The following is a 115,343-nucleotide window of genomic DNA, read 5'->3' on the forward strand; positions in this document are numbered from 1 at the left end:
TGCGATCTCGATGTCACCCCCAATGTTGCCCGCGAGCGCAAGGTGCACGTGGCCATGAGCAACGCTTTCTCCATGGGCGGCTTGAACGCAGTGCTGGCATTCAAGAAGGTGTAGAACCCATGCGAAATGCCTCCCGTAATTCTATCTCTCGTATGCTTGCAGGATCACAGTTGTGAGGGTCTGCCTTCGGACCGTTTCGGTGAATGCGCCAAGTGGCAGCGGAAGCTCGACGAGCCGGGGGCCGCTTTTTGCAAAATTCTCAACTGGAGCGATTTGGACGTACCGTTACCGGAAGGTTAAGCGAGGCCTTCGGTTCGGCTCGACGGTTTGTCCAAAGCTTTACCCGACATTGTCTGGAGGCACGCAGGGCCGCCAGTGACCGCTTCCGCGCGAAGGCGGTCCTTAGAAAGGGAATCGATAAATGTTCGATCTGACCGGCCGCAAGGCGCTCGTCACCGGAGCAAGCGGTGGAATCGGCGAGGCCGTGGCGCGGGCGCTGCACGCGCAGGGCGCAACCCTCGGCCTGCACGGCACGCGTGTCGAAAAGCTCGAGGCGTTGGCTGCCGAACTTGGCGGGCGGACAAAACTGTTTCCGGCGAACCTCTCGAACCGCGACGAGGTCAAGACGCTGGGGGCAAAGGCGGAAGCCGAACTGGAAGGCGTCGACATACTGGTCAACAATGCCGGCATCACCAAGGATGGGCTTTTTATCCGCATGTCGGACGCGGACTGGGACGCGGTACTAGAGGTCAACCTGACCGCCGTGGTCCGGCTCACCCGTGAACTGACCCATTCGATGATGCGCCGCCGCAACGGCCGCATCATCAACATCACTTCCGTGTCAGGCGTAACCGGCAATCCCGGCCAGGCGAACTATTGCGCCTCAAAGGCTGGCATGATCGGCATGTCGAAATCGCTGGCGCAGGAGATCGCGACACGCGGCGTGACGGTGAACTGCGTGGCGCCCGGCTTAATCGAATCGGCCATGACCGACAAACTGAACGACAGGCAGAAAGAAGCGATCATGGCCGTTATTCCGGCCAGGCGCATGGGCACCGGAGTGGAAGTCGCCTCGGCAGTGGTCTACCTGGCCTCGAACGAGGCCGCCTACATCACCGGCCAGACCATTCATGTGAACGGTGGCATGGCAATGATTTAGCGTGAAAAGGTTCGGTGCGCCCCGATGACGCAGGAAGGTTTCCACCCAGATAGCAGTCGGTTGGTCGCGCCGGAGTTATAAACATCTTGAAGTGCCGGGTTATGGCGCTGAGGCACCTGAGCGGCGGGTTTTTGCCGAGCTACTCGGACTGGATACGGGTTGCCATTTACGTTCGCTGTGGATGATCAAGCATGAATTAACATGCAAAATTTATGGATGGCTGGAGAGCGCTTGGTGCCGGCGCGAAACACCTTGACGAAGGACCACCTTATGCTGCCGGCCGTTCGGCTGGCCATATTGGCGATGATGGTTGGCGACGCTGCCGATGCGGAAGACAGTGGCCTGCTTGAACGACACGGCGGGAAATTCATGAAAAGCCACGTCGCCAAGGACCCAGCCGCGGCGCTGGAAAATCAGCAAGAATTGCAACCCGCCACCGCAAAGTAACCTGAGACAAGGGGCAGACGTGCAAACCCTGTTCGCGGATCAGCAGATGCGAGACATTGCGCCATCCCACAAAAGGCCCGCCGCGCCGAACGCGCAGTGGGCGTCGGCCTCGAAGCTGAGCGTCAGCAACTTCGAGCAGTCTTAGACGCTCTTCAGCGCCGAGTAAGTGGGCGAAGAGGCTCGCACATCTGTGGAGCGCGGCTCACGCCCCGGAGACCAGGGCAGGAATGACCAAAGGCTCATCCGCCTCGTCAAGAATGGAGAAACTGTAACGGCCGCCTGTGTCACGATCGACGGAGTAGCTCAGGCGGTCGAGTATGTAGTTATCCTGGTCGAACGTGACGATCCGCGGCTTCAGCGAGGTGATATGCGCTTCGTCCAGGTAGATGGAGTTGCAGACAATAATGGGGTCGTCGGGCTGACAGCTACGAGCCGCCGCTCCGTTGAGGATGCAGCACCGTGAACCGCGCTCGCCGAGGATGACATAGGTCGAAATCCGCGCACCGGAATTCTTGTTCCATATCTCCACGAATTCCATCGGCAGGATCCCGGCTGCCTCGCAGTGGTCGGGGTCGAGCGTTATCGAACCATGGTAGTTGAGGTTCGCTTCAGTGACGTGGATGCCGTGCAGCTTCCCGGCCACTATTTTTCGCATTGTTGTCCTCATCAGCATAAAAGTGAATCTTGGCAGCGCGCGGCTAAATTCCAAAGACGAGCGCACCGCCGCTGAGACCCGCCCCGCCGCCCCCAAAAGAATTTTCTCGCCCGGCCGAAACGGCTGCGTCCGATGGGCAAGCGAAGCGAGAGCGGGATCCTCGCGGCGGATTGAGTTGCAAATAGTCGGCGATCGTCTTGGCGATTGCGCGATCGGCTTTGCCGAGGTTCCTCCCGACCGCGTCGAAAATTCGAACATTTGGCCTGATGCGGCACGAACCGATCGAGGTAAGCGGTGCAAGTGAAGTCATATCAACAGCTCCGTTCGGGATGTTTGCCAGCTGAGCGTGACGGCATTCTCAAAGGCTGTGCAGAGCGTCAGTCGCGAGGGGAGGGCGGCAGCATCGCGCCCAGTGAAATCGGACCGGTAGTGGGAACCGCGGCTTTCCTCGCGCCGAAGGGCTGCGATCGCCATCAACATTGCCACCAGGGCCGGGTCGGCCGCGGCCGTCTCGCCAACGGCGATCGGCAGAAGGGTCGAGATCGCCTCGCGCAGCACTTTGCCATTTCGAAAGATGCCAAGCGCATTAGAGACAAGTTGGCGTACAGGTGAAGGGTCGGGTCGCAAGGGAAAGACTGCCGGCAGCCTGGGCCATTGCCAGCCGGCTGAGGTGCCGGCGACACTTGCCGCGACCCAGGCGGCTGTTGCAACGGCTTCCGCGAGAGAGTTGCTGGCAAGCCGGTTGGCACCATGCAGTCCTGTGCATGCGACTTCGCCGCAGGCCCACAGGCCGCTAACGGAACTGCGCCCTTCGGCGTCAACGGCCACTCCGCCCATGTGATAGTGAGCAGCGGGACGCACCGGAATAGGCTCCACGGCCGGATCGATGCCGGCCTGCTTGCAAATAGCGTCGATCGCCGGAAAGCGTTTTGCGAATTTCTGCCCGAGACAATGTCGGGCATCGAGATAGACTCGATGCCCGGCGGCAAGCTGATCGGAGATCGCCCGCGCGACCACATCGCGCGATGCGAGTTCTGCCCCGGGCGTATCTGCCAGGAAGCGATGGCCTTCTTCACCGATCAGCACCGCGCCTTCCCCGCGCACCGCCTCGCTGACAAGCGGCATTGGCCGGCGTGGACCATCTAGGGCGGTCGGGTGGAACTGCACAAATTCGAGATCGGCGAGCTCCGCTCCAGCACAGGCGGCCAGCGCAAGACCATGCCCGAATGAGGAGAGGGGGTTCGTTGTGTCGCAAAAGAGCCCGCCTATACCACCGGTCGCCAGCACCACGCGGCGTGTGGGCAATGCCATCACGCCGCCGTGCAGGACAGCCAGCAAGCCCACAATGCTGCCCTCCGATACAACCAAGCGAAGCGCTGTCATGCCTTCCATGATCGTGATCGAACGGGTTCGCCGCGCCCCGACGAGCAGCGCCCGAAACAACTCGCGGCCGGTTGAATCGCCGGCGGCGTGCACGATGCGGCGACGTGAATGCGCCGCTTCGAGGCCCAGTCGCAGCCTCCCGTCCAGCGAGCGGTCGAAGGGAACACCGAGACGAATGAGGTTCTCAACGGCTTGAGGTACGGCCTCGACCACCCGCCTGGCCATTTGTTCGTCGCAGTGACCATCGCCGGCAGCAAGCGTATCGGCGAGGTGCAGGTCGGGGCTGTCGTCCTCTCCCAGACTCGCTGCGAGCCCGCCCTGTGCAAGTGTGCTCGAGGCCTCGGTTCCGAGTGGGGTTCTGGAGACAAGAACGACCGGTTGCGGCCGCCAGGTGAAGCGCCGTCAGCAGCCCGGCGATACCAGCGCCGATGATGACCGGCGCCCCAGCGATGTCATGGATGTCCGCCGTCATACGAAAAGCATGCGCTCCACCGCCCAGCGGGCCCGCTCGGCGACATGAGGATCGATCGTGACGATATGGCGGTTCTCCTCGATCGCGCTGCGGATGTTTGCGAGCGTAATGCGTTTCATGTGCGGACACAGATTGCATGGACGCACGAAATCCACGTCAGGATGCTCGACCGCGACGTTGTCGCTCATCGAGCATTCCGTCATCAGCACCACACGTGCCGGCTTGTGTCGCGCGACATAGTCGGACATCGCCGCCGTCGAGCCGGCGAAGTCGGCTTCGGCCACGACCGCGGGCGGACATTCGGGATGGGCAAGTACGCTGATGCCGGGATGGGCCTCACGCAGCTCGCGGATGTCGGCCGCCGTGAAGCGCTCATGCACCTCGCAGCGCCCCTTCCAGGCAACGATCTCGATCTTGGTCTGCGCAGCGATGTTCCTCGCCAGATATTCGTCGGGCAGCATGATCACACGCGGCGCGCCGAGCGACTTTACGACGGCCAGCGCATTGCCCGACGTGCAGCAGATGTCGGATTCGGCTTTCACGGCCGCGGATGTGTTGACGTAGGTGATCACCGGGACGCCGGGATAGCGCTGGCGCATCAGGCGCACGTCCTCGGCCGTGATCGAGTCCGCCAGCGAACAGCCGGCGGCAAGATCGGGAATGAGTACGGTCCTGTCGGGATTGAGGAGCTTTGCGGTCTCAGCCATGAAATGCACGCCCGCGACGACGATCACGTCCGCCTCGACCGTCATCGCCTTGCGGGCCAGCGCCAGGCTGTCGCCAACGATGTCGGCCACGCAATGGAAGATCTCGGGCGTCTGATAATTGTGGGCCAGGACGACCGCGTTGCGCTGTCGCTTCAGTTTCAGGATCGCGTCGATGTCCTCGAAGAAGACCGGCCACTCGATCGGCGGGACAACGCGCCGAACGCGGTGGTATAGTGAGGCGCTCGAAGGCAGGACGGCGCTCATCGGGCCTCCGGTTATAGTCAACGCGATTATAAGATCGATATAATCGTTCTGACTATAAGTTGTGTCAAGCCCGTGCGAGCGGCAATTTTGTGCCGGCCACAGGCCTCTCGTCTAGGATGGCATGGTGGAAGCGGTAGAGCTGGGCCGGCCGGCCGCCTGTCTCGGCGGTCGTCGCGCCGGTCTTCTCAACCAGGTCCTGCTGCTCTATGAGGCGGCGAAAGTTCGGCTTGTTGATGAGCCTGCCGGAGAGCGCCTCCACGGTTCGCTGTAGCTGTAAAAGCGTGAAGAGCGGCGGCATCAGTTCGAACACAACAGGCCGGTATTTGATCTTGGAGCGCAGCCGCGCAATAGCCGTTGCCAGAATGCGGCGATGATCGGCGCTCATCGATCTGCCCGGCACCGGAGCGAGGATGGCAGAATCTCCGCCGCGCTTTGCTTCCTCCACCAGGGCGGCTTCGTAGAGCAGCTCATAGCGCTGCAGCGCGAGCTCTTCGTTCCATGCCCGGTCGTCGAAGGCAAAGGCGACCGCCGCACGCCGTCGGCGATCGAAGCGCGTCGCGCCGTCGTCCGCACGTTCCGCCCATTCGATAAGGCGCGGCCACAATTCTTCCAGCATCGGGGGCCTGCCGGAGCGATGATCCTCCCAGGGGAAATAGTCGTACCAGCTGGCCCAGCTGCGCCTGCCCGAGGCGCCCGCATCTTCTTCGCGGGTGAGTGCGAGATAGCTGATCGAGATCACGCGCTCGTTGCCGCCGGTCCGATCGCGATCGGCGAAGGTGTAGAGCTGCTCGATATAACCGAGAGGCTGACCGGTCTGCAGTTCCACCCATGCCCTGAGGCCCGACTGGAGCGAACGATGAGCGAGTTCAAACGGGCCCGAAGGGAGGGCGCCCCCCTGTTCGATGGTCAAAACACATGGTCCAGCGTCGTTCACGGCGACGACGACTGCGATCAGGTCCGCGTTGACGTCGTTGGTCTTGCCTATGGCTCTGCCTTTCCTTGGTCCCTTTGCCAGATCCATGGTTCCTGAACTACTTGGCGGGGCTCCGCCTGTCTAAACCGATTTAGTTCTTTTCTTTATCATACCAGTCGTCGCGTCAACACCACGCGCTCTGGTGATTTACCTCTTCGCACCTGGACAAAAATATGCCAAACGCGACACTCGCCGTGGGTGACGCCGGGTGAGGAGAGACGTGGATTGAGCGCTGCTGGTGTCGTACAGGCGATGACGCCGCCGGATGCATGAGAGTTGTATCTGGAATGGTTGCCACCGCGGTCGCGGTGAGCTGGGTCAGCGAAGGCCGCGCGTTCGGCCCGGCCGTTTCGAGGGCGTGGGCAGATTGGCGGCGAAGCGCTTTCTCCAGACCGGCGCCGGTCCGGCTTCTTCGGCGAGAAGGATTTCCAGCAGTTCAAAATCGTGCGCCGGCTTTGCCCGTGAGGTCGAGATCATCGGCTTTCGACAAGGCGCGAAGCCGATGGCTTGGCGACGTCGTCGCGCAATCTCAGGCTGTCGGCCAAGCAGGGCGTGGCGGTGCAAACCTCGCCAAAAGCGGGCCGTTCTTGATGGCAGCCGGCGGCGACAGGAAGGCTGCACCGCCTCACCGCCGAAGGTCCGAGCCGAACCAAACCGCTTGTTTTGTCCCAGCTATTCGCCTCCTCGGTATGTCGCGGCCCCGACATATCGGAAGTTCGACAGCCGGTTCAGAGACGCTTGATCTCGATACCGTATTTCCTCAGCGCGTAACCAATCTGGCGCGGCGTCAGTCCAAGCAGGCGCGCTGCCTTTGCCTGTACCCAGCCGGATCTTTCCATGGCTGAGATGAGACGCTCGCGATCGGTCATCTTCGCGCTTGCGAGGGACACCCGAACAGGCGCTGGCAGTGCCTGCTCGCTGTAAACAGGTGGGGTCCCAAAGGCGGCCGAAGCAAAATCACCAGGCGATTGAAGGGCCGGGTTCAGTGGCGATGGTGCGGTCGGCTCCGATTTCGGCACAGTCTCCTTTGATGCGTGCTTCCATAGTATCGCGGAAAGGCATCGGCCGTGGTAGCAGTCAAAGTCGCTTCTGATGATTGACGCTCCCGCTGACAGGGTCGCTGTCCGCTGCACGCAATTTTCAAGCTCGCGGACATTTCCGGGAAAAGCACAGTTCATCAGCACTTCGGTCGCACTCGCATCGAAGACCACGGTACGGCCGTTCTCCCTGTTGAAATTGTCGAGAAACTCAGCGGCAAGGAGCGGAATATCACTGCGCCGTTCGCGCAATGGCGGCACCAGCAAGGGAACAACGCTGATGCGATAATAGAGGTCGGCGCGAAACTCGTTCCTTGCAACAGCGTCTTCGAGGTTCCGGTTCGTGGCGGCAATCACGCGAACGTCGACCTTAATCGTCTGGTTGCTGCCGACGCGTTCGAACTCCTGCTCCTGCAGCACGCGCAGCAGCTTTGCCTGGAACGAGGCCGAAATCTCGCCGATCTCGTCCAGAAACAACGTTCCCTTGTCGGCGAGCTCAAAGCGCCCCTTGCGCGAGTTGAATGCACTGGTAAAGGCCCCCTTTTCGTGACCGAAAAGTTCGGATTCCAGGACTGTCTCAGGGAGCGCTGCGCAATTGAGCTTGATGAACGGCCGCCTCGCGCGCCCCGACAGCTCGTGAACGGCCTTGGCCACCAGTTCCTTGCCGGTCCCGGATTCCCCGCGCAGCAAAACGGTGCTGTTGGACCTGGCTACCAACGCGACCTTCTCAAGCAGCCCGCGAAGCGCCGGGCTGTCGCCAATGATCCCCTTGATATGAGCCCTTTTGCCCTCACGCCCAGGCTGCTTGAGCTCGCCGAATTGCTTTTGCATCCGAACTTTCTCGGCCATCAGTCGCTCGCGGTCGGACGCGAACAGGCGATGCACCTTCACTGTCTGCCCAACCAGATTGGCGATTGTGGTTAGGAGGCGGAGGTCGTAGTCGAGGAGGGAAGCTGATTTATTGTCCAGGATGCGGTCGATGGTCAGCGTGCCCACGACGTTCGCATCGACGCGAATGGGTACTCCGATGAACGACACTTTCATGTTGTCGGACGCCCCGAGCACGTCCTTGTCGGCGGCGTTGAACGCCGGATCCACCGCTATGTTCTCGGCGACGAGCGCCATGCCCGTCGTTATGATCTGGTCGATCGCGGCCCGTGGCAGATGCTTGCGGTGGCGCTCATGGCTGCCTTCGGTCCAGCCGGTGCCGACGATCATGTCCGGTATGCCTGCACCGTTGAAGAGCGAGATGATGCCGTGCCGCATCTGCACCAACGATGGCAGGAGATCGACGACGTTGGCCAACGTGGCTTCGAGCGCAGAGGGGGCGGTGAGTGCTTTCGATGTCTCGAAGATATCTGGCGCCCTCTCGTGCAGCGGCACAAGAGACACCACGCGATTTGTGTCGGACTTTGAATTTGGCGTTTTCATTTTTGGAAGCGATATACAGCGTGAAGAGATCTGCCTGGCACTTTGCTCGGAGTTGCCAGTATCGTGTTGCATATGATCATCCATTTCGCGCCATCAAATCGATGCTCGAAGCAAGTGCGCCTATTGTCCGGCGCGTCGATTTCCTTGGCGAATTGCATTCGTGGGCGTCTTCGCTCGGCAGTCCGCTGCACAATAGACGAGTTTGCTCGCCTCGGCCTGGCACGCGAGGATCTATTGAAGCACGAAAAGGCGTTGACGAAGATAGTCTTGACGATTGATCCGCCAGCGAGACGGACGTCTGCAGCCGGCTTTTCGTGAGCCATTACATGGCCGCCGAGATGATAGTTAATGTCGATGCCGGTCAGGCCGGGGCCGCGGGCAAGTGCGGCCCTGGCAAGTTGGGGCGGCGTCATGCGGTCGATCGCAACGCGGAGCGATGCTTGACGCATGACTTTCCTTTCTCTTCCATGAAGTGCGGGTCGTCGTTCTCGGCTGACTGGCTTCCGCCGCGCAGCAATCATTCGTCGTTAAACGAGACCGGAATGACGGAAGTGAGTCAACCAAACTCCCGCTGCTTTTCTTTCATCGATGAAAGGAAATTAGGCTCTCATGATAGTATTTTATCAGTTTTTCAGATGTTTTCCGGGAGATAGATCTCAAACGGCAGAAAGGTCTGACCAGGCGTCTCTGAAGTGCCGACCTTGATGGCCTGGGCCATCAGCGTCATCAGTTCCTGGCAAAGCAGGCGCTGGGGCGTGGCGACCGACATCGTGATTATGCCATCTGCGAGTGCTGCCCGCGACTCCGGCGTGATCTCGTTGACGATCGCGACGAGACCCCGGCTTTCGCCTTCGTCACGGAGCGCGGAGATCGCTCCCTCCATACCTCCGCCGGCCACATAGAAGCCGGTGAGTTCGGGTTCTCGCTGCATGAGGTCCAGCGTGGCCTCGTAAGTGATCTGCCGTGCCTCGAGGTTCACGAGCGGATCGAGCAGCTCGAATGTCGGTGCATTCTCGCGGAAATAGGATCGAAAGCCGACCTCCCGCAGCTCTTGCCCCTGAAAACGGTGGCTGCCGACAAAAACCGCCACCTTGCCCGGCCGTCTTGCGACCTTTGAAAGCATCCACGCTGTCGTCCGCCCGACCTTGCGGTTGTCGAGGCCGATATAACCCTCTCGAACACCTTCGGCGAAATCGGAAAGCAGCGAGAAAACGGGGATGCCTTTTGCCTTGAGTTCATGGACGGCTGCTGTGATCGCCGGATGGTCCGGCGCCACCATGGCGATCGCGTGGCAGCGCGCGCCGAATTCTTTGAGCAGTGGAATAAGATCGCACGGCATGTGCGACGGCGCGAATTCGATGAGCGAAGTGCCATGGAAGCACTTCGCCGAGTTAACCGCCGCTTCGACCTCACGCGCGAAGCACTGGTAGAAGTGGTGAGTCGGTTTTCTCAGGATGAAGCCAAGCCGATATTGCGGCAGGTCCCGCTGCAGGCGCTGCTTGATAAGACCTGCGGCGTGATATCCGATGGCCTGTGCTGCCGCTAAGACCCGCTGCGCAGTCTCCTCCCGCACCGGATGACGGGCATTCAGAACTCGGTCAACGGTGGCCACACTGACCCCGGCTTCCCTGGCGATATCAGCAATTGTGGGTCGCTTTGCCATAGTCCGAGTCTGATTAAAACGACATCAGGAAGAAACCCGGTAAAGGGAAGATTCAGTAAAATCTGGCATTCCTGCATTGATCCTGTTCGCTACCGGAATTCTTGTCGTGGCGTGGTGCGAGGTAGAAGCCGAAACGTGGAATCACGCACCTACCGACCGTCTTTGACATCATCGTTGCCCATAGTTCATTGGTTCCTCTATGCCAAGGTCGCTTTCGTTGCGCAGAGCGTGGGCGAATTGTTCAGCCGTGCGGACGAGAGCTGACCGCGGTGGGCACCGATTGGCTCCGCGCCCGGTTCCACGAACCGTGCCAATCTTCGTAAGCATTAAGCGCATCATCGATGGCCTGTGTGCCGTGACCGGTGCGAGGCCATCGCAAGGTGCACATGATTTGCACTCGCTGCATTTCGGATTCTTGATGTCATCGACCCGCGAGAGGCTGTTTGGAACCCGAGGCTCGATTGTCCGGCGCTTGCGACCAGCCGGGCGATTCAACCGGTTGCGATGCTGCCGACTTGCTCGGCGCGGGCGCTATCAGTGGCTGGTCGGCTGATGTCTCGGCACGCTGGTGGCCGCAGAAGGCAGCTTCCAATTGCGCCTGATCCAATTCGCCTTCCCAGCGGGCGACGACGAGCGATGCCACCGCATTGCCGATCAAATTCGTCAGTGCCCTGCATTCCGACATGAAGCGGTCGATGCCAAGGATCAGCGCCATTCCAGCAACGGGAACAGCCGGCACTACGGAGAGCGTAGCGGCCAACGTGATGAAGCCGGCACCTGTCACACCTGCTGCACCCTTCGAGGAAAGCATCGCGACGAGCAGCAGGAGAACCTGATCGCTAACTGACAAATCCGTATTCGTCGCCTGCGCGATGAAAAGGGCCGCGAGGGTCATGTAGATGTTGGTGCCATCAAGATTGAAGGAATATCCGGTCGGGATCACCAGGCCCACGACCGAGCGCTTGGCGCCGGCCTTTTCCATTTTCTCCATGAGAGAGGGCAGCGCGGCCTCGGAGGAGGACGTTCCGAGGACCAGCAGCAGCTCTTCCTTGATGTAGCGGACTAGAGAAAAGATCGAGAAGCGATTGTAACGACAGACTGCACCGAGCACCCCGAACACGAAGAGGAAGGCCGTGAGGTAGAAGGTGCCAACCAGCATCGCAAGGTTGGCCACCGAACCGATGCCATATTTGCCAATCGTGAAGGCCATTGCTCCGAAAGCGCCGATCGGCGCGGCTTTCATCAGGATGCTGACCAATTTGAAAACGGGTGCAGTGAGGTCCTGAAGGAACGAAAGAACCGATTTGCCCGTTTCTCCGACCATCCCCAGCGCGATGCCGAAGAGGACGGAGAAGAGCAACACCTGTAGAATGTCGCCTTCCACGAAGGCGCCGACAACCGTCGTCGGGATCATGTTCATCAGGAAGCCGGTCACGGACTGCTCATGAGCCTTTGCGGCATAGCCGTTGACGGCCTGGGCGTCGAGCGAGGTCGGATCGATGTTGAGGCCGGCGCCAGGCTGAATAACATTGCCGACGATGAGGCCGACGATAAGCGCAAGAGTCGAGAAGGTGACGAAATAGAGCATCGCCTTGCCGGCAACACGGCCGACCTTCTGAAGATCGCTCATGCCGGCAATTCCAGTCGCCACGGTCAGAAAAATGACGGGCGCGATGATCGTCTTGACGAGCTTGATGAACGCATCGCCGAGCGGTTTCAGGTTTTCTCCGATTTGCGGATAAAAATGGCCAACTGCAACTCCGAGGATGATTGCGACAAGCACCTGCACGTAAAGCTTGGCACAAAGTGTCTTGCGGGGTGCGCGGTTTGCGCTGGGGGCCAGTGGGGTTAACATGTAGGATTTCTCTCCCTGACCGGTGTCGGCGGGCTCTTCCTCCCCGCGGCTTCTCCCATCGCGGCGCTCCGGTCGAACGCTGCTGCGATGTTGGCCGCAAGAGCCGTGCCAAGCCAAAAGACGCGGAAATCGCCGGAGTCTCAGGTATGTTCTACAATTGCGCAGCAAGATTGTGCGATTTTCCGCACTGATCGCCTTCGCTCCTGGCGGAATCCCGCACTATGGTTCGGTCAATGGTCGGTCTGAAGAATGCGCTGGCAGAAGAAGAAATTGGTAAGGCGCCTTCCATCGCGCGCCATTCGTCTTTGCTGGCAGATCGCCGATGGTCGGTCTCTCTGGCTTGCGGTTTTGCTTGCATTCGTGGTCGACGCTCTGTTTGCAAGGGCCGCATCGCCCGCACCAGTGCGGAGTATGCCCTACGCGACCGTGCTCTTGCCGCGTTCCCACTTGCAGCGGACAGTTTGAAAGGGGACGTCGAGAAGCAGCGGGTGATTCCGCTGGTCCTGGCACGCGACGGTGCAGTTCGGGAGATGCTTCGCAGTCCGAGCACTGCGAACGAAGCCACGCTTGATAACAAGGTTCCCCGGCATTCATGGAAAAGGCACACCGGAGCGGCTGACTACGTAACGTATGATTTTCAACTCGCGCTTAGCCGAAGGCGGTCGCGTGGCCATCTAAGATCACGCCTTCTCAGGCCGGTCTGGCACCCTTCCGATCGGATTGTTGCAGTCGGCGTTGTTAACGCCGAACTCACTCGCCTCAAGGTCATGACGCCTCAAGCGCGGTTCGCGGCGCCATGAAGCGGTCGTTTACAACCCCATGCAGCAGCGTGTCCCGTTGATGGCGAGGCGGCTTGCCCTGAACCGTGTGCAGCGCGGCAAGCCGTCGCGAACGCCACCATCCTGACGCTCTGGGATCGCAGTGGCAGGTGACCGTCTGAGCGGTGGGCACGCTTGGCCGTAGCTCGCCGCTGCGTTCAACCGCAGCATCGAATGTCATATCCGCTGCGGCCTCGAATGCAATAACCGTCCTAGCTCTTCAGCGCCGGCTCGAAACAGCAGCGCCTCTCGGAGATGTTGAATAACCCCCGAAGACATGCCCCTTTTTCGGCAGTGTTGAGGCGTCTGGGAGTGGCTCAACGATTGCCCCTTAGGCCTCATGCAATGTCTCGCCTGGTTCCGACGAGACGGGCCGTGGCTTGACCCGTCGGCATGTCAATGACCGTGATTGCCCTTTCTGCAAGGAAGCGACGCTCGTTCTTGGTCAGCTTTGCTGCATCGATTGCCGCAAAATGTGGGCCATGGGAGCGCTTCATGATCTGTCGGGCATAGGTGCGCAGCATCTGATCGTTGAAGCGGCAGCCGAGGAAGAAAAGACCACGGCTGGATCGCCGTTCCTTCACTAGGTCAGGGATCGGCGTCTGGATGTCGATTTCGCTCAGCACTTCAACATAGTCGGAATCTGACACGAGGAAGTTTGCGGCCGGCCTGGCACCGCCGTGAGGGGCGTAGAGAACCGTCTTCGCCGCTGGTGCGGGTTCGAGTAACATCCCGGACAAATCGTAGGCTTTCGTCCAAATGTCACCGATCTCGTGCGCCCGTGTTACGCCCTGTATTTCGACGACGTCCGTTCGGCGGGTCTGTATTAAAGCCGCGCGCATGGCACCGTCGTACCAGCTGTCGACGATCGCGGAGAGCGGCAGCGTTGCAAGCCAGGCATGCAAGATGGTCGGCACCACCGGACCCGCGAATATTTCGGCCATCCAAACTTGAAGCGTCCGGCGGTGCCGGCGCTGTTCGATATACTGCGCTACCGACCACATGTTGGTGCGAATCTTCGAAGGGGCTGGCGTGCGCTTGTTGAGCGCTGCGGCAACGGCTTCGGGGGTATGTGGTACGGGCGGTCCCGCGGAGCGAATCTCAAGCAAACCCGGGCCGAGATAGGGAATGACCTGATCGGCCGCAAGCGCTTTCTTCAAAAGGTCAAGCTGCCTCTCGGCAAAACTGTCGCGAATGACGACGAGATGGCCCGAGGTCATTGTGTTCATGCTCGCATCCCTTTGCCGCTCAGTCCTCGTCGGAAATCTTTCTTGCCTCCACGGTAATCGGCAAAGGCGTATCCCGCGGAAGGTCGGGCAGGACTAACCGCCAGCCGTTCTTCAGCGTCACAGGCCCACCCCACAAGTGTTCGTTGTCGACCTTGATGATCGGCTCTTCGAGATCCTTTTTGGGAATATAGGCAGACAAGCCAGCCGCGGTCCTGCGGATCATTACCCTCATCCAGCCGTGCCTTCGTCGAACCCAGCACCGATTTCGGCAGTGCAAGGAATCCCAGCCGTCTCAAACCTCATGAGTTCACGCGCACGCATGCCCACGACAGTGCCGCGATCGACCCATTCGACCGCATAGATGTAGAACTGCTGGAGAAAGGTGCCGATGTCGCGCACATAGCCCTCGTCGCCTTTGCGCACCAGGTTTTCGCCGATCTCCTTGCCAGGATAGGTGCCGTCATTTTTTATGTGGCGTGTGGCGCGCACCCGCTCACCCGGCATGAATCGCGGGGCTGAATGGATTTCGACGTCCTGTTCGCGTCGTAGGCTCATGGCCGTTCCTTTCTCGATTTTCAGCAAGGAGTTAATGGTCCGGCGCAGGCGCCTCGACCGTGTCGGTGACCGAAATGAGGTTCAGGCGGGGACGCAAGTCTTCGACACCGGACATACCGAGGCGCATTGCTGCGTTTCGAAAGCCCCCTCGCATTCGGTGCACTTTTTCGGATCGATCACGTAGGCCTCGCCCTTGAACTTGATCGCTCCGGAAGGGCATTCAAACTCGCAGGCGCCGCACTGGGTGCATTGGGAAGCGATGATCTTAAAGGCCATTTTCGGCTCCGGTTCGGTTGGAATGAGAAGGTTCAGGCCGTCGCAGCCAGTGGCTCACCTCCAAACTCGGCCGCGTAAAGCGCGCCGATGGCGGTCTCGATGTAGTCATACCCGTAAGCATCCGTTGCTCGAATCCCGCCTTTCTTGAAGCGATCCTTGGGGCAATTTCCAATTCGCGCGCACAGCACGATATCTACGCCTTCGAGCATAGCGATGACGCCGTCGAGGCTCTTGTCCTCGGCCCGGCCGCCAAAGCAATACTGCTCGACCCTGCGATGCCCGACGAAGCGGATCCCTTTCGGGGAGGCCTCGTAAATCTGGAACTCCTTCGCATGGCCGAAATGCTCGTTAATGCGGCCGCCACCCTTGGTCGCTACCGCGACCAGAAGTGACTTGCCGGAGCCCGCAGTCTTGACCATCCCGAGCGCCTCGCGCTTGGCCGCCATGCGATCGCCCCGCTCGCGCGCGACCACCGCCCGATAGGTCTCGCGCTTGCCGGCGTTGCAGGTGACCTTGTCGGGAAGCCGGTCGAGCGTGAATTCCCGGCCCCGATCCTCGCCGAGCAGGCCGACAGCATCGGCCCGGCACTGCCGACAGTGGCGCATCAGCTTGGCGCCGCCTTCAAGACGATCCTGAAGGGCCTTCAGCTCCATTGCCGTGGGGCCGCGCTGCCCGCTCAGGCCGTAGTGCGTACCGTGTGACGGGTGCGAAATCAGCGGCATGACATTGTGCAGGAATGCGCCGCGCTCCTTGACCCATTTATTCACCTCGATCAGGTGCTCGTCGTTAACACCAGGGATCATTACCGAATTGATCTTGGTGAGGATGCCGCGCGCCGTCAGCATCTCCAGCCCCGACATCTGTCGTTTGTGCAGGATCGTCGCTGCCTCGACGCCGGTATAGCGGCGGTGATCATAGAAGATCCACGGGTAGATCTCGGCACCGATCTGCGGGTCGACCATGTTGATGGTGATCGTCACGTGATCGACATTCAGGTCGGCAAGCTCGGCGACGTGGTCTGGCAGCGCGAGTCCGTTGGTGGAGATGCACAGCTTGATGTCGGGAATTTCCTTGGCGACCAGTTCAAATGTCGCCTTCGTGTTCTTCCAGTCGTAACAGGCATCACCCGGTCCGGCGATGCCAAGTACGGAAAGCTGCGGCACTTCGTTGGCGACCTCGATCACCTTGCGCAGCGCCTGGTCGGGCGTCAGCCTCTCCGAGACGACCCCGGGCCGGCTTTCGTTGGCGCAGTCATATTTGCGATTGCAGTAGTTGCACTGGATATTGCAGGCCGGGGCGACCGCCACATGCATGCGCGCGAAATAGTGGTGCGCTTCCTCCGAAAAGCACGGATGATCCTTGATCTTCTCCCAGACAGCTGTGTCCATCTCGTGCGGCTTTGCGGAGGAGCCGCAGGATGAAGATGCGCAGCCAGCTGATTTCGCCCCCGCCGGCAACTGATCGAACGATGTCGTGCAGGAAAGGCCCTCCAGCGAAATCATCGGTGCGGACATTGAACGGCTCCGTGCGCGGTGTGAACTTCGCACTTCAGAGCGCAAGAGATATGCCAACTCGAAAAGCGGTTTTTGTCCGTCAATGTTGGCTTTTACGTCAGCCTTTGCGCCCCACTGTGTCCGTTTCGCTGCGACACGGTTGTGTCGGGTCCCCGACGACGGACAAAACGTGGTCGCGAAACGTACTCGTGTTTGTCTCAGTTTCGCCTACTGTGGGGAGCAGCCGTGCTCCCAAATGTGGTGTCATCAATGACGTTTAGAACTTCTTCACGCCGATACGATGCCGGCGCAAAGCATAGCCGACCTGCCGCGGCGTGAGACCGAGGAACCGAGCCGCCTTGGCCTGAACCCAGCCGGCTTTCTCCATCGCATCGATTAGTCGGTCGCGTTCCGTCAGACGCGGGTTCATCGCAGGGCAAGCGGGATGGTTGGGGTCGCAGGCCTTGCCGGCCGATGCCTCATTCTGGGAAGCGCCGACTCGCATGGCAGGCAGCGGCGATCCAACCGGCATCATATTGCCACGTGACTCGTCGACGGCATAGCCGCCTTGCGAACGGCCGACTCGTTTCCACAGAAGCGAAGAAAGGCACTGGCTGTTCTGGCAGGCGAAATCCGACGGAGTTATTGTCGTTGAACGCGCAAGTGTGGCGGTCCGTCGCACACAATTCTCCAACTCACGTACGTTGCCAGGGAAATAGCATTGCGAGATCAGGTCAAGCGCCGACGGCGTGAAGGCAAGATCGCGATGGTTCTCCTTGTTGAATCGATCGAGGAGAGCTTTCGCAAGGCGTGGAATATCGCCCGGGCGTTCTCTGAGGGGCGGCAGGACTATTGGCACCACATTGATGCGGTAATAAAGGTCGGCTCTGAACTCTCCATTCCGGACAGCCGTCTCGAGGTCCTTGTTGGTGGCGCATATGAGCCGCACGTCGACCTTTAGGGTCCTGCTGCCGCCCACTCGCTCCAGTTCTCCTTCCTGCAAGACGCGCAACAGCTTGGCTTGAAAGGCAGGCGAAATCTCGCCGATTTCATCAAGCAGCAGGGTTCCGCCACTAGCCAATTCGAACCGGCCGGAGCGCTGCAGGATAGCCCCGGTGAAGGCGCCCTTCTCGTGGCCAAAGAGCTCCGATTCCAAAACGCTTTCGGGCAGTGCGGCGCAGTTCAATTTGACGAAGGATTTCTCCCTCCTATGCGAAAGCTTATGGATGGCCTGTGCAAAGAACTCCTTGCCGGTACCGCTTTCGCCTCGCAGAAGCACGGTGGAATTGGTCCTGGCCACGACCGAGACGATCTCGAGCACTTGCTTGAGCGCGGGACTTTCTCCGATGATTCCGTCGATCTTGACATGCGGATGCCGGGCCGGATGGGTCCTATCCTCGTCCAGCGACTGCTCTGGTCTCGGTTGCTTCTCGATCAGTGACTGACGAGCTGTGCTCAAGGTGCGATGGAGGCGGATGGTCCGAGCGACCAGATTGGCGACCATGGCCAGGAAGCGTAGGTCCTCCTCGTGGAACGTGGTGGTACCGGTCCTGACGCGGTCGATCGACAGTATCCCGAAGATCTTTTCCTCAGCCTTTAGCGGGACACCGATAAAGGCAACTGCGATCGTATCGCTGCTCGATTGAGGATCAGCCTGGAATAGCTCAGACGTGCTTGTGTCTTGTATGACGATCGGCACTCCGGTAGCGACGATTTTGTCTATTATGGCCTGAGGTACGACGCTGCCGGCGCCTGGCACAGTGCCGCCGCTACTTACGCTAATCTGCCGTTGTCCTTCAGGGTCCAGGACGACGATTGCACCATGACGCATTTGCACAAACGAGGAGAGGATATTCGCGACATTGGCAAGCGTAATTTCCAGCCGGGCCGGGGCAGTCAAAATCTTCGATATCTCGTAGATTCCCTTAAGCAAGCCGTCCGCATTGCGCACCGCTTCGACCGCAGGTTCAGGCGGGGTGTTCCCTGATGCAATTTCACCGACCTGATCTCGAAGCATGTGAGCCATGCGAACACCTGAAGGGTTGTCTAAGGTGCTCCTCCCGAGCGCGTTTTTATGAGTTCAGCTTTCGGTAATTGGGAACACTATTGACGGGTCTTGACCCGCAATTGCGAACCTCTCGTTTGTCGCTCTTGCCCCAGTCATCCGAACTTGAAGAGAACGCCGAAGCCGCCACGCGGGTAATTCCACACGATCTCACCGCTGGCCTCGCACAGCACGCGACACGTGCCGCATTCCATGCAGCCGTCGCAAGTGGTCTCCACCTGGCCCTTGTCGTTCAACTCATAGCACTTGGCCGGGCAGATGTGTGTCAGCGCGAGCAGGTTCGCGCTCGGCCTCTCGTGCGGTTGCACCTTGATATGCGGCCGGCCCGGATCGACTAGATAGCGGTTGTTATAAAGCTTCTCCTCGACGCGTAACTTCGTCACGGCGATCGTCATCCTGTTTCTCCTTCAGCGCCACGCGAGTGCCAGGCGGACCACATCGCTGATCAGCCCCCAGCGCGAACGCGCCTTGATGAAGGCAGCAGTGGTCGCCTTTTCCTTCTCGATTTTCGGAGTGCCGTCGACGCGCATGAAGTTCTGCGCGGCCTGCGACATCAACTGCGGGTAAGTCATGAAGAAATTTCGGGAATTGGTGTGTATCAGGGCGGGCATGTCCTTATATTTCATCAGGTCTTTGACTACGAAGGACTTGTCCAGCATGGTCTTGTAGAGGGCGAGGTTCTTCCTGGACATGGGCTGCTCGCGGCCCTTGATTTCAATGATTGCCTCGCCCGCGATGCGACCAGAAGTCATGGCAAGGTTCGAACCTTCGCGGTGAATAGCGTTGTTCAGTTGGGCGGCATCGCCGACCGCGACCCAACCGTCACCGAAGAGCTGCGGAATTGCCTTGTAGCCACCTTCGGGAATGAGATGCGCGGAATACTCCTTGACTTCCGAGCCCGCGATCAGCGGCCGGATCGAAGGATGCTTTTTAAAGGCATCGAGGAGGACGTATGGGCTCTCCATTGTCTTGGCGAAATCGGAGACGAGGCAGCCGATGCCCAGAGAGATCGACTCCTTGTTGGTGTAGAGGAAGGCAAGTCCAGCCATGCTGCGGGAGATCGTGCCCGCCGCTTCGATCACGCAGCCTTCGTCCCCCTGCAGGCCGAACCGCTGCTCAATGACCTCATCGGGTAGGAAATGCATCTCCTTGACAGCGAGCGCCACGCTTTCTGGCTTCAGCATCTTGCGCAGGCCGGCCCGTGTACCGAGCAGTCCGTTGACACCTTCTGCGAGCACGACGACGTCCGCGTAGATCGGCCCGCCAGCCCGATCGGTGCGCACGCCGATCACCTTACCTTTGGCATTGCGGACGAGGTCGGTCACTGTCGTCTCGCACAGAACCGTCGCGCCGGCCTCGCGCACCTTGCGCGAAAACCACTTGTCGAACTGGGCGCGGATGATCGTGTAGCGATTGGGCTTCGCCTCGTTGAAATCATCCGATCGATACTGCATCGCGGTGTGGGAGGTGTCGTCCATCACCCAGAATCGCTGCTCGACCAGATGCCGCTCGAGAGGCGCATCATTCCGGAAATCCGGGATGATTTGCTCCAACATGTCGGCGTACATGATGGCGCCCTGGACATTCTTGGAGCCCGGATACTCGCCGCGCTCCAACTGGAGCACCGTCAGGCCCTGGCTTGCCATAGTGTAGGCGGCCGCGTTTCCGGACATACCGGCGCCGACGACGATGGCGTCGAATTCTTCTTCGATCATGGCCGTTTCCCTTAGCTCGCAAGCTTGTCGTGACTGTGCGGCGACAGCCGCCGGGTGAAAGCTTCCGTCAATGCCGGCAGGAAACGGATCGCATCGGTGACGATGCCGAGGTGGGCAAAGTCGAAGATCGGGGCGTTCGGGTCGGTGTTGATGGCTACGATCAAATCAGCCCCCTCCACGCCAACCCGATGCTGAATGGCGCCCGAAATCCCGGCCGCTATGTAAAGCTTTGGCCGGATGGTCTTGCCCGTTTGGCCAATCTGCCGATCGGTCGGCATCCAGCCCTTCTGGACCAGCGGGCGCGAACACCCATATTCGGCGCCGATTGCGCGCGCTAAATTCGTCACAAGCTGCAAATTCTCCACTGAGCCGAGACCGAGGCCTCCGGCAACCACAATGTCGGCGTAGGCGAGATTTGAATTTGCCGATTGGCGATCGAGGTTGAAGCCAAGCACTTTGGTGACGATCTCTTCCTCGGTCATCGACAGTTGGTGCCGGATGACACGCCCAACCGGCTTATCCGTTTGCGGTGGCATGGCCATGACCCTCGGTCGTACGGTGGCCATCTGCGGCCGGTAGTTGAGCGTATAGATCGTGCATAGCAAGGAACCGCCGAAAGTCGGACGGGTCGCGGCGAGCGAACCGTCGACATCCACATCGAGTTCGGTACAGTCAGCAGTGAGCCCTGTCAGCAAGGTCGTCGCTACTGAACCGGCGAGATCCCTGCCGAGCGTGGTCGCCCCGAGAAGCAGGATCTCCGGTTTGTGGGTATTGACCAGATCCGTCATCGCCTTGGTGAAAGGCTCGTTGCGATAGTCAGCAAGCAGCGGTGCCTCGACGAGGTAGACAAGGTCGGCGCCGTAAGCGAAGGCCTCGGCAACAGCATGCTGGGTGGCCTCACCCGGTGGTCCGAGCACGATTCCCGCAAGCTGAACGCCAAGCTTGTCGGCGAGCTTGCGGCCTTCGCCAAGCAGTTCGAAGGAGACGGGATGGACCTCGCCGCGTTCCAGTTCAATGAAAACCCAGACGTGCCGATAGTCCCTAAAGTGCTCAGGCAATTCCTTCATGCCGGCACGGTCGGCGGAAGGAGGGGCTTCGCGTTTCGCCTTCAACATCTTTCTCCTTGCCGTCCCGTCACTGCCCGCCGTCGAAGGCGAGTTCGTGTTCCAGCGCTGGCTGGCGGGTGAAGATTGCGGCAATCAGTTCGTCAGCGACGCCATGTTGCGTCTTGTCGGTCGTGTCGATCTGCGTCGCCTTTTCCGCCCGCGTGGTAGGGGCAAAAACGCGCTTGACGACCGTCGGCGAGCCGCGCAGGCCGCATTTGGTGAGGTCCTCAATGCCAGCTTCGGCCGCGCTCCACTTCACGATTTGGCTGCGTGCGGCGCGCAGGGCGTCGTCGAGCGAGCCTCTGCGGATTTCGTTGGTGCCTTCCAGCATTGTGATGAGGCAAGGCAGTCTGCTTTTCAGCATCTGCGTACCGCCTTCCGAACGGCGCTTGACGGTGATCTCGCGCGCGTCGAGATCGATGGAGGCGATCTTCGCCACATAGGTGAACTGCAGGAGGCCGAGGCGCTTGGCGATGCCGGGCCCAACTTGGGCGGTATCGCCGTCAATCGTCTGCTTGCCGGCGAAGACGATGTCCGGAGCGCCGAAGGTCTCGCCAATTCTCATGATTGCCCGAGAAAGCGCAAAGGAGGTCGCCAGCGTGTCGGAGCCGGCAAAGCAGCGGTCGGTCAAGAGTACCGCGCGGTCGGCGCCATAGGTGAGCGCCTTGCGCAGCGCATCTTCTGCCATCGGCGGACCCATGGTAAGCACGGTGACCTCGCCACCATGGGCGCCACGCAATCTGAGTGCCTCTTCGAGGGCGAACAGGTCGTAAGGGTTGATGATCGTTGGCACGCCCTGGCGCATGATCGTGTTCGTCACCGGGTGGACACGTATCTGCGCGGAATCCGGCACCTGCTTGATACAGATTACAATGTGCATTGCTTCCCTCTCGGCTCTAGTCCGCAAGCCGCCCTGGCGTTCATCTCAAGCAGCATCATTCGTGCCAACCGTTCTGCGCTGCTCTGTTCTCTTTGAGATCGGTTTGCTTTCTTCCAAAGGTGCCGTCGTGATGATCGGTTTTGTCGGCTTTTCGTCATTGTCGTGTCGACTTTGTCGCGCTCATTCTGTCTCGAACCGCCTCAGGATCGAATCGAACGGGACAAAGGCACGGTCCCGAGTGGCGGGTTTGTCCGGATCGTGCTCTTTGAGCACCTTGAAGACCCGTTGCGTGAGTGGCGAGGATGTCGCGAAATCCTCATAAGCGCGTTCCAACGTCGCACGCGCCCGCGCGGCGATCTCCCCGTCGGGAAGACCGGCGAAATCCTCTTCAGCGAGGTACTGGCCCATGCGCTTCATGATATGGAGCCGCGAGACGTTGAGCACCTTCGGATCATAAGAGATGCCAAGGACTGCGAAGAACTCCTCCGCAGCCGACAGGCTCATCAGCCGGGCGAGGATGTCGGTGACATCGATGGCACGGCTTTTAGCAAAACAGCTGCGCATTGCGTTTTCCTTGGCCGGAAACGGCGGTCGGGGTTGCGCCGTCGCTGGCGAAGACGGGGAAAGGTCACGCAGCTTCTTAACGATCCCGGGCATGACCTCGAGCACCCGGTCGACGTCCTCCTCGCCGTTGTTGCGCGAAAAGGAGAAACGGATTGCGCCGTGTGCCGCGCTATCGGGGATATTCATCGCCACCAAGACATGGTTCGGCTCCAGCGAGCCGGAGGCGCATGCAGAGCCGGAGGAGCAGGCGATGCCCTCGCGATTGAGGAAGTGCAGTATGCCGTCACCTTCGATATGTCCAAAGGCGATATTTGCAGTGTTCGACAACCGCGCTCGTAAATCGCCGGCTACGAAGGCGTCTGGGATGCGCTGGAGAAGTTCTTTCTCGAGGCGGTCTCGCAATGCCCTTACCCGCGTGTTCGCGTCGTCCATGAATTTCAAGGCAAGATCGGCTGCCACGCCGAGGCCGACGATGCCTGGCGTATTCTGCGTGCCCGCGCGGCGGTTGCCCTCCTGGCGTCCTCCCTTGATCAGCGGACAGAAGCGCACGCCGCGCTTTACATAAAGTGCGCCGACCCCTTTCGGTCCGTGTAATTTGTGACCGGAGAGAGACAGCATATCGATTGCGGTCGATTTCAAGTCGATCGCAAGCTTGCCGACCGCTTGCACCGCGTCGGTATGGAAGAGGGCGCCAACGTCCTTGGCCAACTCAGCAAGCTCGACCACCGGGAAGATCGTTCCGGTCTCGTTGTTCGCCGACATGATCGAGACGATCGCCACGCGCGGGGTGAGGGCGGCCTTATAGGTGTCGAGGTCGAGCCGGCCGTGGCGATCCACCGGAATCCTATGCACCTTGATGCCGCGCGTCTTCTCAAGGTGGGCACAAAGCGTCAGCACGGCCGAATGCTCGACTGCGGAAGTCACGATCTCGGTGCGCTCGGGTAGCACCTCGAGCGCCGAAAGGATCGCCGCGTTGTCGCTTTCCGTCCCGCCCGAGGTGAAGGTGATCTCGTCATCGAACTCCGCGCCGATCAGAGTTTGCACCTGCAGGCGCGCCTTTCTCACCGCCGCCCCGGCGGAAGCGCCAAAATCGTGGCTCGACGAAGGGTTGCCGAATTGCTCGGTAAAAAACGGCAGCATTGCTTGAACGACTTCAGGATCGACCCGTGTCGTTGCGTTGTTGTCCAGATAAACAGGCCTCATGGATGTGATCCTTCTCCTGAGGGCAATCACGCAAAGCGCACGCCCGGTCTGTCATGATGATGGCTAGCCGAAGGAGTTGCCGCGGCCATATTCGGCCCGCGCTTCTTGGGGCCGGCGCGGCCGCTCGCCTCGACTTGATGCGCCAGCCCTGCGCCGGCCTGGGAAGGCGCGGTCTTTAGGCCACGGCGGGTTTCGGTGCGCTGGGGCGTGGACCGTTTCTCCTTCTGGCCGGGAGGCGTTCTCGAACAGCTACGCATGGACCGTGCCAAACAAGGAGATCATTTCGAAACAATAAGATGGCTCCAACACTGCTATGTCGCCTGTCCGACATCGGCGGGCATGTTCGACGGTGAACGCCGTTGAATTGGGTGTGAATTCCGCTTCGCGTGAGGAGCAATCCGTCGGCCGGCCGCCAAGGATGCCAGCGTCACCGATGCGTCCTGTCGGGTTTGTCGAGTGCGCGACGCGGCGCTGTCCGCCCAGTTGCCTGCTGAGCTCTCGTTGTCATTGAAGAATATGCAGAAAGTTCTTCTGGGCTTCTTTCTGAGCCTTTGGCACGCCTATTGCGGTTCTCTCCTCGTAAGGCAGCGCGTGCCCGCGGCCGAATATTCATCTCGCTGGTGACATCGCGATCGATGGAACGAAGGAAAGAAAGCAACATGTCAGGTCCAGATCGGCCACCCGCGTTCCGAGCGATGTTTTCGTCCTCACGCAGACCTTCCATTTCAGGTTTCTTGAGACCGAGCGTCCTGGTGCGCTCGTTCAAAGCCAGGCGTCGTTTTCACATCGATCTGCGCGGCGCCGCCTTTCGCGACGTTTTCGCCTTCACCATACGCCACTGCAGCAGGCAGCCGGTCCGGCTCGCGATCACTATGATCGCGGTGCTTGGCGCAACGCTCCTTGACGTTCTGACGCCGCTCTATTCAGGACGGCTCGTAGACGCGGTCGCCCAAGGAGCGGCAGCAGACGCGGTCGTGTGGGGTATGGCACTTGCGGCCTTTTCGATGTTGATTGCGCTCGCACTCGGCGCCGTCGTCATGCGCAACATCGCCTTCATTGCATACAATGACTTCATTCTGAAGATGATGTCCGACATCGCCAGCGACACGTTCCATCGCGTCCAGCGCTTTTCGGCCGATTGGCATGCGAGAACCTTCGCCGGCTCGACGGTGCGCAAGATTACGCGCGGCATGTGGGCGCTCTGTGCCCTCAACGACACTATCCTTTTCGCGTTGTTCCCCTCGCTCATCATGCTCACAGGGTCGAGCGTTCTACTCGGCTGGTATTGGCCGACGATGGGGCTGATCATCGCCTGCGGCTCGGTTGTCTATGTGGCGCTGATCGTTGTGCTGTCGCTCGGGTACGTGGCGCCAGCGGCGAGCCTTGCCAATAACTGGGATACGAAGCTTGGCGGCTCGCTTGCCGACGCGATCAGCTGTAACGCGGTGGTCAAAGGCTTCGGCGCCGAGGTGCGGGAAGATCATCGCCTCGCGAAAGTCATCTCCAAGTGGCGCCACCGCACCCGCCGGACGTGGGTGCGCGCCACGATCAGTGCTGCGTTCCAGGGGATCATGCTTCTTGCGATGAGAGCGGCTTTGATCGGCTATGCCTTATTTTTGTGGGCGCGCGGCCAGGCTACCCCGGGCGACATCGCCTTTGTGCTCGCGTCTTTCACCGTCCTGTATGGCTACTTGCGTGATGTTTCCATGCACGTGCGCAACATCCAGCGCTCTGTAAACGAGATGGAGGAACTGGTCAAAACCTGCAGCCAGCCGCCCGACGTGGCCGATGTTCCGGGCGCCAAGCCGATCCGGATCACGAAGGGTCACATCGATTTTGAGAGCGTCCATTTCCACTACGGCGATCATTGGTCGCCATTCTACAGCGACTTGTCGATTTCGATTGAGGCCGGCGCACGGGTGGGTCTGGTCGGCCCCTCTGGCTCCGGCAAGACCACCTTCGTCAAGCTCATCCAGCGGCTTTACGACCTGGATGCAGGACGAATCTTGATCGACGGGCAGGACATCTCGCGGGTGACGCAGGCCTCGCTGCGCTCGCAGATCGCGATCGTGCAGCAGGAGCCCCTCCTGTTCCACCGCTCGCTGGCCGAGAACATAGCCTATGGGCGGCCGGGTGCTTCTCGGTCCGACATCGAGCAGGCGGCACGGCTCGCCAACGCGCATGACTTCATTGCCCGCCTGCCGAACGGCTACGGTACGCTGGTCGGCGAACGCGGCGTGAAGCTTTCAGGCGGCGAGCGCCAGCGTGTGGCGATAGCGCGCGCCTTCCTCGCCGATGCCCCAATCCTGATTCTGGACGAGGCGACATCGAGCCTCGACTCGGAATCGGAGGTGCTGATCCAGAAGGCGATGGAGCGGCTCATGGTCGGGCGCACCACGCTCGTCATTGCACACCGGCTCTCGACGGTGCGAGCACTCGACCGGCTGCTTGTCTTTGACCGTGGTTGCATCACCGAGCAGGGCGACCATGCCGCTCTGATCCGTCGCGACGGCATCTACCGCCGCCTGTTCGAGCGGCAGGCCTTGGAGCTGACAAAGGGCTGGAATGAGACCAATGTGCAACGTGGTTGAAGGCGGCGTGACTTCAGCTTGCCTTCGCCAGCAATCCTGTCGGGCCGTTCCTGAAAAGGCGCAAACAACTTGCGGCGTTGGAGAATTCACAATGACGAACGTCACCCGCGACGGCTCTCCCTGGACGCCGCACTATCTGACGGCGATCGATGGCGCGACCTGCATCGGCTGCGGCCGCTGCTTCAAGGTCTGCTCGCGCGAGGTCATGCACCTTCATGGCGTCGATGACGCAGGGGAAATCCTCGGCATCTGCGCGGGCGAGGATGATGACTTCGACGGCGAGCTCAACCGTATGGTCATGGTTGTCGACAATGCCGGCCGCTGCATCGGCTGTGGCGCCTGCGGCCGCGTCTGCCCGAAGAACTGCCAGACCCACCTCGCGGCCGACAAGCTTGCTGCATGATCTGGGGACAAGACCAGGAGAACAGCGCCACATTCGTCGATCACCGTGGTTGTTTCAGCACCAGCCAATGGCCGCCGACAGACGTGGGGGCGGCGTTCGACCGGCATGCGCTTGCATGTGTTGCCTACCTCGCGTTCGAGGAGGCCGAGACCGGCAAGGCGACCGCGACCGAAGCAACCGGCCTTTCGCGCGCCGAGCTGCGAGATGTCATGACACGCTATTTCCCGGCTGTGTCCGTCAACGCCTTCGCGCTGGAAAAGCTGACCGATCCTGAGCCGGATGTGGAGGAAGAGCTTCTGCGCGGCCTGCTCATTGGGAACGCCAAGCCAGGCGATCCGGCGAGCACCCTCTTCGCCAAGATCATTGCCAGGCGTAGTTTGCGCAATGACCATCTGTGGCAGGACCTTGGCCTTTTCAATCGGGCCGAACTCAGCCGCTTGATCGCCAGGCATTTCCCGGCGCTGGCGGCCGGCAACACCAAAAACATGAAATGGAAGAAGTATTTCTATCGTAAGCTTTGCGAGGCTGAAGGCTTTTCGCTATGCACCGCGCCCAGTTGTCAGGAATGCCGCGATTTCGAAAGCTGTTTTGGCCCGGAGGAAGGCGAAAGCCACTTGGCACGGATCAAGAACGGTTCGCTTTGGATTAAGAGCCGCCTTCGTCGCCGCCTCCGCCTGGGCTTGATTGGCATCGAAGCCGCACGCGCTTCTCCCGGCGACGTCGCGCGGAGGATGGGATGTTCAGCGCCTCACGATATTTCGCAACGGTGCGGCGAGCAATGTCGATGCCGGTGTCCTTGAGCCGGGTGGCGATGTCGTCGTCGGAAAGCACCTCGTCGGGCAATTCCACGGCAACCATCGCCTTGATTTGATGGCGGACAGCTTCGGCGGAGTACGCGTCGCCGCCTTCGCAGGAGCCGATCGCGACGGTGAAAAAATACTTCAGTTCGAACACGCCGCGCGGGGTCAGCATGTACTTGTTCGACGTCACCCGGCTTACCGTCGATTGGTGCACGTTGATGGCATCGGCGACAGTCCTGAGGTTGAGAGGCCGCAGGTGGGCGACCCCATGTTCAAAAAAGGCGTCCTGCTGGCGGATGATTTCAGCCGTTACCTTGAGGATCGTCTTGGCGCGCTGATCAAGGCTGCGGATTAGCCAGTTCGCGTTTTGGAGGCATTCGTTGAGAAAAGACTGATCTTTCGAATTTTGGGCGCTTAGGCGGGAGACCTCGGCAAAATAGTTTTGGTTCATCAGCACTTTGGGCAGCGTGTCTGGATTGAGTTCGATTTGCCACCCACCTCCAGGAGACGGATGGACCAAGACATCAGGTATGATCGATTCAGGCCCTCCGGATTGGAATCGGTTTCCAGGCTTGGGATCGAGCGCGCGGATTTCGTGCAACATGTCGAGAAGGTCGTCTTCATCGACACCGCAATGGCGCTTCAATGTTTGAAAATCGCGTCGCGCTAGCGCTTCAAGATTGGCGACCAGCGCTGCCATCGCCGGGTCGAACCTGTCTAGCTGCCGCAACTGTATCTCAAGGCATTCGCTGAGAGTTCGCGCAAAAATGCCCGGTGGATCGAACTGCTGCAAGGTTCCGAGAACCCGTTCCACAACAGCCTCCCGGACATTCAGGCTGCGGGCCAGTTCCGAAAGGTTCACCGCAAGGTATCCGGTGTCTTCCAGATGACCGGCAAGCTCGCCTGCTATTCGCCGCTCCAGCGGCGCGAATGCGCTGAGAGCGATCTGACGAGCGACATGGTCGTGCAATGTTTCGATGGACGTGCAGTAATCTTCGAAAGAATGGTTTCCCCCCGGTGCGACATTGTTTTTGCCGCGAATTGATTTCCACTGCGAGGCCCGATGCGACATACCGCCCGTGGTCGGCCCGATGCGCGGGTTCCCGGCCGAAATCGAGGGAATATCCTTCGGCGCCCGGTTTGGTGCCCGTTCCAGAAAGGGGTTCTTCTCGATTTCCTTCTCGACGAACTGATGCAGTTCGGGATGCGCCAGTTGCAGCAGGCGAATGGATTCCATCATTTGCGGCGTCAAAACCAACGATTGCTTCTGACGCTGAAGCAGGCTTGCTGAGGACTCCATGGTTAGCGTGAACTCCTCTCCGAGCGACCCTGGGCTTATGCAAGTGGATTTGGGAGACGTTGACTCCTCTAGCTCATGCAGCCGTCACGGCTTTGGCTTTCAGCGCTTCAAGGACGTTCTGCGGCGACGATACGCCATAGGGATCGGTCTCGCAGTTGTCGCAGAAACCGTCCTCTTCGAACCACTGCTCCACCACCCCATTGTTGATCACGGCAGCGTAGCGCCAGGAGCGCATGCCGAAGCCGAGATTGTCCTTTGCAACCAGCATGCCCATCTTGCGGGTGAACTCGCCGGAGCCGTCTGGGATGAGTTGGACTTTCTGCAGCCCCAGGCCCTTGCCCCAGGCATTCATGACGAAGGCATCGTTGACGGAAACGCAATAGATCGCGTCAATTCCCTCCTTCTCGAACTGCTCGTAGAGCGTTTCGAAATCGGGCAACTGGAAGGTCGAGCAGGTCGGCGTGAAGGCACCAGGCAGCGAGAACAGGACGACGCGCTTGCCGCTGAAACAATCCTCGGATGTCTTGTCTTCCCAGCGGTACGGTGGCCCCTCGATGGAATCATCGCGAACACGCGTGTGAAAGGTGACGAAGGGAACTTTTTTCTTGACGGTCATCAATGTGCTCCTGGAGGAAAACTGGTGCGCTGCTTTTTCGCTTGAGACTGACGCGGCATCGACCTCGGCCGGCAATTCGGCCGAGCGCTGCCCGTTTTGTGTCGGCATTGGATCAGACTTGCAAAACCGCTCGCGAGCGCGTTTGAAGAACGAGGTCTCGATTTGGCGGCAACGAAAACGGGTTTCACTACGCGCTTGTACGGGGCGTCGCGATGTCAGCAATGGTCTTACTCCTGGCCACCTTGGGATGGGTTCTGCCGATTACGAAGCAAGCGCCATGCCATTTGATTTTTAGGCTGGGGTTCACACTCTGTTTTGCAGCGACAACTCTTTGCCTTGAGCGGCCAGGATCCTGCCTTCGCCGAGACCGAGCGCGCGCCCGTAATCACCTGATCGTGAGCTCTGGGTAGAGGGGCATCGCCTTTATGCGTTCAAGCCGCGAACCTCTTTGTCCGAAGCTGGACAAAAATGTCGGAAGTCGGACCGAAGGGTCGCCGGATCGCACAGAGCATAGGTGACTCGAATTCGCAGCGGGAATCTGGGCTCATACTCGGGAGCAGGGACAGGAGTCGATCGGGGCTAACCTGACGAGAGCCCCTACGGCCTTTTGTTCCCGAGGATTGAGACGGGCCTTACGCGCTTCGCCCTATCGACGCTCGCCAGACAGCTTCGAAATCGGCAGCGGGTACAAAAAAGCCAGCACGTCCATTAGCAAGCTCGCCATGGGCATCTCCTCAACTGCGCTTGCGTGAGGCGGGCACCGTCCCGAGGTGGCGGGAAACCGCCTTGCACTCGCGGAGCATTTTGAATCTGCCGCGACTTTGCTGTCGGCTTTGTCATGTCCGCGACACGGCTGTGCGCCGCCAGGCTTGCGGCTGCGCATTCGATCAAACTGTTGAATGATATTTAGAAATCTCCTGCAGGGCCCATTCCGCGCCGCTGGCACGACTTTTGAAGCTCTCTCGTGAGGCGGCGGCAGCTACCGCCTGGGGCTCATGTTGTGGGTACCATCGCGATCAATGCAGGCAAGGAAGACAACATGTCGGGTCCGCGTCGAGCCGATCTACCCAAAGGCACTGCCTGTGAAAGCCCGACCGGCGTGACTGGCGTGGATACCCGCAGTTCGCCCGACACCGGCCAACGGCCATCGATCGACGAGAAGATGAGATTCGACCCGCATGTTTGCTCATGCCCTCATCGCCTGCCCTCGTGGAAATCGGCGAAAGCGTTGTCGACGGGTACCGCTTCTCGCGTGCCGCGCTACAGACATCCTGAAGAGATGACCGGCCTGAACCCGTTGTGGGGAAAGAGCTTCATTTCCGGCTCGCCGTTCGAAGCTGAAAATGCCGCGTCTCCGACGATTTCGCTCGTCGGTCTTTGGCGGGCAGGCGGCGGTCTGGCCAAGAGGGTTACAAGCTTGCCGGATGGTCAAGTGCCATGCCGCGCGGCCTTAGTTAGTGGTTAGACGGCAGGAGAAGTCCAATGGCGATCAACCCGGTTCCAGATCATGTCCCGCCCGAAATGGTGAGGGACTTCAGCCTGTTCAGGTCGCCAGGCATGCCACCAACGCCCAACGGGGATCCACACGCAGCGGTAGCTTGCGCACATGACGGGCCTCCGATCTTCTATTCGCCATACAACACGCAAGATGGCCGGGGCACCTGGGTCATCACCCGCGCCGCAGACCAGCGTAAGGTGCTGCAGGACGCTGAAACTTTTTCCAGCCATCGCAGCATCTTCTCCTCCGTACTGGGCGAAACCTGGCCGACGATCCCCCTTGAGCTCGATCCACCGGCCCATGGCGCCTTTCGCTCGCTACTTAGTCCGCTGCTTTCGCCCAAGCGGGTGACGGCACTGGAACCGGCTGTCCGTGAGCGAGCGATAACCCTGATCGACGGGATCACCGCATCGGGCACGAGCTGCGACGTCATGAAGGATTTTGCCTTTCCGTTCACTGTCGGCATCTTCCTTCGCTTTCTGGGCTTGCCGGATCAGGGCCTCGATACATTTGTCGGCTGGGCGAAAGATCTGCTCCACGGCAACGATGTGGAACGACCTGTGGCTGCCCGCAAAATTGTGGCTTTTATCGATGAACTTGCAAACAATCGCCGCAAGGATCCGGTCGACGATCTCATGACCTTCATCGTGCAGGCACAGGTTGAGGGCCGGCGGCTAACCGACGACGAAATCCGAGGCATCGGCGTGCTTGTCTTCGTCGCGGGACTTGACACCGTCGCAGCATCTATAGGCTTTGACTTGGCTTATCTTGCGCGAAACCTCAAGGATCAGGAACTGCTGCGCAGCGAACCGGACCGCATCGTGCTCGCAACCGAAGAATTGCTGCGGGCCTATCCGCCCATTCAGTTGATCCGCGTGGCTACGAAAGATATCGACTTCGAGGGCGCGCCGATCCGAAAGGGGGACTATGTTTCCTGCGCCACGATGATTGCAAATCGCGACCCGGAGGAATTCGAATCCCCCAACACGGTCGATCTGGCGCGAGAGCACAACCGCCACGCCGCCTTTGGCTATGGTCCCCACCGTTGCCTTGGCTCACACCTTGCCCGGCGCGAGATTGTCATTGGCCTGGAGGAGTGGCTGGCGCGCCTTCCGACCTTCCGGATCAAGGAAGGTACAGCGCCCATCACCTGTGGCGGCCATGTGTTCGGAATCGAAAATCTGATCCTGGACTGGTCATGACCATGGCCGTCCCGAGCCATGGCAAGACAATGGAGGTCAGCGCTATGCGCATTATCGTCCACAATGCCAAATGCCAGGGTCACGCGCGATGCTCGGCGCAAGCGCCAAGCATTTTCACGCTAGATGATGAGGGATACGTCCTGCGTGGCGATATCAATGTCGCGCAAGGGGACGAACTGCTCGCGTCACGGGCCGTGCGATCCTGCCCCGAACGCGCGCTGGAAGTCGATAGCTCATCGGCCGCCCGGTTCGATCCAGCCGCCATTCAACCAAAAGCTGGGGAAGCTTAGGTGGAATGACGAGGCCCACACCGCAAAGCAACGTGTCCGGCCGCTTGCCTGCCTGCCTCCTCTGCGGCATCGAGGCCTCCATGACTCGCCTTGCTACACGTGAAGTTCGTCTCCGTTCTGGCGTCTTCAGTTGCCGATCGGTTCGTCTTTGGATGCATCTAGAGGCACGAAACGCCTCTTCCAATCTCAGATTTTGCGAGAGAGCGATGAGCCATGCAAAAATCACCGAACTGGGCGACCGCGAGGCGATCCGCGACTGCCTTTATCGGTATTGCCGCGGCGTAGACCGCGCCGATGAGGCTGTGCTGCGCAGTGCGTATTGGCCCGATGCGCATGACAATCACCGCGCCTATTGTGGCTCAGCCGAGGGCTTCATCGAGTTTGCGCTTGGTGTCTTCAACACCGGACCGCGCTTAATCCACCAGATCACGAACGTATTGATCGAATTCATCGACCCGACGGAGGCCTTGGTCGAAAGCTATTTCACCGGGCTGCAACGCGGACCAGACGAAGACGGAGAAGCACGTCAGGTGCTCCTCTGCGGCCGTTACTGCGATCTGTTTCAGAAGAGGGAGGGGGCGTGGCGCATCGCCGAACGCACCGTGGTTTACGATTGGTTCGAAGAGCAGACTCCACCAGCGGTCCCCGAGGCAGAACGGTTCGGCCTACGGCAACCGATCGGAGCAGCGCATCCCAATGACCCGGTTTACGCGCTCAGAAAGCGCCGCAGCTCGTCATCAAACTGAAAATGCAACGCATGTCACCACAATGCCTTCCAAGGCTCCCAAACGGGAGCCGTATCGCGGGAGCGGTCCCGGAAGGCAACACGTCTACCCGGTATGGAAACTTGTAGTCACAGGACGCCTTGCAATACCGAGACCGGTCTTGCGGCTGGCTCGCGTCCAGATCGCTAACGCTGGCTGCGGAGAGGTTCATATGAAGCAGGCAGAACCCGTCGTCATCCATTAAGGGAGCGGCAGGCCGGATCGGCCGTGCGCTAGTTGATATTGATGCCGATGGAGACATCTCTCGACGGTGGACTTCCTGGCAGCGGCGTTCTTGAACTGGCCGGCGGTCTCGGCCATCCGCATCTTGGCCCCGAATGCGATGCTCGCGAGAAGAGGTTTATCGCGCTATACGGCCGCGTCGAAGCGCAGTTTGCGCAAAACGATGTTCTCGTCAACAACGCGGTGATAGCTCGCCAGATCCTTCTCGTGATCGCACAGCGCGAACTGCACATCGAGCGGCAGCATCCGGCGCAACGAACAAGATGATATACGTAGTCGGCGAAGTTCTCGGGTTCGCGTCCGAGATTAGCTTTTGGTGGGAGCGGTAGGTCAGGCCATCGGCGGACCTGGGTCCATCACGCAATCGCCCAGATGAAGTCGGTCAGTTCGACGGAGATTTCGACTCTCCGAGCTTATCCTCCCCGAGCCCTCCCAGAAATTAAGCCCAAGCTGGCAGTCGCGCTCGGACAGGCCGGCATCGAGGATCAGTAGCCCGGCGCGGACGAAGTTGCTCATGCCGACCGTGTTCTCGCCGACGAAGACGTCCCCGTCTCCACGTCGAGGTTCGAGAAGTTGGCGAAGTTTGTAATTTTGAAATTCGCACGCCGCCGTGCCCGGTTTTTCTATTCGTGGACACGATTCGCTTGCTCGGCAATATCGGCACATCGCGCCATCAGCGCTTCGAAAGGCTCCGCGTCTTCCAGAAGAAGCCCGTCGTCGACCATGCGGGCGTAGTCCCCTTCAAGCGCCTTCAGACCATCGCCTGCTGGCACAAGCCGCAGACCGCCGTTGACAGCTGCCGCGTAATCGATGGGCGTTCGATCGGGCGCTTTCTCGGCGAAGAACATGGTCTTGTGGCGCGCCACTGCGTTCGCCAGATCGCGATCAGCAAAGGCGGACGCGGCAAAACCGGTTTCGTCCAATCGCGCGACGTCGTGCCAGTGACGAGCAAAGCGATCGCCGCGCAGGCGCTCCTGCCGGCAGAAGACATGGATGGCCGTCGCCTTCTCCCAGAAGGTTCGCTCCGCATGCATCACGCGCGGACGAGCCGTGGGAAAGGTCACGTCCTCGATCAGGCCAGACGCGTCGCAGGCGATGTCGCGCAAGCTCGCGGGCTCGCCCGTCGATCGTGCTCCGAATTCGAGCATCACGCTCGGCACCACATACCCGGAGCCAGCCGTCGCGGCTTCGTAATCGATGAAGAGCTTCTCGCCTTCGACGTGGATGGCGGCCGCCAAAGCTTCAGCCGCGAGCGCATCTGCAATGATCGGCTGAACGCTTCCTTCAACCCAATTGGGCAGGCGCTTGCGCACCTCGCTGGACCAGCGTTTTTCCTCGCTACGGGACTCCGGCAACGCTTCGCCGTCTTCGCCCACTAAGTCGGGTGCAATCGCCCTGATGTCGTATGTCAGGTCGACGTCCTCGGAAAACCGCCGGATGACTTGATAGGCTTTGGACAGCGACGTGCCGCCCTTGAACACCAGATGTTCGCCGAGCGCCGAGCCGTAAAGGGTGGCGAGCGCCCAGACCACCCACACGTCCTTCTCGAGGAGATGCGCCGGCCGGCCGGACCGATCGGCCGCGACGCCGAGCGCTTCCCGCCGATCCTCGATCGAGAGGTGGAGAAAGGGATCAGCCATGTGCGGCCTTGCCCACGCTGCGCGCCAGCCAGGTCGGAAGCTGCGGCGCTACCGCGACCAACTCGCTGAAGGCACCCGGCGGGAGTTTCCGCTTCAGTGTCTGGAGGGCGGCTTCAGCCTTCTCCGGCCCAAGCCAAGCTAAAGCTCGCACTGCCTCGCCAGCGGGCCGATGCGCCATGGCGAGCTGCCAACGAGGTGCGTGGCGAAGCTCGACGACCTGCTTGCCGAGGCTCATTTTCCGGGTGCGGCCGGAAGTCAGATAGATCGACCGGACCGGCACCTGTGTCGTGAGACCGAGGATGTTCGCGGCAGCGGCCCCACTCGGGACGATGATCTCCCCGCGCTGGCTGGCAAGCGCCTCGACCGCTTGCTCCACGGAGGGAGCCCGGATGCCGAACCTGCTCGTGACCGGAAGGACATAGACGCCGCGACCCGCCCGGATCAACTGCGTCCGTTCTGCTAGACGCGACAATGCCTGATCCACCGCGGCGCGATTCCCGAGGTGAAGCAAGCTCTTAGCTGCGACCGGCGTGCCCTCTGGCAGCCCTTTCGCGTGGGCAAGAATCTGTTCGGTCAACCTTCTCATGGCCATGCTCCTGTCAGAAAAATATGTGATTTTCTGACAGTTTTCAAGGCGGACAGTGTAAGTAGGTGAGTTCTCCGGTTTTTCCGGCGCATGGAGTCTGAGGATGAACGGGCAGCATGGCTACAGGACCGAAGACATGCAGAAGTCGAGACGCAAGCGGCTGAGGAAGCCCTGTGAGGGGATTAGGCTCGTGCGCTGGCGCACCAAGAGGTCGCGCGTGCGGAAGATCATCGACCGCGCCTATTGCTCCTCGGTTTTGACAGCCACGAAGCGCATTGTCGTCTGGAGGCCACTTCCGTGATCGCCTCCTTTACAAATGGTTTCACATAGGCCGGCGGCAGGAGCCGAGCGGCATGCCCGAGCAGGGCTGTCCGGCGAGAAACGGCAGCAACTGCGCGCGACAGCTTCTTGCAACCTTCCGGTTACTCACCGCGCCGTGAACCTGGAAGACCCGCTTTGCGAGATCGAATCCAATGATGGCACCTCGTTCCATGGGTGCCCTCTCTGTCTTGGTCGATTCTGGCAATCACTAAGCTGGCACATCGCCATGGCGTCGGGAGGGGGCTCCATGAGATTTTGACAACTTGCTTCTTTCCGGCCTCTGCGGCCGACGTCTCACTCATCGCCACCCGACATCTACTGTCGCCTTTGTCAGGTCCGCCACACAAGTCTATTTAGCCAATTTAATATTTTTGCCAAATGTTAAATAGCTGAAAAGCAAACATAAAATTTCTTCTTCGATCCAACCGGCCAAATTGGCACGAGTTTTGAGACGATCTGGGCGAGGCGCCGTGTTCTGCCGACCGGACTTCAAGTCGCGGATAGCCGCTATGGAATGGAAAGAAGGAAGGAAAGCAACATGTCAGGTCTGCGTCAGATCGCATTCTACGGAAAGGGAGGCATTGGCAAGTCCACCACCTCTCAAAATACGCTCGCCGCTCTGGTCGACCTCGGACAGAAGATCCTCATCGTCGGCTGTGACCCCAAAGCCGACTCTACCCGCCTGATCCTGAACGCAAAGGCGCAGGATACTGTTCTGCATCTCGCCGCCGAGGAAGGTTCTGTGGAGGACCTCGAACTCGAGGACGTGCTCAAGATCGGCTACAAAGACATCAAGTGCGTGGAGTCCGGTGGCCCCGAGCCGGGTGTCGGCTGCGCCGGCCGCGGCGTCATCACCTCGATCAACTTCCTCGAGGAGAACGGCGCCTATGACAATGTCGACTATGTCTCTTACGACGTGCTGGGCGACGTGGTGTGCGGCGGCTTCGCGATGCCGATCCGCGAAAACAAGGCCCAGGAAATCTACATCGTCATGTCCGGCGAGATGATGGCGCTCTATGCCGCCAACAACATCGCCAAGGGTATCCTGAAATACGCCCATTCGGGCGGCGTGCGGCTCGGCGGGCTGATCTGCAACGAGCGCCAGACCGACCGCGAGCTCGACCTCTCCGAAGCGCTGGCCGCCAGGCTCAATTCCAAGCTCATCCATTTCGTGCCGCGCGACAACATCGTCCAGCACGCCGAACTGAGGAAGATGACGGTAATCCAGTATGCGCCGGACTCCAAACAGGCAGGGGAGTACCGCGCCTTGGCCCAGAAGATCCATCTCAATTCGGGCCAGGGCACCATCCCGACCCCAATCACCATGGAGGAGCTCGAGGACATGCTGCTCGACTTCGGCATCATGAAGAGCGACGAGCAAATGCTTGCCGAGCTTCAGGCCAAGGAAGCGAAACTGTCCGTCGCTCAGTAACCCCGCTACCAACAGGGGCGCCGACCATGACCTGGCGCCCCTTTCTGCGAAACAAGGCCTCGTTGGCGAGGCGTTACCCGAACCTTGAAAGGGGCAGGTCCCATGGGCCTCGACTATGAGAATGACGGCGCTTTGCATGCGAAGCTTATCGAAGACGTGCTGTCGCAATATCCAGACAAGGCGGCGAAGCGTCGCAAGAAGCACCTCGGTGTCGCAATGAGCAAGGACGAGGCCACAGCGGAGGACAAGGGCCTTTCCGAATGCAACGTCAAATCGAACATCAAATCCATTCCGGGCGTGATGACAATTCGCGGCTGCGCCTATGCCGGCTCCAAGGGCGTGGTCTGGGGTCCGGTCAAGGACATGGTCCACGTCTCGCACGGGCCGGTCGGCTGTGGGCAATATTCCTGGTCGCAACGCCGCAACTATTACGTCGGCACGACGGGGATCGACACGTTCGTGACAATGCAGTTCACCTCCGACTTCCAGGAGAAGGACATCGTTTTCGGCGGCGACAAGAAGCTGGAAAAGATCATCGACGAGATCGAGGACCTGTTTCCGCTCAATGGCGGCATCTCGGTGCAGTCCGAATGCCCGATCGGCCTGATCGGGGACGATATCGAGGCAGTGTCGCGCAAGAAAACCAAGGAGCACGGAAAGACGATTGTACCGGTGCGCTGCGAAGGTTTCCGCGGCGTTTCACAATCGCTCGGCCACCACATTGCAAATGATGCGATCCGCGATTGGGTCTTCGGCAAGGAAGATGTCGAGTTCGAGTCCGGCCCATACGACGTCAACGTCGTCGGCGACTACAACATTGGCGGCGATGCCTGGGCCTCGCGAATCCTGCTCGAGGAGATTGGCCTTCGGGTGGTCGGCAACTGGTCGGGCGACGCCACGCTCGCCGAGATAGAGCGCGCGCCCAAGGCCAAGCTCAATTTGATCCACTGCTACCGCTCGATGAATTACATCTGCCGGCACATGGAGGAAAAGTACGGGATCGCCTGGATGGAATATAACTTCTTCGGCCCCTCCCAGATCGAAACTTCCCTGCGCAACATCGCCAAGCATTTCGGCCCGGAAATCGAGAAGAAGACCGAAAAGGTCATAGCCAAATACCGGCCCTTGGTCGATGCCGTCATCGCCAAGTACCGACCGCGCCTCGAAGGCAGGACGGTGATGCTCTATGTCGGCGGCTTGCGCCCACGCCACGTCATCACTGCTTACGAGGACCTCGGCATGGTGATCGTTGGTACCGGCTACGAATTCGCCCACAACGACGACTATCAGCGCACCCGCCATTACGTGAAAAATGGCACGCTCGTCTATGACGACGTCACGGGTTACGAGCTGGAGAAGTTCATCGAAGGCATCCGCCCTGATCTCGTTGGCTCCGGTATCAAGGAGAAGTACCCGGTCCAGAAGATGGGCATCCCGTTCCGCCAGATGCACTCTTGGGACTATTCCGGCCCGTATCACGGCTATGACGGCTTCGCCATTTTCGCCCGCGACATGGATCTCGCCATCAACAACCCGGTCTGGGACCTCTACCGCGCGCCGTGGAAGAAGATGAAGGACGCGCCGCCCACGGCGCTCGCCGCGGAATGAGGACTGGCCTCCCTGCCAGGCAGGGAGGCCGACAAATGCTTGGGGCGCGCTCGATCCGAGGCAGGCCCTTAACGTCTTGATGTCCCTGTGCTGCCGCTTGGCGCGGCCAGATGGAAAGGTGACCACCATGCCGCAATCGGCCGAAAAAGTTCTCGACCATGCCCCCCTGTTCCGCGAGCCGGAATACAAACATATGCTTGCCGAGAAGAAACTGAATTTCGAATGTCCGCACCCTGATCAGATCGTCGCCGATCAACGCGAATTGACCAAGACTTGGGAATACCGCGAAAAGAACCTCGCTCGCGAGGCGCTTGTCATAAACCCCGCCAAGGCATGCCAGCCGCTCGGCGCGGTATTCGCGGCCGCGGGGTTCGAACGGACCATGTCTTTCGTCCACGGTAGCCAGGGCTGCGTTGCCTACTACCGCTCGCATCTGTCGCGACATTTCAAGGAGCCGTCGTCAGCGGTTTCCTCCTCGATGACCGAGGACGCGGCGGTGTTTGGCGGCCTAAAGAACATGGTTGACGGGCTCGCCAATACCTACAAGCTCTACGACCCCAAGATGATCGCCGTCTCGACCACCTGCATGGCTGAAGTCATTGGCGACGACCTGCGCAGCTTCATCGAGAACGCCAAAAACGAAGGCTCGGTCCCGGGCGACTTCGACGTGCCTTTCGCTCATACGCCTGCCTTCGTCGGCAGCCATGTCGATGGCTATGACGGCATGGTCAAGGGTGTGCTGGAGCATTTCTGGAAGGGCAGCGAGCGCTCGCAAATAGATGGCACCATCAACATCATTCCAGGCTTCGACGGATTCTGCGTCGGAAACAACCGGGAACTCAAGCGCCTCCTCGACCTGATGGGTATCACCTATACCTTCATTCAGGACGCTTCCGACCAGTTCGACACACCGTCGGACGGCGAATACCGCATGTATGACGGCGGCACAAAGATCGCAGACGTGAAAGGGGCACTCAACGCGGAGGCGACGCTGTCGCTGCAGCATTACAACACCCGAAAGACGCTGGAATATTGCGGCGAGGTCGGGCAGGCGACGGCGTCCTTCCGCTATCCACTAGGTGTCCAGGCGACCGACGAGTTACTGATGAAGGTCTCGGCGATTTCCGGCAAGCAGATTCCCGAGACCATCCGGATGGAGCGCGGCCGACTGGTTGACGCGATGGCCGACAGCCAGTCATGGCTGCACGGTAAGAAGTACGCAATCTATGGGGATCCGGACTTCGTGTACGCCATGGCCCGCTTCGTCATGGAGACCGGCGGCGAGCCGACACATTGCCTCGCGACCAACGGCACATCGGCCTGGGAGGCCGAGATGAAGGAATTGCTTGCATCCTTGCCCTTCGGCCAGGATGCGCAGGTCTGGGCGGGCAAGGATCTCTGGGCAATGCGCTCGCTGCTCTATACAGAGCCGGTGGACCTGCTGATCGGCAATTCCTACGGCAAGTATCTGGAGCGCGATACCGGCACGCCGCTGATCCGGCTGACGTTTCCAATCTTCGATCGGCACCATCACCATCGCTTTGCGCTCATGGGCTACCAGGGCGGTTTACGCGTGCTGACCACGATCCTCGACAAGATATTCGACAAGCTCGATCGGGAGACGAGCGAGATTGGCGTGACGGATTATTCCTATGACCTCACCCGCTAAGAGCCGGTGCCGGCTTTTCGCCGTGGCCGCCCCGCCCAATGATTTCGGAGATTGACGCAATGACCTCGCTCAGTGCCAAGATCCAGGACGTTTTCGACGAGCCCGCATGCGATAAAAACCGCGGCAAGGATGCCAAGGCGCGCAAGGAGGGCTGCTCGAAGCCGCTGACCCCTGGGGCGGCAGCCGGCGGCTGCGCCTTTGACGGCGCCAAGATCGTCCTGCAGCCGATCACCGACGTTGCGCACCTGGTCCATGCGCCGCTCGCCTGCGAGGGGAATTCCTGGGACAACAGAGGCGCAGCTTCGTCCGGGCCAACCCTGTGGCGGACAAGCTTCACGACCGACCTCACCGAACTCGACGTCGTGATGGGGCATGGCGAGCGGAAGCTGTTCAAGGCGATCCGCGAGATCAAGGAAACATACGCTCCACCGGCAGTCTTCGTCTATTCGACCTGCGTGACGGCGCTGATCGGCGACGACATCGAGGCCGTGTGCAAACGCGCGGCCGAAAAATTCGGTCTGGTCGTGGTGCCGATCAATGCGCCGGGCTTGGCCGGCTCCAAGAACCTCGGGAACAAACTCGCCGCCGAAGCGCTGCTCGATCATGTCATCGGCACGGTGGAACCAGACGACGCCGGGCCCTGCGACATCAACATCCTTGGCGAATTCAACCTCTCCGGCGAATTTTGGCTGGTGAAGCCGCTGCTTGATCGGCTCGGCATCCGGGTCCGCGCCTGCATTCCGGGCGATGCGCGTTACATCGACGTTGCATCCGCGCACCGCGCCCGTGCGGCTATGATGGTGTGCTCGAGCGCGCTCATCAATCTAGCCCGCAAAATGGAGGAGCGCTGGGACATCCCGTTCTTCGAGGGGTCCTTCTACGGGATAACCGATACTTCGGAAGCACTTCGCAACCTTGCTGAGCTGCTAGTGAGGAAGGGCGCCGATGCGGACATCCTCGATCGCACAGAGAGGCTGATTGCTGAGCAGGAGGCGATTGCGTGGAAGAAGCTCGAGGCCTACCGCCGGCGGCTTCAAGGCAAGCGCGTGCTGCTCAACACAGGCGGTGTGAAGTCCTGGTCGGTCGTCAACGCGCTGATGGAGATCGGCATGGAGATCGTCGGCACCTCGGTCAAGAAATCGACCGTCGAAGACAAGGAGCGGATCAAACGGATCCTCAAGGACGAAAACCACATGTTCGAGCAAATGGCAGCGCGCGATCTTTACGCCATGCTCTCAAACCACAAGGCCGACATCATGCTGTCGGGCGGGCGCACGCAATTCATCGCGCTGAAGGCGAAGACACCCTGGCTCGATATCAACCAGGAGCGCCAACATCCTTATGCCGGCTATGACGGCATGGTTGAACTTGTACGGCAGATCGACCTCGCCATTCACAACCCGATCTGGGGCCAGGTGCGGGAGCCGGCGCCGTGGGATTGCCAGCCTGCCGTGAAGGACGATCTGGCGAGCACCAAAAACCGGACCGCGACTGTGAACGCTCTCGATGAATTCGCCGGCGCGACGGCTCAGCGCTTCGGCGAGCGTTGAGGAAATCCGATGGTCCGCATCCTTCGCAATACCAAATCAGCGGCGGTCAACCCGCTGAAGTCGTCACAGCCGCTGGGTGCCGCCTTCGCTTTTCTTGGAGTCGACGGTGCGATGCCCCTATTCCACGGCAGCCAAGGCTGCACCAGCTTCGCGCTCGTGCTCTTCGTGCGTCATTTCAAGGAAGCGATCCCCTTGCAGACAACGGCGATGGACGAGGTGGCCACCATACTCGGCGGAGCGGACCATCTGGAAGAGGCGATCCTCAACCTCAAAACCCGCACTAAGCCAAAGCTGATAGGAGTGTGCACGACCGCGCTGGTGGAGACCCGTGGCGAAGATTGCGCGAGTGATATCGCCAACGTGAAGCTGCAGCACGTGGAAGAGCTCGCGGGTACAGAGGTTGTGCTGGTCAACACGCCCGATTTTGGCGGCGCAATCGAAGAAGGCTGGGCCAAAGCTGTCGCGGCGATGATCGAAGGCATTACACGGTCGGGCGCGCGGACCCGGCAGCCGAGCAAGATCGCAATCCTGCCCGGATGCAACCTCACTGTCGCTGACCTCGAGCACTTGCGTGACATGGTTGAAAGTTTTGGGCTCAAGCCCGTTATTCTGCCGGACGTCTCCGGCTCGCTCGACGGCACGGTTCCTGACCGCTGGGTAACGACTACCTATGGCGGCACCAGCGTCGAAGAAATCCGCGAGCTTGGCACGGCCGCGCAATGCATCGCCATCGGCGAGCACATGCGCCACCCGGCGAAAATGCTGCACGGGCTGACCGGCGTGCCTTACGTGGTGTTGCAGTCGCTGACCGGATTGAAGGCTGTCGACCGGTTCGTCTCGCTGCTGTCGGCGGTTTCGGGCGCTGCGGTGCCGGCCCGGGTGCGCCGTCGCCGGGCGCAATTGCAGGATGCGCTGCTCGACGGACATTTTCATTTCGGAGGCAAGAAAATTGCGATCGCTGCCGAACCAGACCAACTCTATCAACTCGCAACGTTCTTCGCCGGCATGGGCTCCAAAATCGCGGCGGCGGTCACCACGACCGATATGTCGAAGATTCTGGAAGAAGTACCGGCGGAGTGGGTTCAGATCGGCGATCTCGGCGATTTGGAAGCTCTTGCCGCGGGCGCGGATCTTCTCGTTACTCACTCCCACGGTTGCCAGGCTTCGCAACGCCTTGGCATTCCGCTCATGCGCGTCGGCTTCCCCATCTTCGACCGGCTCGGCAGCCAGCACAAGCTCACAATCCTCTATAAGGGGACCCGCGAGCTGATCTTCGAGGTTGCCAACATCTTCCAGGCCAATCAGCACGCGCCGACGCCTGAGGCGCTTGATCCATTCCGGAAACGAGAAATGCCAGATGAGCTCCGTTCGTCGCCTCTCACTCGTCACTGACGAGGTTCGCGCACCGATGCCAGAACGACGAGCAGGCGCATTGCGCGTAGCCATCGCCACGCAAGACATGAAGAATCTCAACGCCCATTTCGGGTCGGCCAAGCGCTTTGCTGTCTACGACGTCACGCGCGAGGAGTGGCATCTCGTGGAAGCCGTGGCCTTCGATGACGTTTCCGATGAAAGTGGGGAGCATCGGACCGAAGGCGATGACCGCATCACGCCAAAGGTGGAGGCGCTGAAGGGCTGCCAGCTGCTGTTTTGTCTGGCCATCGGCGGGCCTTCGGCAGCTAAGGTTGTTTCTGCCAAAATCCATCCGATCAAGGTGCCGCAGCCACAAACGATCCAAGCGGTGCTGTTGCGCACGCAGATGATGCTGAGGACATGTCCTCCGCCCTGGCTGCGCAAGGTGCTGGCCGACGCTGGTGTCGCCGAAAAGAACCCCTCCTTCGAGGACGAGGACTGAAACGAGGAAGAGCAAAATGTTTGAAGTCGCCATCACCCCTGCTGTCAACGATGACGAGGCGGCCCTTGCCAGCCCGTTCGTCAAATGCCTCGTGCGACTGATCCGTGCACAAGATTCCCACGGGTCCTGGGACGGCAAAGCGGACGCCGAGCTGCTGGCCGACTTCATCGTCAGCAAGGAACAGCGCCGTGCGATTCCAATCATCGGCGATCCCGATCCGGACGTGCTGTGGAGACTCGACAAGTTTTACACTGCCGTCGCCCTTGCGATCGAGGAGCGCTCCAGCCTGATGGCATCGCCGATGATCGAAATGAGTCATGAGGGCTTCGGGCGCGTGCTGTTCACCGCCGGGCGGCTGGTTGTTCTGTCCAAGACCCTGCGCGACGTCCATCGGTTCGGCTTCGAGACGTTCTGCAAACTCGCCGCGGCCGGTACGAAACTGGTCGACGACGCCATGGCAGTCATCGAGGCCTATCCCGGGGTGGCACGAGCATGAAACCGATTGTCGAGCAAGCGGATCATGTCAGACCTGACGAGCCGCGATTCCACCACGCAGCCGACGCGGTCGAGGCCAAATTTGATTCTAGGGGTAGCGCTGATGAAGCCACTAGTGCTGATCTGTTCGGACGATCCGGATTTCTATCTGACGTATAGCCACATTCTGGAAGCGGACGGCTTCTCGAGTGAGCCGGCAGGCTGCGTGAAGGAAGCATGTGAATTGGCCGACCAATGGGAATTCCAGGCCGTGGTGCTGAAATACGGGCCAGCAAGCGCGACGGGACCCACAATCTGCGCCCGCATCAAGGGGGTGCCACGGACCGCCGACTTGCCCGTTATTGCCCTGATCGCGCCGGGCGACGACAACCAGCACCTCGATCTCCTGAAGGCGGACATTGACGAGACCTTTGTGTGGCCGTTCGCCCCGTCCAAGCTTCTCGACTGTCTACGAAAGAGGCTGGCGCTGCCGAAGCCGGGTTCAAACGGGGTTGAAAACGGCGGTTCGCTCTCTTTTGGCAGCGTTGAGATGAAACTCGATGCCCGCCGGGTTTGCTGCAATGGCAAGGAGATCCATCTCGGACCAATAGAGTTCAACCTGCTGCGGCATTTGCTCGAGACCCCGGGCAAGGTCTTCAGCCGGGACGAACTGATCGCCGCTGCCTGGCCGCCCAATATTCATGTCGGTGAACGCACAGTCGATGTTCACATCAGTCGGCTTAGAAGGGCGCTGGAGCCCTCGACCGATATCGTCATCCGAACCGTCAGGTCGTCCGGCTACTCGCTTGAGAAGCTGGACGGCTGAATCAAGTGCCGGTGTGGTGCCACTCCCTTTTTCTCGCGCTGTGAGCCGCTCTTGCGGCCTGAAACGCCGCCCTCAACGAATACTCAGGAAGAAGCAGGCAATGAGTTTTAACAGCGTGCTATGTGCGACGGGCGCTGACCATTCCGATCAGGACGTCAGAACTGCTGCCGGCTTGTGTGCGGAAATCGGCGCTCATCTTTCCGTACTGATTATACCCCCTCCGGCGCTCCTTATGTCGCATCAGCGGATCGGAGATGGTGTCCCCGAGTGGCCAGTAGGACGTGGACAGGCAATTGCCAGATTGAACGATCGGTTTCGGCATATCGATCGATTTACACAGAACGCGGTCAGACTGGAAAATCACTCCAGCGATACCCAGCAACTGCTGGAATCTATGTCGCTCGCCTATGACGTTGACACCGTCTATTGCGACCCGGCCAGCCTGGGTAAAGTGGTACGACAGCGGGCGATCTGCGCCGACCTCACGATCACCGGACCGGGGCTCCTCAACGACGAGAATCTCGGACCTCCTGTGGTCAACGGCTGCTTGTTCGACACGGGAAAGCCGATGCTCGTTGTGCCGAAGGGGGCTGAGGCGACGCTGTGGCCACGGCGCGTCCTGGTCGGCTGGGATTCGCGGGTCGAGGCGTCCCGTGCGGTTCGCGAAGCGCTGGGTCTGCTATGCGTTGCTGAGGAAGTTCGTGTCGCCCTGATCGATCCAAAGGCCAACTATAACGGGAACGGGGCGGAGGCTGGAGCCGACATCGCTGCCTATCTCACCCGGCACGGTGCTCGGGTGTCGGTTGACCTACTGCCAAGTGCCGGCAAATCGGCGGCCACGGTTCTTGCGCAGCACGCAACCGACATTTCCGCCGACATGATAGTCATGGGCGCCTATGGCAGCCGTGGGCTGCGTGAGCGGCTCTTTGGCGCTGTGACCAGATGGATCTTTGACAAGCCGACATTGCCGCTGTTTTTGGCTCGATGACGGTTTCCGAAGCCGTGCCGATGCTGTTCGGAGCTTCACTGTGCCTGTGACATTCGCAATGCCCAATGCGGATCGCTGCGACCATCCCGCTGAGTTGAAAACACTCCCAGAGGAGCAAGATAAGTGGCGTTCTTTTGCGTTGGTCTCGGTGCTGGCCCATCCAATTGAGCCTTGCGTGGAAGATACTCGAAGAGATTGCGCAAGGGGGCTGTTCCTTGATCGGCAGGTCGATTTCCGCTGGCACCCAGGCAGCGCAATGGATGAGGCCAAGCGGCCCTTTCGAACAATATCGTCACCGACGCGGGCTGCTTAATCTGCTGTGCGCCGCCTGCTCGACCTGGCGCGCCGAAAATCTCGCGCCAGTGGCGAAAGCACGTCGATTGGTGCCGGGCTGGCACTGCTGCCGGCCCAGGACGGCCGGCACTTCCGAGGCCAGCCGGAGAGAGCGGCCTGTCGGTCGAGAACGCGGCGATCGTGCTCGCCAATCTCATCGACAATTCCGCGAGGCATGGCGCCACGCTGGTTTCAATCACAGCGGCGATGGACGGCCAGGCCATTGTCCTGGTGAGCGACGAAGGCGCCGGTATTTCGCCCAGCAACCGGACCCGCATTTTCGAGCCATCTTCACTACACGCCGCGATTTCGGCGGCACCGGCCTGCCTGCCTCGGCATCATGCTGGCCCTCCTGAGAGCGCATGATGGCATGACCCGCCTGGTTGAGCGCGCTACGCGCTTCGAGATCATCCTGCCGGTTGTTTGAATGGAGCACGAACTTTTCCGAAAACCGGCTTTCGGATCATGCTCTAGAACCGGAGAAGCGAAAAAATGCTCTACGACATCGCCATCATCGGCGGAGCCATCGTCGGCTCCTCGATCGCCTACTCTCTACGCGACGAAGGGTTTTCCGGCTCGATCGCGCTGGTCGAGCGCGACCCGCAATTTGCCCATGCGGCAACGACGCTGTCCTGCGCTTCGATCCGCCAGCAGTTTTCGATTCCCGAAAACATCCGCCTATCGCAGTTCACGCTGAAGCTGTTCCGGCGGCTGACGGAAGAGTTTGAGGCCGATGCCGACATCGGCTTTCGCGAAGGCGGCTATCTCATCCTTGCCCGCGAGAATGGGCTGCCGATCCTCAAGGCCAACCACGAGACGCAGATCGCCGAGGGCGCCGACATCGTCCTTGAGGATGCCGAGGCGCTCGTCCGCCGCTTTCCGTGGCTGTCGGCCGAAGGGCATCACCGCGGGCGCCTATGGCCGCAGCGAGGGCTGGTTCGACGCGCATGCGATGCTGATGCTGTTTCGCAAGGCTCTGCGGGAGAAGAAGATCGATTTCGTCACCGCTGATGTGACCGGCATCGAGCGGCAGGGCGACCGCGTCACCAGCGTCAACCTGGACAATGGCGAGCGGCTCGAGGCCGGCATCGTCGTCAACGCCGCCGGGTCGAATGCCGGCAAGGTTTCTGCAATGGCCGGACTGGGACTGCCGGTGGAACCGCGCAAGCGCAATGTCTTCATCTTCGAGGCGCGCGAGAAATATGCCGACATGCCGCTGCTGGTCGATCCGAGCGGCATTTATGTCAGGCTGGAAGGCTCGGTCTACATCACCGGCGGCGCTGAGCCGGAAGAGGACGACGGGCCCGCCGATCCCACCGATTTCGAGCCCGACTGGCCGCTGTTCGAAGAGGTAATCTGGCCGGTGGTAGCCACCCGCATTCCCGCCTTCGAAGCCATTAAGCCGACGCGCGCGTGGGCCGGCCATTACGACTACAACACGCTCGACCAGAACGCGGTGATCGGGCCGCATCCGCAGGTCAGGAATTTCCTCTTCGCCAACGGTTTTTCCGGCCACGGCCTGCAGCAGGCGCCCGCGGTCGGCAAGGCGCTGTCGGAGCTCATCGTGCATGGCTGCTATCGCACGATCGATTGCACAGCGTTCGGATATGAGCGCGTCGCGGAGGGGCGGGCGTTCAGGGAATTTGAATGTGATCTAACACTGGCGGGACAGCACCCCCTCTGCCCTGCAGCATGATGCTGGGGAATGGGAACGCACCATGCTTGGGCACGAGGGCCCCGAGCCGACGCACATCGCGCCAATCGGCGTCGTCACGTTCGAGATTCAGCACCGGCTGCTCGGCGCTTTTACGCTCGCATATGCGCCGGCATGCCGCTCGCCGTCGATGACGCATTTGCCGACGAGGGCTGCTCGTTCCACGAAAAAGCGATAAGCGCGAGATTAATGGGCAACCTCGTCGGGGCCGAAAAGAGCGCTAAACCAGGTTGCTAGATCAATCCAGGGTGCCGCGTCGCCTCTCTCTGAAGCTATTCGAACGACCGCCGCCAGATAGCCGGTAAAAGCCTTCAGTCTTAGGGCGCGTTGCTCTGAGAGGTAGTCAATAGCGTCAAGCCGCTGGTGAACGGCAGCGAGCATATGTTGCACCAAAAGCAGGGAGGATGGGCAAGGGCAATCACTCTTACTCGCGAGGCGCCTGCACTCGCTGCAAAGCGGCGGAATATCCTCCAAGGCTAGGTCGCCGGAAAGACGTTGTACGAGATTGTCAGTGGCGTTCCACAAATTCGCTCGCATGCAGTACGGAGTGCAGCGTGACGCCATGTTGGGCTAGCAGGGCCGTAGCTCCCTCGTCACGGTCCACGAGGCAAGCAGCGTCACCCACAATGCCGCCGACGCGGCGAACCTCTTCAATCGCCTTCAATATCGACTTGCCGCTTGTGGCAACGTCGTCGACGATCAGGACCACTTTTCCCTGAAGATCTTCTTTAGGCCCAAGACCTTCAATCACATCCCTTGTGCCATGGGCCTTTGGAGCCTTGCGAACGAAGATCGTGTTTATGGGATTGTTCATCACCGAGCTGACAGCCGCCATCGATCCGATTACTGGGACCGCTCCCATTTCAAGTCCGCCGACATACTCTGCTTTCACTTGCTTAGCTATTTTTAGGAACTCAAGAGCGGCAAGTTGCGCGCCTCGCGCCACCATCATGGTAGGCTTCATATTGAAATAGATGTCGCTCTCTATGCCCGACGAGAGCGTGTAGCGTCCGAATCGAAAAGAGCGCTCACGGACAATCTCGCGGAGTTCGTCCTTGTCGTGTTGGCCGGAATCAACTGGTCTGAATTTCGCCAGTGCCGCCATAGATCAGACCTCGCCCCTAGGGAAAATTTGGGTGCGGCATGCACCTAGTCACTACCGCTATGTGGCTTATGCAAGTGTTCGCGGGGTGTGTCAATTAATGTCAATACCGGTGCGACCGTTTCGCGCAGATTTTTCCATTATCGTTATTGGGTGCCGAAAGCGTGATCACGGGCCTCGCCACGGCTGGGTAGCCTTGGCTACCCTTGCCCGATCTCGGCCAGGCACGGGTTTTCTCGACGCGGGCCGTGTCTCTTTGAGCATTTGGGCGCTTTCATCCTCGTCCCCTCGAGTTCCCCCTCGCTCGGCTCCGTTGCGCCAGCTTCTTAACCAGCTTGCACAGTGAGGCGAGCGTTTCGGCCGCCATGTCGGCCCCCTTGTGATGACGATCGGGCAAGGCCGCGCTTTTCGTGCAACCTCCTCGTAAGGCGGTAAAGTTCGAGCCGGCGAGAATTTCGTTCATCAGCACCGCGGCGCAACATTTGGCTCGCTTCGTCTGACGACCGATCAGCAGGTCCAACCTCGATTGGCCCGAAATTGTCTTTTTTTGGATCAGCGCCTGGTTGTTCCTGCGTTCGCGGCCCAGCCCGTCAACACCTTCGCCTTCCCAAAATATCTTCTTCCCGACCCGCCTGGGGCAGCCTCGACAAAGCTGCGGATCGAATGCGTCTCGCTGGTCACACGAGCACCGTCAGGCTCGTGGTGCTGCAGGATGTGGCACACGGCCTCGACATAGCGGTGACCGCCTTTAGCTGGCTTCTGCGTCTCAAAATCCGGATCTCGTCTCAATCTTCCGCAAGACGGGAGAGACCTCCTGGGACCCCGGCTTCCGAAGGCGCCTTTTCAGATTCCGGCCGCGAGAAGGGCAAGAGCCTTTTACCGCGCCACAGTCCGTGAACCTGGGTTGCTGGCCTAAGAGAAAATTCCGATGCGGAGCTTGCCCGATTAGCTAGCGGCTCATGGCAAGAGGACGGCGACGCGGCAAATCGGCCACCGGCGCAAGATTTCCCCCTCATTGTCGGATACCCGACAGGATCACAGACCCGCTAAACGTTGCTTCCATGAAAGTTTCCTTCTGGCACGTTTGATGCGGGGGATCTTCCGAAAAACATCAGCGGATGCCCTCCTATGAGCAGGCTCAATGTCGCCGCATTGGAGACCGCGCCCTCGCCGATCCCCAAGTCGGTCAAAGGTCGGCGTATCATTGTGGAGGCGGGCGACTTGCCGATTGAAACACGGAACAAGACTCGAAAGCATTTCGCTGACCGAGACGCGATCATGGAAGCGGGCGGAGATACGTCGATCCCGTCCACGCCCACAAGTCGTGGAGATGAGTGTCGATCGCATGACTTGGCCGGGATCCATGGGTTTCATCCCGACCATACGAAAGCTGGGACAAAATCCAGCAAATCCAGCGGCACCGAAGCCGAGATCGTCCGCGTGGAGACTGAAGCCGATGGCCAGAGCCGATATTCCTCGCGAACATCGCCTAGTTGGGAAGCACTTAAAGGAGCAAGACAAGTGGAGCTCTCTTGCATTGGAGTGGGAGCTGGGCCGTCGAATTTGAGCCTGGCGTGCCAGATGCACGAGCAAATTGGGCAAGGCGCACTGTTCCTGGATCGGCAAGTCGACTTCCGCTGGCACCCAGGCAGCGCATTCGATTCCTCGGAGCTCCAGGTCAGCCACTTCAAGGATTTGGTCACGCTGGTGAACCCGCGATCAGCCTACACTTTCGTGAACTACCTGCATGAGAACGGGCGTCTGTACCACTTCCTGAATGCACAGTTCGAAGCCGTGCTCAGAGCTGAGTTCGAGCAATACCTGAACTGGGCCTTCCACAGGAACCCGCTTGTCCGCGGCGGCGAGACCGTGCGCGAAATCCGCTTTGACGGCGAGTTTCGGGTGCGCACCGATAACGCGGTTCTCGGTGCCAGAAACGTCGTGGTCGGCATTGGCAAGCAGCCGCATATTCCGCCTCAGTTTCAGGGCTGGACTGGACGCAACCTGTTCCACTCATCTGAATTGCTGCACATTCATCCTGAGGTGCACAATAGCCATGTCTGCGTGGTCGGCGGAGGACAGTCCGGAGCCGAGGTGCTGTTGCATCTTGTTGGCCTGCCAAAAGGACGGCGGCCTGTCTCGATAACCTGGGTCTCACAGCGCGAAAACTACCTTCCCATCGACAACAGCCCGTTCACAAACGAGTTGTTCATGCCCTGCTTTTCGGATCGTTTCGCGGCAATGAGCGAGTCGCAGCGCAAGCTGTTCCTGCGGCGCTTCGTGCTTGCTTCGGACGGCGTTTCGGAAAGCACGTTGCGCGCGATCTATCAGGCGCTATACCGCCACGCGTTTCTAGAGCCAAACCGATGCGACATCACACTGCGGCCGGGCTGCACTGTCTCGCACTGCATCAACGCCGGCGCGGGCCACAGACTCACCCTACAGCACGGCATGGAGGTGGTCGAAGAAGTCACGGCCGACATCGTCATCCTGGCCACCGGTTACGAGAACGCGGAGCCAGGCTTCTTGGAACCGATGGCGAACCGGCTTGAAAAGATCGACAACGAATTGGCTATTCGCCAAGATTTTTCGGTGTGCTGGGACGGACCGCGTGACAGCCGCATCTTCGTACAGAACGCGAGCCTAGGACAGCGTGGGCTGGCTGATCCGAATCTAAGCCTGCTGGCCTGGCGAGCGCGTCGCATCCTCGACAGCCTTCTGGGGCGCGCGCCGCGTGCCAACCCCGAGCATCCCGGCTTCATCGGCCCTACCTCAGTCGAGTGCTGGTCCGACACCGTCGCAGAAGAAATGGGCAGCGGGATATGACCGGGAGACTGCGGATCATTGGCGGCGGCATCCAAGGAATGATTCCGCCTTCACTGCAGCGGAGGCTGGAGACGCGACCCACTTAGCGTCGCCCATATGCCGTGGAGTACTGTTTCCGTCGACCGACCAACCTGACCAGCGCCCGATTGCCCTAACCGAAATGTTCGCCAACCAGTCTTTCCAACAGGAGTTCGCATGTTGACTGATGCACAAAAAGAAAAGTGGCAGAAAGACGGATATGTAAGGATCGAAAGCTTCTTCTATCCCGCGGCTGTGGAGCGTATTTCCAGCTTTGTCGATGATATTTCAGGCTGGGACGTCAGCGATGACAAATGGATGCTGTGGTTCGAGAAGACGACGGACAATCGAAAGATCACCTCTAAGGTCGAGAATTTTCTCGACTTCCATGATCCATTGCGTGATCTGCTCCTCGCCGATCAGCGCATTAACTCTGCGGTCGAGGAGCTGCTTGACGAAGGCTCGCGCAGGCTCAAGGAGTTGCTGATTTTCCACTATCCCGACAGCGGCGGCTATCGCCCGCATCAGGACATTTATCACATTCCACACAGGCTCCCCGACCGGATGGTCCATGCGGTCGTCGCCATAGGCATTGACGACTCCGACCCGGACAACGGCGGCCTTTTCTTTAGCCCCGGCAACCACAAGAAGGGAGTATTTTCCATGGATGCCGGTGGGGTGATTGATCCTGAGGTCGCCGAGAAATTCTCCTGGGAACCCGTAGTATGGAAGGCTGGCGACATCTTCATCTTCGACGATTACGCACCGCATTACTCGCAGCCGAATAAAAGCAATCGTTCGCGGCGAACGCTCTACTTGGTGTTCCAGCGTGCTTCGACCGGCGGACCGAACCGCGCTGAATACAACGTGCTTAAGCGCGCTCTTAATCCGCCGGAGGGCAAAGTGGCCGATCTAGACAATCTCAAGCCGCCAAACGGCATTTTCTATCGCGACTGAGCGAGGCATGCACACGAAACTGATCGACCGCTAAAATGCGGGGAGCATGGCGTTCTGATTTGTGGGCTACTGGAGTATCGCCGCAGTCCCGTTACGACGCTTCGGCACGTCGTATGGAGGTAGTCACCAGGCGGTCCCCTCTGACGCCAAATTCCTACTGGCGCGCAGTCTTCGCCCGCCTGTGGGCTAGAGCCGGATTGTTCTCGCGGGGGCCGCCAACCGATCCGGGCTGCCGCCTCTCTTCGCAACTTGCAGCAGAGGCTGTCGCGTTCGCAGCCGAAGATACCACTGCTTCAACGGCTGAGCTTCGTCATGCGCAAATACAGGTTTTCTCGAACGGAGCTGTCGCGTGCGTTCGGTATCGACATGGCCACGCTAGGAACGGGAAGCGCGGGCACCGGGTTTTCATTCGGCAAGGTGGCACCGGGGGTCACATCCGAGCCTCATCGGCACGACGAAATCGAGGCCTTCGTAGTCCTGTCTGGGGTGGGCAAGGTCAGGACCGACCTTGGGGAAATCCCGGTCAAAGCCGGTGACGTCGTTCTGTTCCACCCCTTTGAAGCGCATGTGCTGTGCAATGATGGGGACGAAGACCTAGATTTCGTCGATGTCTACTGGCGCGACGGCAAGGCCGCCCTCGAAGCTGCTGCACAGGTCGCGACTCCCCGCAGGCCGATCTTCGTCTTCTCCACGCCGCCGACGCCCAATGGCGATCTGCATCTCGGGCATCTTTCAGGCCCGTATTTTGGCGCCGACGTGTACACGCGTTTCCTGCGGATGAATGGGGCCGAAGCCTACCACCTGACTGGGAGCGACGATCACCAGAGCTACGTCGCCACGCGTGCCGATGCCGATCAATCGACGCCCACAAAGGTGGCGCGCCACTACGCCGACGAGATCAGAGCCACGCTTGCGCTTCTCGACTGTGAGGTACACAGCTTCCTGCCCACGTTGGGCGATGACGCTTACGCAGAGTTTCAAGCCACGTGTTTCCGCACTCTTCTGAGCAGCACGGCGGTAGATGTGCGCCAGAGCCCTGCGCTATTTGATGCAGTGACAGGCGATTACCTTTACGAACCGGATGTAAGCGGCCTCTGCCCCGATTGCGGCGGCTCCGCTAGCGGCAACATCTGCGAGGAATGCGGCGCGCCGAACTTATGCCACGACCTAGGTGCAGTCCGGTCGCGGCACTCGGCCGAGGCGCCGGTGGTCGGCTCCGTGCGCCGTCCCGAACTTGCGCTGGATCGATGCTACGACGAGATCGACCGGCATCTAAGGGCGTCGGGCGCCCCCACTCGGATCATGGACCTCTTCGCGCGAGTACGCCAACGCGGCGACTTTTCCGTGCCCATCACCCACCCCTCGGACTGGGGCCTGCCGGCCGAATTGCTCCCGGGGCAGGTGATCTGGGTTTGGCCGGAGATGGCTTTGGGATTCCTTTACAACATCCAGGCGCTAGCTCGCTTGCTGGGGCGGGACTGGAATGCGGCGATGCCCAGCAATGACTGGCAGATTGTCCATTTCTTCGGCTTCGACAATTCCTTCTACCATGCGCTGCTTTATCCCGCGCTTTACGCTGAGGTGTTCTCCCACTGGAGGCCGCGTATCCGGTATCATGTGAACGAGTTCTATCTGCTCGACGGCCAGAAGTTCTCGACCAGCCGCGGCCATGCGGTCTGGGGGAAGGAGGTTCTGGACCCAAAGACAGTCGACGTCGTGCGTCTCCATTTGGCCCTGACACGCCCGGAAGGTCAGCGGACGAACTTCACGCTGGACGCGCTGCGCCGCACCGAGAACGAGACATTTCAAGGGATCTGGCTGAATTGGCTTGATGCGCTATACCGGGACATCCAGCAGGACTTTGGCGGCCGTGTGCCCGACGCAGGCGACTGGGCTCCGGCCGATCGCGCCTTTTTTGCTCAGATAGAGATCCATCGCGCGGCGATGGAACGCGCCTATTCGGATGATGGCTTCTCGGTCCGGCGCGCGGCCGCCCAGGCCTGCGATTTCGTGCGCGATTGCCTGATCTACCGTCAGGCGCAAGACTATGCAGCGGCGCGACGTCTCTATCCCGCCCGCACCCGGACTTCGCTCGCGCTTCAGGCTACAGCCGCTGCGATCCTGGCGCAGACACTCGCACCGCTGATGCCCCGATTTGCCAGCATGCTTGCGAGAGGCATCGGCGTCACAACCGAAAAATGGCCTGCGTCCGTCCGGCGCCTTCCGCCAGGGACGATCTTTGATATCGGACCCGTACTGGGGTTCTACGCGAGATCCGACAATCCGAAGGCCTTCGAGCCATCCGAATCTTGACGAAATCTGCGCGGCATAATCCGACATCTCTACCGGCCGCCACCAGCCAATCGAGACCAGACTGGCCCACCTGGACCCTCCAATTCAGCGAAGCGGTCGCGAATGCCCGCAGTAGCGGCTGGTCTGCGCAGGGAACCTGCAATGCTTCCAAAGGTCTTTCACGAAATATCGGCTGGTGAATGCGGAATCCGCCGACTAGCGAAACATCGAAAGCGGTAACGGCGGCAGCTCGCAGTCGACGCGCTGGGCCTCACTGCCTCACCGACCCGGCCCCAGAAGGAAGGCTCAGCCATCAGCAGGCCAGGACGCAGTGGCTGCAGGCGGGAGCCGGTCGTGGAGATCGCCCGCGCACTTTCGACCGGCCCCGAAATGATGCTGTTAGACGGGCCGACGCCAAACATTGCCGCAGGCGAGACAGCCAAGCTGTCTTCGGTTCTCAAGCGTGAGAAGCATGAGTGACGCGTGTCGAAAACCAGACAGCGGCAGGAAACATGTTGGGTTCAAAACAATCGACCGCCTTCGACGCTTAAAGGTTTTCCGAGCTAACCACACACTTACCGCTCGCTAAGCGGGCTGGCACGACCTTTGCTGGTTGAGATGCGGCAACAATGGGTGAGGACTAGCCGCATGCGAACGCGCAAGACGAGCGCTGGTCACCGAGCCGGTTTCTTCCATTTCTGAGAGGAGAACCGGCTCGTCAGAAACGCCCGAAAGGTGTGAGAATAGAGCTTTGGAGAACAACATGGTGTTGCGTAGGGAGTCCCCGGCTCCTCCGATCAAAGTGGACGACTGGCTGCGTGGCGAGCCCCTCGCCAACTTTCACCCTGGCAAGGTGTACCTCCTAGAATTTTGGGCGACTTGGTGCGGACCCTGTGTGGCGGTGATGCCCCATCTGACGCAGCTGCAGGAGAAGTATCAAGACAGCGGATTTGAGGTCATCGGAGTCGCAGCTAGGGAACAGGGCCCGACCGCGGAGGAGGCGCGGACTAGCTTGGATGCTTGGCTGACAGAGAGGTTCTCGAATCTGAATTATCGTATCGCGTTCGATTACACAGGCGAAATGAATAGACTGTGGATGGAACCCAGTTCATCTCTCGGGATTCCCGCCTCGTTCTTAGTCGACCGCGACGGCCACATCGCTTTCATAGGACACGCGGCGGAACTCGATGACGTTTTGCCGAAAGTTCTCAACGGCAGTTGGCGCAACAGCGATGAAGCTCAACGCGCCGATGCAAGGCGGATCGCTACTAACCAAGGCACGGCGCGCGAACTAGCGCTCACCGGACCGATTTACGCCAAGCTTCAGCCGGCGATGCAGGCCGAGGATTGGACGGCGGCACTCTCGGCCATCGAAGAAGGCCTCGCCTTAGTGCCCGATTATATCGGGTTCCGAGAAACGCACGCGGATCTACTGCTTCACAAGCTGCGCGACATGCAGACCGGCTTGCCAGCCATGCGCCAGTTGGTCGAGGACGCCATCGACAAAAAATTCGAGGCCGTCTCTTGGATGGTCATGGCCCTGAACCAACTCTTCGATCCCGCGATGGACAACGCTCATATTCCCCGTGCTGAACGCTTCGCGATGGGCGACGAGCTCTCGGAACAGATCCTGACACTGAATCCCCCGCACGGCGAGGGGCCTCTTAAATTCCGGTGGTACGTCCCGGTCGCTCAGTATTATTACGAGAGCGGCAACAAGGATCGCGCGATCGAGTTGATCGAGGTGGCGCTGAAATCTCTGGGGAATCCAGGGACGATGCCGGACCATATCAAACAATACTACCTTACCCCATTGCTCCAAGCCCTGGCCAACTACACGGGTGAGAACGCATGCTCCGGGGATCTTTGCGTGGTTCCGCAAAACAAGGCTCCTGAAAATCAAAGCGCAGTCGCCTGATGAGCGAAGAGACGACAAGTGAAAAAGAACCCTGGTCAATCCGCCAGTTTCTGCGGCGCGCCCGCAGCAAGTATGTCCAGGCACCACAGGGGTGATCGTTTGCTCGAGGTCAAGGCTCGAACCTTAGTGACCTCTCACCGGGTCGGCGCGGAAGAGATGTTCGAGGCGAATTTGGCCTATCGGAAGACGCCACGACCCGGGACGTGGTCAGCCCAAGGGATGGCATCGGCGTGGGATCAGCCCGGCCAGGTCGGACGTCGGCTGCGCAACCGGGCTCGGAGTTGGCGTACCCGAAAGCAGAAATCGAGCCCTGAAATCGAGGAAACCAAATGTCGCACGCGGCGCATGGCCCTGCCAACACAAGGACGGCGAGGCCCTTGCCCGCTCGTCCGCCTCCCGCGGTTGATCCGTGCTCGCCTTCCATGGCTCATGCCAAGGGAAATCGGACACCGGGCTGCTGGCCAATTTCATCATCACCAAGGAACTGCAGCGGAATATCCGATAATTAGCGATCCGGATCCGGACGTGCTGGGCGGCTCGACATGTTTTAGACCGTAGTGGAGCTTGGGATCGAGGAGCGCTCAGACGTGATGACATAGTCAACAACAGAAATGAAACCGACCGGTGCTCCGGGCGCGTGCTTTTCACGGTCGGGCAGTTCGCCGGTCTGTCGAGGCGTCTATCGGTTCGGCTTCGAGACTCTCCGGAAACTCGCGGATACCGGGGCGAAACTGGTCGGCGATGCGACCGCAGCTATTGCCTATCGGGACGTGGCGCGGGCGTGAAGAAACCGATTTTCGAGGAAGGATCATGTCAAATCTGGATGAGAGGACGAAAAAAGTCCGAAAGCTTCAACTGCGCGCGGCAATAGCCAAGACGAATTTGCGCGACCTTGCCGAGGGTCTCCCGGTCAAATGGATTGAGATAGAGGAAGTCGCCGAGAAAACGCACGCCGTTTACGCCGAGCTGGATGGTGCCAGGAGAGAGCTCGCCAAAATGAAGACTTTGCGATGAGGAGCACATTCTTCAGCCGCAACGGCTCCTTATGGGTGCCGCAATACCTGACAGCTATAGATGGCAAGATCTGTATTGGCTGCGGCCGCTGTTTCAAAGTCTGCTCGCGCGAGGTCATGCATCTTTACGGTGTCGATGACGCGGGTGAAATCCTCGGCGCCTGCGACGGCAGTGACGACGATTTCGATGGTGAGCTCAATCGCATGGTCATGGTTGTCGACCATGCCGGCCGCTGCATTGGCTGCGGTGCCTGCGGCCGCGTCTGCCCAAAGAACTGCCAGACCCATGTCGCGGCCGACCAGATCGCAGCATGAGGTGCATGATTTGACGAGACAAAACCAGGAGAACGGCATTGCGCTTCATCACATTTTGTCGGCTCCTCGGGCTGGTCCTGTGCGGCAACGCTGTGACGGTTTACTTCGCCTCGCATTATTCGTTCCGTCTAGCAGTCGTCACGACGCTGGGCTGTTCGCTACTTCTTCAGCTGGGTTATTTCGGAAGTGTGCTCTTTCTGATTTCGCGATCCAGCTGCGCTGTCAAAGCCGAGCAAAGCTCTGTTTTCGACAGGTCCCAGGAAGTTCGGTACCAGTCGCCCGACGATGATGAGCGGAAGAATGAAACTCAAGACGGGCCCAGCGCAATCAAACGCTCGGCATATTGCTGCTCCTCCCTTGAGGCGCTGTGACAAGATCAGAGCCCAGATTTACTTTGTTCAAGTTCGATTATTGAGGTCATGGGTGCCTAGTATGGTCGAAGGGGCGGCATTCTCATCGTTCTAACGCCAGGGAATGCAGTTTCGGTCCCATAGACATTAGTGGTCGATCGCTGCGCAGGGCACGCACGTTGCTTCGCCGCGCTTGCGAACGAAGGGCCGGAAAACATGACAGTGGCCCTCTTTTGGAAGATCCGAATGCAGCCGACATCACAGTCAAACAAGCGTCTTGGAACAGCTCGTGCATCGTGCATCGCTAGGTTCAGCTCAATCTCACGTGCTATCGAACAAAACATGCTGGAAAATTCGAACGCTATCCGCTCCAGCTGGCGAGCGGTTCAGCTACATTAATCTCGAAGCGCGGGGGCCAGCGCGATCACCCGTGCGGGTTGGGGCGTCGCTCCAGCGAAATACTCCCCGGCTCCCTTGCCAACTCCGCACGAATAGTAGGGTGGTACTTCGCCTCCCTGCTGCCGCCAGTGCCTTCGGTCCACAACCATCGTTTTCGGTAAGGCACCCGATGTTCGGGCCCCGTGAGCAACGTGATCTGAGTCACCACCCCTAAGTGCTCTCATAAGAGCACGCATGAGACCAGTCGGGTCGACCAAGGCGCGTCATGCCCGACGTTACGAACAAACACGAAACCTTCCGACACCTTCTGTCGGGTTTGTAGGGTCCGCCACGCAGCCTTGTTTAGTCGATCTCCTGTTGCGCTAGGTTAAATAGCTGAAAAGTAGCTCAAAAATTCTTCTTCGACTCAATCTTTAAGATTGGCACAAATTTTGAAGCCTTCGGTGAAAGGCGGCGAGAGCGCCGGAGGGGCGTTCATGTCGCAGTAACCTAGATCGATGGAAACGGAGGAAAGGAATGTCAGAGGCGGCGTCACGTCGTATTTTTCGGGAAGGGTCGGCAACTCCAACACGTCCCAAAATAGGCTTGGCTCTATGTGGGATTGAGCGGAAGCTGACGAAATGTGCGTCTAATAGAGACACGGCAGTTTCCTTGGGCATTGAGACAAAGTTGCCAAAGTATATCAAACCATGATTTTTGCAGGCGACAATGAAGAATAAAATTGTATCGCACACAACACAGTTAAGGCTCTATCTGAGCTTCCATAATATATAAGGAGTTTGCAATGCCGGCGCCACACGTAAAGAAAAGAGTGTCTATTTTGACAGACGATATCGGATGCGCAAGACTACTGAATGCCCGCAACGTAAGTGTCCTCTCTATAGATGACGATAAAGGCCGCGGCGTATTCGCTGCTCGCGATTTCTCACCTGGAGAGGTTGTCATCATCGGGCTGCTGGACCGGCTGGAAAGAATTCGGACGACAAACTCGATCCAACTGGACTGGGATGTCCATGCTCTGTTTGAGGAGCCTGCTGTCGTTGTGAATCATTCTTGTAATCCCAACTTAGCAATCGTGCCTAACCGATTTGGAGTCTACGATTTTATTGCTAATCAGGAAATCATTTCTGGTGTCGAAGTAACATGGGACTACGCCTCCTCGGAGTTCGAGTGCATCGGGGTCTCAGTCTGTCTTTGTTCGGCGGCAAATTGCCGACGTGCAGCCGGAGGCTTCTCAACGTTGCCTCCTGATCATCCGATACTCGTCTCAGGATTCCACGCACCATACCTGAGGAAGCCTTGGCCCAGTAGCCGAGGAAGATAAAGACCATTCCGAAATTTTTCGGAACTTGGACCCGCCGGCCCACAAATGTGACCCACTGTCAGGCGCTGGTGTAGTGGTGCGTCGAGCAACTCGCCTAGGGAGCGCGAAATGGAACCGCAGATGCGAGACTTTTTTGCCGAGTGCGATAAGGCACCGCGATTGAATGAAATGGCCGATTTTTTTTCGGCAACCGCTGCGGCACAATCAGGAGTTCCCATCAAAATGCCGAGCGTTGATGCGCGCCTTTTCCAGGGGGATGTGTCACTGGAAAGCTTCACTGGCGTACATCGCCAGCTCTGGGGCCGTTTCGACCCTCATTATTTTGGCAGTATCCCTTATCGCCTCGAGGAGGCGGTTCGCGTTGGTGATGCCCTCTTACGATATGGATTTGCTATTGGGCATGATGAAAACCCCGCTCGCTTCTATGTGCTGGGGGACGCCGAAGGAACACTTGCCCGTACGCTAGGGCGCTTGGGTAACGGCAAGATTCAAACCCTTTCGTGCAGCCCCAATAAGGAAAACGAAGAGAGCTTCTTTCTCCACGGACAACCCGCCCATGCAACTTTCTTCCTCGGCCCATTCCACCACCTCACGAGGAGCAGAGTAGCGTCGACCCCAAGTTTAAAGCACTTTTCCGACGGATTCGACATCATCTTAGAAGACACTACTTTCCAAATGTATTCGCCCAATCGAAGCGAGCAGGTTGGGTTTGTGAAACGACAACTGAAAGAAGACGGGATATTCCTCTTCTTGGAAAAATTCAGGCAAATTGAAGGCGACGAATACCTGCGCCGTGAGCTTCAAAAAGACCACGGATATAAGGCGCGTTTCTTCAAACCAGAGGAAATCAAAAATAAAAATGAGGTCATTCTCAAACGGATGAATCTCAACGAGACGACGCTAAATGATATGTCAGCAGCATTGGCCGAGTATTTCAAATACGGATGCGTGACATGGAATTGCGGCAATTTCTACACCCTTGCTGCCAGCAACAACGCGGACAATCTGCGGCGCCTGATTTCGTCGATGGCCCCGCCCTGCATTCCAAACGAATATGTCTACATAGAAGCTCCCGGTCAGCTACCGGGATTAGCCGTGGAACTACCACCATTCCGACGCTTGGGGCGTCCACCAGATGAGTGAAGCCGCTCCAGGACCGAAGCTCCTGCCGTGTGATCGATTTACTGCCGGTACGCTTGCGCGTCCAACATTGGCGCGCATTTGTATCTCAGGTGCTGCTTTTAGGGCAATTTGGGGCCGCCTGGTCGTCTTGGGTCGGTCATTGCGTGCCTGTTCCTTACCACCCGTTATTTTGAGTACGCGGGCCGAGTGGTATTTTACCTGTCATCGGCGCTTCCGGCCTTGGGGTGGTGACTTTCGCGAACGTCCAAAGTTTCACGTTCGCCCTGTGCCAAGTCGTACTATTGGGTGAACTCTACAACGTTTGCCGAGTTTTGATCGATGGCGATATCCAGCGCACGATCCCGCTCCCCTTCATTGCTCGGTTGAAGGGTAGTCCCAAATCCTGGCAAGGGTTCGAGTAGGTTTGTGTGGTTCGATCGGTTCGCCGGCAGTGTATAGGCGGCGTCATGACCGTTGCTTCTGTCGGGGTCATCACGCTCAAAGTGGGAAGCCGATAATCAGTGTGACACAGTAAACGTCGGTTCAAATCACGGGATGAATGCAATGAAGACGTTGTCTCCAAAGCCCGTCGCCGAAGCGTTGATTTGGCTTATGCCGTATATTTCGCGGTACTCGACACTTCCAACGTGTGCGTATGCGCATGCCGTTTATAACGCGAAACCATCCGCTGCTGATCCTGTCCGCATGCACGCGCTGGAACAGATGGAACTGCTACTTGCAGATCGCGCCTTACGTCTGGGTTATGGGCATCAGCAGATTGCAGAACTCGGTAAACAGCTTCGCAGCCGACCGGTTATTCAGACCGGTCCACATTGTCATCTGATTGTTGAACCTGATGCATTCTATACGCATGTCTTTAGCGGCATGGGACTTCGCTCCCATAAAGACAGCTGGTATGTGTCCTATTCGGCTTCGACCGTAAAATTCACTGAAAGCGCGAAGAAAGGGCCCGGTTGGCTGAGATTGGGTGATAGAACCCTCAATGTGTTCGGATTATCGCGCAGCAAAATGGATCCATTCAGTATTTGCGGTCGCCATTCGCCACAGCGCTTCGCTCTGACGAGTTCCGAAAAGATGACAGGTGCGAGCCAAGTAATCGAGCAGTTGCAAAAGAACCTCCCGGATGGTGAGTTTCCCTCGGCCGCCGATGCTATCAAAACAGCCAATCAGAGCCTCTGGCACCGCTTCTTCGCATCAGACCTACAGTTGCTGCAAATCGACGATCTGGACGTGGCGGACCTTGTTGCCCAGCATCTTCGCGATCCGTCATCGTGGCTTTCGTCAACGCTGTTTGGACCGGGCTCTTTTGCGAAGAGGCTGCTTGCTCATTTGAAGTCGTTTGATAGCGGCCAATGGAGCGGTTGGGCGAAGACGACAACCGACTTCTTTTGGCATTTGTCAGGAGGACGCATCTTTCCCCTGCGATTGGACGAAGGCCTCTTTTTGACCGAAGACAGGACCTTCTCACAAAGATGTGTGCCTGACGCGCTCGTGCTATCCTTGAATAAGGGTGAGATCATACCAAGTCTGTTCCTGTCATTCTTGGTGACGTCGATACTTCCTGGACTGCGGGCGCTCGGCGGCAGTCGCCAGATCGTCTACTATCCCATTATGCGCCAAGCCTTGCTGTCTACCCTCGCCGAGTTTCCGTCACCTGCAAATCGCAGCTTACCCGCCTCGATAGCGTCCGACGAAAAGGCGGGTATGTGGGGGCATCGGACGATCTTGCCTGGGCCTATCGATCCGTTCAGTCTGATTGCCCAGCCTGGCTCCCGTTTTGAGCAGTTGATCGACTGCTACGGCGCGATGCCTTTGAATAAGGCGTGGGGCAGCTTACCGGCGTTTACCGACGATCCGCTGTGGCAAACGCTATGCGAGCGGCTTGCAGTGGACACAGCATTACAGGATCGCCCTATTTGGCTCGTTGGCGCTTAGAGTCCTTTTTGAAAATCAGGGAGGGGCATTTCGTCGGACAAGGTTTTCACCATGGCTACGAGAATGGCGAGGCGGGATGGGCGATTTGTCCATGAGTTTCAGCCTGTGTAGCCGCTGTCGCCCGAACAGATGCTTCACCTAGGGTGCGCATTTCGCAAAAGCCGGACAGGGGTTCCGCTAATTCCCGGACAGTGGTTTCGCTAATGTCGGGACAGTCTGACGGCGTCGGTCCTTGGGTGCCTTGTTGCGTTCATGGATGATTGATTTCGCCGTTTTCGGTGCCGGTCAAGTGGGGCGCTGCCTTTTGCTTTCGCCATGCTATCGCGCTGGAGCACGATGCGGTGGGCGTTGTGAACGATCCTGTCGAGAATGGCGTCGGCGACGGTAGGGTCTGCGATCAGGTCATGCCATCTGGCCACGGGGACCTGGGCGGTGATCAGGGTGGATTTGCGGCGATAGCGTTCCTCGACGATTTCGAACAGATGGAAGCGCTGTTGGTCGGTGAGGGAGTGGGTTCCGAAGTCATCGAGGATGAGCAGTTGTGCGCGGGTGAGCTTGTCGATGAGGCGTGGGAAGCGGCCATCGAGACGGGCGAGTGCCAAATCCTCGAACAGGGGCGGCACGCGCACATAGAGCACGGAATGATCGAGCCGTGCTGCTTGCCGGCCGAAGGCGCAGGCTAGCCACGACTTGCCGGTTCCGGTCTGGCCGGTGACGATCAGGTTCTCATGCGCTTTCAGCCATTCGCCCTGGGCCAGCGCCATGGTGCTCGCCGGTCGAGCCCGCTGGCGCGGCAAAGTCGATGTCCTCGATGCAGGCTTCGGGAAAGCGCAGCCTGGCTGAGGCGAGCCGGTTCCGGACGCGCTTGCCGGCCCGTATAGCGACCTCGCGGTCGAGCATCAGGCCGAGCCACTCGTCACGGCTGAGCTCGTTGGCGTTGTTCCGTTCGGTCAGTTCGCGCCAGGCGGCAGCCATGCCGGCCAGACCGAGGGTTTGCATCTGGTCGAGGGTGGGGTTCGTCAGCATGCTTTCTTCCTTTCCTTCACTACTAATAGGTGGAGCCGCGGATGTTGGCGTGCTGGGGTGTCGGCTTTGCCGGTTCCGCAGAGCTGGCTCGGTCGAGGCCGGCTTTGAGGATGGCGGTGACGGAGGAGTAGGCAATCGCGTTGATCAGCAGCGCCCGCTCGCAGGCGGCATCGAGACGCTCCGGCCCATAGCGCGGCCAGCGACAGAATGCCCATGGCCGAGCGGTATCCCTGCTCCCGATGTGGCCGGTCGCGCATCATGCGCTCGACCAGGATGGCGGAGTTGGGGCCGATCCTGGCCGGCGTGGTGTTGGCGTAGCGCTGGTGCGCCTTGGGCATGTGTTCGCTGACGGTGACATGGCCGGAACGCTGCGAGGACGCACATGGCTGGCGACACGCTGGTGATCGTGGAAGATCTCGACCACCCGATGGGTGAGCCGCACCTCGACGGTGCGGCCGATCAGCCGGTGCGGCACCGAGTAGAAGGTCTTGTCGACCTCGACATGGTAGTCAGGATGGACATTCGCCGACTTCCACTCGGCGTATTCGAACGGTGCCGCCGGCAACGGCTTCAGGGCTGTCGCTCGATCTCCTCGAACAGTTCGCGGCGGCTTGTGCCGACATGGCGCATCGACCGGTTGTTCAGCTCCTCGAGCAGTTCGGCGATCGCCGCATTGAGCTCGGCGAGCGAGAAGAAGGACCGGTTCCTCAGCCGTGCCAGGATCCAGCGCTCGATGACCAGCACCGCGCCCTCGACCTTGCCTTTGTCGCGCGGCTTTCGGCTTCGGGTCGGCAGGATGGTGGTATCGTAATGCTCGGCCATCGCGGCAAAGGTCGCGTTCAGCGTCGGCTCGAACCACAGCGCCTTGACGACACCGGCCTTCAGGTTGTCGCACACGATCGCTCTGGTGACACCGCCGAAGAAGGCGAGCGCTCGCACCTGGCCCTCGATCCAGTCCGGCAGCTTTTGGCTGGAGCTGGCAAAGGCGAAGGTCAGATTGGAGGCGCCCAGCACCGCGACAAAAATCTGCGCCGGGTAAATGACGCCGGTCGCCGGATCGATCACCGGCACCGTCTGCCCGGCATGAGTCGGTCTGCATCACCGCGCACCCGCCGCATGCCGATTGCGGAATGTCGCGCTCGTCCGGCGCTCGAAAGCGGCGAAGTGCTCGCAGAACCAGGTGTAGCCGTAGCCGTCGGGATGGGCGGCGCGATACTCCTGCCACAACAGCGTCAGCGTCACCCCCTTGCGCTTCGCCAGCAGCTTAGGCAAGCGGACCAGATTGTAGGCCGCCAAGTTCAAGGTGAAAGCCGCGCCCACACGGGCGCATCCTCGCAGCTTGACCTTGGCCATGCCGGCCGAGGCCTTGATCCAGCCGAACACCTCCTCGATCCGCTTGCGGCAGCGCTGGCTGGCATCATAGCCCGGATGGCGCTTCGTGCGGTCATCCATCGCCGTCACGCGAGGCTTGCCGGTTTTGCTCAGATGGCCGTCGACGGCGATATGCGGCGTGACCTTGCGCTCGCGCAGGTCCTTGAGCACGTCATAGGCCTTGTCGGCGCCCAGTGTGATGCCCCGCCGCAACGGTCTACGATCCAACATGGCGAGAGCGGCATCACGCTCGCCTGTGCCCGTGGCCTGGGTAATGCCACCATCGACCGCAAGCCCATGACGGTTCTCCATCAGCGCATGCCCCATATAACAGAGCCTCGCCGGCTGCCCGTCGCCCTTCTTGTAGAGCCGCGCCTGCGAGTCGCTCGTGCTCTGGTGTGTGTCGTTGGAGCGCTTCTCGTTATGAAAGCCGCGCTCGGCGTTGCGCCCCGCTCCATCCGGGCCGTTGTCGTCCCCGTCCTTGAGGCGGAAGCTCTTGATCGAAGCCCAGGCCTCGATCAGCGTCCCGTCCACCGAGAAGTGATCCGACGACAAAAGCCGCTTCACCCTTGGCTGAGCAAGCACCGCGCGCAGAAACTTTGCCGCGATCTCACCCTCCAACAGCCGATCCCGGTTCTTGGTGAAGCTCGAATGATCCCAAGCCGGCTCGTCAACACCAAGCCCCACGAACCAGCGAAACAGAAGATCGAACTCCATTCGCTCCATCAATTGACGCTCCGAGCGAATGCCGTAGAAGGCCTGCAACAGCATCGCACGCAGCAATCGTTCCGGCGCGATCGACGGGCGGCCGAGTCCGGGCGGATAAAGCACCGCAAAATCGCCGTCCATCTCCACAAGAGCCGCGTTCACGATCTCCCGTATCAGCCGTAGCGGATGGTCTCGTCAACACGCGCCTCAAGGTCGACATACGAAAACAGCGATGCCTGTCCGTTCGTCTGAGCCGCGCATCCACAATTCCCCAAATCATCCGGGAAGCAGTGAATCACGCTCCAAACAACCGCGCCAGCACTTCTTCAACAGCCTGCTAGAGGATACGCGCCTGTGTCATCATGCACCTCCCCGCCGGCCAAGGGAGGGACAAAGACACAGGCCAATACCATTTCGGTCGCGGCACACAGCAGATGAGGGTCATGCTTGTCGAGAGCGTAAATTATACCAGGTCGCACGAGATGGACCTGATGTGTCTGGGAATTCTCGATCGAACCCCTTCCAGAGATGCAGTAAACCGCCTCAAGGTGGTTCCGATAGTGCATATTTAGCCGGGCGCCCGGATCGATCGTCGTGATATGGAAGGAGAAGCCCATCCCATCGTTCTGGAGGAGCAACCGCACGCTTTCCCAGCTCGCCGTCTGGACCCGCCTGGCTGTCAGTTTCTCCTCATTCAAATCCCTGACGATCATGATTCACCTCTTATGCCTTGTGTTGTGCTGCCGTCTTCACTGGTCTGCCCATCACGCGATCGATAACGTCCTCGAGGATGTCGATGCCTTGGTTAAGCTGATCCTCCTCAATGACGAGAGGTGGCAGACACTTTACGACCTCGTCTTTGGGACCAGCGGCCTCGAGAACAAGACCATTCTGAAAGGCGGCGTTGATGACCTGACCGGCAACTTCGCCAGACTTTAAATCGATGCCTCGCATCATACCACGACCTTTGGCTGACACTCGATCTGGGGCGTATTTTTGTGCGATATGATCAAGGCGACTCTTCAGCAGATTGCCCTTTTTCCTGACCGACGCTGCCAAGTTGTCCGTTCGCCAGAAATGCTCTAGGGCTGCCCGGGCGGTGACGAAAGCATGGCAGTTGCCGCGGAACGTGCCGGTGTGCTCTCCCGGCTGCCACAGATCTAGTACTCGATCGATCAGGACGACAGCCATAGGCAAACCATACCCCGATATCGATTTGGCCATCGTAATGACGTCTGGACGGAGCCCCGATGCTTCGAAGCTGAAGAATGCATCGGTCCGGCCAACACCCGCCTGAATGTCATCGACGATCAGCAGAGCTCCGTGTCTGCGCGCAGTGGCCGCGACCTTTTGGAGCCACTCGGCGCCCGCGACATTTAGGCCGCCTTCGCCCTGAACTGTCTCGACAATCACCGCAGCCGGCGCGTCCACACCGCCTGAGGGATCCGAGAGCAGGTGATCAAGGTAGTCGGCGGTGTCTACAGTGGACCCAAGATACCCGTCATAGGGTAGCCGCGTGACGCCGCCAAGCAACTGGCCGGCGGCGGCGCGGTGGTATCTGTTGCCGGTGCAGGAGAGAGCGCCAAGGCTCAGGCCATGAAAGCCATTGGTAAAAGCTATGATGTTGGACCGACCAGTAATCTTGCGCGCTAACTTGAGGGCAGCCTCCACCGCGTTAGCGCCGGTTGGACCGGGAAACTGAACGACGTAGTCGAGCTGTCGCGGTCTAAGAATCGTCTCATCCAATTCCCGCAAGAAAGACTCCTTGGCTTCACTGTAGAGATCGAGACTATGCGTGACGCCGTCGCCCGCAATGTAATCTGCGAGCGCGCTCTTCAGCTCAGGAGGATTGTGACCATAGTTTAGACTTGAGCACCCCATCAGAAAATCCAGATAGACCGTTCCATCGCGCGCAAACAACTGAGCCCCCCGCGCTCTCACGAAAACTGCAGGAGCGCGACGGGAGTAGCTCCGCACTTGAGACTCAAGATGGTGGAAAATCGCGAATTCGCCCCCGCGATCAGGTGCACTACGGTCACTCATCGTTGCCTCCTTATTTGCGTCTTGGGTTGGCAGGTCGGCGGGCATGGCCGTAATAGGGAGGATGGAGCGTACGATCGGGCCGATGGCAATTGTATACTCGCTCTCGCGCTGTCCCTTAAAATCGACGTCGCGGTCGAAGCGCGCGGCCGTCCGGATTGGCGCGTGCAGATCCCGAGCCACACTTGCAAAGAACAACTTGGAAGACCTGTTGCTGAGCGTCACGGTGGCCTCAACGTGGGTCACGCTCTCGCACGATAGCCTGTTCAGAGCTGAGATGATCAGCCCTTTCCCCACGCCTATGCTGCGTACCTTAGGATGCACGGCAATCTGCCAAATGAAGAGTGTCGACGGCTCTCGTGGCGGTCGATAGGCCGCCAGCCACCCAACCACCTCACCAACTCGCTCTGCGAGCACGCAGGTGTCCGCGAAATCAGTGCAGAGCAGGAGCTCGCAGTAAAGCGAGTTCCGGTCCAGTTGCGGGCAGAGCGCGATGAGATCCCAGACATCGGCTGCATGATTGTCCGTCGGCTGTCGGAATGTCACTCCCGCCAACCGGCCGCCGGATCGTAAAGAGATCTTCTGGGGATCACTGACCATCCGAAATCCTCCGGGCGAATGCCATTTTTCAGTGTTGCGTCAGTTGGCACAGAGATGCTGCTAGAGCCAACTGCGTTACACGCCACGTTAGTGAAGAGTCGCTTCTCATTGCAGCAGTCCGTTTTTTCTGAATCTGCAGCGACTGTGGGATAGCACTCGCGAAAACGCTTGTGGGTAAAATTTTTGTAAAATCGTCTTTGCACGTGCTCACCGCTGGAACTTTGAGAAGCACTCATGCGGGATATCTCAGCTTTGATGGGCTTGGATGGGCAGTTACTCGGGATTTTTGCAAACAATGTTCGAAGTGCTGCAAAGCTCTGAATAGAGCCGAGCAACCGCTTTGCGTATTGCCTGGCCTGCTTGAGCTGCTAAGCGGCCACCAGAGCCATCCGGCCCGAAGTTGCATCAGCCAAGCTCAACACCGCAAGGTGGTCGGGCCAATTGCAGGCTCCACACTGCCAGCGTTCGTTCGTATCTGGTGAAGCACGGTGAGTCCGTGACTGTCGAATAAGGTCAATGCCGCATTGGCCTTTTCCCCCTTGGAGGACGCGCTTTTCGTGATGGCTACTCGTGAATTCGACCAAGTTTATGAAAAAATCCGGTGCCCAATAACCACTGTTGGTTTGTCGACAGCGCGGAGCGTTGGTGTTTGGGGTCCCTCCCTCCTTCACTCTCATCTAAGTCATTGCGTTGACAACAGTGAATCCCTTTCAAAGCTCTTTCCGCGGCAGTTGGCACGATTCTTGATGCTTTCTCATCACATGGTGGCGGAGCCGCCAACTGAACCGGGATCGCTGGACGAGTTGAGGAAAAGTAAATTTGTCAGGTCTGCTACATATGGCAAAATTTAGGTGTCCTGATCTGGCGACCACGGGGCACCGAGCGTCTGACTTACGAGCCTCCGCTGGCGAATGACGAATGCAGTGTCTATAAAGGACCGCCACAGGCTTGTTCGACCCCTTGTTCTCAGGGACGCATTTTCCGATGGCAGCCGTGAGGCATTTTCCAGTAGAGTGCAGTCAATTTCTCGACCACACTAGATAGAGTTGCTGGCTCTGAGCAGTTATCTATATCGCGTAATATTTGCTTTCCTGTGGATTAACTATATTCGACTTACCGCTCGACTACAATATGGCAGTACGCTCCAAGGGCACAAAGTGGCATACTGGCGACCTGACCCGGCGCACCTGCGACGCCCGGCTTATCTCTCACTTGCCGAGCAGATTGCTACTGCGATTTGCGACGGTAGACTGACTGCCGGCACAAGGCTTTGGCCGCATCGGAAGCTCGCACATTCCCTAAACCTTTCTGTTCAGACGATCAGCCGCGCCTATAATGAACTGATCCAGCGCGGGTTGATTTCGGCCCAGATAGGCCGCGGCAGCTTCGTGCAGACGCTCCCGAAGGTGTCCGCCTCCCCTTACCTACCCGAGCGTTTTCCCAAGCTAATAGATCTTTCAATTTTGGAGCCAATTTGCGAGCAGATCCATTTCGAAAAGATGCGCCAGGCCTTGAGATGGCTTTCCGTAAACCTCGCATCGGACTCGGCTCTGTCGCTCCGCCCGATTACAGTTCTCCCGCATCATCGCTTGGTCGGCGCCGAATGGCTTGCCTGTTGCGGGCTAAATGTCTCACCCTTGAACATCAGCCTAACGAATGGCGCGACGCCAGGTTTGATGGTTGCTCTGATGAGCGCTGCCCCACCTGGATCAAGCATTGCCACCGAGGTGCTCAGTCTTCACACGCTCGTGCCACTGTCGAGCTATCTTGGACTGCGTCTGCAGGGACTTGCGACTGATGAGGAAGGAATGATTCCAGAGGCGCTGGACGAAGCTTGTCGGAAGGGGCCGGTCCGCGCCGTGTTCCTCGAGCCGTCGGTGATTAACCCCCTGGCGGCGTTGATGAGCGAGACAAGGCGCAGACAATTGGCCAACGTCGCAGCACGCCATGACGTTGCTATTATCGAGAGCGATGTTCTCGGCCCCCTGGTCGAGGATCGCGCGCCACCTATTGCAGCGTTTGCACCTGACCGTACCATCTATATTACAAGTTTCACCAAAATTACGTTGCCTGGTCTTCGTATAGGTTACCTCGTGACACCCGACCGCTATGTCGCTGCCGCTGCCAACCGCCATCTAGTTGCCAATTGGACGGCAACGCCAGCAATTGCCGACATCGCTACCCTTTGGGTCCGCGACGGAACTGCTTTGGAACTCGTTAAATGGCAACGCGAAGCCTTGAATAACCGTCATTCACTTGCTGCTAAGATGTTGTCCGGACTCTCCTATAACGCCCATCCGCAAAGCCTCCATCTTTGGCTGCCGCTGTCTCGCGGACATACCGAGTATTCCTTTGTCTCCCAGGTTCGGCTTGGCGGTGTTATGGTTGCGCCTGGCTCCTCATTTCGAACGACCGACCGAGACGGAACGCCCGCCGTGCGCATCTCACTCGGGTCAACAACGGAGGGTGAACTGCGCGCCGGTCTTGAAATCGTCGCATCTTCCCTACGGGGGACTCCAGAACCTTTGGTGCCAGTTTTTTGATTTCCTCCTCGGCGACAAAACGCACGCATGACCAAGTTGTTCGAGGAGGAAATGCTGCCGGTAGTACCCACATTCCGCGATACGCACGCAGTACGCGATACGCACCCGGTAATGGATCCAGCTCGCCTAAACTCTTGAAAAGGGCTCGAGCAAATCCAGCTCAGATCTCGTGGACTTCGGCTAACGGCTATCGCGGCAGTTCTCGACCCAAAGGATCGCCGTGGCGACTCTAACATCGGATCACTAACCTGACATCCGCTTGCGTGGTCGGGCGATTTTGTTCTTCAACTTTTCCGTTGCGGTGTGGTCGTGGAACGGGACACGATAAGCACTTTGCACGCAGGCGGAATCACCTGGCTTCCGCAAGGATGCGGCGAACAACTGGCTCGATCAGATCGCCGATGTCGGTGAACGATGAAATGCGCTGGCCGCACCACTGCGTCCGCAAAGGCCCCTCCGCCACCGGCCGTCGTCACATCTGACTTTTCGGCCGGTACTTGATAGCGATCACTCGCGATAGAGTTGGACCCGATTGGGTCGACCACGCGTGAACAGGATCTTGCGGGCGCGGCCGCTCGGCGGTGGATCGCGCCATACCCTCAGGCGGCGCCGCCGGCCAAGGAATCGGCTCGCTTCAGCAGGCGCACCATGACCCGTAGCGCATCCCAAAGCAGGCTGCTGTCGCTCGGCTCGTGCATGAGTGCTGAGGTCACGGTGCTGTCCAGCCTCACGACCGCGCCGTGTCTCGGGTCCGGGCAAGCCGACCGTCATCGACGCACTCGATGGTCGAGGGCACGACGAAGGCTAAACCGCCACTGGTTCTTCAGCCTTGCGGATGCGGCCGAAGAGTTGGTGATTGGCGTCGATAATACAAGTCCTCATGGAATCAAGCTGCGCCCTAGCGACGCAGGTCTGGTGTGACCTCCGGTGGGATCGGGGAAACGTAGGGTCGGCCGCCGGTACGCTCGTTCAATTCTGCCTTAGCGCGGGCTATGATATCGGGATTGCGTAGGCAGTCGGCGGCCGTGGTGGCCATGGCCTTCGCAGCTAGCACCATCCCCTTATGGGCCGCCGGCAGATTCCCTTGTGTGACGAGTTGCCAAGTGTGGAACTGCGTGCCGATAGCAAAGCAGGCTGTGCTGCACTGAACAGTGGACACGATCCAACTTACATCGCCGACATCGGTGCTGCCCATCATCACTTCTTCGCGCGTGGGAATAGGAAGCAGCGCGTCGTGCAGCACCTGGGTCGCTAGAGAAGGATCGTATGGCGCAATGCTCGATACAATCTCCTCCTTCGTCAGTGCGTTCTTCTGCATTTCTTCTGCGAAGGCATAATCAGTTTCATCGAAGCCCGGGCCGCCGAGGCGCTTCATGTTTTCGTACATGACCGCCTGCAGCACCTTGTTGGGCAGAATGTTCGAGTTTGCGTCCGTGACCTGCACCTTAAGGGCGGTTTCCGTCATCAGCGCCGCGCCTTCAGCGATCTTCTTCACCCGCTCGAATAGGTGTTCCGCCTCCAGCAAATGCGGCGAGCGCACAAGGTAGAGTGATTCCGCATAGGCCGGCACGACGTTCGGCGCATCGCCGCCCGCGCTAGTAATAGCGTAATGCACGCGCGCATCGGAAGGCATGTGCTCACGGATGTAATTCACGCCCACGTTCATCAGCTCCACCGCGTCGAGCGCGCTGCGGCCCACGTGAGGGGAAACCGCCGCATGCGACGCGCGGCCCGTGAAGCAGAAGCGAGCTTGGATGCAGGCAAGCGACGAAGCGGTTTGCACCTCGTTGACAACGTTGGGGTGCCAGCAGAAGGCGGCATCGAGATCATCGAAGAGACCAGCCCGCGCCATGAAAGTCTTGCCTGAGCCGCTCTCCTCCGCCGGGCAGCCGTAATAGCGCACCGTGCCCGCAATGCCTTCCGCTGCAAGTGCATCCTTCAACGCAACGGCTGCGAGCGCAGATGCGGAACCCAGAAGATTGTGCCCGCAGCCATGCCCGGACGCGCCCTTCCTAGTAGGCTTGTGCCCGGTCACGCCCGAAACTTGCGCGAGTCCCGGCAGCGCATCGAACTCCCCCAGAAAACCGACGATAGACCCGCCGCTTCCATGTTCCGCCACGAAGGCCGTGGGCATGCCGCCGACTTTTTTCGCGATGCGAAAGCCCTCTCGCTCCAGTAAGGCGATCTGCTCAGCGACCGAGCGATGCTCCTCGAAGGCGAGTTCCGGCATGGTCCAGATGCGATCACTTAGCGCACAATAATCGGCGCTCTTGGTGTCCACACGCCGGGCGATTTCATGAAGGCTCAGGCGGTCGTTGTGCACTTCCTATTTTTCCTCATTGTCGGATGTGCGCACTTAGGATCGCGCGCTTTCAAAACACGTCTGGCGCCAATCATCGGGTGCTGCGCCTGTTCGAGGCGCGTGGATGGGGCTACGTCCTCGCGGTGACCTCGACGCTGCGTCGATTGCCGTAGGGCAAAATAACCCGAGCATCCTCTACTACGATTCTTGTTCCATACTTCTGCGAGCGTCGAGACAGATCTTCGAGCATGGAATAAGCCAGCTCTTTTGAAGCGGGCACGGGCACAATACGCTCATGATAATTTTTGCTGCTAAGCCATTGCTCTCCCCCAATCACGATTGGAGTGAGGTCAATTGACTGCAAATGGTTTTTGCCATCGAAGCTGCATGTCGCGACGATGCTTTTCCAGATGTCCGGCGAACTCCATTCGTCCTCCCCTTCAGGTAGATGAAAAAGGAAATTTCCCAATCCATAGAAGATCGGAGCTCCCCGGTAAACTTCAATCGGTTGCAACACTGGTGCGCCGTGGCTGGCGAACGCGTTCGCTCCCGCATCAACACAAGATCGCGCAAAAGACTGAACCCACCCGGGAACCTCGCGCCAATCCGGTTCCCAATGATGATGGTGAAGGTAGGAGATGACGAAGGCACCTGCGGACGAGGCCTTCCGGATCGCTGCAAGCTGAGCTTGTAGGCTTTCCTCATCGAGGATGATCCTGCGGCAGTTCTCGGGCGATCGGCGAAAAATGGTTCCGTAAAAGTCAATCTCATCGGACGATGTCGGTTCGCAAGGATCGTTCGGCTGCGCGTAGTTTCCGCGCTCCATAGCGTTGCTTAGGAACATTTCCTGAATGGCACGCAGGTTCGCGAATTTTTTATCATCCACCTCGAATACCCGCGAGACGTCGAGTCTGTTCACCCCTGGTCGAGCAGGACGGGTGTCAGTCGCATTGTCAGCATACATTATAGCTGGCCCGGGGCCGGCATCCATCGAGACGAGAGCGACCTTCCTCTTTCCGAATTGCTTTATACCAGCCTTACTCGCGTCGGTGGCATCCACGCCAATTCCAGCATGCAGAAACTCACGCTGGTCCACTTCCTCAAGCGTGGACAGCACTCCTGCAGGCCCAAGATCGAACGCATGATTATTAGAAAGAGCAAGTGCGCTAAAGCCAATATCCTTCAAACTATCTAAGACGACCGATGGAGAGCACTGGAAATAAGCGCCCTTCATTGGCCAACCACCATGCCGGCCGAGAATGGTGGTCTCTAAATTCGTGAACGAGACGTCTGCGTTCTGGATCAGTCCTTTAATTGCGGCAAATTCCCCACCCGATACGTGCCGAAGGTCATGGTAAATGAGAGACTGTCCAGTTAACGCAATAGTAAACGATGAGTGCATGATTTGAATTGAACCTCTGTATATCAAAGTTAGCGGCGGCCTCTCTTGGAGCAAGAGAGACTGCAGTGAAGCTGGTAGGTACTTTTGGATCTAAGGGGATATTGCCGCCGAACGATTGTCAGCTAACTTTGACGCGAAAGGTCCCTTGTGCTTGCCTTGGACGTTTGGTTGAACGCTCCGATTAAATCTGTGCCATCCTTTTAGGGTGTTCTCTTATTTATGAACTCTCAGCGCCTGCCGGGTGGCCGCTAATCTACTACATCAGATCTGATGTTTTTCCCTGACGTGCTCGATCATCTAGTTTGCATGCCGAAAGATGAGAGGAGCCGCAAAAATCGTCAATTTATTAAATTTTTGTGACGCCCTATTAATTTTTCTGATATATAGTAGGCAAATGGATCCTTGGGCTATTGGCAGCTGCAAATTCGGGCAAACGCAATGGAAGAGCTTTCAGGCCGAAACAGCAAGCCCGCGTTCAGGTCCGCTCAGATTTTCCGGGAGATCATTAGGACCGGCTCCACAAGGCGGGCTGGCAGAGAACTCGGCATCACCCAGTCGGCCGTAAGCCAGTATCTCAAACTGTTCGAAGACGCTGTTGGCGAAAAGCTGTTCACGCGAGATCGCCGTGGCCTAATCCCCACCACACAAGCGATCGAAATTTATAATCGGCTCGACAGATACTTCGAGACACTAGGGCGCATCGAGAAGGAAATTACCAACTCTTTGCGCAAAAAGGAAAACCGTCTGACCATTGCCGCACCGCATATACTCTCGTTCGGACTCGTCCCGAAAATCGTTCTCGCGGTCAACAATCTGGATCCGTCACTGGAGTTTCACTTCAAGGCACAACGATACGATCAAATAGCACAAAGTGTGGTGACGGGGGAGGCCGATATCGGAATCTCTCGGCTGCCGTTAGACGAGCGCTTCTTTGAATGGCACATAGTGGCCGAAAGCAAGAGCGTCTGCGTATTGCATCCTGACCATCGTCTTGCTGATAAAGACATCATAACTGTAGACGACATTGCTCATGAGCCGCTTATCCTTCTGGAGACGGAATACACATCGAACAAGATGGGAAACTTGACGTTCGGTAGGGGAGAATTTCCAGCAAAACCTAAGATCTATTCGGACACAATAGGCTTGGATGCGTCCTTTATGGCCTATGGAATCGGTATCACAGTCGATAATGAATTTATTTCGAAGCATTACCAGATGTTCGATTTGAGGATCATTCCTTTTGAGCCGGCAGCCACATACCATTATGTGGTATTTTGGCGCCGCGGCAGTGAAAAGTTTTCGCGCCACTCGGCAATTGTGGAGGCATTTATAGAGGTAATAAGGCGGGACCAATCATCGAGAGAAGGACGCCCCGGTTACAAGACAGAGATGCTCGAGGCGGGCGCACGCTAGGCTGGTCTTCGTCCATAAACGCTTCTTTTCTAACGCATTTACAGGCATTTAGCTTGTCCAGAAGGCATCGTCTGGTGTGGGCGGGCGGGAGCGCGCTGGTGGTCGGCAAAATGTCGTCCCCAGGTCTCAGGCCGGATCGCGCTGATCGTCTTTTGCAGCACCGACTTCTGCGGGCTCGCATGGACGACGGCAGCCGCGCAAAGCCCGAAACGATGCGGAGTCCTCCAGATGGAAGGGCAGCTCCTGATAACTCAGTTGGCGGTGCTGCTTGAGGAGCGCACTGCTTCGGCCGGCTGCCCTTGCCCGGGAACTCGACATGCTCGCCGAGCATCGCGACTACCCCTGCATGATCGTGTCGGACAACCTCCTAAGCGCGGAACGAAATGGAGCCTGCAGTCAAGGTCTCTCTGGTCATTAGCATGCCCTTGCTGCGTGACGTTGGTCAAGTCGTCGAACCAGGCGGCTTCCACCGGCAAGGAAAAGGTCTCGTCCACAGCAAACACTGGGTCCGCACGAAGACGGCCCTCACCGTCCTCAACACGAGCTTCTGATCCAGGCGGAAGACCCGAACATTATCTACAGGGTCCTCGAAGCGATTGCCAGGTGGAAGAACCTCTGTCAGCGCTAGGGCCGTGAGGGCGCTGACGAAGGAGAAATTTGTGACAGCAGCGTGGGATGTCGTCGGCCGCAAGGTCAGCAAGACACAGATTCTGGTGGATATTTACGAGACGGCGCGCTCACCGATTGGACTGCCGCTGCCGCTTGGATGCCCCTGCCATTCGCATGGATGGTCATTGACGAGGCACGCAGCCTGATCCGGCAACGCAATGAGATCGAAGCCCAGGCCGATGAGCTGTTTCGGCACAGCCAGGATTATCAGCTCCTTCGCCAGATCCGCGGCATCGGGCCGATCAATGCGCTGACGATCATTGCCGAAGCCGGCGATCTTCGCCGTTTCGCTCATCATCGCCAGTTTCTAAAGTTCTGCGGGCTGGACCTCTCGACACAACAGTCAGGCCAATATCGCGGCCAGACCCCCTTTCCAAATTCGGCAATGCTCGGCTGCGCCGCACCCTGTGGATCGCCGGACCAGTCGCCATCCGCGAGCGCGAGAATGGCTTCCGTCATAAGTTCGACGCTACATTGCGAGGGAAATCGCGACAATCCCGATCTACGCCGCAAGGCAATGACCGCCACTACCGCCGTGATGCTTGCCGGCATCGGAAAGGCATGAAGGAAGGCGAAGAACCAATCGCTGCGGCTCCCCCGGAAGCGATCGATCTCGGGAAAATACAGCGGCAGGGAGTGCGTCAGGATACGGTGCTGGATCTCGGTCTTGGCCCTGGCGATCGCTTCGTAGCTCTTCGACAGTTCCTGCACGTCGTTGACGCCGGCGCGCAGCGGATCATGGTAGACCTGCGTCGCCTGGATCCTGAACAGGTGCAGCATCACCTAAGCATCCTTTGGAACGTTCTTGGCCTATCGGCCGGTGAATAGTTCCCCGGTCGCCTCCAAAGACGCAGACCACAGGGCGGCCGTACGCCTGCAGCACCTCGATCAGATGGTCGTGCTCAGCACGGGTGTTGAGGACCAAAAGGCGACGCCGGCGCTTGTGGCCCGGTGCTTCGATCAGAACTTCATTGCGCACCTTGGCAATGTCGATCGCTACCAGGACCGCGGCGGCGGGTGTAGAATCTGAAGTGGTCATGGTCGGTCTCTCCGGATTGGGTTGTGAACATTCACAGTTCTACGCCAAGATGGCCGGCGTCGCGCACGCTGTCGTCAAAGGTGGTTCCGACTACCCGGACTTTGCGCTGATAGCCCGGGAGTTGGCGCCGATATGAGCGTCACCGGCCGCTGGCGGATCGTCGCGATGCCCGACTATGTCGGGGACCTATCGCGACATGATGGAGCCCGCCTATATTGAGTTCGCAGCCGATGGCTCTGGCGAATTCGCCTCACTGGACAGATCTTCGGCGCGAGCGACGGCAATCCCTGGCAAGGTAATGATGAAATGGACGAAGCCCAAGGCGATGGCTGGGCTGAAATCAACCAGACGGCTCCATTTGCGGACAAATCTGCTTCCATCGCGGCGACGAAGCAGACTTCATCGCTCGCAAGTGGACTTCTTCAACAGCCTGCTAGACTCCGAGGCGACCTGATGGCGAGAACACCTAGAGCACGTCCCTGCGATCGAAGTTCGACGGTGATGTGACGACGGCGTTCGTCTGTTACGACGTTGGCGCCACCAGATGCAACCACCCGCAAGGCGACCTCCTCCTTCACCGTGTTGGTGACGATGCAGGTGAAATAGCGGTCGATGCCGATCTCGCGTTCGAGCAGGACGTCGACCAGCCGCTGGTAGGCGTCGATGTCGCGCGCCATAGTCGACGCCGCCGCCCACCGACCAGCAGGCGACGATTTCGGGCACGTCGCGGATGACGCGCTCGAAGCGGTCGAAATCGGCCTGGCGGTGGTTGGCCAGCGTCACCTCCATCAGTACGGTGGCGACCGGCGCGACGGCGCGCATCGCGATCCTGGCATGATAGCCGGTGACGATGCCGGCCTTTTCCAGCTTGCGCAGCCGCATCCAGCACGGCGTCGGCGACAGGCCGACCTTGTCGGCGAGCGCCAGCTTGGTGATGCGCCCGTCGCGCTGGACCACGTCGAGGATTTTGAGGTCGATCTGATCGAGTTTCGGTGCGGCCATGAGCGTCCACTTTCGTCCATGACACCATGACGGCGCATTATTTCGATTGTCAATTGCACTGATTTCGATCTCTAATAAGTCATGACATTATGGCGTCCAGATCCCGCGCTCATCCGGCGGCCGGCCTATCAATCGCTCGCCGACCAGTTTGCGCGCGCCATCCATGATGGGCGGCTGGCCAACGGTGCGCGGCTGCCGACGCATCGCCGGCTGGCCGACGACCTGAAGCTCTCGGTGCAGACAGTCAGTCGCGCCTATGAGGAGCTGATCCGCCGGGGCCTGGTCTCCGGCGAGATCGGCCGCGGCAGTTTCGTGCAGACGCAGCGCCGCGAGCCGGAGCCGCCCTATCTGCCGGAACGGCGGGGCGAGCTCATCGACCTCTCCATCCTGAAGCCGGTCTGCGAGCCGATGCATCTGGAGCGGCTGAAACAGGCGCTGGGCTGGCTTGCTGAGAACCTGCCGTCGAGTTCGGCACTGTCGTTCCGGCCGAACATGGTGTTCCCGCGCCACCGCGCGGTGGCGGTCGAATGGCTGCGGCTGTGCGGTCTCGAAGTATCCGCGCAGAATGTCAGCCTGACCAACGGCGCCACGGCCGGCATGACGGTGGCACTGATGAGCGTGGCGCCGCCCGGTTCGACCGTCGCCACCGAGGCGATCGGCCACCATACGCTGATCCCGCTGGCGCGCTATCTCGGCTTCAACCTCGAGGGCCTGCCGATCGACGATAATGGCCTGATCCCGGAGGCGCTCGACGAGGCGTGCCGGCTCTCCGATATCCGCGCCGTGTTCGTGCAGCCCTCGGTGATCAATCCGACCGCAACGCTGATGGGCGCCGCGCGGCGCGAGCAAATCGCCGCGGTGGCGCGAAGGCACGACATCGCCATCATCGAGAACGACGTGCTCGGCCCTCTGGTCGAGGGTCGTCCGCCGCCGGTCGCCGCCTTCGCGCCCGAGCGCACGCTTTACGTCACCTCCTTCACCAAGATCGTCGTGCCAGGCCTGCGCATTGGTTATCTCGCGGCGCCCGACCGCTATGTCGCTGCCGTCGCCAACCGGCATCTCGTCTCCAACTGGATGGCGACGCCGCTGGTGGCGGAGATCGCGACAAAATGGGTGACCGACGGCACGGCGATGGAGCTCGTCGGCTGGCAACGTTCGGCGCTGCGGCGGCGGCAGGAGATTGCCGCCCAGGTGCTTGCCGGGGTCGACTATCGTGTTCATCGCGACGGACTGCATCTGTGGCTGCAGCTGCCCGGCGACCGCGCCGAGGAGAGTTTCGTCTCACAGGCCCGTTTGCAGGGCGTGGCGATCGCGCCAGGCACATCCTTCCGTATTTCCCAGGAGCCCTGGCAGCCGGCAGTGCGCATCTCGCTGGGCTCGACTACCGAGGAGGAACTGCGCGCCGGCCTGAGCGTTGTCACCAAACTTCTGCTCGGCGATCCTGAGCATCTTCTGTTGGCCATTTAATACATGTCGCCCAAAAGGCTGCCCTCAGGCCAGACCAAGGGTGTCCAGAAGTTTTGTGATAACGGCATGCACATACAACAGATTGCCCGAAATTGAGCGATCAGTAATCTTGTCATGAGATTGTTTCCTGATGACATGACTTAGTTCCCTCCGCATTGCAGGGCATAAGCTTCTCTAACGCGATGGGAACGCTAGTGCCCACTGTCTCATCGCGCTTTCCATTTTTTCTAGTTGTGGTGCCGCGCTGGCTGGATCGCCGCAGCCCGCATTCGCCAACCGAAGACACCCGACTATGAAAGATGCACCCGCAGCTGACGGCGGGCTCCTGCCTGATGAGCCGCTCTATGCGATCTGCCATTCCTGCACGGTGGCCTCAGTAGTTATTGCAACCATGCAGAATATTGTCATGATACGATATTGATATTGAAACGAAACAATTCTGTGCTAACCTGCATGTCAATGAGGTTGGGTCCTGCGGTGTCAGATACGGAAAAAGTTCTGTTTATTCTACGGTAGCGCTACTCGTTGAGGCTCCCAATAACACGCCGGTGACGTTGTGTCGTAAAGAGTAAGTGTGCTTCTGTTATTGCGTAGCTATAAACAATGGAGACGGTGGGAGATAGATCAGCAGATGATAATCAACGCCGATCTTAATGGAACTGATGTGGTGCGCGATATCGGCTACGTGCCCATGACCGACGGAACGCGCATCGCTTATATTTGCTATTACAAAAAATCTTGGCTCACTAATCACTACCCGAGCGTTTTCTGGTACTCCCCATACGCGGCGAGTTTCGCAGCCTTCGACGTGGTAAAGCCTTTTCTTGAAGCTGGCTACGCTTTCGTTGGCGCCAACTTTCCTGCGACCGGTTGTTCTGAAGGTATCATCGACAATTGGATGGACCGCAAGGAAGGGGTTTATGGCGCCGAAGTGGTCGAATGGATTGCTAGACAGCCTTGGAGCGACGGCAATGTTGGGATGATTGGCAATTCATCTGGCGGTACGGTTCAGTTCTGGGTTGCAGCAGAACGGCCTCCTCATTTAAAGGCGATCGTGCCGACTGGCGTCGAAGACGGGTACGAGGACTGGATATACCTGGGCGGAATGCTCCAACTCGACATAACTGCTGGATGGTCGCTCAACAGTGAATTCATCACCCAGGTTAGCGGGGCGGAGGGCCGTATCAGCGCGGGCGATACTGAATGTGCTGCAATTCGTGGGAGCGACAGGCAGGTCGTCAAGCGACAATTCTTTGAGGAGGTTCGAAAGCACCCACTAAAGGATGAATGGTGGGATTCGATCTATCTGGCCCGTGATGAGGTCGCCGGCAAGGTCGCTGTGCCCACCATGATTATCGCCTCGTGGCAAGACACCTACGGCTGTGCAGTTAGGGAAAGTGCTCGGGTATTTACCCAATTGATGCCGAACGTAGAGCACAAGAAGCTTGTCCTGATGAACGGTGATCACATGATTGGCGGACCTGGGCCGAACGGCTATAGCCTAGTAGACGATGAGCGAATGAAATTCCTAGACCGTTGGGTGAAAGGTGTCGAGAATGGAATAGAGGACGACTCGCCGGTGACCGTATATTGGGAGGTCCGCCAGCCCAATGGAGATCCTAAGAAGTCGGTTGCGGGTTGGGTTACGAGGCACAAGACCTGGCCAGAACCGAAGGTCGAGCGCCGTCCCTATTATCTCACCACCGACGCTAGGATCTCGCGTGAGAAGCCTGTTGCCAGCTCGAACGAGGGCTCTCGCGCCTACCTCTACCCGGCGGGAACAGAACTCTACGGAAGCAATCAGCAATTCGCGATTCAGCCATATAAGGAAGGTGTGTTGAACTACCGGACGGCCGCAGCCGTCTCAGATATGACGCTGCTTGGAAACCCAGAAATAACGCTCTATCTGAGCATCGACAATGGGGATGATGCTGACCTGGAATTGACGTTGAAAGACATCGATGCTGATGGCAACGTACTTTTCCTTCAATCGGGCCTGCTGCGCGCTTCGCTCCGCGCAATAGACGACGAGCGGAGCTCTGCGGACGAAGTAGTTCATCTATTTCGCAAGTACGAGAAACTCGTCCCAGGTGAAATCTACGAATTACGGATGTCATTGCTGGCACCGATCGCTCACGTTGTCCGGCAAGGGCACAGCCTCGAACTAACCCTCGGTGCACCAAATCCCATCCCGCATCCCAATTTCGGCAGCATTCCCGCCGGCGCTCCGTCCATCAACAGGATTTATCATTCGGAGAGATACCCGTCGAAAATTCTCCTTCCCGTTATTATGGGCGCGGTGGCCCAAGCGCCCGCGCCTGAATACAGCTCCTTGCGAGCTCAGCCCTTTCGAAAAGGAACTGAATTCGTGCCTGGGGGGCTGCCCATTCCGTGACCCTTCGATCCAGCGCACCAGGCGCCACATAACTTGCAGTAGAATAACAGAAGCGGAATAAGTTTCCGAGGGAGGATAGTATGAACAAATCGCTCAACCGCCGAGCCGTCATGAAGGCAATGCTGGCTGTATCAGCTGCGCCCTGGATTATGCGCTCAACGGCATTTGCCGCATCTTCATGCGGCAATCACACCGTGCGCATGGGCGCAACCGTTTCGCCCGACACGATGAACCCCTTTGCCACCTGGGGCTCGTTCTGGCCGACGGCCTTCACCTATGACTTTCTGGTCGGTGTGGACGCCCAGCGCCATCCCGATCGGAAGGGATTTGCCCAAGAGTGGTCCGTTGCCGACGACAACCTCACCTGGACGTTCAAGATCTGGCCTGGCATGAAGTGGTCAGACGGCCAGCCTGCCACCGCAAGAGACGCCGCATTCACCTACAACTATCTGCGTGACTCCCTGGGCAAGCCCGACGAGCTGAGCATCGGCTGGAACAACACTACCGGCGTAGAGCAAGTCGAGTCCATCACGGCCCTCGATGACGAGACTTTGCAAATCGTGACCAAGGCTCCCACTCGTTGGCCAGTTGCCAACTTTAATATGATAGTCCCAGAGCACATCTGGAAAGACATCAGCCATGCGGATGCGCGCGGCAAGTTTCGCAATTCCCCGCCGCTGGTGGGCACGGGGCCCATGATCGTCTCTGAGTTTCAGCAGGGGCAGTTTGCCCGGCTCGTGCCGAACAAGTACTTCCGCGCGGGGCCGCCGGCGGCGGCCGGCATGGTCTTCCATTTCTTCGATACGGCTGATCCGATCGCGCAGAGTCTGAAGAGCGGAGATATCGATTATGGTGTGTATCTGACGGCAGCCCAATGGGCCGACCTCTCCGAGGATCCCGCCATCGTGGTCGGTCAGCAGCGCATCGAGCAGCGCATTTACCTGGCTTTCAACACCGCATCCGGAGACGGGGCAGGTAGTACAAAGGCCCTGCAGGATCGGGCGTTTCGCGATGCGATCGGCTACGCGATCGATCAGAAGACCATGGTGGATCGAGCCTTCCGCGGGCATGCCGATCCCGGCGTTGGACTGGCCATGCCGGTGGCGACCGATTACTACTCGGACTTGGGCGACATCAGGCGTCGCTTTGATCTCGCCGAGGCTAATCGCCGGCTCGATGCTGCGGGCTATCGGGACATCAACGGCGACGGCGTCCGGGAGGACAAGGATGGAAACAGCTTCCAGCTGTCGCTGATTACCGGATCAGGTGCGAACTCGGTCGCGATACCTCCTTCGGCCGTACAACTCGTCGTTGGCTGGCTCGGACAAATTGGCATTCCCGTATCGGTCACCCAGTTCGACTCTGGTGCGCTTAATGCCAAGACGGCGGCGCCGGCGAAGGGTGGCGGCGGCTGGGATCTGCTGGTCGCCTCGAACTGGTTGACACCTTCACCCCAAGACCTCCTCGTCTTAGGTAGCAGCAAGGCAATCGGCCAGGACAACAGATCGTATTGGAAAAATGACAAATTCGACAAGCTTTTGTCTGAAGTCGAGCATACCGTCGATCTAAAAAAGAGCCGGGAGCTGGTCGATCAGGCGGCGCGCCTGATTTACACCGAAGCGCCCTATATTATTCTTTGTTACCCCTTCGTCCTCGACGCCTATCGGAAGGACTGCTTCGAAGGTTGGGGGACCCAGGACGCCTTGTCCATGTGGAGCTACTTTCCACTCGATCGTGTGAAGCCACTCTAAGATGGTACTGATGGAAAGCGAGACCCGATGAGCCGGCGCCTCGGACGGATTTTCCTCAGGGCGATTGTGACGCTCTTGATGGTGGCGACCCTGAATTTCATCCTATTTAGGGTCATTCCTGGCGACCCTGCATCGCTCTTGCTCGGCGGGGCGCGCACCAGCGTCACCGCTGAGCAGCTGGAGGCGCAGCGCCAGAATTGGGGGCTCAATCGGCCGCTGTTTCCGGACCAGATGGTCAACTACTTGACGGCGACTCTCCACGGCGATTTGGGCTACAGTTTCAAGTTCAGGGGCAGGCAAGTCTCTGACCTGATTTTGGAGCGCTTGCCGGCCACCGTCGCCCTGGTTGGTCTAGCCCAATTCATCGCCATTTTATGCGGAGTTGTGCTTGGCATATATGCGGGCTGGCGCAGAGGAGGAGCCGTTGACCATATCGCTACGGGAGCTTCCTTGGCGCTCTATTCTACGCCGTCTTTCTGGCTCGGCATGATCCTGGTTGTGATCTTCAGCACGGCGTTGGGTTGGTTCCCGGGCTATGGTGCACATTCGCCTGGCGCTGTAAGCGGTTCCCTTGATGGGCTGCTCGATTACATGCGGCATCTCGCCCTTCCGGTCACGGCGGTGACCCTTGGACTCATCGGCCAATACGTCGTTGTCGCTCGTGCTGCAATGAGCGACGTCGTCACCGAGGATTACATGGTCACTGCCCGGGCCAAGGGACTCTCTAATGGTCAGATGCTGATACGTCATGCATTTCGTAATGCCATGCTGCCAGTCGTAACGCTGATTACCCTCAATCTAGGCTATGTGGTTGCCGGCGCCATCACAGTCGAAGCCGTGTTCGCCTGGCCAGGGATCGGCGGGCTGACAGTGGAGGCGCTCAATGCGCGAGATTATCCAGTCCTTCAAGGCATATTCCTGTTGCTTGGTGCATCGATCGTTGTTGCGAACCTCGTAGCTGATCTTGCTTACCGCCTTCTTGATCCGCGAGTCCGACAATGAGCGAAAATATTGTCCAATATTCTCCGCGTAGCCGGGCGCTGGTCATCAAAGATTTTCTGCGCCAATTTCTTGGCTATGGGGGGGCTCGGCTTGGCCTTTCTTGTTTGTTGTTCTTCCTTGTGCTGGCTTCGGTGCCCAATATCCTCGTGGGCCCGCTTGAGACCGTAGCCACCGCAGCTGGTGACTTCCTCGCATCGCCATCAAGCCAGCATCTGCTGGGGACAGACGAAGTCGGGCGGGACGTACTCAATCTGGTCGTCCATGGTGCCCGGATCTCGCTTACGATCGCGCTGCTGGCGACCGTGATTAGCCTCATCGTCGGGACTACGGTCGGAATGACCGCGGGTTACTTTGGCGGCTGGGTCGACGTCTGGCTGATGCGCTTGACCGATTTCTTTTTTGTAGTTCCCTCCTTCGTGCTGGCGCTGGTCATCACACCCGTGCTTCTCGAAGTAATGGGGCGCGGCGGTGAAATCCTCGGTTTCCGTCCTTCTATTTTCGTGATCATTGTCGTTATCGGCATGACAAGCTGGGCGTTCGTCGCACGTATCGTTCGCAGCCAGACACTGTCGCTTAAGGAGCGAACATTCGTTGATCGCGCGCGCGTTGCGGGCAGCAGCAACCTCAGCATCATGCTGCGGCACATCCTCCCAAATCTCGTGCCGCAAATCGCAGCCAATGGTGCTCTGGTCGTCGCCGGCGCAATTTACGTTGAGACATCGCTCTCGTTCCTAGGGCTTGGCGATCCGTTGCAGCCTTCATGGGGCACCCTGCTTTCGCTCGCACAGCGCGCCGGTGCGGCCAGTGCTGGAGCCTGGTGGTACCTCGGCGCGCCCGGGCTATGCGCGCTCACGGTTTCGCTTAGCTTCGTCCTGATTGGCAATGCCCTCGACGACACATTCAATCCACGCCGCAGGGTGATTCCATGACAAGCCCCTCCCGGGACAGGGTATCGCTTCTGGAAATCGACGGTCTCGCTGTCGACTATGGGCTCAAGGGCGTTTCATTGCGAGCGATCGACAATGTGACCTTCGCGCTCCGCGCCGGCGAGGCCGTGGCGCTGGTCGGTGAATCAGGCAGTGGCAAGACCACGACCGCAATGGCGATCGCCGGCCTGCTGTCTCCCAACGCACGGGTCAGCAAGGGCGAGGTGCGCTATCGCGGTAGCCGACTGCCGATCGACAACGACGCGGCGATGCGGCCACATCGCTGGAGTGAAACGTCTGTGGTCTTCCAGGGCGCGATGAATGCGCTTAATCCCGTTCACCGCATCATCAAGCAGATTGCCGAGCCATGCATGCTGAAGCTTGGCATGTCGCGTGGCGAAGCAATCGCGCGGGCAAGAGAGCTGCTCGAACTCGTCGGCATTCCGGCCGATCGCGGTTCCGCCTATCCGCACGAATTGTCGGGCGGAATGCGACAAAGAGTGATGATCGCCATGGCCCTCGCGTGTCGCCCCTCAATCATTATCGGCGACGAGCCTACGACAGCCCTGGATGTTATTACACAGGCTCAGATCCTCAAATTGCTGGGTGACTTGCGATCCCGGCTTAACCTTGCCCTCATTTTGATCACCCACGATCTTTCTGTGGTGGCCGAGACTTGTGATCGCGTGATGATCATGTATGCGGGCCGGATCGTCGAGGACGGCACTGTCGCCGAGATCTTCGCCAAGCCGAAGCATCCCTACACCAGGCTGTTGATCGACTCGATCCCGAACCCGGCGAACGGCAAAAAGATCATTCGGCCAATACCCGGTGATCCCCCCAACTTGATGAATCGGCCGTCAGGCTGCGCTTTCCATCCGCGTTGCCCGTCGGCTATGGGGGTTTGCGCGACTGTCATCCCTAGTTTCGATGAGTGCGGACAGGGACGTGTGGCCTGTCACCTTCACCGGTCCTTGCCGCAAGAAGAGAAGGTTGCAGCTCATGCCTGAAACCGCCGACATCCTGCGTCTCGAGAGCCTCCAGGTCCATTTTCCTATCCAGAGCGGGCTATTCGACCGTTTCCTGGGTCGACCTGCCGGCGCCGTGCGAGCGGTCGATGGGATCGACCTCGACATCGGACGGGGGGAGATCGTCGCCCTAGTCGGAGAATCGGGAAGTGGCAAGACGACGGTGGGCCGCGTCATTACCAAGCTTGCTCAACCAACAGGCGGCAGGTTGTTGTTCAAAGGCCGCGACATGACGTCGGTTCAAGGCGCCTCAGCCCTTCGTCCTTATCGGCATCGCGTGCAGATGATCTTTCAGGATGCATATCAGGCGTTGAACCCGCGACACACTGTGTTCGATATTGTGGCGGAGCCGTTACGTTCACTGCGGCTGGTCGATAACGCCACCCAACTCGCAGAGCGGGTGAGCGAAGCTCTAGCGTCCGCCGGGCTCAATCCTCCCAGTGATTTCTTCGTCCGCTTTCCACATGAACTCTCCGGCGGGCAGCGCCAGCGGGTTGTGATCGCCGGAGCGCTTGCTGTGAAGCCGGAGCTCATCGTCGCTGACGAACCTGTGTCGATGCTCGATGTCTCGATACGCGCACAGATTCTTCAGGTCCTCGTTGACTTGCGCGACAAGCACAATATGGCGCTGCTGTTCATCACCCACGATTTGCCTCTTGCTTGGTTGATCGCCGACCGGATTGCCGTCCTCTACCTTGGGCGGGTGGTCGAGATCGGCAGCGCCGACGAAATCACATTCAACCCCCGCCACCCGTACACCGTCGCGCTTCGCAACGCGACCCCGCAGATTGGCGGCAACTCAGATCGCCCCCAGCTGCCGGCCCTGCAGGGCGATGTTCCAAGCGCCGCCCGTCTTCCGAAGGGCTGCCGTTTCCATCCGCGTTGCCCACGCACCTTCGGCCGCTGCAAGGAGGAGGAGCCGCCGGCGATCGAAGTGGGACCGCAGCACACGTCAGCGTGCTGGCTCGCCCAGTGAAACCCGTCTTGTGCGGCATTGGCTATAGGATCCGCGCCCTTCGGGCTTTCAACATCGGCTAATGAGCGGGAGGTTCATTGAGCTTATCCAAGGCTCGCAAGTTCACGGCGGCCCGCCAGCGCTGCCTCACGATATTGACTCAGTAGCCGACGTCGTAAGGAATGGCGCTGCGCAGTAGTATTTGGGATTGTGCACAGCGGCGGTTTGGCCATTGCCAATGGTTGTCAGGGCTTCAGGCGCGCCTGAAGCATGCATGGTAAGTCGACCGTGAACTATCCGCAAGCCATTGATCTGGCATGTTGATTGAGGCGGATAGCGGCTTTGGAATTGCAGGGATTCGCGGTTTATGAGCGCTGTTTTCCTGCAATTCGGTTTGCGATTCCCTTGTGCTGCGGAGCGTGATTCACTCGGTTCGCCGGCGGCGAATCGAGGGGACGGCGAATGTCCAAGCCACGCGAGAAGCGCGAGACGGGAGAGCAGGATCTGTTCCGCTCCAGGCTCGATCAGATCATCAACATGAAGCACGAGCTGGTGCGGCTGGCGCAGGCGATCGACTGGCCGGTGCTGGAGGAGCGTTTCGGCGCCGTCTATTCGGACGGCCCCGGCATGCCGCCGCTGCCGACCCGGCTGATGGCGGGGCTGGCGATCCTCAAGCACACCTTCCACCTGTCGGATGAGGTGCTGTGCGAGCGCCGGGTGGAGAACCCTTACTTCCAGTATCTCACCGGCGAGACGTTCTTTTGCCATACGCTGCCGTTTGACCGCTCCTCGATGACGCGTTGGCACAGCCGTATGGGCGAGGAGCGGATCGTGGCGCTGTTGCAGGAGAGCCTCAGGCCTTGCGGTCAAGACCGGGGCGATGAAGCCGGCCGATACGCGCCAGGTCATCGTCGACACGACCGTGCAGCCGAAGAACGTCATGTTCCCGACCGACGCCAAGCTCATCCACCGGGCGCGCGAACGGCCGGTGCGGCTGGCCAAGAGGAAGGGGCTCCATTTGCGCCAGAGCTATGCGGGTCGGCAAGCTGGCGCTGATCAGCCATCAGCGCTATGCCCACGCCAAGCAGATGGAGTGGATGCCAGCCTTCTCCGACGGCATCGCAATGTGCCAAAGTTCGTGGTGCTAACGCCACGCAAAGGAGAGGAAGGCATCCATGGAAGAAGTTACCATCATTGGAGTCGATCTGGCAAAGAACGTCTTCCAACTGCACGGGGCGGCAGCCGATGGATCTGTTGTGTTTCGCAAGAAACTGACGCGCGCGCAGTTCGGTACGTTGATGGCCGATCATCCAGCCTGTGTTGTGGCGATGGAGGCTTGTGGCAGCGCCCACTACTGGGCTCGCGAGATGGCCAGGCTTGGCCATCAGCCGAAACTGCTCGCCCCTGGCTATGTCAAACCGTTCATCAAGCGCCATAAGAACGACGCAGCGGACGCGGAGGCGATCGTCGAGGCAGCACAACGGCCGACGATGCGCTTTGTCGAACCGAAGAACGAGGAGCAGCAGTGCCGCGCCATCGTGTTCCGCACCCGGGAACAGTTGGTCAATCAGCGCACCGAACTGGTCAACGCATTGCGCGCGCATCTTTATGAGTTCGGATATGTTGCTCCGCAAGGCATCGGCCACATGCGCCGTCTGGCAGAGATCATCGAGGACCAGAACGCGAAATTGCCGGATCTGGTCCGCGAGATCTGCGACGATTTGCTGGACCGGATCGCCCACCTGACTGGCCGGATCGAGGCACTGAAGAAGACGATCAGCGCGCTGTCCAAGGAAGCGGAAAGATCGCGACGTTTGCAGACCATGCCCGGTGTCGGGCCGATCGCCGCCCTTGCCATTGAAACCTTTGCGCCGCCGATGGAGGTCTTCAAGTGTGGCCGCGACTTCTCCGCCTGGCTCGGGCTGGTCCCGCTGCAGAAGTCCACCGGGGGCATGCAACGATTGGGAAAGAGCTCGAAAATGGGCCAGCGTGATATTCGGCGGTTGCTCATCCTTGGTGCCATGGCTGTGGTGCAATGGGCCTCCCGGAAGGGTGTGCCCAACGGCTCTTGGCTTGCCCGCATGATGGCGAAGAAGCCACGCATACTGGTGGCAATCGCGCTGGCCAACAAGATGGCACGCGGAATCTGGGCGATGCTAACCAAACAAGAGGATTACCGGAATCCGGCGATGGTGCCTGCATGAACACCATCAGCGCACCTGAAGCCGGTACGTCGGAGATGTGAGGAAGGCAAGAACCGCATGGGCAAATGATCGATCAGATCGGGGTCAGGAAACCCAGTGTTTGAACGGGAGCTGCATGAGCTCGCCAAGCAGATTTGGACCTGATCCGCGCATCACCATACCGGCCCGCGGCATGTGAACGGCCGCACCTGAGACAGGCCTGACACAAGTCCGCACTCGATCACACGCCCAAAAAGTTCAATGCTCTCCTTGCAAAACGGCTGGCATCCACACAAGTTCAAGCGGGCGAACAAGGCGCTGCGCAGGCTCAAGACCTATCTCGGCCGGACCATTCGCGACATCGGTCGCCAGATCGCCGGCGATGCGGGGCTGGATGCGCTCTTCAAATGGCCGCTCTACCAGGCGGCCACCGTTCTCGGGCAACGCCAGCGCCAGCGCGGCCGCAAGATCCACAGCCTGCACGCACACGCGGTAGAATGCATCGGCAAGGGCAAGGCGCATATGCCCTACGAGTTCGGGGTGAAGGTGTCGGTGGCCACTACGCTGAAGCGCTCCAAGGGTGGCCAGTTCGCCCTGCATGCAAAAGCACTGCCCGGCAATCCCTATGACGGCCACACGCTGGGAAGCGTCATCCCCGACGTGGAAAAGACTAACGGCAACGAGATCGGCCGCATCCCGACGCCGGCTATCGCGGCCACAACGCACCGCAGAGCCACAAGTTCAGGGTCTTCACCGCCGGCCAGAAGCGCCGCGTCACCCCAGCCATCAAGCGCCAGATGCGGCGGCGGTCGGCGGTCGAGCCCGTCATCAGCCACATCAAGAGCGAACACAGAATGGGCCGCAACTACCTCGCCGGCCAGCAGGGCGACGCCCTCGACGCCATCCTGGCCGCCGCCGGCTACAACTTCTCCCTCCTGCTCAGGTGGCTGAAGGATTTTTTGTCGCTCTTGATCGCCCTGCCTCAACTTCGGGCGAAGTCGGTCGCCGCTAGGGCCCGGATTGTTCACGGTCGACTGGTAAGTCTCAAATCCCATCACAGGCCGGACCTTGACGGCCGCGTTACCCGCAACTGCTCTGGAAGCCTGAACCGCGCGACAGCACCCCATCATTGCCGATCTGAATGAGTGCGGCGCTAAGATCGCCATCTAGCAGCGTGCGAGGGGCGCCTTGCCGCTGCCTCTCGACGTCCAACTGTATAAATGGCGTCATCGCATCGCTCATCGAGAGCTTCTTTGCAAATTAAGGAGTTCAAGCGTATCGCCATGCGAGCTGACAAACCGACTAGGCTTCAACGCATCCATCTCGCTGTGGCTGTCATAACCTCACGATGAATCAACAGATCTTAGTGGACAGAATTGGGTTGGGCGCCCCGCGCCGCGTGACAAGGCTCAGCGTCATCGGCGCGCGTTGGTCTCCTCGATCATCGACAGCTACTCGCCGTCGACCATCCCCACCGACGCTGGCGACCCCTTCAGCATCTCAATCTTCGGGTTACTGCAAGATTACTCCTATCCCTTTTCACGGTGAGATCGTGTCCGATCATCGGGCGCTATTTCAGTTGATGGCCCGGCAAACAGGCATCCAGCTCTTGTCGATTCGGACGTCCCACCGCACACGTTCCTGAACTCGTTGTTCCCTCAATCGTAATTGTCCCCGCGTTCGTCACATCTCCGAACCACCGTCTTCGCCACCGCAGATGCAATGCTCCTTTTCGTGCGGAACTCGGCATCCCGCCAACTCGCGACATTGGACCTCGCAACTCCAGAACCCATCGAGACGCTCCTACCACACAGCCGGCTACCAAAATCTTGCAACAGATCCTTTCACTAAATTTTACGAAATCTTTGCAACCGCAGAGCGCTGAGAATGCTAGCTTCAAGGCACGGCTGAGGGAAGGCACGGCAAAAAAGCTGGCCCATCTACACTCTGACCGCCGCGCAGCTCGCAACAGAGGATTAAAACCAATGGGAAGGAAAGCATTCATCTTGGTGGAAGGCGGTCCATGGGGTTGTGGTCTGCTATACGTCCAAGCGGCCCAGCGTCTTGGTCTTCACCCAATTATCTTTTCGGCTGGTCCAACTTGCGACGACTATCTTGCGGCGGAAGGGATCGAGGCAATCCGCGTCGACACAAGCGATGTCAATGCGCTAATACGCGAATGTACCCGGATACGTGCGACCTATCATATTGCTGGCATTACGGGCAGAGTGATGGACTATTCGACGGTTGGTGAGCTCTGCCGGCGTTTCGATCTACTTGGACCGAACCCCGCATCTATTGAAAGATGCCGAGACAAATTCACTCAACGTCAGCTTCTTGCGGAGGCAGGCGTTCCGATGCCTGCCTTTCGCGTGGCAGCGAATGCTAGGGACGTTGAAAGGGCTGCCGCAGAGATCGGTCTGCCGGTGATTCTCAAGCCAACTGTAAACGGCGGCAGTATCGGAGTCCGATTGTGCCGCAACTTCGACGAGGTGGCCGAGCATACGGCCTATCTGTTGAGCGAGAAGCACATATGGCTATCCTCGCGGAGGATACTGGTCGAGGAATTCGCACAAGGCCCCTACTATGCTGCTGACATAATGGGAAATGAGGTAATTGGGATTGGCGCCGGTGACTTCGGCCCTCCGCCGCATTTTGTCTATCGTCAGTACACCTATCCGGCCATGCTAACTGGTGAGGAGTATGACCGTATTGCCGATATTTCGTTGAGCTGTTTGCGAGCTCTCGACCTTGGCTGGGGCCCAACGAACATTGAATTCCGGTGGACGAGGGGTGGCCCAGTCGTCATCGAAGTTAACCCGCGAATGGCCGGCACGCCCGATCCCCAACTGGTTCGGCTGGCTTACGGTGTCGATCTAATCACCGAACATATCAAGTTAGCGATCGGCGACGAATGGGATCTGCGCAAGAGGGACCTGCAGACTGCGGCCGCGCGGTTCCTTGTTGCTGATCGCGACGGCACCCTAGCTTGGATTGGCGGCGACAGCCGAGCAGCCGCTGTGTCAGGTGTCGCCGAGGTCAAGTTCTATGTTCAACCCAAAACGCCAATCGTCAGGAAAGGCGATTACCGAGACACGATCGGACATGTCATCGTCGCTTCACCTAGCCATGCTCAGACGGAGGCAACGCTGCAGCGAGCGGTCGACTTAATCGATTGGTCGATCACACCATTTCCGACCCTTGCCGAATAGCAACAATCTGCTGCTGGCACCTGCCGCCGCAGGTGGCGTAATGGTAAGAGCTGATCGTGGCCGTACATTGGTGCAATTGTCTCAACCCGGATGCCAAAGTTGAGGCGTGTGGGATAGGGTTTGTTTCCCATAGCCTCGTCATAGCACCCAACCCAGAAGTAAACTGATAAGAGTTTTAATGAGAAACGCCAGGAGCGAGGAATCTCTGCGCGGCGAGCAATTCGCGTCGTGCTTTGGGCTTATGTCTGACGACAGAAGTCTCCATGTTCTTGAGGGGTTGCTAACCGGCCGGAGGCAACCCCGCGGCGGCGCTGTCGGAAGAAGCGATGGCATGGAATGCGGCTCGGCCTGGCTGTCGAGGTCGCCCAAGGTAAGCGTCAAGCTGACCCCATCTGGCGTGGCTTGAGGCGATGAGCGAGACATACTGACACTGAAGCAAGGAGCCGAGGAGCTTGCAGGGTCAATTCCTATGTCTGCGCTTATGCCTGATAGTAGAAGTCCATGTTCTTGAGGCGGCCCCGAAGCCGCTGGAGGCAAGCCCGCAGCGTCCGCGCCGGCGCTGGTCGGCGGAAGCGAAGCCGCGGCTGACTGTTGGCGCTGGTGCGCGATGCCGGCGCGGACCCCTTCAGTGGCGGGCTTTACGTCTTCCGCGCGAAAGAGCAGACAGGATCAAGATCGTGTGGTGGGACGGCAGCGGCGTGTGTCGTTACGCCAAGCGGCTGGACGAGGCGAAGTTCTGCTGGCCGGATCGGCCACGGGTCCAGCTCAATCATGCCCAGCTCATGGCTCTGGTCGACGGAATGGAGTGGAAGCGAATTCGGACGGTGACGGTCTGGCGGCCGCAATCGGTTGGGTAAAACCCTGCGGCAGAATGAATCAGGAAGCTGAAAAGCGGGAAAATTGCCCGCGAATATGCTCTGAATTTGGCCATGCCGGCACCGATCTTGGGCTCCCGGATGACGTTGACGCGCTCAAGGCGATGTTTATTGCCATGGCCGAAAAGGCCGCCCTTCTGGAGGAGCGCAAGGTCCATCTCGAGCTGGTCAACAAGAGCGCCGAGGAGCGGATCGCAGACTGACGGCAACCGTGAAGATGCTGGAGGGGTCGCGCTTCGGCAGCCGCTCCGAAAGGCTGCGGACCGGCGCGCTTAGCGAGGAGCAGTATGCTCTCGTCTTCGACGAAATCGAAATCAGCGTGGAAGCGCAGATGGAAAAGGCTACGGGAAGCTCGAAAGTGAGGCGCGCGCCGCGCGCGCGCAAAGGCTTTGCGGCCCATCTCGAACGGGTCAAGGTGGTGATTGAACCCGAAACGCCAGCCGGTTGCGCGGGATTGGAAGGGATTCTGATCGGGGAGGACGTCTCCGAACGGCTTGATGTCACCCCGGCGAAGTTCCGGGTGATCGTCACGCGTCGCCCAGATATGCCTAAAAGGTCTGGACGGCATCATCCAGGCAGCCGCACCCGCCCGCATCGTCGAAAGCGCCAACCCGATCTAAGCGCTGATGGCCCAGATCGCGGTGTCGAAATACGCCGATGGCCTGCCGCTCCATCGCCAGAAAGCGATCAATGCCCGCGATCAGGTCGAAATCGGTCACAGATGGCGCGGGCTTCGAGCTCGAGCCGCTCGCCGATTACGCACTGACCCGCATCAAGCAGAGTGAGCGGGTCTTCGCCGATGAGACCACGCTGCCAGCGCTGGCCGGGATCGGGCAAGGCCAAGACGGCCTACCTCTGGACCTATTTCCGCGATGATCGGCCGTTCGGGGGACAGCGGACCGCCCATCGCCGCTACCGCTCCAGGACAGTCGTGCCGGCGAATGTGTCGCCCGCCATCTGGACGGCTATCGCGGCATCCTGCCGGTCGACGGATACGCCGCCTATAACCGGCTGGCCCGATCCAATCGGGGCAATGATGGTGTGATGCTGGCGGTGTGCTGTCGCACGTGCGGCGCACGTTCTACGAACTGCATGCGGCAGGCTCGCAGACGGTGGCGCAGATGGCCCCGCTGTGGGCCGCCGAGGAGGCCGTGCCAGGTAGCTCGGATAGCTGCGCGTCAGGAGAAATCAACCGCCGTCCTTCCCGCTTCTCTGCGCTGTGGGAAAAGGAGCTGCCGAAGCTGTCAGGAAAATCGAAGCCCGCCGAGGCGATCCGCTGTGCACTCGCCGGCGTGCCGCGCTGGAACGCTTCCTGACCGACGGACGCATCGAAATCGACTCCAATACCGTCGAGCGCGCCCATCCGGCCACAGACGAAGACTGATTCAAAATGCACCTCCTTTTCAAATGGCGGAAAACAGCGATTCCTGGTTGTCGTCGTGGATGCGACGCGGAGTATTGCGCGCCAAATCGGCCTTGGTCCCTTCGTCTTCGAGATCGCTGGCGCGGATCTGGTAGGGCGCGCCGCGCATGACCTGCTCAGCGGGCGCCGATGTCGGCCAGGATAATTTGACCAGGATTATTCGCGCGGTGCGTCAAGCATGATCCCGGTTTGCCGCCAGGTCATCCGTTGATTTAAGAAAAGGTCCCACATCCTTCTGGCCTTAGTCCGCGATGCTGGCTCGGACCTGTTTCAAGGCGCGCTTTACGTCTTGCGCGCCAAAGAGCCGACTGGGTGAAGATCGCTTGTGCGACAGCTGGACAAGGCGAAGTTCTGCTAGCCGCGGATCGGCCTCCACCGGTTAGCTCAATCGTGCTCAGCTCCTGGCACTGGTCGACGGAATGGAATGGAAGCGGTACGGATGCTGACCGTCAGGCGACCACGGTCGGTTGGTGAAACGCTGCGGCATCATGGCGCTACATGAAGACAAAACACGACAGACGGACGTTGCGCTCCTCCAGAAGGGCGGCCTTTTCGGCTGTGGCAGTAACTATCGCCCTTGAGTCAACGTCGTCGGGGGAGCTCAAGATCGGGTGCCAACATCACAAAAATCAGAGCATATTTGCGGGCAATTTTCCCGCTTTTCAGCTTCCTGATTCAGTGCGGGCTATATCAGTAAAATTAATAGGGTGTCACAAAAACGTAATAAATTGACCGGTTTTGCGATTCCTTTCATCGTTTGACATGCAAACTAGTGAGCAAGCTCAAACGGATTGTTCTTCATGGCGAGGATTTGCTCCCGCTCGGCAAAGCGCGGCGTCCCGGGAGAGCTGGTATGAAATCGATCTCGGTGCGATCAGGCACAATTATCGTCAACTGCGCGCGCATCTGCCCGGGACGGTGAAAATTTTCGCCTGCTTGAAGCGCAATGGATATGGCTGTGGTGCGGGGCCCGTCGCCCGCACCCTGGCGGCAGAGGGGGCGGACGGCTTTGCTGTCGCCACGCTGCCGGATGCCGTGGCCATTCGGGAAACTGGTATTGATCTCCCGGTTCTGCTCTATCCCGGTCCTCTGCCGATATCAGCGAAAACAATTGAAGCACTCGGACTCACCGTGACCGTCTCCAACGTCGATGAACTGGAGCGCTGGCGTGAGGCCATGAGCACCACCCGCATCTTTGTTAAGGCGGACCTCGGGTTCTTCAGGGCCGGGGCCACGCCGCAGGAGATGGGTCGACTTCTCGCGGCCGCGCACGCCTGTAACGACGTCGAAGTCCAGGGACTCTACGCCCATCTCAGTGAATTGCCCACATCGACGCCATCGGCTGCAAGCGAGCAATTCTCCCGCCTACAGCGGATTCTACGGGAGGCCGAGGCGTCCGGCAATCGTCCTGCTATCACCATGATGTCGAGCACCGCAGCCGTGCTTCGGTATCCCGCGATGGATCTCGATGCGGTGGATCCCGGGGCCTTGTTTATCGGTCTTCATGAGACGGACCGACCCATGCGGCCCGTCACCCTACGGCCGGCTCTTAAAGCCATTTCGACATGCCTCGTCTCCGTCAAGCGGATCGATGCTTCTCTCGGCCAGATACCAGACATACCCGGTTTTCGGCCGAGAATGACGATCGGTGTCTTGGGTATGGGGTGGGGGGATGGCCTACCGCGTCACGTCCCAGTCCAGGCGGAAGCGTTGGTGAGGGGGCAGCGCGCGCGCTTGCTTCCTCCCGCCCATCTCGAACACCTGCGCATCGATCTTACGGACGTCCCTGATGCGAGGTTCGGCGACCAAGTGCTCCTGCTAGGGCAGCAAGGGCTCCAGACAATCACGCAGGAAGAGGTCGCCGCTCAATGGGGCACAGACCTCATCGGTCTCTATGCCCAACTCCGAGATCACATCCCCCGTGTCTATGTCTGAAATCCAAGGCAAGAAAGAGGAATTCGGAATGAATGCAATCAAAACAGCACCGTCACTCCTAGTAGTAGCAATGTTCGGTCAGGAGAGCGGGCAGCAATGACGGCCATTATAAGGGCGGTTCCTAGCCCTCGCCATACAGTGGCCAACGACGCCGCCGAAGCGATCCACGTCGAGAACCTGCACAAGAAGTTTGGCGCGCTCCATGTATTGAAGGGGGTCTCTCTATCTGCGCGCGACGGCGATGTGGTCGCGGTCATCGGTGGCAGCGGCTCCGGCAAATCAACGCTACTTCGCTGTATCAACTGCCTGGAAGACCCGACTAGCGGTGTTATCAGGGTGAATGGTGAGGAAATTCGCCTGAAGCGGCATGGCGCTGGGAACAGTGTCCCGGCGGACCGAAAGCAGATCGAACGCATACGTTCCAGGCTCGGCATGGTCTTTCAGAGCTTCAATCTCTGGAGTCACATGACCCTACTCGAAAACGTGATCGAGGTGCCGGTTCATGTGCTCGGCGTCAGCCGGAAAGCAGCGATTGTTGATGCCGAGAAGCTGCTTGCAAGAGTGGGGCTTCTGGAAAAACGGACTGTTTACCCAGCATTTCTATCAGGCGGCCAGCAGCAGCGTGGCGCAATCGCTCGGGCGCTTGCGGTCCAGCCACGTGTCATGCTCTTCGACGAACCAACTTCATCACTCGATCCTGAACTCATCGGCGAGGTGCTCGGCGTCATTGGCGGTTTGGCTCGTGAAGGTCGCACCATGATCCTGGTCACGCACGAAATGAAATTTGCCCGGGAAGTCGCGACCCACGTGGTCTTTCTCCACGAGGGCCGCGTCGAGGAAGAAGGGCCACCGGAAGCAATATTCGGATCGCCGAAATCGGAGAGGCTTCAACAGTTCATCCGCAGAGTAAGGTAGCGAATGGAAAACCAGCGAATAACTGTAAAGGGGACCAATCATGAATGTACTTTCTAAAATTTTGACAGCAGCAGCAATCCTTTGCGCATCGACTTTGATGGCGCAAGCGGAGCAGGTGAAGGTTGGAATCGCTGCAGAGCCTTCCCCACCGTTCGCGTCCCTGGACGCCTCAGGAAAATGGGTCGGCTGGGAGATTGAAATCATTAACGCGATCTGCGCCGAGGCAAAATTCGACTGCGCCGTCACCCCCGTTGCTTGGGACGGGATCATTCCTTCTCTGACGTCCAAGAAAATCGATGTCATCATGGCCGGGATGTCAATCACACAGAAGCGCAAAAAGACGATCGACTTCTCCGACAAGTACTTTAGTGACAGCGGGTACACGATTGCCGCCCCCAAGGGCGTTGCGATGGATCCTACGCCTGAAGGCCTCAAGGGCAAGATTCTCGGAATTCAAGTCTCTACCAATGCCGAAGTCTACGCAAGCAAGCATTTCAAAGACAGGTTGGCCGAAATGAAAACGTACCAGACACAGGATGAGATCAATCAGGACCTAGTCGCCGGCAGGATCGACGCCATTCTCGCCAGCCCGCTTACCATTGATCAATTCATGAAAACTGAACAGGGCAAGGCCTGCTGCGAGATTAAAGGCAAGGTTGCGAATGATCCTGATATTATGGCGCCGGGCGTCGGGGCGGGTCTGCGCAAAGGAGACACCGCGCTCAAGGAAAAGATCAACGCTGCGATCAAGGGAATCCGTGCAAACGGTAAGTACGACGAGATTACGAAGAAGTATTTCGATTTCGACATCTATGGGGGCTGAAGACACTTTTTCCTTGGTGAAATTTTCCTGGCAAATTCACCCTCCCAGTCACCGTTCCTCCCAGATGGGAGAGAGGACAGCGTCCTTCCTCGCACACCAGTGAACGCCAGGTTTTGGTGAGGGTCAATTCTCAATGCTGTTAAGGGAAGCGCTTATGACCGACTCTCTCTTTTTGCCGCTGGCTCAGACCGGCATTTTCGAGTTGCTTGCACCTGCGCCGCCTGGATGGGGCGGAAATCTGCTGCGCGGATTCATTAATTCAGTCGAGATCGGCGTCGGAGCCTTTTCCTTGGGACTCCTTATTGGCACTGGCGGTGCATACGGCAAGCTCTATGGCGGACATGTGCTCCGCGATTTGCTTCAAGTCTACACCACCCTCATCCGAGCGGTGCCGGAACTCGTGCTAATTCTGCTCGTCTATTTCGCGGTTCCGGACCTGATCAATCGCCTCCTGGACATTCTGGGCTACGGATTGATCGACGTCAGCGGGCCCGTAGCAGGCATCGTTGCGCTCGGCTTCGTACAAGGTGCATACGCAACCGAGGTGCTGCGCGGCGCGATCCTCGCGGTACCGCAAGGCCAAATCGAGGCGGGACGAGCCTTTGGTATGACGCCTACGATGCTGATGCGACGCATCACACTGCCCGCGATGCTGCCCTTCGCAATCCCAGGTCTTGCGAATCTCTGGGTGATCGCATTCAAGAGCACAGCTCTTCTGGCCGTTGTCGGCTTCAACGAACTGACCCTCGAAACACGACAGGCAGCGGGCGCTACAAAAGCCTACTTCACCTTCTTCATGGCCGCTGGCATGCTTTACTTATTGCTTACCTTGATCTCCAACGTTCTGATTGGAGGCGTCGAGCATTGGGCGAGACGCGGCCAGCCGCCGATAGCGGAGAGCCGCTGATGACCTATTCCCCCACTGCCTCCGCGAGTTCGCGCCCGGTTGCCTGGTCGGTGCCACATCGCATTGCATTGATCGCGATAGCCATTGCCTTGATCACCTTAGCAGCTGTCTTAATGCGATGGGACTGGCTTGCCGATTACTACACGCTTGCGATTGTCGGTTTATGGCGAACGATCTGGATTCTGATCGTGACCAGTATCTTTGGATTTATCTTAGCTGTGCCGCTTGGACTCGCACAAGTGACGGGGACGATTTGGCTCAGTCTTCCAGCGAAAGCTTTTTGCACCGTAATTCGGGGCACGCCGTTGCTTCTGCAAATCTGGTTGCTCTATTATGGGCTTGGCTCGCTCTTCCCGCAATATCCATGGATTCGCGAATCCGATCTCTGGCCCCTTGTTCGACAGGCGTGGCCCTACGCTGTACTCGCTTTGACGCTGTCCTTCGCAGGCTATGTGGGCGAGATTATGCGCGGTGCTTTGGCTGGCGTGCCGCGCGGCCAACTCGAGGCCGCAAGCGCTTTCGGTATGAGCCGTTGGAAACTATTTCGCCGGGTCTGGTTGCCGCAAGCAATCCATAAGGCGTTGCCGACGTTGGCTGGTGAAACAGTGGGGCAGCTCAAAGCGACACCGCTCGTCGCTACGATCACGGTTATCGACCTTTATGCCGTTGCTCTCCGAGTTCGTCAGGACACATTCGTCATATACGAGCCATTACTCCTGCTGGCATTGGCATACATGGTCCTCACGGGATTCCTCGTATGGTTCTTCAATAGTCTCGAGGCCCGTATCCCGGTCCGAGTAGGGTGACGCGGGTTGAACCGGCGCGCGGTGAGCAGTTAGTCTGCCGCGACGGCCGTGATCGTTGGAAGCTCCACCAACAGAGTGCCCGGAACGACGAAGATATCCCTCGCTTGCGGAAAATTACTCGACACGATCCGCATTCACGAGAGCGCAACAACCAGTCGTGGGCCTAACGCAAATGACACGTTCAGACTCCGCGAGTTCGGGAACCCATTCGGTTTGTTGTTTCTGATTTCTCCAAATTCGTGATTCCAATGCAGAGCTTCTACGAGGCAACTGTTTCCCGTAAAGTCTACCCACAACTGACGGGCACACTGGACACGCAGGTCTGCATCATCGGTGCCGGGCTCGCCGGCCTATGCACTGCGCTCGGACTCGTGGAACGCGGCGTGCGCGACGTCGTGGTTCTCGAGGGCGAGCGGGTCGGCTTTGGCGCATCGGGCCGCAACGGCGGATTCGTCTTCGGCGGTTACAGCCTCGACAACGCCGACCTGCTGCGCACGCTCGGCCGCGACGAGGCACGTCGCCTGTACCGGCTTACAATCGACGCGGTCGACTTGATCCGCGCGCGGATTGCTCGCTACGCCATCGACTGCGACATCGTCGACCGCGGCGTGATGTTGGCAAACTGGTTCGACGATCAGGCTCGGCTGGACGGACTGCGCTCGCTGATGAAGCGAGAATTTGACGTTATATGGGAGCCGGTCGCGACGGAATCGCTGCGCTCAAGGTTGAGGACTAGGCGCTATCATGGTGGTCTCTTTGAGCCCAACGCGTTTCATTTCCATCCACTCAAGTACGTGCTCGGCGTCGCCCAAGCGGCGATGCAAGGGGGCGCGCGTGTCTTTGAGCAATCCTCGGCCTGCGCGATTGAGCGCGACGGCATGAGCTTCGTCGTGCGTACGCCGGAAGGCGCGGTGCGGGCGAAAGATGTCGTGTTCGCAGGCGGTGCCTACACGCGAGGCGTATCACCCCAAATTGAGCGAGCCATACTGCCGATCGCGACCTACGTGATTGCAACTGAGCCGCTCGGTGCCCGCCTTGCCGAGGCAATTGATGCTTCGCATGCAGTCTATGATACGCGCTTCGCGTTCGACTACTATCGACCGTTAAAGGACACACGAATTCTTTGGGGAGGGCGAATCTCGGTGTTCAACCGTGATCCAGGCGCCATCGCGCGCCTACTCAGGCGTGACCTTGAACGCGTGTACCCGCAGCTCAAAGACTTTCAAGTCCATCACGCGTGGGGGGGGATGATGAGCTACGCGCGCCACAAGATGCCGCAGATTGGTCGCACCGCTGACGGCCTATGGCATGCGGTCGCATTTGGAGGGCATGGGATAGCGCCGACCACGGTCGCGGGTGAAACAATCGCCGCAGCACTAGCCGAGGGCAGACCGGTGCCAAAGAGCTTCACTAGGTTTGGACTGACCCGTACGTTCGGCCTCGCGGGCCTCGCCGCAGCGCAGCTCACGTACACCGCATATCAAATGCGCGACACGCTCGCTCAGGGCGTGAAGTTCCAGGTCCGATAGACTAGGTAAAAAACAGTCATGAAGTCAGCGGATGAAGTTTCAAGGGGCGGCCAATTGAAAATTGGCTTCATCCTTGGCCGCTCTTTTACTCTTTCTGCGTTCTCGCTGTTCGTGGACACTCTCAGGTTGGCGAGTGACGTGGCCGACAAATCCGGTAGGGTTTTCGCCGATTGGCAGGTTCTGGGGAGCACCCCGCGCTTGATCTCCTCCAGTTGTGGAGTGCAGGTCGCGCCGACATCGAATTTCGTGGACCCTGTTGAGTTCAATTATGTCGTGGTCGTGGGCGGTCTCCTAAAAAGTGAATCTCCAGTTGACAACGAGACAGTCAGCTATCTCAAGAGAGCCGCAGCCAAGAACGTTCCATTAATCGGCGTCTGTACAGGGACGTTCATCCTGGCCGAGGCTGGCTTGATGAAGCAGCATCATACCTGTGTGAGCTGGCTCCACTATAACACCTTCCGCGAGCGCTTTCCGGGCCACCAGGTCCGGGCGGACCGTATATTCAATCTCGATCGTAGCAGGGGATCATGCGCCGGGGGCAGCAGCGCGGCAGATATGGCGGCGTCAATCGTCAGACGTCATATCAGTGCAGAGGCCGAGAGAAACGCACTCGAAGTGCTGCAGATTGAGAAGGCGCGCTCGGCTTTAGACATCCAGCCGCGCAGACCCCTTTCAATCGAATGCGACGACCCGCGGCTCAAAGCGGTTCTCATAATCATGGAGAGCCACCTTGAGAATACAATCCCCATTTCCAAGCTGGCAGCTTCAGTCGGACTATCTCGAAGGCAACTCGAGCGCCTGTTCATGAAGAAAACAAAGATATCGCCGGCACTTGCGTACAAAAAGGTGCGTCTGGAACGGGCGAGACGCCTCGTGATGCAGACCAGGGTTCCGTTAGTCGAGATCGCCGTGGAGGTCGGGTTTGAAAACCTCTCGCATTTCTCACGGCTGTTCCGAGAAGCTTATGGTCAACCGCCTAGCAAGTTCAGGTCAACAGTTTCAAACTGACTGAAATATTTTTCCGTAATGAGGCACGACCGCTTCGCCGACCGAGCTGACGTTCACTGGAGAAGGTTCAGATGCAGTAATATGACTTCCATATTCCGAAGCAGCAGGACGACTGGGGCGCTTCGAGATGTTCTGCTGCCTCCTTGAGCGTCAGGTCTGCCTTCTGTCTCAATGTCGCAAAATCCGTTCGCCTGCTGCTGCGCATTCCGTCCCCGAATCCTAAGAGCGGTGTTTCCGGACCATCTCTCGGGAGTGGTTTCGATCTGTGAGGTTGCCGGTTCTACATTGGAATCGGAGTTCGGCTTGTGCTGGAGCTGAATCAAATGCTTCCGAGGTCGCCGGCCGATCGTCTCAGGCCGCAGCAGGTCTTCGCCTGGCGCCGCGAAGCGCGCAACAGGCAACTGCGGTGTGACAAAATTCACTTGCTTTCGTGCCCGGCGGCGGTGGTAGCGCCGGAATCTTTAGCTAGGCATCCATCGAAGCAGCGAAAATGGAAAGCCACCCGAGACGCCAGTGTGCTCGAGCTTGAAATCGACGGCATCGCCATGCCGCGTTGGCCGGGCGCCGACCCCAACGCAGCTGCGGTCCCAACGGAAGCAAGGACTGTCCTCATGAGTAGAAGTTACTGACTCGTGACTAATATACGTTTGTAAGTCCGGCTGCGGTATCCAACACTAAGGCACTGAAATCAACAAGTTGGTGCGAGACACGCGTCGTGCTGTGTCTAGTCAGACTTGAATACCCTTGGAGGCGCGGCGTGAGTACCGTTCATAAATACATGCCCTCGCAGCGTGAGCAGGAATTTTTGGGAAAAGTGGTCAACGGCAAATACGACCGGCAGATCATCACCGGCATAGCCAAATTCGCCAGCGGTGACGTGTCCCAGGACATGCGGGGGTTCTATTCCCAAGAAGAACTCGACCAGATTCTCGAGTTGAAAGACACCCCGAGAGATCTGGAGGCGCGGATGCCGATCAAGATCACGCGGCACTATTATGAGCAGGCGCAATACAGCCGGCCCATGCAAACGCTCGTAAAAGCTAGCCCGAAAGAAACCTACGATCTCGATGGTGCCGAAGATCCGGGCAAGCAAATGACCTACAGCCCGCGCGAGGGGCTGATCCACAAGTATGAGCTTGGTCTTCTGTATGTGGCGTCCACCTGCTCCGCTCACTGTCGCTTCTGCTATCGCGAGGAGCTGATCGGCCGCAAAGAGATCACTCGCGAGGATGGGACCGTTGCTCCTAAGGGGTTGGCGCAGCTCGGCGAAATTGTCGAATACATTCGCGAGCACAACAGGGCGGTAACCGCGAATGGCGGTCTCCATCCAGAAAGCGGCCGTGAAAAGCTTCGCGAGATTCTTATGTCAGGCGGCGATCCCATGGTTCTAGGGAACAAGAACATCGCTGCCTGGCTTGGCGGGCTCGCGGAAGCCGGCGTCGAGAATATCCGCATCGGGACCAAGGAGTTGGCTTTCCATCCGCGGCGGTTCGATCAGGCTTTCTTTGCGATGCTTGATGCCTTTCATCAAGCCTATCCGGAGGTCAGCCTGCGAATGATGGTGCACTTCAACCATCCTGACGAGTTCCTCCGCAAGACACCGGATGGCGGCTATCTCGACAATCCTGGCGGTGGCTTGGAATGGATCGCCGAAACACGGGTTTCAGTCAGGGAACTTGCCCGGCGCGAATGGATCACCATCCACAATCAGTCGCCGATCATTCGCGATATCAATGACGATGCCGAGGCGCTGCGGATCATGCAGCGCGAGATGCTCCGAAACGGAATCAACAATCACTACTTCTTCTGCGGTCGCGACATAGTCGGACATAAGGCGTTCAATGTGCCAATCGAACGAGCGTGGCAGATCCTGAACGAATCGCAGAAGGGCTTGTCGGGGGTCGAGGCCCATGCGCGGCTTTCGATTACCCACTACAAGGGCAAGACCGAAGTGGCGGCCGTCACCAACGAGCCGGTGCCGGGCGTCCCTGGCGGTGAAAATGGCGTCGTTATCTTCAAGCTGCTGCGTTCGGCCGCTGATGCACGCGCCCGGTGCAAGGTGACAATCGTCGGCCGAAACCCGGATGCAATCTGGTTCGGCGGCTATGATGATCGCGTTATTTTCGATGAGGCTGGCCTTTATTCCATGTACGGGATCAGGCCCGCATTCCTGCAAGCTGCGGAGTAGCGGCGGATACGATCTGCTATTTCCAAACGGGTATGGGGGCCGGACGTGACCTATGTCGTCACAGAGAACTGCATCAAGTGCAAGTTTACGGACTGCGTCGATGTGTGTCCGGTCGATTGCTTTTACGAGGGACCTAACTTCCTCGTTATTCACCCCGACGAATGCATTGATTGCGATGCCTGTACACCGGTTTGTCCGGCAAAGGCGATCTACCGGGACACGGATTTGCCGGCAGATATGAGGCACTTCCTGGAGCTCAACGAAGAGCTTTCGCAGTTGTGGCCCAACATAACCGATTCCAGGGAATCGCTTCCCGATGCAGCCGCATGGGATGGAGTAGAGGGCAAGTTAAGCCATCTAGAGCGCTAGACGCTATCGGGAGATCCGCATGGACACTATATACTCGGGAATATCCAAGAGTGCTGCCCTATTTGAGCGCGCCAAGTCCGTTTTGCCGGGCGGATGCAGCCGAAACACCATTCTGCGCAAGCCGCATCCGATTTACGTCGAGCGAGGGCAAGGGTGCTACGTCTACGATGTGGAGGGTGTCCGTCGCATCGACTTTGCGAATAATGTGGCGTCGCTAATTCACGGGCACGCGCACACGGCGATCATTGCTGCTGTCAGCGAGCAGCTGCGGAAAGGAACCGCTTTTACTGTCGCGACCGAAGCCGAGATTGATTATGCCGAGTACATTTGCAGCCGTAATCCTGCCTTTGAGAGAATCCGCTTCGTCAATTCGGGAACGGAGGCGGTCATGGCGAGCCTCAAAGCTGCGCGGGCATTCACCCGGCGGCCGAAGATCGCAAAAGTCGAAGGCGCCTATCACGGTTTCTACGACTATGCCGAGGCAAGCCAGACAGCCAAGCCGGACAGTTGGGGACAGGCGGACCGCCCGTCCAGCGTTGCGGTATCTCGCGGAACGCCTCAGCGAGTACTCGACGATGTCGTTGTGATCCCGTTTAACGACGTGCAGCGCGGCCTCAAGATACTCGACGAGCACCGCGACCAATTGGCGTGCGTGCTCGTCGATGTGCTTCCCCATCGCATAGGTGTAATACAGGCCGCCGAAGACTTCGTTCGAGCGTTGAGACGCTGGACCGAACAGAACGGTGCGCTTCTCGTCTTCGACGAGGTGATCACGTTCCGGTCCAAATTCGGAGGCGCGCAACAATGGTACGATGTCCAGCCGGATATCACCGCTTTAGGCAAGATGATCGGGGGTGGCTTTCCCGTTGGGGGCATTGCCGGACGCGCGGATGTGATGGAAGTCTTGAACCCACTAAATGGGCCGGCGCCTTTTCCGCTATCTGGCACTTTCTCGGCAAACCCAATCACAATGACAGCCGGCCTCACGGCAATGAAGTTGTACCACCGGGAAGCTGTTGAGAAGCTCAACGCACTGGGCGAGCGCGCGCGAAGCTCAATCGGCGAGGCGATCAGGACAGCGGACGTGCCTGCTTGTGTCACCGGCCGAGGATCGATGTTTCGGATTCATCTATCCGCGGATGCGCCTGAGAACTACCGGCAGGCTTACCTGTCGCCGGAGAAAGCTGCGCTTCTTTCTGCATTCGTCGGGCATCTTTTCCACGGCGGCCTCCTCATGGTGGAAACGGGCACAGGTTTCCTATCCACGGCCATGTCGGACCAGGACATCGATGACATGGCGGCTGTGGTCCTCGTCGCCCTGCGTAAGATCAAGCCTTACCTGTAAATCGAGCTTTTCGCAGCCGGATCTTGCGCGACGCGAAACAGTCAAACCCGGAGCCGCGATCTTGGTGAAGTTCTGCTCTCTCCCCGAAGCCCTTGCGGAGAACCTCTTCGACGGCGACAACGTGGCGTTTGAGGGGTTCACACATCTCATACCGCATGCAGCGGCGCACGAGGCGATCCGGCAGGGACGGAGGGAATTGACCCTGATCCGCATGACGCCGGATCTGGTCTACGACCAAATGGTGGGGCTGGGGATGGCGAAAAAGCTCATCTTCTCTTATCTCGGCAATCCCGGCGTCGGACTCTTGCGACGCTGCCGCGACGCGATCGAAAATCGCCATCCACGGGTAGTCGAGATTGACGAGCACAGCCATGCCGGCATGGCGAACGCCTACGAGGCGGGGGCGGCGGGGCTGCCATTTGCCGTATTCCGTGGTTATCGTGGTGCGGGACTCGCCGAAGTCAACCCAAACATCAGATCGGTCACCTGCCCCTTTACCGGGGAGAGGCTCGCCGCGGTCCCGGCACTCCGACCCGATGTGACCTTTATCCACGCGCAGAAGGCGAACCGCAAGGGCGACGTGCTCATCGAGGGCATCATCGGCATCCAGAAGGAGGCGGTGCTCGCGGCCAAGCGCGCCGTGGTAACGGTGGAGGAAGTCGTCGAGGACTTTGGCGGTGTGCACCCCAATTGCTGCGTTCTGCCCAACTGGACGATTGCGGCAATCGCTGTCGTGCCGGGCGGCGCGCATCCCTCATACGCACATGGTTATTATGCGCGCGACAATGGGGCCTATCTCGAATGGGACCGCATCGCCGCCAACCGCGAAAGCTTCGGAGCATGGATGAAGACAAACGTTCTCGAGGCGAAGCCTGAAGATTTTGCGCACCGGGTTGGCCATTTGCGGAGTGCGGCATGAGCGAGGGCGGCTTCACATCCGACGAGATGATGATGATTGCCGCCGCACGGGCGCTTTCCAGCCGCGATGTCTGCTTCGTCGGTATCGGCGCGCCCTCTGCGGCCTGCAACGTCGCGCGGCTGACGCACGCGCCTGGCATCACGCTCATATACGAGAGCGGTACGATCGGCACGGCCCCGGAGGTGCTTCCCTTGTCGATCGGCGATGGGGAACTGTGCCAGACGGCTGTGACAACGGTCTCGGTGCCCGAAATGTTTCGCTACTGGCTGCAGGGCGGACGTATAACGGTTGGCTTTCTAGGCGCCGCGCAGCTCGATCGACACGGCAACATCAACACTACTGTCATTGGAGAGTATTATCACCCAAAGACGCGGCTTCCGGGAGGCGGTGGGGCTCCGGAAATCGCGACCTCCTGCGGCGAGGTTTTCATCACAATGAAGCAGTCACTGAGGGGTATGGTCGAGAAGATCGACTTCTTCACCTCGTTCGGTCACGGCGACGGCGGTGATGCGCGGGCGAAGCTCGGCATCATGACGAAGGGTCCGACGTTGCTCGTCACCGACCTTGCCGTATGGAGGCCCGAGCCGGAAACGAAGGAGTTCAAGGTGATGTCGCTTCATCCGGGGGTGACGCGGGACGCCGTGCAGGCTACGTGCGGCTGGAAGGTGAAATTCACCGACCGCCTCGAAGAGACACCACCGCCGAGTGGGGTTGAGCTTGCAACACTACGCGCCCTGAAAGAGCGCACGGAAACGGCGCACGGCGGCGGGAAGGAAGCGGCAGCCGGGGAGCGGCGTGACCATGGCTGAAGCCTTCATCTGCGACTATATCCGCACGCCGATCGGCCGCTTCGGCGGCGCGCTCGCTTCCGTCCGGGCCGACGACCTTGCCGCCGTGCCGCTCAAGGCTCTCGCTGGGCGCCATCTGGGTCTCGATCTCGAGGCGATCGACGAGGTCGTGATCGGCTGCGCCAATCAGGCGGGCGAGGACAATCGCAACGTAGCGCGCATGGCCCTGCTTCTCGCGGGCTTTCCAATGAGCGTGCCCGGTACGACGATTAACCGGCTGTGCGGCTCGGGCATGGACGCCGTTCTCACGGCGGCCCGCGCCATCGCGGCCGGCGAGATTTCGCTTTCGATTGCGGGTGGCGTAGAAAACATGAGCCGGGCGCCCTTCGTGCTCCCCAAAGCCGAGACGGCCTTCTCACGCTCGGCCCAGGTCTACGACACCACGATCGGCTGGCGCTTCGTCAACCCGCTAATAAAGAAGCAGCACGGCGTCGATTCGATGCCCGAGACGGGCGAGAATGTCGCCGAAGACTTCCAGGTTTCGCGCGCCGATCAGGACGCATTCGCGCTGCGGTCGCAGCAGAGGGCGGCACGAGCGGCCGCAAACGGCCGGCTTGCCCGCGAGATCACGCCGGTCGCAATCTCCCAGCGCAAGAACGAACACATCATCGTGGAGAAGGACGAGCACCCCCGTCCCGACACGACGATGGAAGCGCTTTCGCGCCTGCCGTCTCCGTTCCGGGAGGGCGGCACGGTGACGGCTGGTAATGCGTCGGGCGTCAACGATGGGGCGGCCGCCTTGATTATCGCCTCGGAGGAGGCCGTCAAGCGCCACGGGCTCAGACCCATCGCCCGCATTCTCGGCGGGGCGACCGCGGGCGTGCCGCCGCGCATCATGGGGTTCGGCCCGGCGCCGGCGACAAAGAAGCTCTGCGCGCGGCTCAGTTTGAAGGCGAGCTATTTCGACGTCATCGAACTCAACGAGGCCTTTGCAAGCCAGGGGCTTGCCGTCTTGCGCGATCTCGGACTTCCGGACGATGCCGAGCACGTCAATCCGAACGGCGGCGCCATCGCGCTCGGCCATCCGCTCGGCATGTCGGGCGCTCGCATCACCGGTACGGCAGCGCTCGAAATCGCCGGGCGCGGCGCGCGGCTGGCGCTAGCAACGATGTGCATCGGGGTCGGCCAGGGCATTGCCATCGCGCTTGAGCGTGTGTGAAGTGCCGCACGAAACCAGACCTGCCCCAAGGCTTTACGACGCTCGAGTTCGGGGTTGGCCGCGCCGCCCTAACTCGCCAGCTCTAACTCGTTTGGGAATTGATCTGAGATCGGTTCACGGCTTCACGAGGGAACGTGCTCACGTCGGTACTTCCGTTGCTAGCTGTTTACAACCAGTTTTGCGGCCGATGTTACGATTTTCGGTGCGAAGGCGGGAGCCGCAAGCGGATCGGAACACTTGCAAGCATCCCGCCACCAGCCAGTATGGCGATTGAGCAGGCGGGGGGCATTTCGAGATTGGCGCAACGTGCCGGTGCAATGGCGAGGAGCTATGTTCGAGCGATTGTCATGGTGGTCCGCCGTGCAGTCGAGATCAGCCAGCGCGTAAATGCGTTTACTTGGGCGTTAACGCCGCCTGCTGCGCTGACTACAAAATAGCTGTTGTGCGTCTTCAGAGGCGTGTCGCTTAGCGGGATCAAAATTCCACGCTCGAGCTCCGTTTCAATCAGATATTTGGGTAGGAGCGCGGCACCGAGCGAGGATGCGGCAGCCGAGATGATCATGGAAAACTGATCGAAATGTCGACCGCCCAGCAGCCGCTTGTCGCTGATTCCTTTAATAGCGAACCAGTCAATCCACGCGCTTTCGCGAGTGATGAGGTGCAGAAGCGGAGCAGCCGCGAGGCGAACGGGCTCGGTTATCATGTATGCATCGCGGAAGTTCGGCGATGCAACTGGCAGCATTTCCTCATCGAACAACTTATTCATTCGTGCGTCTGGCCAGTTGGCTCTTCCGAAATGGATCGCAACGTCGAAGCGCTCTCGTGTGAGGTCGAACGGGACGGTGCGGGTCTCTAGCCTGATTTCGATGTTGGGATGATCCTTCACAAACCCCCCCAATCTGGGAATGAGCCAACGACTGGCAAATGTCGGCAGGATACCGACACGTAACGTCGAATTTCGCTCGCCGGCGGCAATCGCCCGCACGACCGATTGCTTAAGGTTCTCAAGATCGACCGCCAGATCCGCCGCAAACTGTTTGCCAGCCTCGGTTAATGAGACGCGCCGGCCTACGCGCCGAAACAGTGTCACACCGATCATCTCCTCAAGTTCCTTAACTTGTCGGCTGACAGCGCTTTGCGTAAGATGAAGCTCCTCCGCCGCTTGGGTAAAGCTGTCGTGCCGCGCAGCGCACTCAAAGCTGCGCAAAAGCGCATAGGACGGACGATTGCGGTGACCTATTGATTGCACAGGTCCAACACCTTCCATGAGCGGCAGTACAGTTCCCGCTGCTTTAATACATTCAGTTATTTCATTTTCAATGGGAGTTTTTCGGATACCAAAGATCCCGAAGCAACATCCCTGAGCACCGCTGCCTGCAGTTCTTCCATGGAACGCAGTGTGTTGCAGCACCAACCTGCACAGGCGAGACGGCTCATCGGTCGTTCGATTACGGCACCGGCATCTTCAGCAGAAAGAGTTCCGAAAGTCGCCCGACAGTCTTCTTCGACCTTCTATGAGGAAATTCTTTCCGCGAGCTCGCATCGAAGCTCATTTAGAGGGTAAGCGACAGACCATCGCGCGCTGTAAGGATCGCGTTCCATTTCTGCATCGCCACCTTCGGCTTAACCGCGGCGTCAGCCAAATCGCACTCGGACCTAAGCTTATGACGAAATGTGCTTTGTCTTCTGTTGCCGTCAAGGTGCTTCAATTTTGCTCCTCATTCCTATTTGGAATGAATTGTTGAACAAATGTCGATATCAAGGCCGGCCAGATGATGCTTTGATCGCATGCAGGTCACCGAAATAGCCGAATGCGGAGGACGCTGCTTCGGCCCCTCTCGCAAGCAACTAGCCCGGAGTGGACGCAGACGCTGCGCTTCTGCTTATTCCGCGATGTTGTTGCGAGATCGGATCACTGATGGTCCACCCGCCGCCGTGACTTCGACGCCCGTCCCTAACGTTAGGAAACACGATGACTTCGCGCGCAACTCAGATCACAAATTCGTCACTCCGCCGCGAGGTCGAGGCGATCCTCGGTCGCTGCGGCGTCGATGCTGCGGCCCTTGCGGCTGGTGAGCTCGTTGTGAGATCCCCAATTTCGGGCGAAACGCTCGCCCGCCTGAAGATCGTAAATGCCGCAACCGCCGATGAAGCTATTGAAAACGCCCATTCGGCCTTCCTCGAGTGGCGACTGGTGCCTGCACCGAAGCGCGGCGAGCTGATTCGGCTACTTGGCGAGGAGCTCAGGGGGGCCAAGGACGACATCGGGCGCCTCGTTTCCATCGAAGTAGGCAAGATTCCTTCAGAGGGTCTGGGCGAGGTCCAGGAGATGATTGACATCTGCGACTTCGCCGTGGGCCTGTCGCGTCAGTTGCACGGCCTCACAATGGCTACCGAGCGTGCCGAGCACCGGATGATGGAGACCTGGCATCCGCTCGGCGTGACCGGCATCATCTCAGCTTTCAACTTCCCCGTCGCCGTCTGGTCGTGGAACGCGGCGCTTGCGCTTGTCTGCGGCAATTCCATCGTCTGGAAGCCCTCGGAGAAGACGCCGCTGACCGCGCTGGCGGCTCAGGCCCTGTTCAACCGCGCAGCCAAGCGCTTCCAAGAGGAGGGCGGAAACGTCCCGGAAGGGCTGTGCAGCGTCCTGATCGGCGCCCGCGATATCGGGGAGGTGCTGGTTGACCATCCTAAAGTGCCGTTGATCTCTGCCACGGGTTCGACGGCAATGGGCCGCGCGATTGGCCCTAGGGTCGCATCCCGTTTCGGCCGTGCGATCTTGGAACTTGGTGGAAATAATGCGGCAATCGTCACCGCGACCGCAGATCTTGACCTCAGCTTGCGCGGCGTTGCCTTCGCCGCAATGGGCACTGCCGGTCAGCGTTGCACTTCGTTGCGGCGCATGTTTGTGCATGAAAGCGTCTACGACAGCTTTGTGTCGCGGCTGAAAAAGGCCTATGCATCCGTGTCAGTTGGCAATCCGCTCGAATCCGGCAAGCTCGTCGGCCCGTTGAT

Annotated in this window: 85 protein-coding genes and 17 pseudogenes (1 of these 102 running past the window's edge); 63 read left to right on the forward strand and 39 right to left on the reverse strand. The window is 59.2% G+C overall.

What is annotated here, in order from left to right:
* The first annotated feature begins 421 nt into the window (after nt 1-421).
* Both fabG and A9K71_RS08505 read left to right on the forward strand, forming a co-directional pair.
* Nucleotides 422-1,159, forward strand: coding sequence for a 3-oxoacyl-[acyl-carrier-protein] reductase (gene fabG / locus A9K71_RS08500; RefSeq protein ID WP_066993229.1), 738 nt, complete (start codon nt 422-424; stop codon nt 1,157-1,159).
* A gap of 270 nt (nt 1,160-1,429) precedes the next feature.
* Entirely contained in the window at nt 1,430-1,606 is a 177-nt protein-coding gene (locus A9K71_RS08505) for a hypothetical protein (protein WP_156319963.1), read from the forward strand.
* A 202-nt stretch (nt 1,607-1,808) separates the two neighbouring features.
* Here the strand turns inward: A9K71_RS08505 and panD are convergent, their stop codons facing one another.
* The 8 genes and pseudogenes from panD to A9K71_RS08540 form a co-directional block, all read right to left on the reverse strand.
* Nucleotides 1,809-2,261, reverse strand: coding sequence for an aspartate 1-decarboxylase (gene panD, locus A9K71_RS08510; protein WP_066993517.1), 453 nt, complete (start codon nt 2,259-2,261; stop codon nt 1,809-1,811).
* Between the two features lie 43 nt (nt 2,262-2,304).
* Nucleotides 2,305-2,548, reverse strand: a pseudogene (locus A9K71_RS30045) (3-oxoacyl-[acyl-carrier-protein] synthase III C-terminal domain-containing protein); the annotation flags it as partial.
* A gap of 19 nt (nt 2,549-2,567) precedes the next feature.
* A pseudogene (locus A9K71_RS08515) lies at nt 2,568-4,116 on the reverse strand (L-aspartate oxidase).
* Complete coding sequence (nadA, locus tag A9K71_RS08520) at nt 4,113-5,087, reverse strand: quinolinate synthase NadA (protein WP_066993234.1); 975 nt, start codon at nt 5,085-5,087, stop codon at nt 4,113-4,115. The pseudogene A9K71_RS08515 and the gene nadA overlap by 4 nt, the downstream one beginning before the upstream one ends.
* Nucleotides 5,088-5,151: 64 nt before the next feature.
* Nucleotides 5,152-6,108 (reverse strand): hypothetical protein, encoded by a 957-nt coding sequence (locus A9K71_RS08525; protein ID WP_066993236.1) that lies wholly within the window; start codon nt 6,106-6,108, stop codon nt 5,152-5,154.
* A 680-nt stretch (nt 6,109-6,788) separates the two neighbouring features.
* Nucleotides 6,789-8,612: a nif-specific transcriptional activator NifA gene (gene nifA, locus A9K71_RS08530; RefSeq protein ID WP_066993238.1), complete on the reverse strand. Its 1,824-nt coding sequence runs from the start codon at nt 8,610-8,612 to the stop codon at nt 6,789-6,791.
* Between the two features lie 547 nt (nt 8,613-9,159).
* Nucleotides 9,160-10,191 carry a LacI family DNA-binding transcriptional regulator gene (locus A9K71_RS08535; protein WP_066993240.1) on the reverse strand — a complete coding sequence of 344 codons (1,032 nt, stop codon included), beginning with the start codon at nt 10,189-10,191 and terminating at the stop codon, nt 9,160-9,162.
* Between the two features lie 421 nt (nt 10,192-10,612).
* On the reverse strand, nt 10,613-12,046 hold the full coding sequence (locus A9K71_RS08540) for a dicarboxylate/amino acid:cation symporter (RefSeq protein WP_066993242.1): 1,434 nt from the start codon (nt 12,044-12,046) through the stop codon (nt 10,613-10,615).
* Nucleotides 12,047-12,279: 233 nt separating this feature from the next.
* Between A9K71_RS08540 and A9K71_RS32420 the strand changes: the two genes are divergently transcribed.
* Nucleotides 12,280-12,846, forward strand: coding sequence for a hypothetical protein (locus A9K71_RS32420; RefSeq protein ID WP_245299571.1), 567 nt, complete (start codon nt 12,280-12,282; stop codon nt 12,844-12,846).
* 356 nt (nt 12,847-13,202) lie between these two features.
* Here the strand turns inward: A9K71_RS32420 and A9K71_RS08545 are convergent, their stop codons facing one another.
* The 12 genes and pseudogenes from A9K71_RS08545 to nifS form a co-directional block, all read right to left on the reverse strand.
* Nucleotides 13,203-14,093 (reverse strand): SIR2 family protein, encoded by an 891-nt coding sequence (locus A9K71_RS08545; protein ID WP_066993246.1) that lies wholly within the window; start codon nt 14,091-14,093, stop codon nt 13,203-13,205.
* Nucleotides 14,094-14,112: 19 nt separating this feature from the next.
* Nucleotides 14,113-14,325, reverse strand: a complete 213-nt coding sequence (nifT, locus tag A9K71_RS08550) for a putative nitrogen fixation protein NifT (RefSeq protein WP_066993249.1) — start codon at nt 14,323-14,325, stop codon at nt 14,113-14,115.
* Nucleotides 14,322-14,648: a nitrogen fixation protein NifZ gene (locus A9K71_RS08555; RefSeq protein WP_066993251.1), complete on the reverse strand. Its 327-nt coding sequence runs from the start codon at nt 14,646-14,648 to the stop codon at nt 14,322-14,324. The genes nifT and A9K71_RS08555 overlap by 4 nt, the downstream gene beginning before the upstream one ends.
* A gap of 81 nt (nt 14,649-14,729) precedes the next feature.
* Entirely contained in the window at nt 14,730-14,924 is a 195-nt protein-coding gene (locus A9K71_RS08560; RefSeq protein WP_066993254.1) for a 4Fe-4S binding protein, read from the reverse strand.
* 32 nt (nt 14,925-14,956) lie between these two features.
* Nucleotides 14,957-16,438 (reverse strand): nitrogenase cofactor biosynthesis protein NifB, encoded by a 1,482-nt coding sequence (nifB, locus tag A9K71_RS08565; protein WP_066993256.1) that lies wholly within the window; start codon nt 16,436-16,438, stop codon nt 14,957-14,959.
* A gap of 256 nt (nt 16,439-16,694) precedes the next feature.
* Nucleotides 16,695-18,443, reverse strand: coding sequence for a nif-specific transcriptional activator NifA (gene nifA, locus A9K71_RS08570; protein ID WP_066993258.1), 1,749 nt, complete (start codon nt 18,441-18,443; stop codon nt 16,695-16,697).
* A 134-nt stretch (nt 18,444-18,577) separates the two neighbouring features.
* The gene (locus A9K71_RS08575) at nt 18,578-18,877 is read right to left on the reverse strand and encodes a ferredoxin family protein (protein WP_066993261.1); all 300 of its coding nucleotides are present in this window, start codon (nt 18,875-18,877) and stop codon (nt 18,578-18,580) included.
* A 12-nt stretch (nt 18,878-18,889) separates the two neighbouring features.
* Nucleotides 18,890-20,197 carry an FAD-dependent oxidoreductase gene (locus tag A9K71_RS08580; protein WP_066993263.1) on the reverse strand — a complete coding sequence of 436 codons (1,308 nt, stop codon included), beginning with the start codon at nt 20,195-20,197 and terminating at the stop codon, nt 18,890-18,892.
* Nucleotides 20,198-20,208: 11 nt separating this feature from the next.
* Nucleotides 20,209-21,312: an electron transfer flavoprotein subunit alpha/FixB family protein gene (locus A9K71_RS08585; protein ID WP_066993266.1), complete on the reverse strand. Its 1,104-nt coding sequence runs from the start codon at nt 21,310-21,312 to the stop codon at nt 20,209-20,211.
* Between the two features lie 19 nt (nt 21,313-21,331).
* Nucleotides 21,332-22,183, reverse strand: coding sequence for an electron transfer flavoprotein subunit beta/FixA family protein (locus tag A9K71_RS08590; protein ID WP_066993269.1), 852 nt, complete (start codon nt 22,181-22,183; stop codon nt 21,332-21,334).
* Nucleotides 22,184-22,363: 180 nt separating this feature from the next.
* Nucleotides 22,364-22,840, reverse strand: coding sequence for a nitrogenase stabilizing/protective protein NifW (nifW, locus tag A9K71_RS32425; RefSeq protein WP_343221329.1), 477 nt, complete (start codon nt 22,838-22,840; stop codon nt 22,364-22,366).
* Nucleotides 22,814-23,950, reverse strand: a pseudogene (gene nifS / locus A9K71_RS08595) (cysteine desulfurase NifS); the annotation flags it as partial. The pseudogene nifS and the gene nifW, both read right to left, overlap by 27 nt.
* A gap of 695 nt (nt 23,951-24,645) precedes the next feature.
* Between nifS and A9K71_RS08600 the strand changes: the two are divergent.
* From A9K71_RS08600 to A9K71_RS30055, 3 genes and pseudogenes are all read left to right on the forward strand, one after another.
* Nucleotides 24,646-26,541 carry an ABC transporter ATP-binding protein gene (locus A9K71_RS08600; RefSeq protein ID WP_245299569.1) on the forward strand — a complete coding sequence of 632 codons (1,896 nt, stop codon included), beginning with the start codon at nt 24,646-24,648 and terminating at the stop codon, nt 26,539-26,541.
* Between the two features lie 91 nt (nt 26,542-26,632).
* Nucleotides 26,633-26,944, forward strand: a complete 312-nt coding sequence (gene fdxB / locus A9K71_RS08605) for a ferredoxin III, nif-specific (protein ID WP_066993275.1) — start codon at nt 26,633-26,635, stop codon at nt 26,942-26,944.
* Nucleotides 26,941-27,579 (forward strand): annotated as a pseudogene (locus tag A9K71_RS30055) (nitrogen fixation protein NifQ); the annotation flags it as partial. The gene fdxB (A9K71_RS08605) and the pseudogene A9K71_RS30055, both read left to right, overlap by 4 nt.
* A 10-nt stretch (nt 27,580-27,589) precedes the next feature.
* Here the strand turns inward: A9K71_RS30055 and rpoN are convergent.
* Nucleotides 27,590-29,044 carry an RNA polymerase factor sigma-54 gene (gene rpoN / locus A9K71_RS08610; protein ID WP_066993278.1) on the reverse strand — a complete coding sequence of 485 codons (1,455 nt, stop codon included), beginning with the start codon at nt 29,042-29,044 and terminating at the stop codon, nt 27,590-27,592.
* 73 nt (nt 29,045-29,117) lie between these two features.
* A complete protein-coding gene (locus A9K71_RS08615; RefSeq protein ID WP_066993519.1) occupies nt 29,118-29,660 on the reverse strand; it encodes a peroxiredoxin in 543 nt (180 codons plus the stop codon).
* Here A9K71_RS08615 and A9K71_RS31270 point away from each other — a divergent pair.
* From A9K71_RS31270 to A9K71_RS30060, 6 genes are all read left to right on the forward strand, one after another.
* Nucleotides 29,650-29,955 (forward strand): hypothetical protein, encoded by a 306-nt coding sequence (locus A9K71_RS31270; protein ID WP_156319966.1) that lies wholly within the window; start codon nt 29,650-29,652, stop codon nt 29,953-29,955. The two genes, A9K71_RS08615 and A9K71_RS31270, sit on opposite strands and share 11 nt — an antisense overlap.
* A gap of 705 nt (nt 29,956-30,660) precedes the next feature.
* Nucleotides 30,661-31,125, forward strand: coding sequence for a hypothetical protein (locus A9K71_RS31275; RefSeq protein ID WP_156319968.1), 465 nt, complete (start codon nt 30,661-30,663; stop codon nt 31,123-31,125).
* Nucleotides 31,126-31,142: 17 nt separating this feature from the next.
* Entirely contained in the window at nt 31,143-32,360 is a 1,218-nt protein-coding gene (locus tag A9K71_RS08620) for a cytochrome P450 (RefSeq protein ID WP_066993281.1), read from the forward strand.
* A gap of 44 nt (nt 32,361-32,404) precedes the next feature.
* Nucleotides 32,405-32,650, forward strand: coding sequence for a ferredoxin (locus A9K71_RS08625; protein WP_082980413.1), 246 nt, complete (start codon nt 32,405-32,407; stop codon nt 32,648-32,650).
* A 206-nt stretch (nt 32,651-32,856) separates the two neighbouring features.
* Nucleotides 32,857-33,396 carry a nuclear transport factor 2 family protein gene (locus tag A9K71_RS08630; protein ID WP_066993284.1) on the forward strand — a complete coding sequence of 180 codons (540 nt, stop codon included), beginning with the start codon at nt 32,857-32,859 and terminating at the stop codon, nt 33,394-33,396.
* A 264-nt stretch (nt 33,397-33,660) separates the two neighbouring features.
* On the forward strand, nt 33,661-33,924 hold the full coding sequence (locus A9K71_RS30060; protein ID WP_245299562.1) for a hypothetical protein: 264 nt from the start codon (nt 33,661-33,663) through the stop codon (nt 33,922-33,924).
* A 356-nt stretch (nt 33,925-34,280) separates the two neighbouring features.
* On the opposite strand, the gene A9K71_RS08635 is transcribed toward A9K71_RS30060, so the two are convergent.
* The 3 genes and pseudogenes from A9K71_RS08635 to A9K71_RS32430 all read right to left on the reverse strand — a co-directional run.
* On the reverse strand, nt 34,281-35,297 hold the full coding sequence (locus tag A9K71_RS08635; protein ID WP_066993287.1) for a nucleotidyl transferase AbiEii/AbiGii toxin family protein: 1,017 nt from the start codon (nt 35,295-35,297) through the stop codon (nt 34,281-34,283).
* A complete protein-coding gene (locus A9K71_RS08640) occupies nt 35,290-35,883 on the reverse strand; it encodes a DUF6088 family protein (RefSeq protein ID WP_066993525.1) in 594 nt (197 codons plus the stop codon). The genes A9K71_RS08635 and A9K71_RS08640 overlap by 8 nt, the downstream gene beginning before the upstream one ends.
* Before the next feature lie 180 nt (nt 35,884-36,063).
* Nucleotides 36,064-36,376 (reverse strand): annotated as a pseudogene (locus A9K71_RS32430) (IS110 family transposase); the annotation flags it as partial.
* Between the two features lie 366 nt (nt 36,377-36,742).
* On the opposite strand from A9K71_RS32430, the gene nifH reads away from it, so the two are divergent.
* The 11 genes and pseudogenes from nifH to A9K71_RS08695 all read left to right on the forward strand — a co-directional run bounded on the left by nifH (nt 36,743) and on the right by A9K71_RS08695 (nt 48,635).
* A complete protein-coding gene (gene nifH / locus A9K71_RS08650) occupies nt 36,743-37,636 on the forward strand; it encodes a nitrogenase iron protein (protein ID WP_066993528.1) in 894 nt (297 codons plus the stop codon).
* A gap of 102 nt (nt 37,637-37,738) precedes the next feature.
* A complete protein-coding gene (nifD, locus tag A9K71_RS08655; RefSeq protein ID WP_066993302.1) occupies nt 37,739-39,244 on the forward strand; it encodes a nitrogenase molybdenum-iron protein alpha chain in 1,506 nt (501 codons plus the stop codon).
* A gap of 127 nt (nt 39,245-39,371) precedes the next feature.
* Nucleotides 39,372-40,913 carry a nitrogenase molybdenum-iron protein subunit beta gene (nifK, locus tag A9K71_RS08660; protein ID WP_066993305.1) on the forward strand — a complete coding sequence of 514 codons (1,542 nt, stop codon included), beginning with the start codon at nt 39,372-39,374 and terminating at the stop codon, nt 40,911-40,913.
* Between the two features lie 59 nt (nt 40,914-40,972).
* On the forward strand, nt 40,973-42,463 hold the full coding sequence (nifE, locus tag A9K71_RS08665; protein WP_066993531.1) for a nitrogenase iron-molybdenum cofactor biosynthesis protein NifE: 1,491 nt from the start codon (nt 40,973-40,975) through the stop codon (nt 42,461-42,463).
* Between the two features lie 9 nt (nt 42,464-42,472).
* Complete coding sequence (gene nifN / locus A9K71_RS08670) at nt 42,473-43,855, forward strand: nitrogenase iron-molybdenum cofactor biosynthesis protein NifN (RefSeq protein WP_066993308.1); 1,383 nt, start codon at nt 42,473-42,475, stop codon at nt 43,853-43,855.
* Nucleotides 43,821-44,318, forward strand: coding sequence for a nitrogen fixation protein NifX (nifX, locus tag A9K71_RS08675; protein WP_066993312.1), 498 nt, complete (start codon nt 43,821-43,823; stop codon nt 44,316-44,318). The genes nifN and nifX overlap by 35 nt, the downstream gene beginning before the upstream one ends.
* A 16-nt stretch (nt 44,319-44,334) precedes the next feature.
* Complete coding sequence (locus A9K71_RS08680) at nt 44,335-44,814, forward strand: NifX-associated nitrogen fixation protein (RefSeq protein ID WP_066993315.1); 480 nt, start codon at nt 44,335-44,337, stop codon at nt 44,812-44,814.
* Nucleotides 44,815-44,838: 24 nt separating this feature from the next.
* Complete coding sequence (locus A9K71_RS08685) at nt 44,839-45,618, forward strand: response regulator transcription factor (RefSeq protein ID WP_245299563.1); 780 nt, start codon at nt 44,839-44,841, stop codon at nt 45,616-45,618.
* Nucleotides 45,619-45,718: 100 nt separating this feature from the next.
* Complete coding sequence (locus A9K71_RS08690) at nt 45,719-46,606, forward strand: universal stress protein (RefSeq protein WP_066993320.1); 888 nt, start codon at nt 45,719-45,721, stop codon at nt 46,604-46,606.
* Between the two features lie 474 nt (nt 46,607-47,080).
* Nucleotides 47,081-47,305 carry an ATP-binding protein gene (locus tag A9K71_RS33005; RefSeq protein ID WP_343221317.1) on the forward strand — a complete coding sequence of 75 codons (225 nt, stop codon included), beginning with the start codon at nt 47,081-47,083 and terminating at the stop codon, nt 47,303-47,305.
* Between the two features lie 126 nt (nt 47,306-47,431).
* Nucleotides 47,432-48,635, forward strand: a pseudogene (locus tag A9K71_RS08695) (FAD-binding oxidoreductase).
* Nucleotides 48,636-49,161: 526 nt separating this feature from the next.
* Here A9K71_RS08695 and pyrE read toward each other — a convergent pair.
* Complete coding sequence (gene pyrE / locus A9K71_RS08705; protein WP_066993327.1) at nt 49,162-49,758, reverse strand: orotate phosphoribosyltransferase; 597 nt, start codon at nt 49,756-49,758, stop codon at nt 49,162-49,164.
* Nucleotides 49,759-50,883: 1,125 nt separating this feature from the next.
* Here pyrE and A9K71_RS08710 point away from each other — a divergent pair.
* The 11 genes from A9K71_RS08710 to A9K71_RS08750 all read left to right on the forward strand — a co-directional run bounded on the left by A9K71_RS08710 (nt 50,884) and on the right by A9K71_RS08750 (nt 64,245).
* A complete protein-coding gene (locus tag A9K71_RS08710) occupies nt 50,884-52,581 on the forward strand; it encodes a lysine N(6)-hydroxylase/L-ornithine N(5)-oxygenase family protein (protein ID WP_245299564.1) in 1,698 nt (565 codons plus the stop codon).
* Nucleotides 52,582-52,776: 195 nt separating this feature from the next.
* The gene (locus A9K71_RS08715) at nt 52,777-53,556 is read left to right on the forward strand and encodes a phytanoyl-CoA dioxygenase family protein (protein ID WP_066993331.1); all 780 of its coding nucleotides are present in this window, start codon (nt 52,777-52,779) and stop codon (nt 53,554-53,556) included.
* Nucleotides 53,557-53,868: 312 nt separating this feature from the next.
* Nucleotides 53,869-55,869, forward strand: coding sequence for a class I tRNA ligase family protein (locus A9K71_RS08720; RefSeq protein WP_066993538.1), 2,001 nt, complete (start codon nt 53,869-53,871; stop codon nt 55,867-55,869).
* 333 nt (nt 55,870-56,202) lie between these two features.
* Nucleotides 56,203-56,328: a hypothetical protein gene (locus tag A9K71_RS32845; protein WP_280940532.1), complete on the forward strand. Its 126-nt coding sequence runs from the start codon at nt 56,203-56,205 to the stop codon at nt 56,326-56,328.
* 283 nt (nt 56,329-56,611) lie between these two features.
* Nucleotides 56,612-57,766, forward strand: a complete 1,155-nt coding sequence (locus A9K71_RS08725) for a TlpA disulfide reductase family protein (protein ID WP_066993541.1) — start codon at nt 56,612-56,614, stop codon at nt 57,764-57,766.
* 611 nt (nt 57,767-58,377) lie between these two features.
* Nucleotides 58,378-58,551 (forward strand): DUF269 domain-containing protein, encoded by a 174-nt coding sequence (locus A9K71_RS32435; protein ID WP_245299565.1) that lies wholly within the window; start codon nt 58,378-58,380, stop codon nt 58,549-58,551.
* A gap of 25 nt (nt 58,552-58,576) precedes the next feature.
* Nucleotides 58,577-58,780 (forward strand): CCE_0567 family metalloprotein, encoded by a 204-nt coding sequence (locus A9K71_RS08730; RefSeq protein WP_066993334.1) that lies wholly within the window; start codon nt 58,577-58,579, stop codon nt 58,778-58,780.
* Nucleotides 58,777-59,094, forward strand: coding sequence for a ferredoxin III, nif-specific (fdxB, locus tag A9K71_RS08735; protein ID WP_066993338.1), 318 nt, complete (start codon nt 58,777-58,779; stop codon nt 59,092-59,094). The genes A9K71_RS08730 and fdxB (A9K71_RS08735) overlap by 4 nt, the downstream gene beginning before the upstream one ends.
* 38 nt (nt 59,095-59,132) lie before the next feature.
* Entirely contained in the window at nt 59,133-59,465 is a 333-nt protein-coding gene (locus tag A9K71_RS08740) for an exopolysaccharide production repressor protein (protein ID WP_245299566.1), read from the forward strand.
* A gap of 1,810 nt (nt 59,466-61,275) precedes the next feature.
* Nucleotides 61,276-62,310, forward strand: a complete 1,035-nt coding sequence (locus A9K71_RS08745; RefSeq protein ID WP_066993342.1) for a hypothetical protein — start codon at nt 61,276-61,278, stop codon at nt 62,308-62,310.
* Between the two features lie 543 nt (nt 62,311-62,853).
* On the forward strand, nt 62,854-64,245 hold the full coding sequence (locus A9K71_RS08750; RefSeq protein ID WP_066993544.1) for a hypothetical protein: 1,392 nt from the start codon (nt 62,854-62,856) through the stop codon (nt 64,243-64,245).
* Between the two features lie 200 nt (nt 64,246-64,445).
* Here A9K71_RS08750 and istB read toward each other — a convergent pair.
* From istB to ectB, 5 genes and pseudogenes are all read right to left on the reverse strand, one after another.
* Nucleotides 64,446-65,271, reverse strand: a pseudogene (gene istB, locus A9K71_RS08755) (IS21-like element helper ATPase IstB).
* Between the two features lie 22 nt (nt 65,272-65,293).
* Nucleotides 65,294-66,525 (reverse strand): annotated as a pseudogene (gene istA / locus A9K71_RS31970) (IS21 family transposase); the annotation flags it as partial.
* Nucleotides 66,526-67,611: pseudogene (locus A9K71_RS31975) on the reverse strand (IS5 family transposase); the annotation flags it as partial.
* Between the two features lie 65 nt (nt 67,612-67,676).
* Nucleotides 67,677-68,063, reverse strand: a complete 387-nt coding sequence (locus A9K71_RS08770) for an ectoine synthase (protein WP_066993344.1) — start codon at nt 68,061-68,063, stop codon at nt 67,677-67,679.
* 10 nt (nt 68,064-68,073) lie between these two features.
* Nucleotides 68,074-69,990: a diaminobutyrate--2-oxoglutarate transaminase gene (gene ectB, locus A9K71_RS08775; RefSeq protein WP_082980406.1), complete on the reverse strand. Its 1,917-nt coding sequence runs from the start codon at nt 69,988-69,990 to the stop codon at nt 68,074-68,076.
* A gap of 1,157 nt (nt 69,991-71,147) precedes the next feature.
* On the opposite strand from ectB, the gene A9K71_RS30080 reads away from it, so the two are divergent.
* Nucleotides 71,148-72,533, forward strand: a complete 1,386-nt coding sequence (locus tag A9K71_RS30080) for a PLP-dependent aminotransferase family protein (protein ID WP_082980414.1) — start codon at nt 71,148-71,150, stop codon at nt 72,531-72,533.
* Between the two features lie 510 nt (nt 72,534-73,043).
* On the opposite strand, the pseudogene A9K71_RS30085 reads toward A9K71_RS30080, so the two are convergent.
* The 3 genes and pseudogenes from A9K71_RS30085 to A9K71_RS08790 form a co-directional block, all read right to left on the reverse strand.
* Nucleotides 73,044-73,273 (reverse strand): annotated as a pseudogene (locus A9K71_RS30085) (ISNCY family transposase); the annotation flags it as partial.
* Between the two features lie 158 nt (nt 73,274-73,431).
* Nucleotides 73,432-74,856: a M20 family metallopeptidase gene (locus tag A9K71_RS08785; RefSeq protein ID WP_066993349.1), complete on the reverse strand. Its 1,425-nt coding sequence runs from the start codon at nt 74,854-74,856 to the stop codon at nt 73,432-73,434.
* Nucleotides 74,857-74,965: 109 nt separating this feature from the next.
* The gene (locus A9K71_RS08790) at nt 74,966-76,237 is read right to left on the reverse strand and encodes a CapA family protein (protein ID WP_066993352.1); all 1,272 of its coding nucleotides are present in this window, start codon (nt 76,235-76,237) and stop codon (nt 74,966-74,968) included.
* Between the two features lie 438 nt (nt 76,238-76,675).
* On the opposite strand from A9K71_RS08790, the gene A9K71_RS08795 reads away from it, so the two are divergent.
* A complete protein-coding gene (locus A9K71_RS08795) occupies nt 76,676-77,650 on the forward strand; it encodes a LysR family transcriptional regulator (protein ID WP_066993354.1) in 975 nt (324 codons plus the stop codon).
* 119 nt (nt 77,651-77,769) lie between these two features.
* Here A9K71_RS08795 and A9K71_RS31290 read toward each other — a convergent pair.
* Nucleotides 77,770-77,929 (reverse strand): annotated as a pseudogene (locus A9K71_RS31290) (ISNCY family transposase); the annotation flags it as partial.
* Nucleotides 77,930-78,279: 350 nt separating this feature from the next.
* On the opposite strand from A9K71_RS31290, the pseudogene A9K71_RS30090 reads away from it, so the two are divergent.
* Nucleotides 78,280-78,860, forward strand: a pseudogene (locus A9K71_RS30090) (transposase); the annotation flags it as partial.
* Here A9K71_RS30090 and A9K71_RS30095 read toward each other — a convergent pair.
* Together A9K71_RS30095 and A9K71_RS30100 are read right to left on the reverse strand one after the other, a co-directional pair.
* Nucleotides 78,851-79,358: pseudogene (locus A9K71_RS30095) on the reverse strand (IS110 family transposase); the annotation flags it as partial. The pseudogenes A9K71_RS30090 and A9K71_RS30095 overlap by 10 nt on opposite strands.
* A gap of 551 nt (nt 79,359-79,909) precedes the next feature.
* Nucleotides 79,910-80,360: pseudogene (locus A9K71_RS30100) on the reverse strand (Lrp/AsnC family transcriptional regulator); the annotation flags it as partial.
* Between the two features lie 81 nt (nt 80,361-80,441).
* On the opposite strand from A9K71_RS30100, the gene A9K71_RS08825 reads away from it, so the two are divergent.
* From A9K71_RS08825 to A9K71_RS30115, 12 genes and pseudogenes are all read left to right on the forward strand, one after another.
* Nucleotides 80,442-81,827, forward strand: coding sequence for a PLP-dependent aminotransferase family protein (locus tag A9K71_RS08825; RefSeq protein ID WP_066993369.1), 1,386 nt, complete (start codon nt 80,442-80,444; stop codon nt 81,825-81,827).
* Between the two features lie 631 nt (nt 81,828-82,458).
* A complete protein-coding gene (locus tag A9K71_RS08830; protein ID WP_066993373.1) occupies nt 82,459-84,222 on the forward strand; it encodes a CocE/NonD family hydrolase in 1,764 nt (587 codons plus the stop codon).
* 80 nt (nt 84,223-84,302) lie between these two features.
* Entirely contained in the window at nt 84,303-85,973 is a 1,671-nt protein-coding gene (locus A9K71_RS08835) for an ABC transporter substrate-binding protein (protein ID WP_066993376.1), read from the forward strand.
* 27 nt (nt 85,974-86,000) lie between these two features.
* Entirely contained in the window at nt 86,001-86,975 is a 975-nt protein-coding gene (locus A9K71_RS08840) for an ABC transporter permease (protein WP_066993379.1), read from the forward strand.
* Nucleotides 86,972-87,904, forward strand: a complete 933-nt coding sequence (locus A9K71_RS08845) for an ABC transporter permease (RefSeq protein WP_066993382.1) — start codon at nt 86,972-86,974, stop codon at nt 87,902-87,904. Before A9K71_RS08840 ends, A9K71_RS08845 begins: the two co-directional genes overlap by 4 nt.
* Nucleotides 87,901-88,911 carry an ABC transporter ATP-binding protein gene (locus A9K71_RS08850; protein WP_066993385.1) on the forward strand — a complete coding sequence of 337 codons (1,011 nt, stop codon included), beginning with the start codon at nt 87,901-87,903 and terminating at the stop codon, nt 88,909-88,911. Before A9K71_RS08845 ends, A9K71_RS08850 begins: the two co-directional genes overlap by 4 nt.
* The gene (locus A9K71_RS08855) at nt 88,904-89,905 is read left to right on the forward strand and encodes an ABC transporter ATP-binding protein (RefSeq protein WP_066993388.1); all 1,002 of its coding nucleotides are present in this window, start codon (nt 88,904-88,906) and stop codon (nt 89,903-89,905) included. The genes A9K71_RS08850 and A9K71_RS08855 overlap by 8 nt, the downstream gene beginning before the upstream one ends.
* Before the next feature lie 441 nt (nt 89,906-90,346).
* A pseudogene (locus tag A9K71_RS08860) lies at nt 90,347-90,978 on the forward strand (transposase); the annotation flags it as partial.
* Between the two features lie 81 nt (nt 90,979-91,059).
* A complete protein-coding gene (locus tag A9K71_RS08865; RefSeq protein WP_066993391.1) occupies nt 91,060-92,088 on the forward strand; it encodes an IS110 family transposase in 1,029 nt (342 codons plus the stop codon).
* A 273-nt stretch (nt 92,089-92,361) separates the two neighbouring features.
* Nucleotides 92,362-93,020, forward strand: a pseudogene (locus A9K71_RS30105) (transposase); the annotation flags it as partial.
* A gap of 1,032 nt (nt 93,021-94,052) precedes the next feature.
* Nucleotides 94,053-95,279: an acetyl-CoA carboxylase biotin carboxylase subunit family protein gene (locus A9K71_RS08880; RefSeq protein ID WP_066993401.1), complete on the forward strand. Its 1,227-nt coding sequence runs from the start codon at nt 94,053-94,055 to the stop codon at nt 95,277-95,279.
* A 979-nt stretch (nt 95,280-96,258) separates the two neighbouring features.
* Nucleotides 96,259-97,527 (forward strand): annotated as a pseudogene (locus tag A9K71_RS30115) (IS66 family transposase); the annotation flags it as partial.
* 30 nt (nt 97,528-97,557) lie between these two features.
* Here A9K71_RS30115 and A9K71_RS32850 read toward each other — a convergent pair.
* Entirely contained in the window at nt 97,558-97,686 is a 129-nt protein-coding gene (locus tag A9K71_RS32850; protein ID WP_280940535.1) for a hypothetical protein, read from the reverse strand.
* Between the two features lie 653 nt (nt 97,687-98,339).
* Here A9K71_RS32850 and alr point away from each other — a divergent pair.
* From alr to pcaF, 13 genes are all read left to right on the forward strand, one after another.
* Nucleotides 98,340-99,512 carry an alanine racemase gene (alr, locus tag A9K71_RS08900; protein ID WP_066993415.1) on the forward strand — a complete coding sequence of 391 codons (1,173 nt, stop codon included), beginning with the start codon at nt 98,340-98,342 and terminating at the stop codon, nt 99,510-99,512.
* 96 nt (nt 99,513-99,608) lie between these two features.
* Nucleotides 99,609-100,427 carry an ABC transporter ATP-binding protein gene (locus A9K71_RS08905; RefSeq protein ID WP_066993418.1) on the forward strand — a complete coding sequence of 273 codons (819 nt, stop codon included), beginning with the start codon at nt 99,609-99,611 and terminating at the stop codon, nt 100,425-100,427.
* A 40-nt stretch (nt 100,428-100,467) separates the two neighbouring features.
* The gene (locus tag A9K71_RS08910) at nt 100,468-101,250 is read left to right on the forward strand and encodes a transporter substrate-binding domain-containing protein (RefSeq protein ID WP_066993421.1); all 783 of its coding nucleotides are present in this window, start codon (nt 100,468-100,470) and stop codon (nt 101,248-101,250) included.
* Nucleotides 101,251-101,404: 154 nt separating this feature from the next.
* Nucleotides 101,405-102,157: an ABC transporter permease gene (locus tag A9K71_RS08915; protein WP_066993424.1), complete on the forward strand. Its 753-nt coding sequence runs from the start codon at nt 101,405-101,407 to the stop codon at nt 102,155-102,157.
* On the forward strand, nt 102,157-102,963 hold the full coding sequence (locus A9K71_RS08920; RefSeq protein ID WP_066993549.1) for an ABC transporter permease: 807 nt from the start codon (nt 102,157-102,159) through the stop codon (nt 102,961-102,963). The genes A9K71_RS08915 and A9K71_RS08920 overlap by 1 nt, the downstream gene beginning before the upstream one ends.
* A 248-nt stretch (nt 102,964-103,211) precedes the next feature.
* Entirely contained in the window at nt 103,212-104,492 is a 1,281-nt protein-coding gene (locus A9K71_RS08925; RefSeq protein WP_066993426.1) for an FAD-binding oxidoreductase, read from the forward strand.
* Nucleotides 104,493-104,510: 18 nt separating this feature from the next.
* Nucleotides 104,511-105,500, forward strand: coding sequence for a GlxA family transcriptional regulator (locus A9K71_RS08930; protein WP_066993429.1), 990 nt, complete (start codon nt 104,511-104,513; stop codon nt 105,498-105,500).
* A gap of 757 nt (nt 105,501-106,257) precedes the next feature.
* Nucleotides 106,258-107,688, forward strand: coding sequence for a hypothetical protein (locus A9K71_RS08935; protein ID WP_156319970.1), 1,431 nt, complete (start codon nt 106,258-106,260; stop codon nt 107,686-107,688).
* Between the two features lie 45 nt (nt 107,689-107,733).
* A complete protein-coding gene (gene fdxA / locus A9K71_RS08940; protein ID WP_066993435.1) occupies nt 107,734-108,057 on the forward strand; it encodes a ferredoxin FdxA in 324 nt (107 codons plus the stop codon).
* Nucleotides 108,058-108,076: 19 nt separating this feature from the next.
* Nucleotides 108,077-109,402 (forward strand): aspartate aminotransferase family protein, encoded by a 1,326-nt coding sequence (locus A9K71_RS08945; RefSeq protein ID WP_066993438.1) that lies wholly within the window; start codon nt 108,077-108,079, stop codon nt 109,400-109,402.
* A 61-nt stretch (nt 109,403-109,463) separates the two neighbouring features.
* Complete coding sequence (locus A9K71_RS08950) at nt 109,464-110,321, forward strand: CoA-transferase (RefSeq protein WP_066993440.1); 858 nt, start codon at nt 109,464-109,466, stop codon at nt 110,319-110,321.
* On the forward strand, nt 110,318-111,130 hold the full coding sequence (locus A9K71_RS08955) for a CoA-transferase subunit beta (protein ID WP_066993443.1): 813 nt from the start codon (nt 110,318-110,320) through the stop codon (nt 111,128-111,130). Before A9K71_RS08950 ends, A9K71_RS08955 begins: the two co-directional genes overlap by 4 nt.
* Nucleotides 111,123-112,328: a 3-oxoadipyl-CoA thiolase gene (gene pcaF, locus A9K71_RS08960; RefSeq protein WP_066993446.1), complete on the forward strand. Its 1,206-nt coding sequence runs from the start codon at nt 111,123-111,125 to the stop codon at nt 112,326-112,328. The genes A9K71_RS08955 and pcaF overlap by 8 nt, the downstream gene beginning before the upstream one ends.
* A gap of 328 nt (nt 112,329-112,656) precedes the next feature.
* Here pcaF and A9K71_RS08965 read toward each other — a convergent pair whose 3' ends face one another.
* The gene (locus A9K71_RS08965) at nt 112,657-113,595 is read right to left on the reverse strand and encodes a LysR substrate-binding domain-containing protein (protein ID WP_066993449.1); all 939 of its coding nucleotides are present in this window, start codon (nt 113,593-113,595) and stop codon (nt 112,657-112,659) included.
* A 705-nt stretch (nt 113,596-114,300) separates the two neighbouring features.
* Between A9K71_RS08965 and A9K71_RS08970 the strand changes: the two genes are divergently transcribed.
* Nucleotides 114,301-115,343, forward strand: the 5' portion of a protein-coding gene (locus A9K71_RS08970; RefSeq protein WP_066993452.1) for an aldehyde dehydrogenase family protein. It continues 514 nt past the right edge of the window; 1,043 of the gene's 1,557 nt are visible here — the first part of the coding sequence; its start codon is at nt 114,301-114,303; its stop codon lies off the right edge, out of view.

Source organism: Mesorhizobium sp. WSM3873 (assembly GCF_001672445.1).
GTDB lineage: Bacteria > Pseudomonadota > Alphaproteobacteria > Rhizobiales > Rhizobiaceae > Mesorhizobium.

Coding starts and splice junctions, on each gene's coding strand:
- fabG (WP_066993229.1), top strand. CDS start 422: ATGTTCGATCTGACCGGCCGCAAGGCGCTCGTCACCGGAGCAAGCGGT.
- A9K71_RS08505 (WP_156319963.1), top strand. CDS start 1,430: ATGCTGCCGGCCGTTCGGCTGGCCATATTGGCGATGATGGTTGGCGAC.
- panD (WP_066993517.1), bottom strand. CDS start 2,261: ATGCGAAAAATAGTGGCCGGGAAGCTGCACGGCATCCACGTCACTGAA.
- nadA (WP_066993234.1), bottom strand. CDS start 5,087: ATGAGCGCCGTCCTGCCTTCGAGCGCCTCACTATACCACCGCGTTCGG.
- A9K71_RS08525 (WP_066993236.1), bottom strand. CDS start 6,108: ATGGATCTGGCAAAGGGACCAAGGAAAGGCAGAGCCATAGGCAAGACC.
- nifA (WP_066993238.1), bottom strand. CDS start 8,612: ATGGATGATCATATGCAACACGATACTGGCAACTCCGAGCAAAGTGCC.
- A9K71_RS08535 (WP_066993240.1), bottom strand. CDS start 10,191: ATGGCAAAGCGACCCACAATTGCTGATATCGCCAGGGAAGCCGGGGTC.
- A9K71_RS08540 (WP_066993242.1), bottom strand. CDS start 12,046: ATGTTAACCCCACTGGCCCCCAGCGCAAACCGCGCACCCCGCAAGACA.
- A9K71_RS32420 (WP_245299571.1), top strand. CDS start 12,280: ATGGTCGGTCTGAAGAATGCGCTGGCAGAAGAAGAAATTGGTAAGGCG.
- A9K71_RS08545 (WP_066993246.1), bottom strand. CDS start 14,093: ATGAACACAATGACCTCGGGCCATCTCGTCGTCATTCGCGACAGTTTT.
- nifT (WP_066993249.1), bottom strand. CDS start 14,325: ATGAGGGTAATGATCCGCAGGACCGCGGCTGGCTTGTCTGCCTATATT.
- A9K71_RS08555 (WP_066993251.1), bottom strand. CDS start 14,648: ATGAGCCTACGACGCGAACAGGACGTCGAAATCCATTCAGCCCCGCGA.
- A9K71_RS08560 (WP_066993254.1), bottom strand. CDS start 14,924: ATGGCCTTTAAGATCATCGCTTCCCAATGCACCCAGTGCGGCGCCTGC.
- nifB (WP_066993256.1), bottom strand. CDS start 16,438: ATGTCCGCACCGATGATTTCGCTGGAGGGCCTTTCCTGCACGACATCG.
- nifA (WP_066993258.1), bottom strand. CDS start 18,443: ATGGCTCACATGCTTCGAGATCAGGTCGGTGAAATTGCATCAGGGAAC.
- A9K71_RS08575 (WP_066993261.1), bottom strand. CDS start 18,877: ATGACGATCGCCGTGACGAAGTTACGCGTCGAGGAGAAGCTTTATAAC.
- A9K71_RS08580 (WP_066993263.1), bottom strand. CDS start 20,197: ATGATCGAAGAAGAATTCGACGCCATCGTCGTCGGCGCCGGTATGTCC.
- A9K71_RS08585 (WP_066993266.1), bottom strand. CDS start 21,312: ATGTTGAAGGCGAAACGCGAAGCCCCTCCTTCCGCCGACCGTGCCGGC.
- A9K71_RS08590 (WP_066993269.1), bottom strand. CDS start 22,183: ATGCACATTGTAATCTGTATCAAGCAGGTGCCGGATTCCGCGCAGATA.
- nifW (WP_343221329.1), bottom strand. CDS start 22,840: ATGCCCGGGATCGTTAAGAAGCTGCGTGACCTTTCCCCGTCTTCGCCA.
- A9K71_RS08600 (WP_245299569.1), top strand. CDS start 24,646: ATGTTTTCGTCCTCACGCAGACCTTCCATTTCAGGTTTCTTGAGACCG.
- fdxB (WP_066993275.1), top strand. CDS start 26,633: ATGACGAACGTCACCCGCGACGGCTCTCCCTGGACGCCGCACTATCTG.
- rpoN (WP_066993278.1), bottom strand. CDS start 29,044: ATGGAGTCCTCAGCAAGCCTGCTTCAGCGTCAGAAGCAATCGTTGGTT.
- A9K71_RS08615 (WP_066993519.1), bottom strand. CDS start 29,660: ATGACCGTCAAGAAAAAAGTTCCCTTCGTCACCTTTCACACGCGTGTT.
- A9K71_RS08620 (WP_066993281.1), top strand. CDS start 31,143: ATGGCGATCAACCCGGTTCCAGATCATGTCCCGCCCGAAATGGTGAGG.
- A9K71_RS08625 (WP_082980413.1), top strand. CDS start 32,405: ATGCGCATTATCGTCCACAATGCCAAATGCCAGGGTCACGCGCGATGC.
- A9K71_RS08630 (WP_066993284.1), top strand. CDS start 32,857: ATGAGCCATGCAAAAATCACCGAACTGGGCGACCGCGAGGCGATCCGC.
- A9K71_RS30060 (WP_245299562.1), top strand. CDS start 33,661: ATGCCGATGGAGACATCTCTCGACGGTGGACTTCCTGGCAGCGGCGTT.
- A9K71_RS08635 (WP_066993287.1), bottom strand. CDS start 35,297: ATGGCTGATCCCTTTCTCCACCTCTCGATCGAGGATCGGCGGGAAGCG.
- A9K71_RS08640 (WP_066993525.1), bottom strand. CDS start 35,883: ATGAGAAGGTTGACCGAACAGATTCTTGCCCACGCGAAAGGGCTGCCA.
- nifH (WP_066993528.1), top strand. CDS start 36,743: ATGTCAGGTCTGCGTCAGATCGCATTCTACGGAAAGGGAGGCATTGGC.
- nifD (WP_066993302.1), top strand. CDS start 37,739: ATGGGCCTCGACTATGAGAATGACGGCGCTTTGCATGCGAAGCTTATC.
- nifK (WP_066993305.1), top strand. CDS start 39,372: ATGCCGCAATCGGCCGAAAAAGTTCTCGACCATGCCCCCCTGTTCCGC.
- nifE (WP_066993531.1), top strand. CDS start 40,973: ATGACCTCGCTCAGTGCCAAGATCCAGGACGTTTTCGACGAGCCCGCA.
- nifN (WP_066993308.1), top strand. CDS start 42,473: ATGGTCCGCATCCTTCGCAATACCAAATCAGCGGCGGTCAACCCGCTG.
- nifX (WP_066993312.1), top strand. CDS start 43,821: ATGAGCTCCGTTCGTCGCCTCTCACTCGTCACTGACGAGGTTCGCGCA.
- A9K71_RS08680 (WP_066993315.1), top strand. CDS start 44,335: ATGTTTGAAGTCGCCATCACCCCTGCTGTCAACGATGACGAGGCGGCC.
- A9K71_RS08685 (WP_245299563.1), top strand. CDS start 44,839: ATGTCAGACCTGACGAGCCGCGATTCCACCACGCAGCCGACGCGGTCG.
- A9K71_RS08690 (WP_066993320.1), top strand. CDS start 45,719: ATGAGTTTTAACAGCGTGCTATGTGCGACGGGCGCTGACCATTCCGAT.
- pyrE (WP_066993327.1), bottom strand. CDS start 49,758: ATGGCGGCACTGGCGAAATTCAGACCAGTTGATTCCGGCCAACACGAC.
- A9K71_RS08710 (WP_245299564.1), top strand. CDS start 50,884: ATGAGCAGGCTCAATGTCGCCGCATTGGAGACCGCGCCCTCGCCGATC.
- A9K71_RS08715 (WP_066993331.1), top strand. CDS start 52,777: ATGTTGACTGATGCACAAAAAGAAAAGTGGCAGAAAGACGGATATGTA.
- A9K71_RS08720 (WP_066993538.1), top strand. CDS start 53,869: ATGCGCAAATACAGGTTTTCTCGAACGGAGCTGTCGCGTGCGTTCGGT.
- A9K71_RS08725 (WP_066993541.1), top strand. CDS start 56,612: ATGGTGTTGCGTAGGGAGTCCCCGGCTCCTCCGATCAAAGTGGACGAC.
- A9K71_RS32435 (WP_245299565.1), top strand. CDS start 58,378: ATGAAACCGACCGGTGCTCCGGGCGCGTGCTTTTCACGGTCGGGCAGT.
- A9K71_RS08730 (WP_066993334.1), top strand. CDS start 58,577: ATGTCAAATCTGGATGAGAGGACGAAAAAAGTCCGAAAGCTTCAACTG.
- fdxB (WP_066993338.1), top strand. CDS start 58,777: ATGAGGAGCACATTCTTCAGCCGCAACGGCTCCTTATGGGTGCCGCAA.
- A9K71_RS08745 (WP_066993342.1), top strand. CDS start 61,276: ATGGAACCGCAGATGCGAGACTTTTTTGCCGAGTGCGATAAGGCACCG.
- A9K71_RS08750 (WP_066993544.1), top strand. CDS start 62,854: ATGAAGACGTTGTCTCCAAAGCCCGTCGCCGAAGCGTTGATTTGGCTT.
- A9K71_RS08770 (WP_066993344.1), bottom strand. CDS start 68,063: ATGATCGTCAGGGATTTGAATGAGGAGAAACTGACAGCCAGGCGGGTC.
- ectB (WP_082980406.1), bottom strand. CDS start 69,990: ATGGTCAGTGATCCCCAGAAGATCTCTTTACGATCCGGCGGCCGGTTG.
- A9K71_RS08790 (WP_066993352.1), bottom strand. CDS start 76,237: ATGCACTCATCGTTTACTATTGCGTTAACTGGACAGTCTCTCATTTAC.
- A9K71_RS08795 (WP_066993354.1), top strand. CDS start 76,676: ATGGAAGAGCTTTCAGGCCGAAACAGCAAGCCCGCGTTCAGGTCCGCT.
- A9K71_RS08825 (WP_066993369.1), top strand. CDS start 80,442: ATGACATTATGGCGTCCAGATCCCGCGCTCATCCGGCGGCCGGCCTAT.
- A9K71_RS08830 (WP_066993373.1), top strand. CDS start 82,459: ATGATAATCAACGCCGATCTTAATGGAACTGATGTGGTGCGCGATATC.
- A9K71_RS08835 (WP_066993376.1), top strand. CDS start 84,303: ATGAACAAATCGCTCAACCGCCGAGCCGTCATGAAGGCAATGCTGGCT.
- A9K71_RS08840 (WP_066993379.1), top strand. CDS start 86,001: ATGAGCCGGCGCCTCGGACGGATTTTCCTCAGGGCGATTGTGACGCTC.
- A9K71_RS08845 (WP_066993382.1), top strand. CDS start 86,972: ATGAGCGAAAATATTGTCCAATATTCTCCGCGTAGCCGGGCGCTGGTC.
- A9K71_RS08850 (WP_066993385.1), top strand. CDS start 87,901: ATGACAAGCCCCTCCCGGGACAGGGTATCGCTTCTGGAAATCGACGGT.
- A9K71_RS08855 (WP_066993388.1), top strand. CDS start 88,904: ATGCCTGAAACCGCCGACATCCTGCGTCTCGAGAGCCTCCAGGTCCAT.
- A9K71_RS08865 (WP_066993391.1), top strand. CDS start 91,060: ATGGAAGAAGTTACCATCATTGGAGTCGATCTGGCAAAGAACGTCTTC.
- A9K71_RS08880 (WP_066993401.1), top strand. CDS start 94,053: ATGGGAAGGAAAGCATTCATCTTGGTGGAAGGCGGTCCATGGGGTTGT.
- A9K71_RS32850 (WP_280940535.1), bottom strand. CDS start 97,686: ATGCGCGGCGCGCCCTACCAGATCCGCGCCAGCGATCTCGAAGACGAA.
- alr (WP_066993415.1), top strand. CDS start 98,340: ATGCAAACTAGTGAGCAAGCTCAAACGGATTGTTCTTCATGGCGAGGA.
- A9K71_RS08905 (WP_066993418.1), top strand. CDS start 99,609: ATGACGGCCATTATAAGGGCGGTTCCTAGCCCTCGCCATACAGTGGCC.
- A9K71_RS08910 (WP_066993421.1), top strand. CDS start 100,468: ATGAATGTACTTTCTAAAATTTTGACAGCAGCAGCAATCCTTTGCGCA.
- A9K71_RS08915 (WP_066993424.1), top strand. CDS start 101,405: ATGACCGACTCTCTCTTTTTGCCGCTGGCTCAGACCGGCATTTTCGAG.
- A9K71_RS08920 (WP_066993549.1), top strand. CDS start 102,157: ATGACCTATTCCCCCACTGCCTCCGCGAGTTCGCGCCCGGTTGCCTGG.
- A9K71_RS08925 (WP_066993426.1), top strand. CDS start 103,212: ATGCAGAGCTTCTACGAGGCAACTGTTTCCCGTAAAGTCTACCCACAA.
- A9K71_RS08930 (WP_066993429.1), top strand. CDS start 104,511: ATGAAGTCAGCGGATGAAGTTTCAAGGGGCGGCCAATTGAAAATTGGC.
- A9K71_RS08945 (WP_066993438.1), top strand. CDS start 108,077: ATGGACACTATATACTCGGGAATATCCAAGAGTGCTGCCCTATTTGAG.
- A9K71_RS08955 (WP_066993443.1), top strand. CDS start 110,318: ATGAGCGAGGGCGGCTTCACATCCGACGAGATGATGATGATTGCCGCC.
- pcaF (WP_066993446.1), top strand. CDS start 111,123: ATGGCTGAAGCCTTCATCTGCGACTATATCCGCACGCCGATCGGCCGC.
- A9K71_RS08965 (WP_066993449.1), bottom strand. CDS start 113,595: ATGGAAGGTGTTGGACCTGTGCAATCAATAGGTCACCGCAATCGTCCG.